This is a genomic window from Streptomyces sp. NRRL F-5123 (assembly GCF_000721495.1).
Taxonomy (GTDB): Bacteria; Actinomycetota; Actinomycetes; order Streptomycetales; family Streptomycetaceae; genus Actinacidiphila.
Map to the genome: position 1 here is coordinate 1 of NZ_JOHY01000015.1, position 115,343 is coordinate 115,343.

The window sequence follows — 115,343 nt, forward strand, 5'->3', positions numbered from 1 at the left end:
CGCGCAGAAGGAGTCCTGTGCGGCCGCGTCGGCCCGGCCGCCGGCCTCCACCACCCCGATGTTCTTCGTCGAGTTGTCCGACGAGCGCCGGACCTGGTAGAGGCTCCCGGTGTACGAGCCGTACAGGGCGCGGACGGTGCTGTGCGCGGCCACACAGGGCGTGCCGCCGGAGGCGTAGATGTCACACGGCTGCTGTGTCGCGGCATGCGACGGGGCGGCCGTGCCGGTCAGGACACCGGCGGCGACTGCCACCACGGTGCCCGCCCCCAGGAGTGCGCGCCGCACGCGGCGCATCCACGATCGGTGCATGTTGAGTCGCTCCTTGTCTTCGGAACTCATCGGACGTCGGGGCAGCAGGACCGAGGCGGCCGACCGCGCCCGGGGCTGTCGGATTCCGGTGATGGTCCACCCGTCGTTGGTGCTGGAGAGGGCCTCCACATCACGGTGGTGGGCGCCGACCGTGGTGCTGTCGGCGCCCTCGTCGGCATCCCGGCGCTGCTGGGGCGTGTGTGCCCGCGCCCGGGTGCCGACCGAGACCCGTGGCCGGGTGCCGACCGAGACCCGTGGCCTGGGGTGGGGCGGGCCGTGAGTGGGGCCGTTCGGTGTTCGCTTCGGTTCGGATCAGCTGCGGGTCCACTGCTGGTCGGACTGACCGTTGCCGGCCCGTGGTCCGGCCAAGGCGTTGCCGCCGGTGGGGGAGAGGCGCCAGAGATGTCGAGGTAGGCCGGACGTTGGTTAGCGCTAACATCGCCGTTCGTCATTTTGCGGTGGGATTGCCGAAGGGTTTCGGGGAGACGGTCCTCTCCGTGTCGCGGGCCTGTCAAGGGGTGTGAACCCCGATTCGGACAGCGGTCGTCGGCGTACGGCATGCCCCGGTGCTACGCCTGGCCGTACGGGAAGGGTCGTCGAGCCCGAGCGACTCCGCGGTGCGCTGGCGCTCTCAACTGCGATGGCTGCCGCAAGGGTTGACAGGGTATGCCCGTTGGGGCACGCTGCCGTTTCGGCCGCCGGACATCCCATCTCCCTGCCGGGAGGCGGCTTGTCTGTTCCGATGGAATGTTAGCGCTAACCAACAAGTGCCCCGCACAACAGCACCCTTGGCGTCGTCACCCCCCACCGCCAGGAGACCCGATGAACATCAGAACGTCCCGGCTGACCGCCGGCCTGTCCGCCATAGCCCTCGCCGTGGCCGGCCTCCTCGCGACCGGCGCCACAGCGCACGCCGCCCCGGCTGCGACCGCCGCGTCCACCAGCCAGTTCCACGGCGTGAACTGGGCGGATCCCAACGACAACTTCATCACCGGCCCCAACATCCCGGTGGGACTGTCGCAGTCGGACAGCTACGCGACCGTCTACACGAAGTCGACTTCCATCCTCAAGGGGTTCCAGGGCCTCGGGGCCAACACCGTCCGCATGGGCTTCAACGCGGCGACGACCTCCGGGTCCTGGTGGAACAGCTACACCGCCGCTCTGGACGCCGCCACCGATCTGGGCATGAACGTCATCGTCGCCCCCTGGCTGCAGGGCGGGAAGGTCAGCGACACCGCGTCCTTCTACCAGATGTGGGACACGATGATCAACAAGTACGGCGGCCACGGCAACTTCTACTTCGACATCATGAACGAGCCGTACGGCTACAACGCCACGGACCTGACCAACTTCGAGGCCTCCTGGCTGGCCCGCTACCCGAGCCTCTCCCGCAGCCACGTGATCGTGCCCGGGCTGTGGTCCGACGGGAACCTGTGCGCGGTCGGTTCGGACTCCCGGCTGTCGGGCACCCTGCTGTCGATCCACATCTACGGCATGTTCGGTGACTCCCACACCACCGAGGCCGCCTGGGTCAACGACTTCACCAGCAACCTGTGCGGTCACGCCGACCGGGCCGTGCTCACCGAGTTCGGCGTCCCCATGAACACGGGCGTCGACTACAACGGCCCCAAGGACGGCGTCAACGACCTGTCGTACCTCTACGGCATCACCGACACCGTCCGCAGCCTGGGTATCGGCTCGGTCCTGTGGACGGGCGTCAAGAACGCGACCCAGACGCAGGGGCCGGGCCCGTGCGAGAACGCCTCCTGCGCCATCACCACCCTGAGCGGCAGCGGCACCAACCTCTCGGTGAGCGTGACCAACCAGTCCGGTCTCGACCGGCTCCAGTGGGGCTGGGGCACCGGCACCAACCCCGGTGGCAATGGCGGAACCGGCGGCACCGGCACGCTGCTGCGCGGCGCCGGCTCCAACCGCTGCCTCGACGTGCCCAACGCCGGCACCGCCAACGGCACCCAGACCGAGATCTGGGACTGCAACGGCGGCGCCAACCAGTCCTGGGCCCTCAACGCCTCGAAGGAGCTGGTGGTGTACGGGTCCAAGTGCCTCGACGCCTACAGCGGCGGCACCACGGCGGGAACCAAGGTCGTCATCTGGGACTGCAACGGCGGGACCAACCAGCAGTGGAACGTCAACGCCGACGGCTCCGTCACCAACGTGAAGTCCGGCCTCTGCCTGGACGTCACGGGGGCCTCGACCGCCAACGGCGCCCTCGTCGAACTGTGGACCTGCAACGGCGGCAGCAACGAGAAGTGGAGCCGCCAGTAGCCCGGCCGGTCCCGCCGGCTGCCGGCGCCGGGAGCCGGTCCTGTCCCGCCTGCTGCCCGGCGGGACCGGGACCGGCGGCCCGACACGCCAGGTCGCCCGCGGACCCGGCCGGTGCAGGTGGTTCGGCACTGCCGAAGAGCGGCACATGCTCCCCGTCCGGGGGAAGCCGTCCACGGCGGTGGGTGAGCAAGCAGCTGGGCGGGGGAGCTCGCCCCCCGCAATGGGCCTCTCACCCGCAGACCGACGCTCGCCCCATCGCGGATGGTGACCTGCTGTCGCCGACGGGGGTGAGCGAGGGGAGCGCGGACGCCTTTGGACGGGGCGGACTGACACTGAGCCGGCAGTAAGCCGCACTCCCGGACCGGTCGGCGGGAACAAGCTCCCATTCCCCCTCCCGCACCGGCGGGTTGTCCTGCAGTTGGAGGGGGACGGGGCCTGCCGGCCCCCGGAACGGGCAGTGTCCACGTCTTCTGCACCTGCCGGCCGGTGTTAGTTGGACAGTCCCGAGTAGCGGACCTTCCCGGCCCGTACGGCGTCGTCGAAGAAGGCCAGGGTCTCCTCGACGGGGGTGAGCGGGTCCCAGGCGTGCGCCTGGTACAGGTCGACGGCCTCGACGCCGAGGCGGCGCAGCGAGGACTCCGGGCGGGGCCGAGGCTGCGTCGGGAGAGGCCGCTGGCGTTGTCGCGTTCGGGGCCGAAGCGGCCCTTGGCGGCGATGACCGTGCGGGAGGTGAGGGCGGCGGGCCCGACGGAGATCCAGTGGCCGACGATCACCCCGCCCCGTCGGCCCTGACCCGCCCGGCCTCGACGGCCCATGATATTCATCGCACGATCTCGACCGCACGCCCCTGACGGAGACCATGTGTCCAGCCCCCTTGCCGCACCGCCGATCGTTCGCCGCGCCGATCCGGAGGACGCCGACGCGCTCGTGGAACTGCGCGCACTCATGCTGACCGAGATGGGCATGGCCGTCGGTGGGGCGGACGCGCACTGGCGGGTGGCAGCCCGTTCCTGGTACGCCGAACACCTCGTACGTCCTGGGGAGTTCGCCGCCTTCGTGGTGGACGACCCGGAGGCCGGTGTGGTGAGCAGCGCCGTCGGCACCTGTGACCGGCACACGCCCGGTCCGACCAACCTCAGTGGCCTGCACGGCCATGTCTCCAACGTCAGCACGCACCCGGATCACCGGCGCCGTGGGCATGCCCGGGCCTGTCTGGCTGCTCTGCTGGACTGGTTCGCCACATCGACCGAGGCGCGGGTCATCAATCTCAACGCGACCGGCCAGGGCATCGGCCTCTACCAGTCCCTGGGGTTCGACGTTCCGCGCCACCCGGCGCTCCAGCTCCGGCTCTGACGGGTGTGCCGAGGCCCCCTCCGCCGCGCCGGCCGACAGTCTGTCGGCGCGGCGCCCCCGGCGGAGCACAGGGGACGGCATCGGAGCCCTCGCGAGGCTGAGCCTCTTCTCCCGCTACGATGTGGGCGCCGGCGTCCGACGGACGGAAAATTGTTGTCCGGAGCACGCATGCCTAATTCTTCCTTTGTCCGTCTCGCCCGCGGAGCCTCGCCCTGGCTTGCACCGGCCGTCGCCACGGCCGTCGCCGGCCTGGTCTGCGCTCGCGGGCCGAAGCACGCCTGGGCCATCGCGGTGCCGACTACGGCGCTCGCGGCCGGGGCGCTGTGGTCCTTCCGCGGCCCCGAGGACGAAATCGCTCAGGGGCAGAAGACCATCGCGGGCGCGACCCGCCTCGACCGCTGCTGAGGCGCGGCCCCAATGCGGCGCAGGAGGGGATCCGCGCAAACCACCTGGCTCATGGCTGGTGCAAGGCTTGGAGCTTTGGTGGTGGTCATGGCGGGCGCTGCGATCATCCTGATTGTGAACGCACCACCTGGTCTGCTGAGTCCGGGTGACAGGACGACGGGAGCCGGTCCCACCGCACTCGCTTTCATCGGTATATACGCCGTGGGGACGTGCGTCTTCATTCCCAAGCCCGCGCTGAGCGCTGTCGCCGGCATTCTCTTCGGCCTGCCGGTCGGGCTACTCGTCGCCGTACTGGGGAACACGGCCGGAGCCCTGCTCGGGTACGTCGCCGCCCGGCTTCTGGGCAGCGACGCCCTCCACCTGCTGAGCGCCCGTAGCCGTCACGTCGAAACCCTGCGCGCACGCCTTACGCGGCGACCATTCATCAGCATGCTCTGGATGCGCATCACGCCTGGTATGCCGTTTGCGGCGGTGAGTGTGGCAGCGGGCTCCAGCCGTCTGCCCGTTCTTCCGTTCGCGGTGGCCACAGCGCTCGGCACGCTCCCTGCTACAGGTGCGTGTGTCGCGATGGGCACGGTCGCCACGTCGCTGTCGTCCCCGGTGGTCTGGGGTCCCTTCGCAGCTGCTGTGGTTGTCTTCGGCGTCTTTCTTCTCATCCGACGAAAGGGAAGAAGCCAATCCTGCCCGACCTCGTCGTCGTCCTCGTCCACCTCCGCGAGGTCCGCGGCCCCGACGGCGACCTCGCCGCCCTCAGCACGGCCACCGGCGGCACCGTCTGATGGGAGTCCGCCTCCATGACCCCGCCGAGGGCCGTCGCCCGCTTCGACTACGGGAGACCCTGGCGGCGTCCCGGGCCGGCCGGCTCCGGCACCGCGACGGCCGCCTTGCGGGCAGTGGACGCCCAGCCCGCTGTCGGTCTGGTCGGAAGGAGAGCCGCTCGATGCGGATCCAGGTCATCACCGTGGGCACGACCGGCTCGGTCGCCCCGTACACCGGCCTCGCGCACCGGCTCGTGGCCGAAGGCCGGTCCACCTGGCCGACCGTGGGGCCCTGACCGTCGAGGTCGCCGGCACCTACCTGCTGGAGGAGGCCGGCGCCGCGTTCGACGCCGGCCGCACCGGCCGCACTCGCTGTGAGGGCGTGGGCGCGGACGTCTCCAGCGGCACCGCGGACGCCGCGCTCGACAAGGCCACAGACTGCCTGGCCTCGCCGACGCTGCCCACCGTGGTGAACCACACCGTGGTCTACCACTGGAACGCCGGCCGGACGAGCACGGGCATGTACACCCTCCTCGCAACGGCACGCCTTGCCGGCGGCACGTCCGCGATCGCCGCGCTGGGAAGCGTCGCCTCGGGCCGCGGCGTCGGTAGCCCCGTCACCCACCTCGGGGCCGTCCCGGTCCTCAACCCGCTGGCCTGCATCACCACCGAGGCCGCCCGGACAACGCCACCAGACCGGCCCACCGTAGGGCGTGTTTCAGAAGTGGCCTTGTGAGGTGCAGGCCCTCGTTCGTCGGCGCCGATGACGGTGAAGCTTGGCAGCTCGTCGAAAAATAGTCGGTTGCCTATGGGCGATGGTGGTGGATCCAATGGCCGATGTGATCACCCGGGCGCGCCCGACGCGGCGAGACGTGACGAGTGCGAACCGCCGGCCGGGCCGGCGCGCGTTCCGGGTGGACCGTGACCGCATCGTCCCAAGGGAGACGCCAGCCGATGAATACACCACCATCGCCGTCCGGAGCAGAGCACATAGACGGGTCGTCCATCGGCCTGGGCGCTCTCGTCCCGCTGACACGGCCCGGCTGGGTCGAGGCGGGCCGACACCTGCTCGCAGGACTCGACCTGGCCGTTCGCGAGGTCAACGAGGCCGGCGGGATCGACGGCAGACCACTGGAGCTGGTGGTCCGGGACACCGCGGCCGATCCGGAGCGGGCCGCGGCGGCCGTGGACGAACTGGCCGGCCTGGGCGTGGCCGCCGTGGCGGGGGAGTACCACAGCGTCGTCGCCCGCGCCGCCGCCGCCAGAGCCGGCGCCCTCGGCGTGCCGTTCCTCTGCTCGTCCGCGGTGCTCGACGCGCTCACCGAGGAGCCGACGGAGTGGGTCGCGCGCCTGGCCCCGGCCCAGTCCCGCGGCTGGCGGATCTATGCGGACTTCCTCCTCGGCGCGGGCCGGCGTCGGATCGCCTTGGCGACCCAGCCGAGCGTCTACTGGGCGTCCGGGACCCGAGTCCTACGGGACCACCTCGCTTCCCACGGCGGCAGCGTCCTCGAACTCGACACGAACGCGCTCACCCCCGAGGCCCTGTGCGACGCACTCGTTGAGCACGAGGCGACGGCGCTGCTCCTGCTGGTCGGCCATCCGGAGCCGGCGGTGCCGATCGTCAGAGCCGTCCGGGGCGACCGGCGGCTCGCGAAGATCCTGATCGGCGCTCCGGCCGGACAACCGGAGTTCGCCGAATGGGCCTCGGCGCTGGGCGAGGACGGCGCCGGGATCCCGTTCCTGCGCTATCTGCCCGAGCGCCTCGGTCCGCTCGGCGAACGCGTCGGGAAGGAGCTCCGCGAGCGGCTGGGCGAAGCGCCCTCCTTCGTCGCCTTCGAGGGCTGGGACACCGTCGCCGTCCTCGCCGAGGTGTTGCGTTCCCACGGCACGGACCGGGCGGCCATCGCCGCGTCGTGGCCGCGCGTGGTGGTCGAGGGCACCCGCGGGCCGATCCGGTTCTCCCGCACGCCGGGCATCAGCGTGTGGCAATGGGCTTGGACACCAATCCAAGTCGTTGACCGGGACCCGGGGGAACCCGATCGTTTTCGTGTCCTCCACGTCGGCTGAGAAAGCACGGAGGACCGACGTGCGTCGGCCCGGGCCCGCAGTTGCTCAAAGATGCGATGCCAGGTGCCGTCCCGCTGCCAACGCCGGAACAGCCCGTAGACCGTCTCCCACGGGCCATACCGCTCAGGCACGTCCCGCCACGGAGCGCCGCCGCGTCCGAGGTCGGCGCGGAGGCCGGCTCACGAAGCGGCTCGGCTGTCCGCCTTGCGGCGGAAGGGGCGAGCCCGGATGCGCGGGCGGGGCGTCCGCCACGGTCCGCGGCGTCCCGGCCGGGAGGTACCTCGGATGTTGCGGCGCCCGCTGCTGCGGCTCCCGCGGACCGGATGTCGGCCGGTGGTCGCGGTCGTGGGTGACGCGGCGTTCGCCATGGGCGGCATGGAGATCCACACCGCGGCGGAACTCGGTCTGGCCGTCGTGTGGATCGTGCTCAACAACAGCGGCAACGCCATGGTCGCCAACCTCCAGAACTTGCTGTTCGGCAGGGAGAGCGGGGCGCTGTACACGCATCCGCTCGACGCCGCCGCCATCGCACGCGGACTCGGTGCCCGGGCGGCACTCGTGAGGACCCTCGGTGAGTTCGCGTCCGCCTTGGACGACGCGCTGCACAGCAACGCCCCCTTCGTGATCGACGCGCGCGTGGACGGCGACGAGATGCCGTGGTCGCTGCGCGGACGTGCCGAGGCGCTCAGAAGCGGCGGATGACCGCCCAGCCCCCGCGACACGGCCGGCGGTCACCGCCTCCGGCCTCGTCGCCGGCCTGGCGCCCGCGACACCGCGGAGGGCATCACGACGCTCAGCGGGGCGGTCGTGCCGGCCCTCGTTGAGGTCTGACGTCCGCCGCGCCGTCCGGGCTCGGGGCGGCATCGTGGCACCGCACCATCGCGTCCAGGCAGACACGTTCGGCGGTGGTGCGGTCCACGACCGGCCAGCCGTGGCAACGGGCGAGCGCGGCGAGTTCGGCGTCGGGCTCGAAGGCGATCGGGTGGCCCACCACCGCGAGCAGTCCGGCATCGGACATGCTGTTGCCCAAGGCGATGGAACGGGCCGGATCGAGCGGCTGGCGCACACCCAGGTCGTGCAGGCAGCGGATCTTCTGCCCGGGACGTCCCGGGGCACGGAGCAGACGGGCACGGCAGCGTCCCTCGGCCGTCTCCGCCCGGGCCCCGTAGGCATGGGCGATGCCCAGGTCCGACGCCGCCTGCGCCACCGCTTCCTCGGGACTGCCGGAGACGACGGCCGTGACGTAGCCCCGCCTGGCCGCCGCGGACAGCACCGGCCGCACGAAAGGGAACACGCCGGCCCGGCACTCCTGCCAGGCGCGGCGGGCGGCCTCCTCGAGGACCTGGTGGGGCAACCCGTCGATCGCGGCCGTGTAGTGGGCGTAGACCGTCTCGACCGTGTCGCGAAAGGACTTCCGGACCGCGCCGCGGTCGGCGACAGCCGCCAAGGCCGCACCGGCTGCGTTGTCCCGGACGGCGCGCACCCGGACCAACTCGCGCAAGACGGCGGCCCCCACGGTGCCGGGATGGATCGTGCCGTCCAGGTCGAGCACGAGAACCGGACGCCGGGTCAGTCCCGGCATCGCAAGGGAGGGGGCAGATCCCGTACGCCCACGACGGGCCATTCCCGGGGGTGGGGGCCGAGGCGGCGCAGGCGCTCGATCGTGATGGCGCTCCACGGGGAGAGTTCCAAGCGCTGGTGGTCCACTTCTGCCAGCACCGCCTCCCAAGGGGCCCACCGTACGCGGTCGACTTCGTCGGGGTTCGGGGCGAGCGGAGCCGCCTGCAGGACCCGTACGGCCGGTCCCACCTCGTTCTCGACGATGCCGTTGCCCATCGTGGCCCGGTAGCGCACCGCGCCCAGCACAGGCTCGATGCGCTCCGCCGTCGTTCCCAGTTCCGCCCTCAGCCTGCGGCGTACCGCGTCCACCAGCGACTCGCCCGGAGCCGGGTGTCCGCACAGACTGTTGGTCCACACGCCGGGCCACGTGCGCTTCGACAGGGCCCTGCGGGTCAGCAGGAGCCGGCCCGCCTCGTCGAAGACGTAGGCGGTGAAGGCGAGGTGCAGCGGAGTGCTCCGGTGGTGCGCCCGTACCTTCGGGATGCTGCCCACCGCGTTCCAGCTCTCGTCGAGCAACACAACATGTTCGGCATCACCGGTCATCGCCTGACCGAAGGAGGGATCGTCCATGGACGTCACACAACAGTGACGAGGAAAGGACCGGGCCGGAGGGCCAGGGAACTGGTGAAGGTGAACCGGGAGGGCTGAGTACCGGGATCGGCCCATGCGACAGTGAGGCCGGGCGAGTAGGAGGTGTTCTGCACGCCCAGATGGCAGGTGACGACGCCGCTGCCGTCCGCGGCGACGGCTAACGGGGCAATGGTTCCACGCATGGCACATACCGTCCTTCGACGACGGGGTGCGCGGCGGACCGAGGAATCACGGTGCCCGCTGTCGCATCTGGTGGTGACAGGTAAGCGCACGGCTGAACGCCTGACAACACCTCTCACCCACGCGTCCACATCTGGCCAATTGTGTCATCTTTGCGCACACCGATGCGCTGTTTTGCGTGTGAACAGGAAATCTACGATCGGTTCCTCGAACGTTTTCCCGACCCTTCACGGACCGGCTCTGTTCTCGCGAGTAAAACGACGCAGTACGCACACCGATGTGTGTCCGGTCGCCGTCGCTGCTTTCATCGCGTTCACGCCTTCCTGCGCCCGACGCTGTGTACGGGCCGCGGACGGGGAGAGCCGGGCACCGAGGCCGAAGGACGCTTCGTACTCGGTGCACGCCGACGCCGCCGAACGCTGCGTCATCTTTCCCTTGGCCACCACACGGGAGGAACGAATGGCACGTATCCCTTACCCGCAAACGCTCGCCGCGGAGGAGCTGCTGGCGCGTTCACCGGTGTCGCTGAACGTGTTCCGGATGATCGCTCACGCACCGGCGGTGGCGGGGCCGGCAGTCGACCTCGGTGTCGCTCTGCTGTCGGCGACCGCTCTGCCGCCCCGGCTGCGCGAGGCGGTCGTCCTGTCCGTCGCCGGACACGCCCGTTGCGTGTACGAGCTGGCGCAGCACACGCCGATCGCCGAGCTGACCGGCATGACCGCCGAGCAGACCGCGGCCACGGCGGGCGGTGCCCTGCACGTCGACGGCTTCACGCAGCTCGAGGAGAGCGCGCTGGCGGCGGTCCGCGAACTCATGGAGACCCACACACTCGACCGCCGGACGCTGTCGACGCTGCGCGAGACCCTCGGCGAGCAGCAGACGGTGGAGTTGCTGATGCTGATCGGTTACTACGTCATGCTCGCGAATTTGCTGAACGCTCTCGACGTGGACGTCGATCCGGCGAGCGCCGAGATCGCAGCCGCAGCCGGTCGTTCCGCCGAGAAGGCCGACGCCCCGGGCACGACCCGGGCGGAAGGAGGCACCTTGTGACCGAATCAGCGCAGTCGGCGTCGACCGGTTTCGCCGGCAGATCACTCCACGTCTTCCCGCCCCAGGGAACGTTCGCGCCCGCCGCCCTTTTCGCTGCGATACGCCGCAGTGCGCAATTCGCGGGCATCTTCGAGCAGATCGCGAAACAGGCGGACGAAGTGACCGCCCCGCGGGGAGGCGTGGAACTGGCGCGCTTCCTCACGGATGCCGAGCCGCCCTCCGCCGAAGAGTTACAGCAGGCGCACACCCTCGAACTTGCCTCCTACGCCGCCTCGCTCGCCGCCCACCGGTCACTGTCCGAGAGGTACGGCAGGCCGGCGGTGGTCCTGGGAGTCAGCGCCGGCGACTTCGCCGCCATGACCGCCGCCGGCGTCTTCGGTCTGGAGGACGGGATCCACCTGGCGCTCGATGCAGCAGCCGTACAGCGGAGCTGCCCGGGCCGGATGGTCGCCCTGCAGTGCTCCCGGGAGGAGGCCGACGAGGTCGTCGCACGCAGTAAGGCGCGTGATGCCGTCCTGGCCCTGGTGTTCGACGACCGGTCCGTGGTGGTGACGGTCGCAGGGGCCGACGTGCGGGCGGTGTGCGAAGCGGCGGCGGGCATGGGCGTCAAGGCCGCGCTTGCACCCGTTCCGTTCGGCTCGCACCATCCGGGCCTGAGCCGCCAGGCGGACGTCCTGTGCGCCGTGGTGAGCTCCTACCCCCGCAGGCCCGCAGCCCTGCCGGTGCACTCGGCGGCCGGTGGCCGGGTGTACCGGGACGGGGACGCGTTACCACGGGCAATGGCGGACAACCTCGTGCTGCCCGTCGACTTCCCGTCGTCGTTGCGGCAGAGCCTCTTCCCGGGAGTGCGCCAGGTCTTCGACCTGGACACCGGAGGCGCGCTCGCACCCAGCGTCCGCAGAATCCTCGCGCTGTCCGCCGTCGAAGCCGTTCACGCACCCTTCACGGAACCGGATTTCGCCTGGTGAACGCACCTCGGCGACCACGACCGAAAGGCGGCGAAATGGGCTCCTCGCCATCGGCCGGGCGGCGGCGACCGCTCGCCGCCGCCCGCCCGCATTGTCGGCTTCGGTGTCCCTCCTGGTGGCCGCCGCCTGTGCGCTGTCACCGGCCGCTTCGCGTACGTCTTCCCCGACGTCAGGCGCATCTTCCTGGACGGGACGCAGGGCGCTGCTCAGACGGTCCATCGAGGGCAGCTGCTGGTCATCCGGTCTGCGCCAAGTCCTCCAGGCTCCGGCCTCGGGTTTCGGGGACGAGCGTCGCTGTGAAGACCAGGGCGATCAGGCAGATACCAGCGAAGAGGAAGAAGGTTCCGGAGGCCCCGATGCCGTCGACGAGGACGGGGAAGAACTGCGAGACGAGATAGTTGCCGCCCCAGAGCGCGAAGGTCGCCACGGAGGCGGCGACACCGCGGACCCGGGTGGGAAAGATCTCCGAGATGATCACGTAGGCGACCGTGCCGAAAGAGACCGCGAAGAACCCCACGTAGGCAAGGATCAGAAAGAGAAGCAGGGCGGCGTTCGGGTGGGCCGACCGGAAGACCAGCCCGGTGCCGGCGAGGAGGAGGGTCATCGCGGCGGACCCGACCAGGAGTAGGGCGCGGCGGCCCACGCGGTCGATGAGGCGCATGGACACCAGGGTCGCCACGACCAGGACGACGCCGATCAGCACGGTGCTCGTCATGGCGCCGTCGGAGCCGAAGCCGGCGGTGTGGAACACCTCGGGGGCGTAGTAGAAGATCGCGTTGATGCCGGTGATCTGCTGGAAGAGTGCCACTCCGACCCCGACGACGAGCATGCGGCGCAGTGCCGGTGCCAGCAGCTCGCGCAGCCCGGCATGTTCCTGCGCCAAGGCGCCCTGGATGGCCGTCAGTTCCGAACAGGCCGCATCCGGCGTGGCGTTGACGTGTTCCAGGACGGTCAGTGCCTCGTCACTGCGTCCCTTCCGGACCAGCCAGCGCGGACTCTCGGGCACCAAGAAGAGCAGGAGGAAGAAGGCGGCTGCGGGGATCACTCCGAGGGCGAAGATCCAGCGCCACCCCTGACTTATGTTCCACGCCTCGCTGTTGCTGCGGGCGATGACCGCGCTGATGGCGAAGACCACCAGGTTGCCTATGGTGTTGAAGAGCTGGTTGAACGAGACGAGGCGTCCGCGGACGGCGGCCGGGGCGACCTCGGCGATGTAGAGCGGGGCCACCGTGGTCTCGGTGCCGATCCCGATCCCGACCAGGATGCGGAAGAACACCAGCCAGCCGGAGGACGGGGCGAGCGCCTCGCCGCAGGCGCCGACGACGAACACGAGGGCCGTGCCGAGCATGACCTTCTTGCGGCCCACCACGTCACTGAGGCGCCCGGCGAACACCACGCCGATGATGCAACCGACGACGATGCTGGACGTGACCCAGCCCAGGCCGCCGGGGGAGAGGTGGAAGCGGTCCTGGATGAATCCGGTGGCGCCCGAGACGGCGCCGTTGTCGAAGCCGAAGAGGAACCCGCCGACCGCGGTGACCATGGTGATGACGATGACGTTGGCCATGTGTCCGCGCCCGTTACCGCGCTGGGGACTGTGGGGACTGTCGATGGTGCCGGTGTCCCGTCCGGTGGCGGAGCCGGCCGGGGGGGATGTGCTTTCCATCAGGACCTCCGTCCTGGAGGGCCGCAACGGCCCTGGGGGTGGTTGTCGGTCTTACGCGTCACGACCTGCGGCCGAGTAGTCCGGCGCCGGTGCCCGCCGCGTGGGGGTCGTCAGCCGTCGACGCGGCAGACGGTGACCAGGTCATAGAGGGAGCGGGCGGGAAGGTCGCTGGACAGCCCCGCAGTGAGCGAGGCCGCGTTGGAGGCTCCGCAGGCGGCGGCGACGCGCAGGTGACGCCCCCAGCCGCGGTCCGCGGCGGTGACCAGGCTGTGCACGAGACCGGCGCAGAACGCGTCGCCGGAGCCCACCGCGCTGCGGGTGGGGACGTCGGGGGCGGTCACCTCGTACGTGCCGTCGGGGGTGAGGGCCAAGGTGGGTCGGGGGCCGTCGGTGACGATGACGCATTCGGTGCCCCGCTCGCGCCAGGCCCGTGCGGTGGCGAGTGTGGACCTGCCTGCGTCGGACACGGCGGCGAGTTCCTCGGCGTTGACCTTCACGACGTCCGGGCAGGCTCGGATCCCGGCAGCGAGGGCCGGACCGTGCGCGTCGAGGACCGTGAGAACCGGGTCGGGTGCCGCCTCGATCCAGCGCGCGTACAGGTCGTCCGGTGCCCCGGGGGGCAGGCTGCCGGTGCAGACCAGGGCCTGGGTGTTGCGGATCGCGCGGTCGAAGGCCTTGTCGAGGGCGTCCAGTTCGGTCTTGTCCACCTCGGCGCCCGTGGCGTTGTACACCGTCGCACCGTCCGGGTCAGCGAGGTCGACGAGGACCTCGTTGACCCGGGTGGCGCCGCGGGTGGTGACGAGGTCGGCGTCGAGCTTCTCGGTGTCGAGGAGGTCGCGCAGAAGACGCCCGGTGGGTCCGCCCGCGAAACCGAACAGGTGCGGCGTCGGGTGCGCGACGGGAGTGACCGGCGGGTCGGTGGCGAGGCTCGCGAGGACCCTGGCCACGTTGACCCCTTTGCCGCCGGCGAGGGTCTCGCTCCGGGCGAGGCGGTGGACGCTGCCGGGCCGGTTGCGGTCGACGACGAGGAGCCGTTCGATCGCGGGGTTGACGGAGGCGATGGCGATGGCGGTGTTCACTGCGGGCCGACTTCCTTGTTCTCGGCGAAGTTCAGGGGTGGTGCGCCCGCCGCGCCGGGCAGCACGGCGTCCCGGGCGATACGGGCCGCGGACTCCGCCACCGGCTCGGGCACCGTGCGCACATCCAGCGGGACGCCCCACCGCGCCTGGCGGTGGGCGGCCATCTCGGGGCGGCGCCACAGCGACCCGGTGAGCGCGACGGTGCACGGCCGGATGCCGGCCAGGGCGCACATCTCGCCCAGGACGGTGCGAGTGTGGTCCGCGACCCGGTCCAGAGCGTGGCGTACGACGTCGGCGGCGCGCAGGCCGGGAGCAAGCCCGGAAATGCTGAGCAGCCCCTCGTCCGAGGCGTCGGGATCGGCGAGGACGACGTGCATTCCGGTGTCGGGGCCCGGGGGCTGCGCGGCCAGAGCGGCGAAGAGCGCGTCGAAGTCACCGTCGTAGAACAGGTCGGCGAGCAGCTGGACCACCTTGCCGGTCGGAGTGGCGCTGCCGAGGAGATAACCCTGGGCCGACCAGGAGCGGCTGTGGTCGATGCCGAGCTCCCAGGCCCGGCGCTCGGGCGCATAGACGTCGGAAGCGACCATCAGGTACTCCGAGGTGCCGATCGAGTCCAGCACGCGGGCCCCGCCGGCGCGGTGGACGCCGTGGGCGGCGACGACCTGGTCGTGACCGCCGGTGACGACGGGGACCTCGCCCGCCAGCGGAACTCCGGGCAGCGCGTCGGGGTGCAGGGTGCCGGCGACGGCCCCCACCATCAGCGGCTCGGGGAACATCTCCGGCCTCAGGTCCAGGCGCCACATGACGTCCGTCAGGGGCTCCAGCGTGGCGAGGTCGAAGCACTGGCTGTGGGTCAGCTGGGCGACGGCGGACGTCCAACGGCCTGTCATCCGGTGCACGGCGAAGCTGCCGAAGTCCGCCCAGCGGGCCGTGGAGCGCCACACCTCTGGTTGCGTGGCCCGCAGCTGCGCGGTGCGTTCGGGGGTCTGGGCGGGGCGGTGACGCATGCCGGTCGCCGTGTAGTGCTCGTAGGAGTCGAGGAGTTCGACGGTGTCCGGGTCAAGTGCTGTCCGGGGCGGGTTCTGCCACCAGGCCAGGGACGGGTGGAGCGCCTGGCCGCGCGCGTCCACCGGTACGGCCTCTTCTTGTCCGAAGCTGGCCACGCACACGCCGGCGAGCGCTCCGTGGGGGTGCGCGGTGGTGGCCGCGTAGCGGGCGACCAGTTCGGAGGTGCGGGCCCACACCTCCTCGGCATCGTGGAAGGTGAGCCCGTCACGGGTGACGGTGGGTGTACGGATGCGGCCCGCGGGCAGGACGGTTCCCTCGTCCGTGACGCCGACCGTCTTGAGGTGGGTGGTGCCGATGTCGATGCCTAGAAACCACATTGTCTCCGGGCCTCCTCACGCGTCGGGGGTGTGGGCACGCCGGCGAAGCGGCGGCGGGGCGGGGAAGGGACGGACGCGGCGTCAGTTCAGTCCGAGCTTGCCGGGGTTGAGGACGCCGTCCGGGTCGAGGGTGTTCTTGAGCCGACGCAGGACGAGGTGGGCGGTTCCGAGGGACTGCCGGGTGTAGGGGGAGCGCGCCAGGCCGCCGCCGTGGTGGTGGGAGAGTTCGGCGCCGTGCTCGAGAGCCACCGCCATCGCCGTCGCCCAGATCTCACGGAGGCGCTCCACCGCGGCGCTGTCGGACTCCGCGCTGCCGCGCAGGATGAGGTAGAGGGAGGTGCCCTGTGTGTACACGTGGGAGAAGTGGCCCAGGACCTCGTCGGCGAGCGGGGCCAAGGCCTTCGTCATCGCGTGGTACAGGGGCAGGATGCCGCGCCAGGTGTGAGCGACCTCGATGGTCTCGGCGAATCCCCCTTCCTGGTCCAGCAGCATCTCGACCGAGGAGAAGTCGAAGCGGCGCCCCATCCACTTCTGGGCACCTTCGGGCCCGGTGGCACGGCCGCCGTGCTCGGCGACGAGGTGCCCCAGGGCGTCGAGCTCGGCGCGGGCGATATCGCTCGGTCCCTGTGTCCCGGCGAACATCACGGCGGTGTCGACGGTCTCGTCCTGCAGCGCGTGGCGTGCCTCCACGGGGTCGTACAGGCGCAGCAGGAACGGGCGAAGCCCGGCGGCGGCCTGGGCGCGCATCACCGCGACGCCGGCCTCCACCGAGGGCAGGGTGTACGTCTCCAGGAGGCGGGTCTCGGGCAGCGGGAACACCTTGAGGGTGACGGAAGTGATGACGCCCAGAGTCCCTTCGGATCCGAGGAAGAGACGGCGCAGGTCAGGGCCCATGGCCGCGCGCGGTGACGCCGTCAGGCGCAGTATTTCACCGGTGGCGAGGATGACGGTGTAGCCGGTCACCAGGTCTTCGATGCCGCCGTAGTACGAGGAGAACTGCCCGGTCGCGAGGGTCGCGAGCCAGCCGCCGACGCTGGAGCGGTACAGGGACTGCGGGGAGTGGCCCAGGGTGTAGCCGCGGGCCTGGAGCGCGTCCTCCAACTCGCCGCCGTTGCAGCTCGCCGAGGCGGTGACGACCAGGTCCACCTCGTCCAGTTCGTAGCCGGTCGGCAGCGCCGAGAGGTCGAGGACGATGCCGCCTCGTACGGGCAGCGGCTGGCCGGTGACGGACGAGCCGAGGCCGCGCGCGGTGACGGGCACGTCGTGCTGCGCCGCGGTGGCCAGCACGGTGCGGATCTGCTCCTCGTCGGTGGGGCGGACCACCACGTCGCCGCGGTGCTCGTGCCGTCCGAGCCTTGCGAGCTTGGTCGACAGGGGCCAGGAGTCGTGACTGGAGGAGTCGAGCGTCGTGTCGTCGGTGCGGACGGCCTCCGGCCCCAGCACGCTGGTCAGCGTGGCCAGAGGCGTGGACAGGTCTGCCATGGGGAGCTCCTGGGTTGCGGGAACCGGCGTTTGTCGGGGCGGGTCCGTCGTGATGCCGCCGGTGGGCCGGGGCGGCTCGATTGACAGCCGCCGTTCCGGATCCTAGGCTCAAAATGCAATTCTCCGCAAGCTGCATATTCAGAAAGCGAGTGTCGTCATGGACGCGCGGACCGGTAAGAAGATCAGGCTCGGGCGGCTGGTGCGCCCCGAGAGCGGGCGGGCCGTGGTCGTGGCCGCCTCGCACAGTGTCAACGGTGGCCCCACCGAAGGGTTGCGCACCCTCGACGAGATCCGCGCCGTGTTCGCCCGGATGCGCGGCGCCGACGCGATCATGGTGACGCCGGGGATGGTGCCGCACGTGGAATCCACCTTCGTCGGCCGGGACCGTCCTGGACTCGTCCTCCACCTGGACTGGAAGAACCATGCGCGCGGCGTCTACACCCCGGGCGTCGACGGGCGCAGCGAGGGCGTGCTCGCCCAGCTCGCCGACCTGGAGTCGGTGGCCGCGGCCGGTGTCGACGCCGTCATGACGTATCTCTACCTCGGTCAGCGCGACAGCCGTCTGGAGCGTGCGGAGATCGAGCGCAACGCCCGGATCGTGCGGGACTGCGAGCGCCTCGGCCTGGGCGTCATCATCGAACCGCGTTCGGCGCTGGAGGGCGAGGACCCCGACGCGCTCAGCGCCAAGGTGATGAGCACCTACTGCCGCATCTCCGCCGACATCGGCGCCGACCTCGTGAAGGCGCTGTGGCCCGGCTCGGCGGAGGCGTGGCAGGAGGTCACCTCCAGCACGTACGCGCCGGTTCTCCTCGCGGGCGGCAAGGGCGGGGACGACCCGATGGACACCCTGCGGCTGGCAGCCGACGCGGTGGGCGCCGGCGGCGGGGGCGTGATGTTCGGGCGGCGCGTGTTCCGCGCCCCCAGCCCCGAGGCCGTGTTGTCCGGACTGGCGGCGGTCGTCCATGATGGGATGTCCGCCGACGCCGCCGGGAAGCTCCTCGGCTGACGTTCCACCTCACCTCCCTCGCGGCCCGTCAACGCGGGCCGCGGGGCACACGGAGTACGCGAGAGCCCCGCAGACCTGATGACAATGCCCTCCAGCACGCCCATGCACGGCGATCCGTCGGCGGCCATCGCTCGCGACGCCCTGCGCGTCGGGACCGGCGGCCGCCTCCCGACCACCACGCATTACCAGGACACCTTGGGCGTGGGCTCCGGGACCGTACAGAAGGCGTTGCGCGGACTGCGCGACGAAAGGGCCCTCTCATTGGTGGCCCGGGGGCACCAGGGAACGTTCGTCACTGCTCTGGACACCGGGAAACTCTGGTCGGCGGCCCGCCTCGCCCCCGTCCACCTGCTCCTGCCGCCGAACGCGCCACCGGAGGCGACTCATGTCGCCCGGGCGGTTGCGCGAGTCTTCGCCGGCTGGGGCATCCTCACCACGGTCGGCCATCAGCGCGGCGCGGAAGGCCGGTTGGCGGCGCTGGACCGCCAAGAGGCCGACCTCGCCCTGGTGTCGGCGGGCGCCGCCAGTGACCTGCTCCGGCCGGACAGCACGCAGGGGCATCGCTCGATCAGTCTGGGGGAGTGGACCTACTACGCTCCCGGCACCCTGGTCACGGTCTCCCGCGCGGGCGTCACCGCGGGCCACCGCCCCGGGCCCTTGCGTGTGGCCCTCGACCCGGCCTCCGACGACCACCGCCGGCTCACCGAGGCTCAGTTCCCGCCGAACGGCGTGGAGTACGTGGAAGCCGACTTCACCCAGGTGCCCCGGGCCGTACTGCTCGGCACGATCGACACCGGCGTGTGGCACACGGTGGACACTCTGATCCCGCTCGAGGCGGCCGGCCTGCGCACGACGCCGCTCTCCACTCCCAAAGCGCTCCAGCTCGCCGCGGCCATCTCCGCTGCCGTCCTCGTCGCCACCGAGGACAATCTGCCCGGGATCCTCCTGGAGCGCGCGGCTCCCGAGATCGCGGCTCCTCGTCGCTCCGACAATTCCACCGCCGGCATGCCCCATCCGCCGATTCGGTTCGACGCAGCCGAGTAATTCCGGCAGCAGGGCCTCAACAAGATGGTGTCCCCCGCCCGTTGAGAGGGGTGCGGGGCCGGTTCCAGCTTCGCAGTTTGTCGGGGTTGAGGACGGCCCAGACGTGGGTGACGCGGTGGTCGGTGGCGTCGAAGCTGATGACGGCGGTGGCTTCGTCGTCGTGGTGGACGACGATTGCGGTGCGGCCGTTGGCGGAGCGGAGGCGCAGGGTGGTGTGGGGGTGGGAGCCGATGAGGGCGAGGAGGGTGCGGGCAATGTCCTGGCTGCCGTGAATCGGGCGGGTCAGTGCGCGCACTTTGCCGCCGCCGTCGAAGAACGCGGTGGCGTCGGGCGCCAGGAGGGACGCCAGGAGAGTGACGTCGGTCATGGAGCAGGCTTGCCGGACGGCGCGGACGATCGCGTCGTGCTCCCGCATCGTGGTGGGGCGTGTACGGCTGCTGCGCAGGCTGCGACGGGCGTGGTCGGCGAGTTCGGCGCACGGGGGTGACGTCCGGCCCCCGAGGTCGGCGACGGTCCGGAGGGGCGTAGAGAGGGCGACGGCTGCTCGCTCCGCGTCGGCATGCGCGAGCAGCGGTGCGAGCGGGGACAGGCGTGCCGAGCAGATGGTGCCCGTGGTCCGGGTCAACCAGATGCGCGGCTCGACGATGGCCGCTCTGCAGGCGTCGGTCAGGCCGTACCAGCGCCGGTAGGTCTCGGCGACGGCGTCTTCTGCTTCGGGGCCGGGGCCCAGCATCCAGTGGGCGACGTCGAGCAGATGCCGTCGTTCGTCCAGCAGTTCGGCGATCGACACCGTGTCACCGGTCTGGCCCATGAGGTGTCCTTCCCTCTCGTCCGGCACCACGCCGCCACCTCCGCGGACGGGTGGCAGTGCCCTCGCCGATACAGACCGTGCGGCTACCGACCGTGTGACATCGAGCTGTGCGGGTGGCGGCCGGCGGCCCGCGGAGGTCGCCGAGGCCCTGGAGAACCACTGGCGCGCGCACGCAGGGGCGTGACCGTCGCCTCCGAGGACGACGGCAACTCCCCCTGACACACGGCCTTCCGGCCCGATCACCCGCACCGCGTCCTGCGGCGATGCGACGCGGCCGTCAGTGCTTGCCGGTCCGCCTCAGGCACCACCGACGGCCGCGTCGCAGGAGCGGGAATGGAGGAACGCGGCGATCTTGCTCGGGTTGAAGACCCACATCACCTGATGGATGCCGCGACAGGTGGCAGCGATGGTCATGAAGGTGGCAGGCCGGCCGTTGCGGTGGAGCAGGACCCCGCTGCGCCCGTTGGCCTCGACCGGTTCGGCCTCGACCGTCGGCCAGAACCGCGGATAGGCCGTCGACAGGTTCGCCACGCGGGCACGACCCAGGACGGGCACCCGAGCCGCTCCCCGGATGCCGTTCCCGTCGGACAGGCTGACCACGTTCGGCGTGAGCAGCGCCTCCAGCGAGGCCACGTCCCCCTGCCGAGCAGCCGCAACGAAGGCCTGGAGCAACTTCCGGTGCTCCGCCGCGTTCACGCTGTCCCGCTGGTCGTCGCTGAGATGCTTGCGCGCCCGGCTCACGATCTTCCTCACGTTGACCGGGCTGAGTTGCAGGATCCGCCCGATCTCGGGATAGGCGTAGTCGAAGGCCTCTCGCAGGACGTACGCGGCGCGCTCGGTCGGGGCGAGCTTCTCCAGCACCAGGAGCAGGGCCAGTTCCAGTGCTTCCGCGCGCTCGGCGCCGACCTCCGGGTCGTTGCTGGTGTCGACGGGCTCCGGGAGCCACGGACCGATGTATGTCTCGCGGCGGACGCGGGCCGACTGAGCCACGTTGATGGCCAACCGCGTGGTGGTGCTCGACAGGAACGCCACGGGGGAGTTCACGAGCGTGCGGTCGGTCCTCTGCCAGCGCAACCACGCCTCCTGGACGACGTCCTCGGCCTCCACCGCACTGCCCAGAACGCGATAGGCGATGCCGAAGAGACGTGGCCGGAGCTCCACGAAGACGGAAACGGCCTCGCTCAAGGTGCTTTCCACGGGGGGCGCCTGCAGATGCATGCTGTGGTCTCCGTATCTCTGGTACCGGTGTCTTCGCGGAGGCGAGCACGTGGCCGTCTGCCGAGGACCGTCGGGAGGGCCCTGCATACGGAGGTCGCGGGAGAGTGCGGCTTTCGCCTCCGTTCCAAGCGACCGACGAGGCCGGCTCTTCGTAACAGTTCTCGGCGGATTCTTTGCGGACTTCGGGGGCCGGGCAGCCGAGTCGGTCCCGCCGCGGACACTTCTCGGGCTCGGTGTCACACTCACGCCGACCGTCCGGTCTTTCAAGTGAAGCGCGGTCAGGTATCGATCACCGCCTTCTTCGCACATTCCCCACACGACGAAGTGGTTTCCGCGACCCACGCAGGAGGTGTGTCCTATGGACTGGCGCGTACAGGGCCTGTGCCTACGTGAAGACCCTGATCTCTTCTTCCCGATAGGAAGTGTCAACAGTGCTGTGGCGCTGCTGCAGACGGAAGAGGCGAAAGCCGTCTGCCGTCGTTGCTCCGTGACGCGGCAGTGCCTGGCGTGGGCCATGGACGTGGGCCATGTCGAGGGGATCTGGGGTGGCACGACCGAAGGGGAGCGCCGGGCGATGCGGCGCCGTGCCGCGCACGAGCGGGAGGCGACGGACGCCGCCGCCTGAGTGCGGGAGGGCGGCCCGGGTCCTCGACACGCAGGCTGCCCGGGGGCCCGTGCCGGACGCGCACGAAAGGCTGGGCCCCCGCGCGTGACTCTTTCGAGCCGGAGCGTCGGGGGCCGGCGGACAGCTATTCGACGAGCTTTCCTTCGGTGGAGACATCCGCCATGAGGGAGGCGATCCCTTCCGCAACAGGCGGAATGCTCTCGCGGGTGATTCCGGTCGTCGGGGACCAGACGAGATTGACGCGGAAGGCGGGGTCCGTGTTCGGGAAATCGCTGCGGTTGTGACAACCGCGGGTCTCCCGGCGTTCCAGCGCCGCTTCCAGGGTCGCGCGGGCCGCCAGCGCGGCCGACTTGAGGTCGAAGGCGTGGGCCAGGTCCTGGAAGCCGGCGATGTCGGGGTGGACTCCGACGTTCTCCATGCGCTTCTCGACGGCGTCCAGTTCCGCGAGCCCGGCGCGCAGACCCTGTTCGTCGCGGACGACGCCGGCGTGCTCGGTCATGGTGTTGCGGATGGCGCGCTGAAGGGCGCGGACGTTCTCGGGTCCGTCGGCGGCGAGCAGGTCGTCGACTTCGGCGCGGGCCGCGGCCACGGCGGCCGCGGACCGGGGCTGCGCGGTCAGTGATTCCGAGTAGGCGGCCGCGGCCTGGCCGGTGATGCGGCCGTAGACGAGGAGTTCGACGAGGCTGTTGCCCCCGAGACGGTTGGCGCCGTGCAGACCGCTGGAGGCCTCGCCGATGGCGTACAGGCCGTGGACGTCGGTGCTGTGGTCCTCGGGACGGACCCAGACGCCGCCCATCGAGTAGTGGGCCGTGGGAGCGACCTCGATGGGTTCCCGGGTGATGTCGAGCATCTGCAGCTCGAGGAGCGTCTGATAGACGCGGGGGAGCCGGTTCATGATCGTTTGGCGGGGGAGGTGGGAGACGTCGAGCCACACCCCGCCGTTGGGGGTGCCCCGGCCTTCCTTGATCTCGGTGTACGAGGCAAGGGCCACGCGGTCGCGCGTGGACAGCTCCATGCGCTGAGGGTCGTAGCGGCTCATGTACCGCTCGCCCAGGGCGTTCCGCAGGATGCCGCCTTCGCCGCGCGCAGCCTCGCTGACCAGGGTACCGGCGGCATTCTCCGGTTCGAGGATGCCGGAGGGGTGGAACTGGACCAGTTCGGGGTCGCGCAGGCGGGCCCCTGCTTCGACCGCCAGGCGGAAGGAGTCGCCGGTGTTCTCGTCCCGCCGCGAGGAGGTGCGGCGCCAGATGCGCGTGTGCCCGCCGGCCGCGAGGATCACGGCGTCGGCGTGGACGAGGTGACGGGCGCCGTTGGTGAGGTCGAAGCCGTAGGCTCCGAAGACGGCACCGTCATGGACCAGCAGGCGGGTGATGTACACGCTGTCGAGGATCGGTATGCCCAGCTGGCTCGCCCGCCGGACGAGGGTGCGCTGGATCTCCAGGCCGGTGTAGTCGCCGGCGAAGGCGGTGCGGCGGAAGGTGTGGGCGCCGAAGAAGCGCTGCGAGATCCGGCCGTCCTCTTCGCGGGCGAACGCCATGCCGTACCGCTCCAGGTCGTCGATGCCCAGGGCCGCGCCCTGGGTGACGATCTCGACCGTGCGGGGGTCGGCGAGCAGGTAGCTCTCCTTGAGGGTGTCGGCGGCGTGCTGCTGCCAACTGTCCTCGGGGTCCATCGTGGCCAGCGCGGCGTTGATCCCGCCGGCGGCCAGCGAGGTGTGGGTGTCCTCCTTGGGACGCTTGCCGACGGCGATCACATCGACGCCGGCCTCGGCCAGTTCGATCGCCGCCCGCAGGCCGGCCCCGCCGGTACCGATCACCAGCACCGTGGTGGAAAGTCGTCGTTCGGTGATAGGCACGATTGCTCCCGTCGCTCTGGGTGGTCACTGACTAGGACCAGGTCAGGCCGCGGTTTGTGACAACTGGCTGCGCTCGGTCACGGCACTGACTCCGATGTCGTCGTGGTACGGCGTCCTGGCCGTCACGTTGTCCCCCCTGCGATGTCCGCGTCACGGATCACTCGCGCACCCGGTCAAAGCTGTGAACCGTCATGGACCACGAAAGGCGCACACAGTGTCACACGAGACGCCGGCGGACGCGTTCCGCGAACCGCGCGATGGCGTGGCATCGCCTCCCGCCACCTGAACTCAGCCATGGACACCCCTGTTGACGTGGTGCGGTGGATCCTGACGACCCTGTTCGCCCTGGTGGCGCTGCACGCCCTACACGCCCCGCACGCATGGCTGCGCGGTGCCCGGGTACCGGGGACGGGGCGCCGTGACCGCGTGGACCATCTCCTGCACGCCGCCATGGCCGTGGTCATGGCGGCGATGCCGTGGAACCTCGGCCGCTCACTGTCCGGTCCGGCCATGACGATCCTCTTCGCAGCCGCCGCTCTGTGGTTCCCGCTGACCGCTCTCCATCGCCGCAGGGCGGACACGGTGGCGGCGATCCCCGCCCGACTGCTGCCCGCGGCCGGCATGGCGGCCATGGCCTGGATGCCGAGGATGCGGCACAGCCAGGCGGTCCCCTCCCACGAGACCCTGGCCGGAAGCGTCCCGGTCTTGCACCACGGTGCGGCCATCGCCCATGTCACGGGTGGCCCGGCCACCGCCGACCTGGTCACCGGCCTGCTGGCAGTGTTCCTCCTTGCCGGCGGGCTCCGGTCGTTGAACCCGATGCCACCTCGCGTGTCCGCCGTGGACACCGCGCAGCGCGCCGCAGCGACAGACGACCGGTACGGGCACCTGCGCGACGGGGCGATGGCGCTGGGGACGGCCGTGATGCTGCTCATGCCCCACTGACCGCGAGTCGAGCAGCCCGGTCGAGCCGGTGGCGGAAGCCTGTCGCCGGGGCGAAGTGCCGGCGCACGGCTGCTCGTGACGAACGCGTCGGGGTCGACGCCCTCGGACGGTCCGGCGTCCGGAACGGCGGGGGACACGTACGTCATGGGTGACTCTTTCTGTTCATCACAGGTAGACAGCGCAGGCCAGGTTCCCGTGACACCGTCCTGGCCCCGGTGCGGACGACGGCCGGCTGCCGGCCCTTGTCACAGATCCGCGGGGCGCCCGGTCAGGAGGGTTGAGCGGTCTTCACGACCGGCCACATGACCACCGTGACGGCGTACGACGCCACGCCGGCACACGGTGGCAGCACGGAAGGTACGACACAGTGTCGGAGAACTCACAGCACGCCCACCACGGCCATGGAGGACACGGTCACGGTACCGCCGGCGAGGACGGGCCGAGCTGGACCCGAGCGGCGAAGATGCTCCAGGACGCCTCCCCGATCACCGTCCCTGAGGGGGCCTCGGCGATGACCATCCACGTCGAGTGGGAGCCCGGCGACCCCGGCACCCCGCCGCACCGCCACTCCGGCCCGGCGTTCGGGTACGTCATCAAGGGCGCGGTTCGCTTCGAACTCGAAGGTGAGCCCGAGCGGATCGTCGAGTCCGGCGGAACCTTCTGGGAGCCCGGCGGTGACGCCATCCACTACCAGGACGGCAACGCCCTCTCCGACGAGAGGACCGAGTTCGTCGTCACGATGCTGTGCGCCCCCGGCAAGCCGATGCTCGAACTCGTCGGCCAGGAGGAGCTGGAGAGCCGCGCACACCTGCGCGCCCCGCGGCCCGGCGCCTGACGTTCGATCCCCCGACGTCCGCTGCCCGAGGTGTTCTGTTCACGGAGGTTGGTGACGCAGGTCTCGGCTGTGTGATCTGGAAATGGTGAAGGCCTTCCGGGTTCGGTGTGGATTGCGACGTCCACACCGGCCGGAAGGCCTTCATGCCACACCGTGATGCAGCTCTGACCGAGACCGGTCGTCTGCAGGCAGGCCGGAAGACCCGCTCCAGCAGCGCCGGACGGCGGGGATCGAAGGTGACCAGGAACGGCCAGGCCGCGAACGGCCTGGCCGTAGCGGCCGGCTCAGCCGAACATGCCGGGTCGGTATCCGCCGGCGGGCTGCCGGTTGATGACGTTGATGCGGTTGTAGGCGTTGATGACGGCGATCAGCGAGATCAGCGCGGCGAGCTGGTCCTCGTCGTAGTGCTTCGCGGCGTTCGCCCACGCCTCGTCCGACACGCCGCCCGCACCGTCGGCGATGCGCGTGCCCTGCTCCGTCAGCTCCAGCGCCGCCCGCTCGGCATCGGTGAACACCGTGGCCTCGCGCCACACGGCCACCAGGTTCAGGCGCTGCTGTTCCTCACCCTCGGCGGCCGCGTCCTTGGTGTGCATGTCGGTGCAGAAACCGCAGCCGTTGATCTGGCTGGCACGGATCTTCACCAACTCCTGGGTGGCCACCGGAAGGACTCCGCGCACCGCCGCGCCGGCCGAGTTCAGGTGCTTCATGACCTTGCCGGCAACAGCGTTGCCAAAATAGTTGATACGCGCGTCCACGGTGGATCTCCTCATGTGCCGAACGAACAGTTACCTCTCACTGACCGGGAACCCTTGGGATGTGTGACAACCTTGGTGGCCGGTCCACTCTTCCCATCGGACACCGCGTGACGACAAGCTGTGTTCGCGCCGCCCTTCCGGGGGCCGCCGCGGGCGCGGCGAGCGCACCACCGGCAAACACAAGGTGATCACCATGGCAACCGAAAGCGTCCTGCACCCGAGTCTCATCGTCCCGATCGGGCACGTCGAGCCCGTTCCCCGCCGCGTCCGGGGAATGATCGGTGGCCGTGTCGCCTTCGACACGCGTCGCGCGCTGTACGTGTGGGAATGGCAGGCCTATCCCCAGTTCAGCATCCCGGTCGAGGACCTGGTGGACGGTGTGCTCCACGACAACCAGCACACGGAGCACCTCGGCGCCGGGCCGGCGCACCGTCACACCCTGCAGGTCGGTCCGGAGGTCCGCGAGGGGGCCGCGTGGGTCTGGGGGGAGGGCGCCCCGGGACCGCTGCGTGGCACCGTGCGCTTCGAATGGGAGGCGCTGGACTCCTGGTTCGAGGAGGACGAGGCGGTGTTCGTCCATCCCCGGAGTCCGTACTCCCGCGTGGACGCGCTGCGTTCCAGCAGCAGCGTCCGCGTCGAGGTGGACGGCGTCGTGCTGGCGGAGGCCACGACATGCGTCAAGCTGTTCGAGACCGGCCTGCCGACGCGCTACTACCTCGACCGTATGAACGTCGACTGGTCCCGGCTGCGACGCTCGGACACGGTGACCCGATGCCCGTACAAGGGGACGACGAGCAGCTACTGGTCGTTCGACGGCGGCACCGCGTCCCACCGGGACATCGCCTGGACTTACGACTTCCCCACCATCCCCGCCAACCGCATCGCCGGGCTGACCGCGTTCTACAACGAGCACGTCGACCTGTACGTCGACGGCTTCCTGCTGCCGAAGCCCACCCGTCCCGCCCAAGCGACCTCTGACTAGGAGCTCTGTTCAGGGGCGGCGGCCTGCCCCTGACCGCCGTCAGGCGGCGGGCCGCACGCAAGGCGCGGGCCCCCATGGGTGCTCCCGCGCAGGCACGGCAGCCGGGCACCCGCGAATTCGAGACAGGCGCGGCGGACGTCGAACGCCGGGGTATCGTGACGGCCGGGAGGCTGCCATGGCGAGGGACGGAGCGCGGACCGAGCTCATCGGGCGGCGGGACGAGTGCCGGGTTCTCGACGACCTCCTCGCCCAGGCGAGGGCCGGGCGCAGCGGGGTTCTCGTGGTGCGCGGTGAGGCGGGCATCGGGAAGACCGAGCTGCTGAACCATCTGCTCGTCAGGGCCACCGGATGCCGCGTCGTCAGGGCCGCCGGTGTGCAGTCCGAGATGGAGCTCTCCTACGCCGGGCTGCACCAGCTCTGCGCTCCGCTGCTGTCCCACCTCGACGATCTTCCCGCGCCGCAGCGGAACGCGCTGCGCACGGCGTTCGGCATGCAGGCCGGTGACGCGCCGGACCGGTTCCTGGTGAGCCTGGCCACCCTGAGCCTGCTCGCCGGGGCGGTCGGCGACCAGCCGTTGCTCTGCGTCGTCGACGACGCGCAGTGGCTGGACCGGGTGTCGGTCCAGACACTCGAATTCGTCGCTCGCCGGCTGCTGGCGGAATCCGTTCTGCTCGTGCTGGCCGTCCGCGAGTCCGGCTCCCGCGAGATCCTCGCCGACCTTCCGGAGCTTGCGGTCCGTGGACTGAACGAGCGCGAATCGCGCAGGCTCCTCGACTCGGTCGTCGCCGGCCCGCTCGACCGGCGCGTACGGGACCGCATCGTCGCCGAGACGCGTGGCAATCCGCTGGCGCTGCTGGAGCTGCCGCGAGGCCTGACCGCCGTCGAGATGGCGGGCGGATTCGGCGGACCCGGGACCCGGCCGCTGTCCAGCCAGATCGAGACGGGCTTCCTCCGCCGGATCCAGTCCCTTCCGCCCGAGGCGCAGCAACTGCTGCTCATCGCCGCCATCGAGCCGATCGGTGACGTGGCCCTGCTGCGGCACGCCGCCGAGCGCATGGGGATCTCCGTGGACACCGCCGTGACCCACGCCGAGGCGTCCGGCCTGATGACGTTGGGCGCCTGGGTGCGCTTCCGTCACCCGCTGGTGCGCTCCGCGGTGTACCGCTCCGTCGACTTCGATGAACAGCGGCGCGTGCACCGAGCTCTCGCCCACTCGATCGACGCCGGCCTTCATCCCGAACGCCGCGTGTGGCACCTGGCGAGCGCGGCGGTGGGACCGGACGAGGCCGTGGCCGCCGAACTGGAGGGATCCGCCGGGCGGGCGCAGGCGCGCGGCGGGATCGCGGCGGCGGCCGCCTTCCTGCATCGAGCCACCGAACTCACTCCGGATCCCGCACGCCGCGGAGCCAGGGCCCTGGCAGCGGCGCGGGCCAAGTACCAGGCGGGCGCCTTCGACGCCGCACGGGAACTGGTCGACGCGGCGGAACTGAGCCACCTCGACGAGGTCGGCGCCGGACAGGCGATCCTGCTCCGCGGACAGATCATGTCCGCGGCCAAGAGCGCCGGCGCCGGACTGCCCCTGCTGCTCGCGGCGGCCCAGCGGCTGCAGCCGTACGACTCCGAACTCGCCGCTCAGACCTACCGGGACGCGACCTACGCGGCCCTGACCGCGGGCCGGCTGACCACGGGCGGCGTCCGCGACGTCGCCGAGGCGGTGCTGAGCACGCCGGGCCACGTCGACACCGCGAGCCGCGAGGGTCTCCTGCTGACCGGCATCGCGCGGGCGATCACCGAGGGGTACTCCGTGGGCGCGCCGGTCGTCCTCGAGGCCGTGGCCGCGTTCCGGACGGAAAGCCTCTCGCGGGAGGACGGCCTGGGCTGGCTCCCCCTCGTGTGCCGCATGGCCCACAGCACCTGGGACTTCGCCGCCTGGTCCGAGCTCTCGGAGCGACTGGTCGACCTCGCCCGCAGCAACGGAGCACTCGCCGTGCTGCCCTCCGCGCTCCTTCTGCGCCTGTCCAACCGGGTGTTCGCCGGCGACCTCCGCGGCGCCTCCTCCCTCGCCGTGGAGGCGAACGCGATCGGTGAAGCCACGGGCAGCAGCTTCTTCGCCCACTACGGAGCACTCGTCGTGGAGCCCTTCAGGGGACGGGAGTCCACGACCCGCGAGGCGATCGAAACGGTCACGCAGGACCGCCGGCTGCAGGACGAGGGCAAGGTGACGACGGCCACCCAGTGGGCGGCGGCGGTCCTCTACAACGGCCTCGGACGGTACGAGGAGGCCTACGCCTCCGCCGAACGTGGATGTGAGAATCCGCAGGAACTCGGACTGTCCCTGCAGTCCCGTGTGGAACTCGTCGAAGCGGCCGTACGGTTGGGACTCACCACGCGCGCCGCCGAGGCCGTGCGGACGATCGAGGAAATGACCCGTGTCAGCGGAACCGCCTGGGCGCTCGGTGTCTCCGCCGCCGCCCGTGCCCTGGTGAGTGAGGGGCAGACCGCCGACGCCCTGCACCAGGAGGCCATCGAGCGACTCGACACGGCGGACACCCGTATGGACAGCGCCAGGGCCAGGCTTCGCTACGGCGAGTGGCTCCGCCTGAAACGGCGACGGGCGGAAGCCCGGAGCCAACTGAGCGACGCATACGAGATGCTCGGCGAAGCCGGGGCCGAGGCATTCGCGGAGCGCGCGCGCCGGGAGCTGCAGGCCGCAGGGGTGAAGATGCGCAAACCCGCCTCGGCGACGCCGGTCGTCCTCACCGCGAAGGAAGTCGAGATCGCACGACTCGCCCAGGAGGGGTATACGAACCCGGAGATCGGCGCCCGGCTGTTCCTCAGCCCCCACACGGTCGAATGGCACCTGCGCAAGGTCTTCGCGAAGCTGGGGATCTCCTCCCGCAAGGAGATCGGGTCGATGCAACTCGAAGGCATGGCGATCACGTCCTGATACGCGCGGCTCCGGCGGGCCCGGTGACCGCGGGGCCGCCCTCCGACGACCAGGTGAAGGCCCCGTCCGGTTCCACCAGCAGCGCGGGAACGGTGACGACGGTGACCTCCCTGGCCAGGAGGCGGTGGACCGGACAGCGTCCCGCTGCTGCCAGCAACTGCTCCCGCTGAGTCGGCTCCAGCTCGCCGATCAGACCGACGTTCTTGACGATGGTTCCGAGGTCCCCGAACCGCACGGCCACGTCGACCCGCTCCAGTGGCCACTGGCGCCGGTCCGCCAGGGACCGAACGGCCATGGAAGTGCACGACCCGAGCGCCGCCAGCAGCAGCTCTCCCGGGGTGGGACCGGCATCGGCGCCGATGGGTACGGGTTCGTCCGCCGTCAGCCTGTGGGTGCCGATCGCGATGGCTCGGGTGAGCCCGCTGCCTTCGGCGACGGAAACGATGCGCGTGGTCATGGGACGACGTCCTCTCGGCCGGTGTACGGGGGAGCTCGGTGCAGCTCGCACCTCTTCTGCAGAGACCGGGCGGTGCACACGCCTGTGACAGTCCGGACCGGGTGAGGGCGACGCCACCCGGCAGCGCGCCGCATTCGTCCTCCGGGAGGGCACGGACCGCCGCCGCACAGACCGGTGACCTGGCGCTTGTGGAGCACGTCCTGGGGAACGACGTCTCGGCGGCCCTTCAGGAGAGCGCCCCTCCGGTGGTGCATCCAGCGAAGAGTGTCACAACGGTTGTTGCTGGCCGGTCTTCACTGTTGAGACCGAGAGAACAGAGGACACTGTGCGTGAGATCCTGATAGTCGGCGGCGGTTACGCGGGCTTCTACACCGCGTGGGGCCTTGAGAAGAAGCTGCGCCGGGGCGAGGCGCGTGTCACCGTCGTCGACCCGCGCCCGTACATGACCTACCAGCCGTTCCTGCCCGAGGTGCTGGCAGGATCGGTCGAGGCCCGGCACGCCGCGGTGTCGCAGCGGCGGCATCTGCACCGCACCCGGCTCGTCGCGGGCGCGGTGACCGAGATCCGCCACAGCGACCGCAGCGTCACCGTCCAGCCGGACAGCGGTCCGGACCTCGTGCTGCACTACGACATCCTCGTGATCACCGCCGGCGCGGTCACCCGCACCTTCCCCATCCCGGGGCTGAGCGAGGAGGCGTTCGGCCTCAAGCACGTCGAGGAGGCCGTCGCCATCCGCGACCGGCTGCTGACGTCGTTCGACCGCGCCGCGGGGCTGCCGCGGGGGCCAGAGCGGGAGAAGCTCCTCACCGTGACCTTCGTCGGCGGCGGCTTCTCCGGCGTCGAGGGGTTCGGCGAACTCCTCGCCCTCGCGACCGCGCTGGTGGGGCACTACCCGGAGATCGACGCGGACGAGCTGCGCTTCCACCTGGTCGAGGCGCGGGGGCGGATCCTGCCCGAAGTGGGTGACCGGCCCGGTGAGTGGGTCGTCCGCTCCCTGGAGAGGCGCGGTGGGGTCGTGCACCTGAACACCCAACTGCTCTCCGCGGAGAAGGGCCACGTCGTGCTGTCGACCGGTGAGGAGTTCGACTCGGGCCTCATCGTGTGGGCCGCGGGCAATGCCTCCAACCCTGTCGTGCACAACCACACCGACCTCCCGGTCGACGAACGCGGGCTGCTCGTCGTCCGGCCGGACCTGCGCGTGGGCACCCCCACCCAGCCGGTGCCGGACGTGTGGGCCGCCGGCGACGACGCGGCCGTGCCGGACCTCGCGGCGGGCCGGCCCGGCGCGCTCACCGTGCCCAACGCGCAGCACGCGGTGCGGCAGGGCAAGCTCATGGCCAGGAACATCCGGGCCTCGCTCCGGGGCAGGCCCACGAAGAACTACGTCCACCACAGCCTGGGCGTGGTGGCCACGCTGGGCCTCGGTCGCGGCATCTTCCAGTACCACCGCCTGGTGATCAAGGGCTTCCCGGCCTGGCTCATGCACCGCGGCTACCACGTGCTCGCCATCCCGACGTGGGAACGGAAGGCCCGGGTGTTCGCCGTGTGGTGCACCGCCGCCCTCTACGGGCGTGACATCGTCTCGCTCGCCTCGGTACAGCGGCCGCGCGAAGCCTTCGTCACCCACGGGAAGCCCCGCCACGCAGAGCGGTCCGCGGATGCTCCCACTCCGTGAACAGGTCGCCCGCAGGCGGGGATCACACGGTGTGGTCGGCACAGCGCGATCATGCGATGCGGGGCTACCCGGCGCGGTAGAGCCCGCGCCCGCTGCGATGGATGCGGGAGGTGCCGACGAGCCGGTCCAGGGTGCTCCGTACCGCGTTGATACTCCCGTTGTCGGAGTCACGGCCGAGCGCCGCGGCCACGTCCCGTGCGCGGACGTCGGCACCGCCCGTCCCGGCGAAGAATTCCAGGATCTGCTCGGTGAGCCTGCCGTACGTCTTGTGCTCGTCGTCCTCGGCCGGGGCGCTGTCCGCCGCTGCCGGGGACGGCTCCCCGGCTGGTGGGGGAGCAGGTGGGGCGGCGGGTGCGGGCGAAGGAGCAGGCGCAGCGGTCTGGGAGGGCAGCACGCTCTGGAGCGTGCCCAGTACGCGCTGGACGGAGCCGAGATGGGCCACGACGGCGGACAACTCCCGCTCCAGGGCCTGCTTCTGGATCTCCAGACGGGCCAGTTCCTCCTGGAGGCCTTCTGCTGTGACCTCGATGCGATGTGCCGCGTTGGATGCCGGGCGGGCTGCAGAGACCATGTGTTCCTCTCGACGGCACCATTGTTGCCACCGTTGTATCGAAATGCAACGGCCTGCCGGTGTGGGGGAGCCCCGCCCTAGCGGTCCAGCCGGCGGAGTGCCTCGGTGACCGCGGCGATGCGCGCGTCGACGCTGCCGAGCGCCTCGCGGAGCATCCGCAGGCGGGCTTCGAGCAGTGCGGCCTCGGCTGCCAGCACGACACCGGTGGCGGGATCGAAACGCTGGTCGGGGTGAAGGGGCATGCGGCCCTTTCCTGGGGTCGGTCGATCGGGTCGTCGGGCTGCGGCAGGACCGCTGCTACCAGACTGACCAGGCAGCCGCGAAGGGCGTGACAGTCACTTTCCGCGCGGCCGTGTGCCGCCGGACGCGCGAAGAGCGGGCGCGCGAGCACCACTGTGTGACGGATCACTAATTGTCACATCATTTGGCCCCATCCGGTCTTCCTTGTGTGCCCCGTTCGGCCACGACGCGCCGAGAGCGATCCAGGAATGAGTGAGGGAATGGGCGACAAGAGTCAGCCGACCACATCGCGACAGGAACCCGCAGGACAGCGGTTCGCCCAGTGGGCGGCGACCCGCATGGGAACGGATGGGCGGTCGAAGCGCGCGCTGCGCAGGGCCTTCCCCGACCACTGGTCCTTCATGCTGTGGGAGACCGCCCTGTACAGCTTCGTCGTCCTCGTCGTCACCGGCGTCTACCTGTCCTTCTTCTTCCACCCCTCGGCGGAACCGAAGGTCTACCACGGCAGTTACGGGCCGCTGAACGGGCAGACGGTGTCGGACGCGTTCGACTCGACCATGCACATATCGTTCGAGGTCCGCGGCGGCCTGCTGATGCGCCAGGCGCACCACTGGGCGGCGCTGATCTTCCTCGCCGCCGTCATCGCGCATCTGATGCGGGTCTTCTTCACCGGGGCCTTCCGCAAGCCGCGGGAGCTGAACTGGGTGCTCGGCTTCCTGCTGCTGGTCGTCGGCATGGTCGAGGGCCTGACGGGTTACGACCTGCCCGGCGACCTGCTGTCCGGCACCGGTCTCGCGGTCGTCAACGGAACCCTGCTGGCCGTCCCGGTCGTCGGCACGTACCTCTCGTCGTTCCTCTTCGGCGGTGAGTTCCCCGGCCACGCGCTGGAGGCCCGGTTCGCCGTCCTCCACATCCTGGTGCTCCCCGCCGTGCTGACCGCGCTCGTCGCCGCTCACCTGGCGCTGCGCCTGCGGCACCGGCACACCCAGTGGGCCGGTCCCGGACGGACCGAACGCAACGTCGTGGGCCTGCCGTTGCGGGTGTACGCGGTGAAGTCGGCGGGCTACTTCTTCCTGGTCGCCGGGGTGATCTTCACCATGGGGGCGGTCGCGCAGATCAACCCCGTCTGGGAGTACGGCCCTTACCGCCCCGACCAGGTGTCGGCGGGATCGCAGCCCGACTGGTACATGGGCGCGCTCGACGGGCTGCTGCGCGTGATGCCCGGCTGGGAGGTCACCTTGTGGGGGCACACGCTCGTCCTCGACACACTGGTGCCGCTGCTGGCCGGCGTGAGCCTCTTCCTCGCTCTCGGCGCCTACCCCTTCATCGAGGCCCGCTTCACCGGGGACCGTCGTGAGCACCATCTGCTGGACAGGCCGCGCAACCGCCCGGTGCGCACCGCGCTGGGCACCGCGTGGCTGAGCATGTACCTTTTGACGCTCGTCGCCGGGGCCAACGACCTGATCGCCACTCGCTTCGGCGTCTCCGTCAACGCGGTGACATGGGTCGTCCGCATCGGCCTGTTCACCGTGCCGCCCGTGGTGTACACCGTGACGAAGCGGCTGGCCCTGGGACTCCAGCAACGCGACCGCGACATGGTGCTGCACGGACGGGAGACCGGCGTCATCGTGCGCCTCCCCAACGGCGGTTACCGCGAACTGCACGAGCGGCTCGACCAGCGGCGGCTGGACGTCCTCACCGCCCACCAGCCGCCCAGGCCGCTGCCGTGATCCTCGCGCCGGGTGGTCCGTCCCCGGCGCGCGGCCCGCCCTGCAGGCACCCGCTCCCCGCCACAGGAAATCAACCGGATCTCTTTGTCACTCTTTTGCCGGATATCCGGTCATAAAAGGTGAGGGTCACTCGACCCCTCGCATCCCAGGAGGAACCTCATGGACAAGCCCGTACTCGATCCCGCCGCACACGAGTTCGCGGTGGCCGCCGCCACCCCGCCCTTCACCTACGACCTCGGCCCGGAGGGCGCCCGCAAGCTCCTCGACGACATCCAGTCCGGGCCCGTCGACAAGCCCGAGGTGCAGGACAAGTGGCTCACCGTGCCGGTGCCCGCGACGTCCGGCGAGGTACGGGTGCGCGTCGTCAAGCCCCTCGGCGTCGAGGGCCCGCTGCCGGCGGTGCTGTACGTCCACGGCGGCGGCTGGGTGCTCGGCAACGCGGGCACCCACGACCGCCTGGTGCGCGAACTGGCCGTCGGAGCACAGGCCGCCGTGCTCTTCGTCGAGTACGACCGCGCGCCGGAGGCCCGTTACCCGGTCGCCATCGAGCAGGCCTACGCGGCCGCCCAGTGGATCACCGCGAACGGCGCCAAGGGCCTCCTCGACGTCTCCCGTCTCGCCGTCGCCGGCGACTCCGTGGGCGGCAACATGGCCGCGGCGCTGACCCTGATGGCGAAGCAGCGCGGCGACGTGCGCTTCGTCCACCAGTCGCTGTACTACCCGGTCACCGATGCGGCCCAGGACACCGCGAGCTACCGGCAGTTCGCCGACGGCCCGCACCTCACCGCGAAGGCCATGGCCTGGTACTGGGACTGCTACACCACCGACCCCGCCGAGCGCGCGCAGATCACCGCCTCGCCGCTGCGGGCCACGATCGAGGAGTTGCAGGGCCTGCCGCCCGCGCTCGTCATCGTCGACGAGAACGACGTCCTGCGCGACGAGGGCGAGGCCTACGCCCGCAAGCTCACCCAGGCCGGCGTGCCCACCACCAGCGTCCGCTACAACGGCACGCTGCACGACTTCATGATGCTCGACCCCGTCCGGTCGACGGCCGCCGCCACCTGGGCGATCCGCCAGGCCGCCGGCACCCTGCGCACCGTCCTGCACGCCGGCTGAGCAATCCCCAACGAGAGGCCCTGCCATGAACAGACCCCCGCTCCTGCGGCACGTCCGCACCCCGCTCACCGTCATGGCGACGGCGGGCGCCGCCCTCGCCCTCCTCGCCGTGTCCGTCGCGCCCGCGAGTGCGGGCAAGGGGCACGGGTCGCCCGCCCGCAAGCCGACCGTGGTCCTGGTGCACGGCGCGTTCGCCGACTCCGGCAGCTGGGACGGCGTCGTCAGGCGGCTGAAGCGCGACGGCTACCCCGTCGTGGCCGCGGCGAACCCGCTGCGCGGGCTGGCCGGTGACGCCGCCTACGTCAAGGCGATCGTCGCCGGTGTCGAGGGGCCCGTCGTACTCGTCGGGCACTCCTACGGCGGCTCGGTCATCAGCGACGCCGCCACCGGCTCCGCCAACGTCACGGCGCTCGTCTACGTTGCCGCTTTCCTGCCCGACAAGGGCGAGAGCGCGTTCGACCTGTCGGCGAAGTTCCCCGGCAGCACGCTCGGGGACACCCTGAACGCGGTTCCGATCACCCTGCCCGACGGCGCGAAGGACGTCGATCTGACCATCGACCCGGCCAAGTTCCACGACCAGTTCGCCGCCGACGTACCCCGGGACGTGACCGATCTGATGGCTGTCTCCCAGCGCCCGGTCACCAACGCCGCCCTGCACGACGGTGCCGGTGAGCCCGCCTGGAAGACCATCCCGTCGTGGGCCCTGGTGGCCGCACAGGACCGCAACATCCCGCCGCAGGTCCAGCGCTTCATGGCCGAGCGCGCCCACGCCCACACCGTGGAGGTCCGCTCCTCGCACGCGGCGAGCGTCTCCCACCCGGGTGACGTCGCCGAGATCATCGAGCAGGCGGCGGCGGGAACCGCCGGCTGACCGGGAACTGCCGAAGGGGCGGGGTGCTCACCGGCGCCCCGCCCCTTCACCTGCCGGCAGGCCTCGGGGAAGCCGGGCTGCGCCGAATGGTGGTGTTCAGTGGCAATGAACAGTGTGCCTTGCCGGCGAGGTGCCGTCAGGACGGGATGCCGTCGAGGGGCACCGCGGGATCGTCGAGCCGGGTGTCGTCGACGTCCGCGCCGGGAACGTCCGGGCGGCGCTGGGAGGGCCCGGTGGCCAGGAGCAGCCTGTGGGAGCCTCATCTCCTTGGCCGGACGAGGGAACTGCCATGCTGCGGCGGTCACCTGAACAGACCGTGTGACCGCGGCCTCTGTGACAGCGGACGGCCCGCTGTCACAACGTCGTGGGCCACCTGGTCAAAGGGACGGCTGGTCCCATCGCACCGGCCGCCCGCGCGGCGCCGCGGGGGAGGAGAAGGAGAGGAACAATGACGTACGTCATCGCGCAGCCCTGCGTCGACGTCAAGGACAAGGCGTGCCTGATGGAGTGCCCTGTGGACTGCATCCACGAGGGCGAGCGGACCCTCTACATCGACCCCGCGGAATGCGTCGACTGCCACGCGTGCGAACCGGTGTGCCCGGTCGACGCGATTTTCCCCGAGGCCGAACTTCCGTAGCACTGGACACACTATCTGGCCGTCAACGCCGAGTTCTTCGGGCGACCGGCCGTTGCAGGCGCCGCGCCCGGCGACCATCCGGTGGTGGCCGGGCTGCCGCCGCAGCACGCGCACAGGAAGGGGATCGCCGCCTTCACCGCCTCCAGGGAAGAGGCGGACGTCGTCGATCTGTGGTTCCCGGCCGCCCTGGGCGCCCCGGAGTCCTGACCGAGCAGTCCGCGGCCGGGCCCGGCGGGTAGGACCCGCCGAGCCCGGCGCCGCCCTCGCGGGCGGCGGCGCGGGAGACCTCCAGCAGCCGCCGGTGCTCGGCCGGGCCGACCCGCTCGTGCGGCTCGGTCACCAGGCCACCCCCGCGCCGACGACTCCCCGACGGGTCTTTCCTGCCCGGGAAGGGGCCGGCCGGGCCGGCCCGCGGCGTCACTCGACGAAATAGGAGTCGTGCTTGTCGAAGAAGCGGGTGCGTTCCTCCTCCGAGGCGTTCGCCAGCTGCGAGACCTGCTCGAAGTACTCCTCGCGGGGCGCCCCGGGCGTGAACAGCAGCAGCATGTCGGCGGGCGCGTCGGAGTCGTTGCGGAAGGCGTGCAGGCCGCCCTGCGGCACATGCAGGAAGTCGCCCTCCTGGGCATCCGTCCACCGCTCGCCGTCGTAGACCCGGACAGTGCCGCCGAGGATGTAGAACGACTCCGAGATGGTGCGGTGGAAGTGGGTCCTGGGGCCACCGGCCCGCGGGCCCATCTGGACCCTGTAGAGGCCGAACTCGCCGCGGGTGACGTCGGTTGTGGCCAGGTAGTGGGTGCCGTTGCCGGGCACGCCCAGGTCCGGCGGCGTGCTCGCGGGGCGGAAACCGGCACTGATCTCGCCGTTCTCGCCGTAGTAGACCTGATCCGGGTACGACACGGTGATCACCGTCTTTCGGTCGGGGACGCCCCCGGGACGGGGCGCGGGGTTCCTGCGGGCACGGGACCGCGGGGGAGGAGGGGCGGCAGTCGCCCGGCATCCGGTGCCTGGTGCGTTACACACTATTGACCAGGCCGGCCCACGGCCTGTGACACGACGGGACGCCTGCCCGTCGGATCCGCCCGCCGGCACCCCTGCCGCCTGCCAGGGCCACGTGTCACAAGAAGGCCCGCTCTCCGGTCCCTTGATGTGTGCAGCCCGGCGCCGAGCCCTGATCCGGCAGCCCCGCGGCCGGGTTCCGTTTCCCGTCTTCCTATGGAGCACACCATGGACATTTCTCAGGAGGCCGCCCGAGGCCTGACCGACATCGAGAGCTTCCTGTACCGGCAGGCACATCTGCGAGCGGCACGGCAACGGGTACTCGGTTTCACGGCGCGGATGCGGGAGCTCTCCCCGGAACAGAAAGCCGACATCGAGGTCTGGTACATCGAGGAACAGATCTACGTCGCCGGCATGGTGACCAGGCACATCGCCGACAGGGTCAGCGCGGCGGAAGAGCGGTATCGCCGCCGTTTCGGGCACTGGCTGCGAGGCGCACTGTCCGCGGCGATCCTGCTCACCGCGGCAACGGCCGTGTACGTGATCCTCACCGCCCGCGGGTGAACCGGCCGAGCCGGTCGGCTCGCAGGCTCACACGGTGTCCTCGCCGACGACGACCAGGGTGGGCAGGGCGAGGCCGGACGGTTCCGCCCGAACGTCGACGGCGGGTGCCGCGGCCGCCAACGGCGCGCCGGACTCGCGCAGGACCCGCGTGCTCGCCGGTCACCGGCGAGGTGTCGTAGAGGACCGGTGAGCCGACCTGGTCGAAATGGTCGAGGGCGTACCGCTGGGCGACGAAGCCCCCCGTGGGATGCCCCGAGCCGGCGACGCGGGAACGCTGCTCGACGAGTGAGGATCCGTGCCGTACGGGGAGCGTGTGGGTACCGGTGGACAAGGGGGCCGCGGGATCCGGGGCGGGGAAGGGGAGCGGCGCCGGTACGGAAATTAGGTTCACACTTCCCAGAGGGTGCGCTCGTGATCGGGAAGGTGTAAGACACTGTGGAGCTTGTCATGACAGTGTGGGCATCGGGTTCGCCCGCGGAACGGCCCGAGGACGGTGCCAGGGCGAACTCACCACCGTGGAACGGCAGTTCCTCCGTGTACGCACCGGGAACGCCGAAGGTGGCCCCGCCTTCGGACGGGGCCACCTTCAGGGCGCGTTCACTGCTGCTGGGCGAGCCAGTCGGCGAACGTGACCTTACCGATGCGGGCGTTCGGGCCCGGCAGGAGCGTGGTCTCCTGCAACTCGGCATCGAAGTACCGGGCGTGCTCGTCCGTGACGACCGTACGGGGGTCGTTCCTGGCTGCGAGCCCCTTGCGGATCAGCTCATCGAGCCGGAAGACGTCGGGGCCGGCGATCTCCACCAGGCCGTTGAGTGGCGCGCCGACGGCGGTACGGCCCACGGTGGCGGCCACGTCGTCGGAGACGACCGGCTGGATCTTGACAGGGGCCAGGCGAACGGTGTCGCCGTCGGTCGCCTCCGCGGCGATGCCCTTCATGAACTCGAAGAACTGCGTGGCGTGGACGATCGAGTACGGGATGCCGGATTCCTTGATCAGCGTCTCCTGGACCTGCTTGGCGCGGAAGTACCCGCTCTCCTGGAGGCGTTCGGTCCCGACCACGGAGAGGGCGACGTGGTGCGTCACACCGGCCTCGGTCTCCGCCTTGAGGAGGTTCGTCGTGGAGGTGCGGAAGAAGTCCATGACGGCCTGGTCCTCGAACGAGGGCGAGTTGGACACGTCGATCACCACGGACGCGCCCTGCAGCACCTCGGCCAGGCCCTCGCCGGTCAGGGTGTCGACACCGGTTTTGGGCGCGGCCGCGACCGCTTCGTGCCCGTGCTCGCCCAGCCTGGCGATCACCTTCGAGCCGATGAGCCCGGTCCCACCGATCACTACGACCTTCATCACGGATTCCCTTCGGATGGTTCTCGTTGCGTCTGCACCACAAGAGACCGATCAGGCCGCGCATCCGTGACAGCCCGCCCCGGATGTTGTCACAACATGCGGCTGCGGTGCGGCTGTCCCGGCTGTCCCGTCGGTGAGCGCGGTGTCCCGGTCGTGCCGTGACCGCCGGGTTACTCCTCAGGCGTCCAGCGACGCCACGTAAGGGGCCAGTTTCGCCGGGTTCATGACCCACATGATGCGTTCGATGCCACGCGCGGACACGTCGGCGCAGAGCAGCGCCTTCGCCTCGCCGGCCTCCGAGACGAGGACGGCGGGCATGCCGTTGGCCTCGACCCAGCGGACGTCCGAATCGGGCCAGAAGTACGGGGCGAAGGCGGCAAGGTAGGCGGAGACGTGCGACAGGCCGACGACGGGGATCTTCGACGCCCCGCGCATTCCACCACCGTCGGAGTAGCTCACGACGTCCTCGGTGAGGAGCTCCTCCAGCACCGACAGGTCGCCGGTCTGCGCAGCGGCGAGGAACGCCTCGAGCATGCGCCGGTGCTCGGTGCGGCTGACCGGTCCCCGGCGCTCCGCGGCCAGATGCCTGCGGGCACGTGTCACCAGCTGCCGCGTGTTGGGCTCGCTGGTCTCCAGGATCTCCGCGATGCGGCGGTACGGGTAGTCGAAGGCTTCCCGCAGCACGTAGGCGGCGCGTTCCACCGGCTTCAGCTTCTCCAGAAGGAAGAGGACCGCCAGATCGAGTGCCTCCGCCCGCTCCGCGCCCAACTGGGGATCCGCCCCCGTGTCCACGGGCTCGGGAAGCCAGGGGCCGGTGTACGACTCGCGTCGCACCCTGGCGGACTGGGCCACGTTGATCGCGAGCCGGGTGGTGACCGTGGCGAGGAACGCAGCCGGCTCGTTGATCCCGGCGCGATCGGTGCCCTGCCAGCGCAACCACGTGTCCTGGACGACGTCCTCGGCTTCCACCGCGCTGCCGAGCACGCGGTAGGCGATACCGAAGAGCCGGGGACGCGCCGCGACGAACTCCCTCGTCGCCCGGTCGAGGGAACCCAGGTCGTCACCGGCGTGCATGCATGTCCTCCAGTCTCGGACCACATGCTACAAGCCGCGCCGGCGGCTCCCGGGGGACGCCGCGAGCCGGACGACCGTCCCGGAATCGATCGCCGCCGGCGTCAGGCACGCGCCCTCCACGACTGCGTCGGTGTCAATGTTGTGACACCGGACGGTCGGCTGATCGGCGCCGGACGGCGGTCGTGAGGAAGAGCTCGCACCGTCACTGTCACGGAACCACCGTGTGCCCGGTCATCTGTGAGTGACGCGGATGGAAGGGCCTTCTGGCTCCACCCGGCAACCGGCCGGTCCCCGACGACAACCGAAGTGAGAACACTCGTGAATCACCAGGAACGACTCGAAGCCGCCGAGGCACCCTCGATGGCACCGATAGCGACGCTCGAAAGCCTCCGCGAGCACCTGCAGTGGGCCTTGGAACTCGAACACGCCACCCTGCCGCCCTACCTCTGCGCGCTCTACTCGCTCGATCCGCAGCGGAACCCCGACGCCGTGGAGGCACTCGGGGGCGTCTTCGTGGAGGAGATGATCCACCTTGCCCTGGCGGCGAACCTCCTCAACGCCGTCGGCGGCCGACCGCGCCTGGACACGCCGGAGTTGCTGCAGCAGCATCCCCGCACCCTGCCCCACGGCGACCGCTCCCTGCGCCTGTCCCTCCTCCCGTTCGGCCCCGAGGCACTGGAGATGTTCCTGCGGCTGGAGCGGCCGGCCCCGCCCGCCGCACCGGCCGAGGGCGACGGCTACGAGACGATCGGCCAGTTCTACGACGCCGTAGAGGAGGGGCTGCGCCACCTGTGCACCGAACTCGGCGAGGCGGCGGTCTTCAGCGGCGACCCGGCCCGCCAGGTCTCCGGCGGTCCCTTCCGTCACACCGGCGGGCAGCTGGCTCCGGTCACCGACCTCGGCTCGGCCCTGGCGGCGCTGGAGGAGATCGTCGAACAGGGCGAGGGCACGGCGCGGGGCGAAGTGTGGGACGGCGACCGGGACATCTTCCACCCCGAGCGCGACGAGGTCTCCCACTACTACCGGTTCCAGGAACTCAAGCTGGGCCGGCGCTACGTGCGCGGTGACACACCGCAGTCCGGCCCCACCGGGGACCCCGTCACGCTCGACCCGGCCGGCGTCAGCCCGATGCGCCCCAACCCCCTGGTGGCCGATCACCCGGTGGGCAGCGCCATCCGGTCCGCCCAGGAGGAGTTCAACCGCACCTACTGCGGCCTCCTCCAGGTGTTGGAGCAGGCGTTCAACGGCAGCCCGCAGAACCTCGCGGCCGCAACCGGCACGATGTACGCGCTGAAGTCGCAGGCCCAGGCCCTGATGGCCATGCCGGACGACGACGGGACGACGGCCGGCCCGACCTTCGAGTACGTCGAACCGGAGCAGCGCGGGTGACCGCCCCCCGGTGACCTGCGGGTCCCGTGGCGGGTCCCGTGCGCGCGGAAGGTCACAGGGCCGTGCGCAGGAGCCGCCGGGAGGTGATGCCGAGCTTGGCGTACACCTTCCGAAGATGCCATTCCACGGTGTGCGGGCTGAGGAACAACTGGGCGCCGATCTCGGAATTGGTGAGCCCCTCGCGGGCCAGATGCGCGATCTGGGTCTCCTGGGCGGTGAGCGTCGCCGTGGTGGCACCGTCGCGCCGGGCCACCGTCTCGCCGGTGGCCCGCAGCTCGCGGACCGCGCGGTCGGCGAACGCGCGCGCACCGAACCGTGTGAACAGTGCGTGCGCGTGGCGCAGCTGCTCCCGGGCGTCGGCGCGACGGCCCTCCCGCCGCAACCACTCCCCGTACAGCAGATGCGCCCGGGCCGTCTCCATCGCGACCCGGGTACGGCCCAGCCGTTCGATCGCGTCCCGGTACAGTTCCTCGGCCGCGCTCCCCTGGCCGAGCAGCGCCCGGCAGCGCGCCTGGAGGCCCAACGCCCAGTCCGTGGCGGCGGCATCCGTGGTCTCGGTCAGCCGGACCAGCGCGGCCTCGGCCGCGTCGAGCCGGCTGCTGCGCACACCGGCCTCCACCAGTTCGACCAGGCCCCAGTGAGCCGCGACCAGGTCCTGCGGATGCGCGCTCGCCAGACGTGCCGCGTCGAACGCCTCCTCGTACCTGCCCAGACCGTTGTGCAGCACGGCCCGGGCCCGAAGCGCGATGGCCACGCCGATGCCCTCGCCGCGCTTCAGGGCGTCCTCCGTGCTGGCCTCGATCAGCTGAGCGGCTTCGCCTCCGCGCCCCTGCCAGGCGGCGAGCGTCATCGTGCCGTACGGCGCGAAGCTGCTGCCGACCGCCTCCTGGAGCCGGTCGATCTCCGCTATGAGCAGTGCCGCGGCGTCCAGTTCACCGGCGCACGTGTGGACGACGACGAGCGAGTTGAGCGCGAGCGGCAACTCGGTCAGCGCGCCGACGGCGCGGGCGGTCCGCACATGGCGGGCCGCCAACTCCGTCCAGCCCTCGTAGTCCCACATCTCGGCCGTCAGCGCGGAGGCCAGCCACGACCAGCGCAGGACCTCGTCCGGGTCGGTCTCCCGGCGGAACGCGTGGAGCGCGTCGCGCGAGACGGCGGCCGCGTCGCGGTACCCGCCGGTGAACCGGGTGGCCAAGGCGTCCAGGAGCAGATCGGCATTGCCCTGCGGCGTCGTGACGGACGGCGACGTCTTCTGCGCTGCCTCCGCCACCTCGCGTACGCTCGCGCCGGAGGCGAGGCGCCCGGCGAACATGGCGGCCGACAGGCCGTCCAGGAAGGTCTCCCGGGCCAGGCCGACATCGAGGGGCACCAGGCGCCGCGCGGTGGCCAGCAGCAAGGGGAGCGCCTCGTCGACGCGGCTGGAGGCGAGGGCGATCCGGGCGTGGACGAGGTCCACGCGTGCCCGGCCGAGGTCGTCCAGGATTCCGCTCTGCGCCAGCGCCAGCAGGTCGCGGGCCGCGGTGGGCGCACCGGCGCGGAGTTTCGCCTGCGCCGCGGCGAGCGCACGAGTCGCCTTGCGCCGCGGGTCGGGCGTCAGCACGGCCGCGTGCGCGAGGAAGGCGGCCGCCGCGGCGGTGCCGCCGCGCGCCATCGCCCGCTCGGCCGACGACTCCAGTTCGGCGGCGATCGCCTCGTCCGGCAGCACCGTCGCCCGCGCCAGGTGCCAGGCGCGGCGGTCGGGGTCGAGGACGGGGTCGGTCACCTTCGCCAGGACACCGTGGACCTCCCGCAACTCCACGAGCCCGGCCGACCGGTAGATCGCCGAGCGCAGGAGCGGATGCCGGAAGCGCACCAGGGGCCCGATGTCGAGCAACCCCGCCCTCACCGCCGGGCCGGCCGCGTCCTGGCCGATGTCCAGCCGCCCGGCGGCACGCCTGAGCAGCGTCGCGTCACCGACCGGCTCGGCGGCGGCCACCAGCAGCAGTCGCTGCGTGGCCGACGGCAGCGAGCGGACCCGCGCGAGGTAGTTGCGCTCGATTCGGCCGGTCACCGGTCCGGGACCGGGCAGGCCGAGCCCGCCGGCCGGTTCCGGACCGACCTGGCCGTGCGGGAGTTCCAGCAGCGCGAGGGGGTTGCCGTGTGCTTCGGCGAGGATGCGTTCGCGGATCCGCTCGTCCATCGGGCCGTCCGCCGCCGCGTCCAGCAGCGCGCGGGCGTCGGTGTCGCCGAGGCCGTCGAGCGTCAGCTCGGGCAGACCGGAGAAATCGTCGCGTCCCCGCTGCTCGCGGGAGGCGAACACCAGCGCCAGCGGTTCGGCGAGCATCCGGCGCGCCACGAAGGCCAGCGTCTGGGCGGACACCCGGTCGAGCCACTGCGCGTCGTCCACGAGGCAGAACAGCGGCTGCTCCGCAGCCACGTCGGTCAGTAGTCCGAGTACGGCCAGACCGACCAGGAACCTGTCGGGAGGCGGACCGGTGCTCACCCCGAACGCCGTGGACAGCGCTTCCGCCTGCGGAGGCGGCAGGGAGCCGGCGCGATCGAGGAACGGGGCGCACAGCTGGTGCAGTCCTGCGAACGGGAGCTCCATCTCCGACTCGGCGCCCGCCCCGCGCGCGACGCGGTGCTCCGCGGCGTGCGCCGCGAGGTGATCCAGCAGAGCGGACTTCCCGATTCCGGCATCGCCGCGCAGGACCAGTACGGCGCTGCGTCCGTTCTCGACGTCCGAGACCAGCCCTTCGAGCGTCCGGCACTCGCGGCGCCGGCCACGCAGCCGCTCCGGACCGTCCCCACTCACGCTGCACCCTGCACGCGGGGAGCATAACAACAGCGCGAGCAGTGTCTGCGCCGGTAGCGGGCGGGTGCGGACCAGCGGCCAGGGACGCCCCGCGGGTGACGCGGATCATGGGCACGGGAGGGCATGGATGCCCGATGCCCGGCGATGTTCTCTTGGCGGCATGAACGCACACTCGCAGTTTCCCTTCCCGGCTCCGTCCCACTGGATCGGCGGCCGCGCCGTCCGCGGGTCCGGGCCGCTCATCGACGTGGTGAACCCCGCCGACGCATCGGTCATCGCCACCGTGCACGAGGGCACGGCCGAAGACGTGGACATGGCGGTGGACGCCGCGCTCGCCGCCCTCCCCGGATGGGCGTCGACGTCCCCGCAGCACCGTGCGGACGTCATGCGACGCCTGGCCGAGGGCCTGCAGCAGCACAGCGAGGAACTGGCGGCCACCATCACCGCGGAGATGGGCGCCCCGATCGCCTTCTCCCGGCAGGCGCAGGTGGGTTTCCCGGTCGCCTCGACCCTGGCCGCGATCGCCGCGGCCGAGCAGTTCACATGGACGGCCGAGGTCGAGAACTCGCTCGTCGTCCGCGAGCCCATAGGCGTGGTGGGGGCCATCACCCCGTGGAACTTCCCGCTCCAGCAGCTGGTGACCAAGGTCGTCCCCGCGATGCTGGCGGGCAACAGCGTCGTCCTCAAACCCTCTGAGCTCTCTCCTCTCAGCGCCCGGGCGTTCGCGGAGATCGCCACCGAGGCGGGTCTCCCGGACGGTGTGTTCAACGTCGTGCAGGGCACCGGTCTGGTGGTCGGTGAGGCCCTCGCCCGCCACCCGAAGATCGACATGATCTCGTTCACCGGGTCCACGCGCGCCGGCCGGAGCGTCTCCGTCGCTGCCTCTGCCACCGTCAAGCGGGTCGCCCTCGAACTGGGCGGCAAGGCGGCCCACATCATCCTCCCCGAGGCCGACCTCGACTCCGCCGTCACCCGTGGACTGTCGTTCGCCTGGGCCAACGGCGGTCAGGCCTGCGGGGCATACGTGCGGATGCTCGTGCCCGAGAGTCTCCAGGAGACCGTGGTCGACAAGCTCAGGGCAGCGGCCGAGGAATACGTCGTCGGTGATCCGGCCGACGAGGGCACGCGGATCGGCCCGCTCGCCTCGGAGACCCAGCGCCGGCGCGTCGACGACTACATCCGGCGTGGCATCGCCGACGGCGCCACGCTCGTGGTCGGCGGCCCCGGCCGGCCGGAGGGCTTCGAGACCGGCGCCTACGTCAGGCCCACGATCTTCTCCGACGTCGACCCGGAGTCGGTCATTGCCCAGGAGGAGATCTTCGGCCCCGTCCTCGTTGTCATCCCGTACGTGGACGACGAGCACGCCGTTGAGATCGCCAACGGGACGATCTACGGGCTGAACGCCGCGGTGACCGGTGACGAGGAGCACGCCATGGCGATCGCCCGGCGCCTGCGCGTCGGCCAGGTCGACGTCAATGGCGGACAGCACAACTTCCAGGCCCCGTTCGGCGGGTACAAGCAGTCCGGCAACGGACGGGAGATGGGCCGTGCCGGTCTCGAGGAGTTCCTCGAGACCAAGGCCATCACCCGCTGACACAGGCAGCACGGCACACTGTTCCGGGGAATCAGCGCCTTCTTTGCACTGTTCACACGGCGACGGTGTGATCCGTGAGGAAGGACGACCATGGCGGACCGGGCGGCATTGGCAGCCTTCCTGCGGGCGCGCCGCGAGGCCCTCCAGCCGGAGGACGTCGGGCTGCCCCGCGGCCGTCGCCGGCGTACCGGCGGGCTACGCCGCGAGGAGGTCGCGGCACTCTGCGACATGTCGGTGGACTACTACAGCCGGCTGGAGCAGCCGCGCGGCCCCCGCCCCTCGGAACAGATGCTCGCCGCCATGGCCCGCGGACTGCACCTGTCCATGGAGGAACGCGACCTCCTCTTCCAGCTCGCCGGTCACGCCCTGCCGCACCGCGTGTGGCGCGGCGACCACATCGATCCAGGGATGATGCGCATCCTGGACCGCCTCGAGGACACCCCCGCCCAGGTGATGAACCACCTGGGCGAGACCCTGAGGCTGACGCGTCCGGCGAGGGCGCTGCTGGGTGACCAGACCGCCTACACCGGACTCGCACGCAGCGCCCACTACCGCTGGTTCACCGACCCGGCCTCCCGCCTGGTCCATCCCGAGAGCGACCATGCCGAGCTGAGCCGGCTGATGGTGGCGGACCTCCACAGCGCCTCCGTGCGCGGCGGCGGCGACCCCCGTGCCGCCGCACTCGTGGACACGCTGACCAGGGACAGCCCCGAGTTCGCCGGCATCTGGCGCGAGCGCCCGGTCCTCGGGCCATCCTGCGTCGCCAAACGCTTCCGGCACCCGCAGATCGGGACGCTCGAACTGCACTGCCAGACCCTGGTCGACCCCGACCACTCCCAGCGGCTCGTGGTCTACACCGCGACACCGGGCACCGAGAGCCACACCAGCCTGAGGCTGCTGTCCCTCCTGCCGGTCGCGGAGGAAACGCCCGTCCCGGGCGAAGGGGCGCCGACGTCGTAGGCGGGCACCGCCGGGATCAGGCCCTGCGGCGCGCGGTGGAAGGCATCAGCGACTCGGTGCTCTCGGAGCGGCTCTTTGAACTGCCCGGCGCGGCAGCCGGGGCTGGGCCGGCAGGTGCTCATTCCGGCCACCCGGCGTCGGCTGCGACGTCCTGCATCAACTCGGCGATGTCGGTGGGGATGGGCGGCACAGGCTCGCGGCGCACCCCGGTCACCGGGGACCACACCAGATTGACCTGCAGGTCCGGGTCGGCGTCGGGGTGGTCGGACCGGTGGTGACAGCCCCGTGTCTCCCGGCGCTCCAGCGCACACTCGAGTGTCGCGCGAGCGGCGAGAACGGTGGACCTGAGGTCGCAGGCGTACGCGAGTTCCTGGAAACCGCCGATGTCGATGTGCACTCCCGCGTACCACATTCGGCCCTCGATCTCGTCGAGCCGATCGAGTCCGGCCGTGAGCCCGGCCTCGTCCCGCACGGCACCGGCGTGCTCGGTCATCAGACGGCGCACCGACCGGAGCAGGGCGCGGACGTCCTGATCGCCGTCGCCGGCCAGCAGCCGGTTCACGTCCGCCTCCGCGGCGCGAACCGCTGCCTGCGACCGGTGCAGGGAGGTGAGCCCGGCCGAGTACTCCGCCGCGGCCCGGCCGGCGATGCGGCCGTAGACGAGCAGTTCGATCAGGGAGTTCTCCTCCAACCGGCCCGCGCCGTGCAGTCCACTGGCCGCCTCCCCGATCACGTAGAGCCCGTTGACATCGGTGCTGTGGTCCTCGGGCCGGACCCAGACCCCGCCCAGCGAGTACTGCGCGGTCGGCGCGACCTCGATCGGGTCCTGGGCGATGTCGAGCATCTGCAGTTCCCACAGGGTCTGGTGCACCCGCGGCAGTCGGGTCAGCACCGTCTCACGCGGCAGGTGGGACACGTCGAGCCACACGCCGCCGTTCTGGGTGCCGCGGCCCTCCTTGATCTCCGTGGAGGACGCCAGCGCGACGCTGTCCCGGCTACCGAGCTCCATCCGATCGGCGTCGTAGCGTGCCATGAAGCGCTCACCACGGTTGTTGAGCAGGACCCCGCCCTCGCTGCGGACCGCCTCGCTGACGAGCACGCCGGCCGCGTTCTCCGGCCCGATCAGCCCCAAAGGGTGGAACTGCACCAGCTCGGGGTTCCGCAGCCGGGCACCGGCCTCGACGGCGAGGCGGAAGGCGTCACCGGTGTTCTCGTGGCGCCCCGAGGACGTGCGCTGCCAGATGCGCGTGTGCCCGCCGGTCGCGAGGATCACCGAGTCGGCGTGCACCACGTAGTGGGACCCGTCGACGAGGTCGAATCCGTAGGCGCCGAACACGGTCCGGTCGTCGACCAGCAGCTGGGTGACGTACACGCTGGACAGGACGGGAATCGCGAGTTGCCGCGCACGTTCGCGGAGGGCTCGGTGCACCTCCACGCCGGTGTATTCGCCGTCGAACGCGCCGAGTCGGTACGTGAGGTCGGCCGACCGGTGCCGGACGGACCCGCCGTGACCCTGGTGGTCGAGGCCCGTGCTGTGGCGCCCCACGTCGTGGAAGCCGTGCCCCGCGTACTGGGCCACGACCTGCGCGGTGCGCGGGTCGGCCAGCAGGCTTCCCTCGCGCAGCGTGTCGGCCGCATGCCGTTCCCACGTGTCCCCCCGGCTGCTGGTGGCGGGCGCACGCCCGAACCCTCCTCGCGCCGTGATCGTGCGCAGGTTCCCCGCCGTGCGCTTGACCACCGCGAGGACCGCGACACCGGCCTCGGCGACTTCGATGGCCGCCCGGAGGCCTTCCCTACCAGCCCCCACCACGAGTACGGACGTGGCGAGTTGGTGTCCGAGCGAAGACAACGGGACCTCCTGTGACGGCGGACGCTTGACGTAGGCAGTACTCGACCGGACAGGGGGCTCGTTTGTGACAACCCCGGAGCGCTTCCCGGCGTGGAGTGCGTCACAACATCTGGACACAATGTGTGGACACCGACCCGGGTATCGTGGCAAGGATCGTTCCGGCAACCGTTGAGGGGGGCGTTCCGTCCCCGGATTCCCGAAGGAGCCACGTCTCATGATCGCCAGCCCGCTTCCGGACATGGTCGGCCGGCTGCGTGAGTGCGCGGCGCTCGACGACCTGCTGGCCGGCCTGCGCGACGGCGGGTCCCGCGTGCTGGTGGTCCGTGGCGAGGCCGGCATCGGGAAGTCGGTTCTTCTGGAGCACGTGGCCGCGCGGGCCTCCGGCGTGAAGGTGACCTGGGCGCACGGCATCGAGGCCGACATGGAGCTGCCCTACGCGAGCCTGCACCAGCTGTGTGCGCCGTTCCTGGACGAGCTCGACGAGCTGCCGGAGCCGCAGCGCGACGCCCTCCGCGTGGCGTTCGGGATGGCGGCCGGAGACCCGCCCGACCGCTTCCTGGTCGGCCTGGCCGTGCTCACCCTGCTCACCAGGGCCTCGGAGACCCGGCCGGTGCTCGTTCTGGTCGACGACGCGCAGTGGCTGGACCAGGTGTCCTTGCAGACCCTGGAGTTCGTGGCCCGACGACTGCTCGCAGAGGCGGTCGCGATCACGTTCGCGGTGCGCGACCCCGAGGGGCAGGCCGCACTCACCGGTCTGCCGGCGTTGCACATCGGCGGTCTCGACGCCGTCTCGGCCGGAGAGCTCCTCGAGGCCGCCGTCGGAGGGAAGCTGGAGAAGCGGGTCCGCGACCGGTTCGTGGCCGAGATGCACGGCAACCCCCTGGCGCTGCTCGAATTCTCCCGCGGTCGCAGCGCCGCCGAACTGGCCTACGGCCTGGACTCGTCGAGTCACCGGGGCGTCCAGGGGCCGGTGGCGAGCCGTGTCGAACGGGACTTCGCCAGCCGGCTCGGGTCGCTGCCGGCGGCGACCCGCACGCTGCTGCTGATCGCCGCGGCGGAACCGGTCGGTGACGCACGCCTTCTGGTCCGCGCGGCCTCCCTCCTGGAGATCACTCCCTATGCCGCACCGGCCAAGGCGGCCGGTCTGATCGAGTTCGGTGAATCCGTTCGGTTCCGGCACCCGCTGGTCCGCTCGGCGGTCTACCACGGAGCCGAGCCCGAGGAGCGCCGAGCTGCGCACCGGGCGCTGGCAGAGGCCACGGACCCGGTGCTGGACCCCGACCGGCGCGCGTGGCACGCCGCCCAGGCCGCCGACGGGCCGGACGAGGAGGTGGCCGCGGGGCTGGAGCAGGCCGCCGACCGTGCGCGGCAGCGCGGCGGCATCGCGGCTGAGGCGGTCCTGCTGGAACGCGCGGCCGAGGTGACGCCGGACCGGTGGCCGCGCGGGCGCCGAGCGCTCGCGGCTGCCGAGGCGCACTTCTCGGCCGCCGCGCCGGACCGGGCCACGGAGCTCGCGACGGTGGCCGAACTGTGTCCCCTGAGCGCGCTGGACCGCGCCCGTCTGGCCCGGCTGCGGGCCAGGATCCTCTTCGCCCGCAGCCGCAGCGACGAGGCGGCACCTCTGCTCCTGGACGCCGCCGCGCAGTTCACCGCTGCCGGATCGCCACTGGCCCGGGAGACCTATCTGGAGGCGATCAGCGCGACCATCTTCGCGGGCCGGGTCCACGGTCCCACGGGTGCCCGCGCCGCCGCGATTGCGGCCCGCGCCTCGGGAGCGCCCCCCTCGGACTCCAGGGCCGCCGACCTGCTCCTGGACGGTGTGGCCGCGCTCCTCGCGGACGGCTACGAGACCGGTGTCCCGGACCTGCGCGGCGCGCTGGACCTGCTCGCACACGAGGAGCTCGGCACCCGGGAGTCCACCATGCGCTGGCTCCTGCTGGTGCCGGTCGCCCTGGAGGCGTTCATCCATTACGCCTGGGACCTGCACGCGTGGGACACGCTGGCGAGCCGCGCGGTGCGCCTGGCCCGTGACGTCGGAGCGCTCGGCGCGCTGCCGCCGGCCCTCGTCTACGCGGGCGGAGTGCACATCCACTACGGCGACTTCGCCGAGGCGGCCAGGATGATCGACGAAGCCGACGCACTCGCCGACGCGACCGGCCATGCCCCCCACAAGTACGCGACGCTGGTCCTCGCCGCGTGGCGCGGCGAGGCGGACGTCGCCGCCGGAATCATCGAGGAGGCCAGACAACGGGCCGATCAGCGGGGCGAGGTGTCCCTGCTGGGCGCCATGGGCTACATCCAGGGTGTGCTGTTCAACGGCCTGGCACGCTATGAGGAGGCGCTGGAGGCCGCTCGCACGGGCATCGAGCACGACGGGTTCAACTTCACCGGCCTGTCGCTGGTCGAACACGTCGAGGCCGCCGTCCGGTGCGGTGAACTCGCCCAGGCCCGCACCTCGCTGGCCAGGCTCCTCGAACTCACCCGGGCCACCGACTCCGGTTGGGCCCGTGGCGCCGGCGCCCGCAGCCAGGCCCTCCTGGCCGAGGGCGACGAGGCCGACCTCCTCTACCGGACCGCGATCGAGGAGTTCGGCCGCGGCGGTGTGACCGTGGAAGTGGCACGCACCCACCTGCTGTACGGCGAGTGGCTGCGCCGCGGCCAGCGCCGCGCGCTGGCCCGCAACCACCTGCGCACCGCGCACGAGATGTTCGACGGGATGCGGGCGCACGCGTTCGCCGAGCGGGCCCGCCGCGAACTGCTCGCCACCGGCGAGCACGTCAGGGCGCGGGAGATCAAGCCGGCCGGCGCCCTCACCCCCCAGGAGTCGCAGGTCGCCGCACTCGCGGCTGACGGCATGACGAACGCGAGGATCGGCGCGGAGCTGTTCATCAGCCCGCACACCGTGGAGTGGCACCTGCGGAAGGTCTACACGAAACTCGGGATCACCTCGCGTCGCGCGCTGCAGGCGGCGCTGGCGAGCACCTCGGTCATGGACACCAGGGACGAGGACAGGGCGCGAGCCGGCTGAGGGCCGTCGCGGGACCACGGACCCCCGGGGGTCCCCACGGACTCGACCACGGACATCAAGGGCGCGGCGAGCGGTGGCGCGGACGGAGGGTGGAACCGTCGCCCCTCATGGGGCGCCCGTCCACGAAGAGGAGTCCCGATGTCCGCGCCCAGCCTCACGACGACGCCTGCCGCACCCCCGTTCGCCCGGCCGGACGAGGACGACCTGCACCTCGCTCTCGACATCTTCCTGGCCCAGCGGACACGACTGTTCCGCATCGCCTACCGGATTCTGGGCGACGCCCCCGGAGCCGAGGACGTGATGCAGGAGGTGTGGCTGCGCTGGCAGCTCACCGACCGCGCGACGATCAAGAATCCGGCCGCGTTCCTGACCACGGCCACGACCCGTCTGGCGATCAACGTCGTCCAGTCGGGGCGGCACCGCCACGAAACGCCGGCCGACCCGCAGGCGGCCGACCTCGGAGACCCGTCCACCCAGGATCCCGTGCTGGACGTGGAGCGGGCCGCAGCGGTCGACTCGGCCCTGGCCCTGCTCATGGCGCGGCTGACGCCGGATCGCCTGGCCGCCTACGTGCTGCGCAAAGGCTTCGACTACACCTATGCGGATCTCGCGGAGTTGCTCCGGATCAGCGCCCCGCACGCGCGGGTGGTGGTACACCGCGCGCAGGCACGCCTCGACTGCGACCGCGAACGGCCGGTCACCGCTGAGGCGCACCGTCGCCTCGCCACCGCTTTCAGGACCGCGGCCAGCACCGGGGACCTGGACGGCCTCGTGCGACTTCTCGTCTCCGAGGGCCGTATGCACCGCCTGCGGTCCCACCGGTCATCTGCCCCCGCTCACCTGCCCGCACAGCACGCGGCGTGAGAGCAGGCGACGAGTCGGGCCACCCTCGTGGCGTTGCCGGACATTCGTGGGCGGAAAGCCTGTCACCGCCGGTGTCACAGATCGGGTACCTGTTCGGTCAATCAGCATTGTGCGGGTCTGATCGCCGCACCTTTGCGAGCGCCGTGGGTCAGCGAATGCTGACCTGATCCCGGGCAGCTCGGGCCATGGAAGGGATATCGGACGATGAAACCTGACGCGGAGCTTCCCGCACCTCACCACGGACTCCTCCTCACATATTTCCTGACGGTGCGCGATGTCGCCGTGGCCCGCCGTTTTTACGCCGACGTATTCGGCGGCGAGGTCGTGCGGGAAGAGAATCCGGCCATGGTCAAGGTCGCCAACAGCTGGATCATCATGAACCCGGGAGGCGGGCCGACCCCCGACAAACCGGGGGTCGTTCTGGAGGCGCCCCTGCCCGGTGATCGTGTTTCCGGCTTTCTCAATGTGCGTGTGGCCGACATCGCCGCTTTCCACTCGCATGCCGTCGCGAAAGGGGCCGAGTTCCTCACCGAGCCCATCGACCGTGGAGCCGAGCTGCGTTGCTACCTCCGGGACCCTGACGGCTACCTCATCGAGGTGGGCCAGTCCACCGGACTGCTCGTGGGGATCCCCGCGGAGACGCCTGCGGGCCGGTCGTGAGGAACACGGCCCACGGCATGGAAGAGAGCCGCTGATGGCAACACTCAAACTCACCCTGCTCGGAGCGGTACGCGAACTCGAAGCCGTGGAACTGCCCGACGTCGCCTCCGCCCACGGCCTCCGCCCGCTGCGCCGATTCGCTTTGGAGCTGCACGTTCCCGACGGGCGGCACAGGGAACTGGACGCCGAACTGCGGGCGGCCGCATCGCCTGAGGGGAAGCCGCTCCGGGGCGCCGACGCGGTGTGGCGTGTCTCCGGGGGCTGGACCACAACCGCGCGCGGCCGCAGGTCCGGGATCCACGTCTACAGGATCGAGGTCCAGGAGGCCGAGGACCTGCAAGCCCCAGAAGAATCCGGTCCGGCCGTGGAGACGGCGGAGATGAGCACCGGCGCGCGGGCAACGGTCCCTCAGATGGTGCTGGCTCCCCTGACGAGTGCCGCGATCTTCCTGGTCGTCACGGTCGACACCGGTGGGGAGGGCGCGGTGCGCGACCTGCTGGCGGACATCGGCTCACTGGAACGGGCCGTGGGGTTCCGCGGCCGGCCCGACGGCGGGTTGAGCTGTGTCACCGGCATCGGTTCCGACGCATGGGACCGGCTGTTCGCGGGACCGCGTCCGGCCCGGCTGCATCCCTTCCGGGAGGTGAACGGTCCGGTCCACCGCGCCGTCGCCACGCCTGGCGACCTGCTGTTCCACCTGCGCGCCTCCCGGCTGGACCTGTGCTTCGCGCTCGCCGCAGAGATCATGAATCGGCTGCGCAGAGCGGTCACGGTCCAGGACGAAGTGCAAGGCTTCAAGTACTTCGACGAACGCGACCTGCTCGGCTTCGTCGACGGCACGGAGAATCCGACGGGCCCCACGGCGCATGCGGCGGTGCTCGTCGGCGGGGAGGACCCCGCTTTTGCGGGCGGGAGTTATGTCGTGGTGCAGAAGTACCTGCACGATCTCGACGCATGGGAAGCCCTGCCCGTCGAAGCCCAGGAGAAGGTGATCGGCCGGCGGAAGCTGTCCGACGTGGAACTGGCGGACGACGTCAAACCGGCGAACTCACACGTGGCTCTCACCTCGATCACCGATCCGGACGGAAGAGAGCGCGAGATCCTCCGGGACAACATGCCGTTCGGATCCGTGGGCAGCGGGGAGTTCGGTACGTACTTCATCGGCTACGCGCGCAGCCCCGAGGTCACGGAGACGATGCTGGAGCGTATGTTCCTGGGCACGGAGGACGCCGGTCACGACCGTATTCTCGACTTCTCCGCTCCCGTCACCGGCTCCCTGTTCTTCATTCCCTCCGCGGACTTCCTGGACGACCTGCCGCAGCCGCCGGACGGCGGAGTCTCCGCCGCTGTGGCAACCGGAAGACGCGGCTGACCACGCTCGCGGAGCGTTCATCCGCACTGATCCCTCACCACCCACGTTTCCTTTCCCTTCGGGCACCCACCCGTGGCACCGCGAAGGGCGAGTCATCCCGCCAGTTCTGCTGGTAGTTCGAGGAGTACATGTGACCAGCACAGCGCAGGCACACGATTCAGGAGCTGCAGCGGCGAATCCCGGGCATCTCGGGCATGTCATCTTCATCGCGGCGGCCGCTGCGATGGGTGGCTTCCTCTTCGGCTACGACAGCTCCGTCATCAACGGCGCCGTCGAGGCCGTCCGGGACCGCTACGACGTCGGTTCGGCCGTTCTGGCCCAGGTCATCGCCATCGCGCTGATCGGCTGTGCCATCGGTGCCGCCACCGCCGGCCGGATCGCCGACCGGATCGGCCGTATCCGCTGCATGCAGATCGCAGCGGCCCTGTTCACCGTCAGCGCGGTCGGTTCGGCCCTGCCCTTCGCGCTGTGGGACCTCGCGATGTGGCGGGTCATCGGCGGGTTTGCCATCGGCATGGCCTCGGTGATCGGTCCCGCCTACATCGCCGAGGTCTCCCCGCCCGCGTACCGCGGCCGGCTCGGAGCCTTCCAGCAGGCGGCGATCGTCATCGGTATAGCCGTGTCACAACTCGTCAACTGGGGTCTTCTGCACGCCGCCGGCGGCGATCAGCGCGGCAAGTTGATGGGTGTGGAAGCGTGGCAGGTCATGCTCGGCGTCATGGTGATCCCGGCCGTCGCCTACGGCCTGTTGTCCCTCGCGATCCCCGAGTCCCCGCGGTTCCTGATCTCCGTCGGCCGTCACGACCGGGCCCGCGTGATCCTCGACGAGATCGAGGGCGGCAGGGCCGACGTCGACGCCCGCGTCACCGAGATCGAGAACGCGATGAAGGGCGAGCACCGGTCCACGTTCCGGGACCTGCACGGCGGCACCTTCCTCCTCAAACCGATCGTGTGGATCGGTGTCGGCCTGTCGGTCTTCCAGCAGTTCGTCGGCATCAACGTCGCGTTCTACTACTCCTCGACCCTGTGGCAGTCGGTCGGCGTCGACCCGACGGACTCGTTCTTCTACTCCTTCACCACGTCGGTGATCAACATCATCGGCACCGTGATCGCGATGATCTTCGTGGACCGCATCGGCCGCAAACCGCTCGCCCTCATCGGCTCCGTCGGCATGGTGATCGGTCTCGCCCTGGAGGCCTGGGCCTTCTCCCACGACCTCGTCGACGGCAAGCTGCCGGCCGGGCAGGGCTGGGTCGCCCTGGTCGCCGCGCACCTCTTCGTCCTGTTCTTCGCCCTGTCCTGGGGCGTGGTCGTGTGGGTCATGCTGGGCGAGATGTTCCCGAACCGGATCCGTGCGGCCGCTCTCGGCGTGGGCGCCTCCGCGCAGTGGATCGCCAACTGGGCCATCACCGCGAGCTTTCCGTCGCTGTCCGACTGGAACCTCTCGGCGACCTACGTGATCTACACGGTCTTCGCGGCGCTCTCCATCCCGTTCGTCCTGAAGTTCGTCGAGGAGACGAAGGGAAAGTCCCTGGAGGAGATGGGCTGACCGCCCCCACCGGACTCGAGGAGCAGGCCACATACCCCGCTGCCGCTCCTCGAGCGTGCTGCCTCCGTCCAGTGCGCGCACCGGACGGAGGCAGCCGCGTCCCGCCTTCCTGCCGTCGGCGAGCCCGATCCCGTCGACCGCCGGTCGGGGCAGTGGTCGAGGAGGCTGCGCCGGAGCCGGCGCTGGTTGTTGCTGTGGGGCCTGTCAGCCAGGAGGTGCGGGCGCATCGTCACCGCTGTCCGGCCGGCTCCCGCAGCGCCCGCACGGGGCCTGACCGGTGCAAGCGGGGGGTCTGGCGCCTTCCGGGTCCAACCACCCCGAGCCGGCGACGTACCAACCCAGCTGGAAGCGGCTCGAGACGCCGACCTGCTCCATGATCCGGTGCAGTCGTCTCTGGACGGTTCGGTGGCTGAGGCGAAGCTGGCGGGCGATGGCGGAGTCGGTAAGACCGACGTGCAGGAGGGCGATGATCTTCCGATCGATCGCGTTGAGATCGCCCAACTCGAGAGCGTCATCGGCCGCGACCTGGCCCAGACCGGCCGGGTGGAGCCGCCAGCCATTGGCGAAGCACTGCTCGAACAGGGAGATCAGGGCGGTGAGCAGGCCGCTGCGGTGGACCACCAGGGCGACGGGCTCGCCCGCGTCGTCGAGATCCGGGTCGACGGGGATCAGCCCGATGTCGTCGTCGACGATGAGGAGTTTGGTGGGAACCGTGTCGGCGACGGAGATGTCCTGCCCTTCGGCGACCACCTCCGCCAGGGAGCGTGCGAACGCCGCGTCCTCGAGCCAGGCGCGTTGCACCACGGTCCGCAGCCTGACGCCCCGGCGCATCATGTCACGCTCGGCCTCATCCAGGTTGTCCTGGTAGTTGATCACGGCCACCGGCATGGCCGGCATCATCGTTCGCACGCTGCTTCGGGCTTCGCGCTGCATCGTCACGAGCCAGCGCCGTATCGCGACGGCTCCGGACAGCACCTCGACCGGAGCGTCGGAGCGTGCCAGGCGATGGCGGTCGGCGAGGTCGGCCACAAGAAGCTCGACGCCGTGGAGAGCGGAGCGCTGCGACTCCAGCAGTGGCCCGAGCGCCAGGGTTGGCGGAGTGGCGCGATACCGCGTCCCCTCCGAGTGGTGCTGCGCGCTGGCCAGTCCTCGGTCGACCAGCGCCGCCAGTGTGCCGGCGACGTCCCGGCCCTCGCCTGCCAGTGGCGGCAGCGCGGCCGGATCGCTGTCGGGGCGGTCAACGAGGAGGAGGTAGAGCGCGGCCTGATCGGCATCCAGGCCGAGCCGGGACAGCAGCGAGGACTCCACCGGATCCGGTTGCCGGACACCCTCAGCCACCGGATCCACTCCCTCTCTCTGCCTGCTCGCAGGCTCATCGTATGCGGCCGGCAGGAGTGCCCGACGCTCGCCAGGGGCCGGTCCACGGCCCGTCGCATTTACGTCAGGTCGTAAATGCGCTCCGGGATCTTCTTGTTGAGCGAGGCCCCATCGGTGAGAACTGGGGGGCGGCGAACGACGTGTTCGCCGTCGATCCGGGCGGCAGGCGCGCGGTCGGCCGTCATCACGCTCTCCAGGAGTCACCTTGCAAACCCCGCGTCTGTTGCGACGACCAGCCAGAAGAAGAACCTCGGCTCCCCGGGCCCTTGTCGCCTGCGCCGTGATCGCGGTCCTGGGCGGTGCGGCCCTTCCCCGCGCCGCGGCTGCCACGCCGTCGGATACGACCACGGAGAATGTCAAGCCCGCCGTCGAGCAGGTCTGCGACCAGCCCCAGCCCGGCCAATTCGGGTGCTTCGCGTTGCGTCGCGCCGACCCCGTCGCGACCAGGTCGCTCGAGCCCGACGCAACCGCACCGTCCGGTTGGGGCGCGCAGGACCTGCAAGGCGCGTACGGTCTGCCGAGCGACGGTGGGGCGGGCAGGACCATCGCGATCGTGGACGCCTACGACGACCCGACCGCCGAGTTCGACCTGGCCCGCTACCGGGCCCAATTCGGCCTGCCGGCCTGCTCCACCGCCAACGGATGCTTTCGCATGGTCGACCAGCGGGGCGGCAGCGAATGGCCCGCCACCGACGAGGGCTGGTCCGGCGAGATCTCCCTCGACCTCGACATGGTCTCCGCGGCCGCGCCCGCGGCCCACATCCTGCTGGTCGAGGCGGACAGCCCCGACTTCGAGGACATGGCCGCCGCGGTCGACGAGGCCGTCGCGCTGGGCGCCCAGTACGTCTCCAACTCCTACGGCAGCGGCTACAGCAGCACCCCCGGCAGCGGCGAGGACCCCGCCGAGACCACCGAGATGGACGCCCACTACAACCACCCGGGCGTCGCGATGATCGCCTCCTCGGGCGACAGCGCCTACGGCGTCAGCTACCCGGCCGCGTCACAGTACGTCACCGCCGTCGGCGGCACCTCGCTGAAGAAGGACGCCTCGACCGGGCGGGGCTGGTCGGAGTCGGTGTGGCACAGCAGCTCCGGGGGCCCGGGATCCGGGTGCTCGGCCTACGAGCCCAAGCCCGCCTTCCAGGGCGACACCGGCTGCGACCAGCGCACGGTCGCGGATGTCTCCGCGGTCGCCGACCCGGCGACGGGTGTCGCCGTCTTCCAGAGCTTCGGCGGCAACGGCTGGGAGGTCTACGGCGGCACCAGCGCCTCCTCCCCGATCATCGCGGGCGTCTACGCGGACGCCGGCGCCCCCGCCGCGGGCACGTACCCCAACTCGTACCCGTACCTGAACCCGTCGTCCCTCAACGACGTGACCAGCGGTTCGAACGGCACCTGCACGCCGAGCTACCTGTGCACGGCCGGGCCGGGCTACGACGGGCCCACGGGGCTGGGTACCCCCAACGGTCTGGCCGCTTTCCGCACCGGACCGCACGGCCAGATCACGGGCACGGTCACCGATGCGGCCGGCGCCGCGGTCGCCGGGGCCGGCATCGCGGCGGGCGACTACCGGGCCACCACCCGGGCCGACGGCCATTACTCCCTGACGCTGGCTCCGGGCACGTACGACCTGACCGTCTCCGCCTTCGGCTACGCCGACAGGACGGCGACCGGAGTCGTGGTCGGCGAGGACGGGTCGGTCACCGAGAACTTCGCGCTCGACGCGGTGGCCCGGCAGACCGTCGCGGGCAAGGTGACCGACGGGTCGGGCCACGGCTGGCCGCTGTACGCCAGGATCACGGTCGACGGCACGCCCGCCCAGCCGGTCTTCACCGACCCCTTCACCGGCAGTTACGCGGTCGACCTTCCCCAGGGGAAGAGCTACACGCTGAAGATCGACGCTCAGTACCCCGGCTACCGTGAGGTGACCGAGCACGTCACGGTCGCCGGCACGGCCCAGACGGTGAACGCCGCAGTTCCGGTGGACATCGACTCGGGCACCGCGAAGGGCTACGACTTCCGGCACACCGGTCCCACCGAGCCGTTCGACTCCACCACCTCGGCGCCGGACGGCTGGAGCGTGGTCAACGCCGACGGCACCGCGGGCAGCTGGGACTTCTCCGACCCCCACCGCCGGGGCAACCACACGGGCGGCACCGGGGCGTTCGCCATCGTCGACAGCGACTTCTACGGCTACAACAAGCACCAGGACAGCTCGCTGGTCACCCCGGTGTACGACTTCAGCGGCGACCTCGCACCGGAGATCGCCTTCGACACCGACTACAAGGCCCACGCCGACCAGACCGCGAGCGTGGACATCACCACCGACGGCGGTGCCACCTGGAAGAAGGTGTGGGCGCCCACCGCCCCCCTGACCGGACCGGCTCACGTGCAGATTCCGCTCACGGACTACGCCGGCGACCCGGCCGTGCAGCTGCGCTTCCACTTCACCGGCACCTGGGGCTGGTGGTGGCAGGTCGACGACGTCCACGTCGGCGACCGGCTGCCGGTCCCGGCGACCGGTGGCCTGGTGGCCGGCACCGTCACCGACGGCAACACCGGCAACGGCGTCGTCGGAGCGACGGTCACGAACACCGACGCCACCGGGCAGTCCGCGGTGACCGCGGCCACGCCGGACGACCCGGGGCTCGGCGACGGCTTCTACTGGATGTTCTCCGACACCGTCGGCAAGCACGCTTTCACGGCTGAGAAGGGCAGGTACACCACCCGTAGCAAGACCGTGCAGGTAGCGGCCGACAGCGCCACGGAGGTCGGTTACGCCCTCGACGCGGGCCGGCTGAGCTTCACGCCGGGCGGCGTCGACCAGACCCTGGCCTGGGGCGCCGCCGGCACCACGAAGGTGAAGGTCGAGAACACCGGGAAGGCGCCTGCGACGCTCGACCTCGGCGAGGCGAGCGGCGGCTTCACGATGCAGACGGCCAAGGGTGCGCCGCTCCAGCTGGTGAAGGGGCACTACTCGGCGCTGCGCCCCGACCACCTCGCCACCCGCGCGACGGTCGCGCCGGGGGCCGCCGGCGACGCCTGGCAGACGGTCGCGGACCTGCCGGTGCCCCTGATGGACAACGCGGTGGCAGCCGGCGGAGGCGTGATCTACTCGGCCTTCGGCTGGACCGGCAGCACGGAGAGCACCACCCTGTACGCCTACGACACGGTGACGGGATCGTGGTCCGCGCGCGCCCCGTCGGCCGATGGCCGCGAGGCACCGGCCGCCGGCTTCATCGACGGCAAGTTGTACGCCGTCGGCGGCTGGGGCTCCTCCGGCCAGCCGGACACCAAGCTGGAGATCTACGATCCCGTCTCGGACAGGTGGACCACCGGCGCCTCCGCGCCGGTCGCGTACGCCGGCTCGGGCAGCGCGGTCCTGGACGGCAAGCTCTACGTGGTCGGCGGATGCACCATGTCCGCCTGCGGCACCGAGGACGCCTACGTCTACGACCCGTCCGACAACTCGTGGTCGGCGATCGCCTCGTACCCCGAGGCCGTCGCATGGAGCGCCTGCGGCGGGATCGGCGGAACGCTCTACTGCGCCGGTGGCGAGACCAGCTCCGGCACTACGACGCACGGCTACGCCTACAACCCCGACTCCAACAGGTGGTCGCCGATCGCCGACCTGCCGATCGACGTCTGGGGTTCGGCCTACACCACGGCCAACGGCATGCTGCTCACCAGCGGCGGTGTCGTCGACGGCAGCACTGCCATCACCAACCAGGGCTTCGCCTTCGACCCGTCCACCGGAGTGTGGACCGCGCTGCCCAACGCCGACACCCCGCTCTACCGCGGCGGGGGAGCGCCGGGCTTCTACACCGTCGGCGGCAACACGGGCGCCGGTCCTGTGCCGGTGGCGACCGTCCGACTGCTTCCCGGCTACGACCAGGCGTCCGCGGACGTGACCTGGCTGTCCCTCGGGAGCCGGCACGCAGTTCTCGCTCCGGGCGAAAGCACCACCGTAACGGTCGCCCTGGACGCCTCGGCCGCAGGGATCACGCAGCCCGGCGCCTACACGGCGAAGCTGAACGTGACCACCGACACCCCTTACCAGATCCCGGCGATCCCGGTGACCATGACGGTCAACCCCCCGAAGACCTGGGGCAAGTACACCGGTACCGTCCTGGGCACCGACGGCAAGGGCGGAACCGCGCCCCTTGCGGGTGCCACGGTCGAAATCGACAGCTGGGCGTCGAGCTACACGCTCAAAACGCGCAAGGACGGCACGTACGGCTTGTGGCTCGACACCCGCAACAACCCGCTCACCGTGATCGTGGCCAGGGACGGCTACAAGCCGACCACCACCACAGTCAAGATCAAGAAGGGGACGACGACCACCGGCGACTTCACGCTCACCGCGACATCCTGACGCGCCACTGAGCGAACCACGATCTCCCAGTGCGGGCCGGCCCTCGGGCCGGCCCGCACGCGATCGCCCCCGCTCCACCACGCAAGCGATCCGCCGTCCACCCGTCGCTCAGCTCCGGGTGCGGACGTGGAAATGGGTGACACCTTGTGGGGTCATGGGCGCCCAGGGGCCGCGGGGACGAGGTGGTGGGCGACGCTGCGCAACTTTTCGCAGGTTTCCTCGTGTTCGCGCTCGGGATGGGAGTTCCGTACGAGGCCGGCGCCGGCTTGGAGCCAGCATCGGCCGTCCTGCTGGAAGACGCTGCGCAGGACGAGCGCCGCGTCGAGGGCGCCGTGCGCGTCGCACGTCAGCACGGCGCCCGCGTACAGGCCGCGGGGTTCGCCTTCGAGGCTTCGGATGAGGGGGTAGGCGGGGGCTTTGGGGATGCCGGTGGCGGTGACCGCGGGGAAGAGCGCGGTGAACGCTTGCCAGGGGCTGCGGTCCGGCCGCAGCCGTCCGCTGACCGTGGAGGCCAGATGCTGGACGGTGCCCCGTTCCAGGACAGTCATGTAGTCGCTGACCACGGCGTCGTCGCAGACGGCGGCGAGGTCCTGAAGAGCCAGTCTGACGGAGATGGCATGTTCGTGAACCTCCTTGGGGTCGCTGAGCAGGTCGGCACGCAACCGGGCGTCTTCGGTCGCCGTTCCGGTGCGGGCGCGGGTTCCAGCCAGCGGTCGGCTGGTGACCTGTCCGTCGGCGGTGACTTCCGCGACGGTCTCAGGGCTGAATCCGGCGGCCTGAATCCCGCCGAGATCGAGCAGAAAGGAGCGCGCCGGGGTGTTGGCCCGGCGCCCGGCGACAAAGGTGGCGATCAGATCCACCGGCACCGGTATCGGTACCCGCCGGGACAGAATCACCTTCTCCAATGTGCCGCCGCCGACTTCCAACACGGCCGCGGCAACTGCGGCCCGGTAGTTGCCGGTGTCCTCCAGCGGGAACGTGATCCGGCCCGCGGGCGGCGTTGCGGTGCCGGCCGCGCGGACGAGCCGCTTCAACTGCTCCAGCCGCCGCACCGACGTGGAACGCACAAGCACGCTCCCGCCGTCCGTGCGGATCTCGTCCGAAGGCACGATCAGATGCAGCAGGGGATCCTTGTCACCGATGTCGACGCCGGCAAGCGCGGCCCCGAGCTCGAATGCGGCCCAGCCGTACGCCCGCCAGTCGCAGACCGGGACCTGCGCAAGGGCCTCCTCGACCTGGCCGAGGTTCCGTGCCGCCGCGCCGTCCAGTTGTACGGAGGTCAGGGCGCCGCCGGCCAGGGACCACTCGGTGCCGTTCTCGTACACCACGTAAGGGTGGAACAGGCCGCTGCGGGCGAGACGGGCCATCAGCAGCAAAGGCTCCTCGTGCGTTGTCAAGCGTGCTTCCAGGTAGCGGCCGGGTCGGCTCATCGGGTCGTCTCCGTCGTCTCGGCGGGACGCCGGCCTCGCACACTGATCAGTGGATAGGAGTTGACGACGAAGGCGGGGTCCGTCAACGCGTCACGGAAGAGGGCCAGTTCCTTATCGGTGACACCCGCTGCGGTCAGCGCGCCGACGACCTGGTCGGTGTTGTGGCGGTGCAGTGCCATGCCCGTGCCGCCGCCCACCCAGGCCTCGGCACGCGTGGTCGCGGCGAGGTCTGTCAGCCCCGCCCGTCGCATTGCACCGAACACATGGCGCCCCCAGAGGGGATCGGCGCCCGCCTGCTCCAGCAACCCCATCAGGGTCGCGTGTACGCGTTCGAAGAGTGCCGCCGTCTCCTGGTCGGGCGCGGCCAGCACGGGCGTCCAACCACAGTCGAACTCCTCCAACACCAGCCACCCGCCCGGCCGCAGTGCCGACACCAGCCGCCGCAGCACAGCCAGCCGCTGGGGGAGATGGAACAGCACCAGCCGCGCGTGTACGAGGTCGAAGCCGCTGCCGGGCAGCGGATCACGGACGATGTCGTGCCGCTGCAGGTGTACATGAGCCGGGCGGGAACGCGACGCCGCCCAGCGCGGCTCCAGATCGGTGATCACGACCTCACCGTCCGGGCCGACCCGCGCGCCGAGCCAGTCGCCGAGCGAGCCGCTGCCGCCGCCGACTTCCAGGCATCTCCAGCCAGAGGTGACGCCGGTGAGCGCCAGCTGACGGGTGGACACGGGGTCGTAGTGCTCCTCCAGGACGGAGAAGCGGCCAGCCGTCTCGGCGGCGTTGTTGTCGAAGAGGTAGTGGGACACGTTTGCCTCTCACTGGGTACGGGTGGACAGGAGGTGGAGGGAGCCCGGACACGGAGCGCCGTGGTGGCACGGGCCGGTTCGTGCCGGCTCGGGGGCGTGGGCACGTGATCTGCCCGGCGGCCGGGACGGCGACGCCGTGCAGCACACCGCGGCATCGGGCCGCCTCCGCCGGCTCGTGGGCGGGTCGGTGGTCTTCCTGCGGCTGTCAGACGCCGTGGTCGCCGCCTCCCGGGCACTGGACTTCGCTGTTCGAGGACTCCATCAGCCGCGCCACCTTGGGAATGCTCCGGTACGGCCCGAAGGCGGTCCGCAGGCCGGTCAAGGTCTGAAGGGTCAGCGGTGAGCGGACGAGCGGGTGGAGGCGCAGGAAGCCGTGCCAGTGGCGGCAGGCCGCGTCGACGTGGCCGAGTCCCAGGAGGGCATCGGCGAGTTGGGCGTGGGTCAGGGCGCGAGCGCGGACCTGCCCGCGGGGGCGGCTGTCCAGGGAGCGTTCCAACGCCTTCGCCGCGTCCGCGGGGTAACCGAGCGTGAGTAGTACGCGGCCCTGCTGGTAGAGGAGGGCAGCTCGGGAGTAGCTGGTGAAAAGACCTGGAGGGCCCTTCATCCGCTCGTGCTGTTCCTGCGCCAGCCGCAGATCGGAGAGCGCGTCCTCGCTGCGTCCCGCATTCGCGTTGATGACGGCCTGACCACTGGAAAGAAAGCTGCGGACGGCGCCCGAGCCGAGCCCGTCGGCGTTCTGCATTGCGTTGCGGATACGCAGCTCGGCCTGCTCGTTGTGTCCCAGGGCCATGGCCTGTACGGCCATGTGGCGCAGGGCTATCACCCGCGTTTCCTGGTCGCCGGCCGTCTCGGCGAGATCGGCGGAGCAGCTGTAGTACTGCTGGGCCAGGCCCTCGTAACGGCAATCCGCGCTCATGCGTCCCAGCAAGCAGGCCGCCTGGCTCGCGCGCCGCAGGGCGGCCCGGTGTTCCCCAGGGCTGGTGACGAGTCCGGTCAGCAGGGGGCCGATGTCGTCGGCGACGTACGCCGCCAGCATCGTACGGGCGTGCGCACCTCCGTACTGTGCGGAGAGATCTGCGACGGTCTGGATGACGTCCCCTGACGCACGCTCGGCTCGCTGCGGGGGGAGTCCGTTCCAGCCGGTCCGGTAGGAGGCGCGAGGAGCGCCGGCCGGCCGAGGCGACGGTACGGGGACGAGGCGGTAGGGCGCCTGGTGGATCTCCACGCGGCGCACGGCGTCGGCCTCCATCCGGCAGATGCCCAGTAACCGGGTCACTGGATCACGCTCCTGCAGGATCCGGCCCGGGCCGGGCGGCTCGGCGCTCAGGCCGGTGTCCTCCGCGGTGACGAGTCGACGACAGCGTGCGGTGAGCACTTGCGCCACCAATTCCGCGATGTCACGCCGGGGCTGTGACCCGGCGACCCAGTGTGCGACGGACGTCCGGTCGTAACGGGTGGTATGGCCCTGCGCCGCCGCGAGCCGGTTGACCCTGTGGGCCAGGGCGGTGCCGCTCAGTTCCGCTTCGGACAACAGGGCCCGCAGTTTGTCGTTGCGAGGTTTCGGCACGGTGTTTCCCCCGAAGGGTGCGAGCGATGGACGCGGAGTGCACGGCAGGTGCGGGGCCGGTGATGCCGTCGCCGAGAGGCGCCGGACGCCGCTACGGCCACGTGACCTGGCACGCGGTGACGGTGACGCCCGGGCCGACGGCGATGGCCAGTCCGTGCGCCCCGGCCTCGGGCGGCGCCCGGGGGGATTGCTGCGCCGCGGTGGGCGATCCACGCCATTTCCCGCGCGCCGACCCCGGCGTGCCGGGCCTGCGGCAGGTGCTGCACCCACTCGTATTCGCACCCCGTCTCGCGGGACACCAGGACGGGAAACGCGCCGACGGCCCGGACGGCATCCTCCGGTAGATCACCCACCGGGGGCGGTGGGAATCGGGCCATGCCCACCATCCCTTTCCCTGCGTATAAGTCCCTCGGCGCGCCGCGCACCCTTCCATCAAAGCCGCCGCACTCCTCGTGGAACACAGGCGAGCAAAGAAAAGGTGTGAACACGTCGAAAGGTTGTGTACTTGTGAGTCGCCGCAGCCTCCGGCACCGCACCACACAACCGATGGGACGGGGAGCGAGGGGCCTCCGCCTGGACCCGCGCGGCCGCCGCCGGGGGTCGGCTGACCGGTACGGGAACGGGGGTAGCCCACTGGCCCCGAGCCCGTTTGGTGCGACGTGTCGGCGACGGGAATCGCGCGCACGACCCACTGGGGACAACCCGCAGATGATTTCACCGCCCCGGAGCGACAGGGGACAACTACTGGCCCGTGGAAAAAATGTGCACGTGCTGCATCGCACCCCATCCGATAGGACCAATGGCACGGCCGTCGCAGTGGCCGGGCACACCGACGTCGACTACAGTCGGCGACGCCCGGTCACGTCACGGAGGAATCCATGGAAGACCCCTTTGCATTTGAGGTACTCATTTCCTCTTTCGCCGCACTCCGTCCGGGGCCGGGCCGGAGTCGACCCTCGGCGCGAAGGGCCCAGCCACCCGTCCAGGACAGCGGCGCCGTCACCGCGGAAACAAGCCCCCGGAGACAGCTGCCGGGGTTCGTCCGGGGCGGCAGCGGCGAAGTAGTCGTCGAGGGCCGCGTATCGTACGCGCGCCCGGGTTCTCTGACGGAAACGCCGGGCGCGCGGCAGGGCGCGGCCCGGGGTTCACAAGGACGCAAGGGTGCAGGGCGCGGACGCCTTTCTCGGCGTCCGGGGCCCTCCAGGGCCATGTCCCGGGTGTGAACCGGTCACCGACCACCCACCGGCCCGGGCCGCGGCCCTGGGGAACCGGCACGGAAGCGCGCCCTTCAGTCCGCCGGACCACACCCGGTTGCGGCGCGTCGGAGGGGCGGCGTTCGACCGGGGGCTGCTCGTGACGGCCGGCGACGGCTTGCGAGCTACGGCGGAACGCCTGGCCGACGGGCCGGCGGCCGCCATCCCCGCCGACGGCGCGGCGGACCTGCACGAGCGGTACTCGCCGCCCTTCACACAGACCGCCGCGGCGGTCGTCTTCGGCATCCCGGACGAGGACGTCGCGAAGCCGGCCGCGCTGCCGCCCCGGATATTCCAGGCGATCCACCCCAAGAAGACCGCGCGCGGCGTCGCCGATGCCGATGACGCGTCCCGGACACTGTTCGGCTGCATGCGCGACGCGGTCGGGCAGCATCGTGCCGCTGCTGTACGGGAACGCACTGGCGTGGGTCGAGGAAGCTCTGCGCTACCGCAGCCCACACGTCAATGAACCGCGACGAGGCGGTCTTCCGCGAAGCCGACACCATTCGAGCCGTCGCGCGCAGCGGCGCCGCACCACATCGCCTCCGGCGAGGGCATCCACGCCTGCGGCCGTAGGTTTTTCCCTCGTGCGGCTTCATCAAACCACTCGAACGAGTGAGTCGAGAAACTTCACAATTCCTTTACGCACTGGCCGAATTGTGACTGTCCTGTGCGCGACGCTACGGGAAGGATGTGGCTGTTTTCGAGCCGTTGCGGCTCGGGCCAATTGCCGCGTGAAGGGTGGGGGGAGAGTCCGATGCTGGGTGGGTTACGGACACATCGCTGGGTGGACAGACTTCGAGGGGTTCCATGGGCCCGCAGCCGGGGGCCGGTGCTGCTGACGGCACTCGCGCTGTCGGTCTCGCTGGTCCCGGGCACCGGGCTCAACGGCTCGCCGCGCACCGAGCCGGTCGCCGCAGTCGGGTCGGCTCTCGGTGGCTGTGTGCCCGGGACCGCGGCCAAGGCCGAGGAACCGGCCGCGCAGCCGTCGTCGACGACGTGGGTCTCCCCGGACACCGGGGTGACCAAGCGCGTCGCGAGTGACGGCGCCGAGGTGACGCTCGCCCCCCAGGCGGTGTCCGAACCCACCGAGGTCGGCATCGAGCCGCTCGACGCGACCTCCCTGCCGGGGCTCGGCGCCGGCATGGACAACGTCACCAAGGGGCCGGAAGGCTACCGCTTCACCCCCACCCCGCACACCTTCGAGACGGACATCACCGTCTCCCTGCCGTACGACGCCGCCGCACTGAAGAGCGCCGGGCACACCCCGGACGACGTCCGTACCTACTACTTCGACGAGGCCGGCTCCTGCTGGCGGGCGCTGGAGCGGATCGGCGTCGACCAGGACAAGCAGGTCGTCGTCTCGCGCACCGGCCACTTCACCGACATGGTGAACGCCGTGGTCACCGCCCCCGAGGCCCCCGAGCAGGTCTCCTCGGACCCCAACCAGATGAACGACATCCAGGCCGCCTCCCCGGTCACCGGAGTGAACCAGATGGCGGCCCCGACCGCCAACGACCAGGGCGACGCCCGGCTCTCGTACCCGATCGAACTCCCTGACGGGCGGGCCGGCCTGGCGCCGTCGCTGTCGGTGGAGTACACCTCGTCAGGCGCCGAGAGCTGGCTCGGCACCGGCTGGGACCTGTCCATCCCGTCGATCTCCGTCGAGACCCGCTGGGGCGTGCCGCGCTACGACGCGGCCCGCGAGACCGAGACGTACCTCATGGGCAGCGACCAGCTGACGCCCACGGCCCACAGCGGGACGCCCGGCCCGCGGAGCACCGGTGACAAGGTCTTCCACGCCCGGGTCGAGGGCGCCTTCCAGCGCATCGTGCGCACCGGGACCTCGCCGTCCACCTACGGCTGGGAGGTCACCGACAAGTCCGGTGTGCGCTACCTCTACGGTGGCGAGGGCGCCACCCTCGCCGACGACAGCGGCGACATCTTCTCCTGGGCCCTGCGCGAGGTCATCGACCCGCACGGCAACACCGTGCACTACAGCTACGCCCTGGTCCAGGACACGGGTGTGGCGGGCGGCACCGTCGCCGGCCGCGACCTGTACGTCCAGAAGATCGCGTACACCGGGCACGGGGACACCGACGGGCCCTACACGGTGACGTTCGTCCGCGACCGGGACCTGGGCGAGGCGCGGCGGCCCGACGTGTCGATCGACGCCCGCGGCGGGTTCAAGCGGGTGACCGCCGACCTGCTGCGGCGGATCGAGGTCCGTTTCCAGGACAAGCCCGTCCGCTCCTACGACCTCACCTACACCACCGGCGCGTTCGACAAGACGCTGCTGAAGTCCATCGCCCAGTCCGGCGCGGACGGCAAGGAGTTCACCCGCCACCAGTTCGACTACTTCGACGACATCCGCGACGCCAAGGGCGCCTACGACGCGTTCGCCAAGGTCGACTGGACCTCGCCGGACGACAACGTCCGCAACAGCGCGGTCGACAGCGTGAAGCCGGGGGCCGGTGAGGCGGGCGCCCTGAACGGCAACACCTCCACCAGCGTGGGCGGCCACCTGTACGTCGGCTACGGCGCCAAGCCCTCCAAGGACGGCTCCGTCGGCGTCAAAGCCGGCTACAGCAACTCCGGTGACGAGGGGCTCATCTCCCTGGTCGACGTGGACGGCGACGGCCTGCCGGACAAGGTGTTCAAGCACGGCGACGGCTTCGTCTTCCGCAAGAACCTCTCCCGGCCGGGAGGCGAGCCGAGGTTCTCCCCCACCACCACCCCGCTGCGCAACCTGCCGGGCATCCTCAGCGAGTCCGCCGACTCCCTCACCGTCGGCGTCGAAGCCTACGCGGGTGCTGCGGCGCAGCTCGACTACGTCGACACCGTGTCCAGCACCCGGCGCTACTTCAGCGACGTCAACGACGACGGCGTCGTGGACCTTGTCGACGGTTCGTCCGTGCGCTTCGGCCGCGTCGACGCCGACGGCACCGTCGAGTACGGCCCCGCCTCGCAGACCCCGGTGCCGATCGGCACCGGTCAGGTCGACGCGGGCCGGCTGCTGCCGGACTACGGAGCCGATCGCGAGTGGCGCATCGACTCCTCCCCGCTGGTGGACACGCTGCGCCGGTGGACGGCGCCGTACGACGGCACCGTCAGCGTCACCGGCACCGTCGCGCTCCAGAAGACCGACGGGCAGCAGCCGGAGTTCTCCCAGCCCGACGGCGTACGTGTCGCCGTGCAGCACGAGGGCACCGAGCTGTGGTCCCAGACCATCCAGGCGGGCGACGACACCGCGTACACCCCCCACGGCGTCGACGCCATCCAGGTCAAGCGCGGCGACCGCCTCTACTTCCGGGTGGGCTCCGTCTTCGACGGCGCCGGCGACAACGTCGCCTGGGACCCGACCGTCACCTACACCGGCTTCGAGGCCAACGATGCCAACGGCCTGCCGCTGCAGTCCTACACCGCCTCGGAGGACTTCACCCTCGCCGGCCGCGCCGGCAGCGTCGACGTCCCGGTCGACGGCACCCTCGAGCTGACCGGTGACGTGACGAAGAGCGCCGCGACCACCGACGACGTCACCGTCCAGATCCTCCAGGCCGGCACCCCGGTGGTCGAGAAGACCGTCGGTGCCGCCGAGACCGGCACCTTCCCGACCGACGCCACGATCCACGTCACCAAGGGCCAGAAGCTCCAGTGGCGGATCCACTCCGACTCACCGATCGACGTCACCGATCTGGGGTGGGCGCCGCTCGCGAAGTACACCGAGGCCGCGGGCGTGACCGCGAGCGACGACGCCCAGCCGCTCCAGTTCCGGCCCCCCTACGACATCGACACCTACGTGCCCTCCGGGCCGGGAGGCGTCCAGCAGCCCGTCACTTCCCCGGGCGGCACCTTCACCGTCACCGCGTCTGTGGCGGCGGCCGAGAACACCACGGGCCGGCTGGTGCTCACCGTCAAGAAGCAGGGGGCGCTGCTGGCCAAGCAGGCCTTCGACATCGGCGACACGCCCTCCGTCGAGGTGACGGCCCCGGCCGGCGAAGCCCTGTACGCCGACATCACCGCGGCCACGCCCGAACTCGGCGCGAAGATCCGGAGCGCCGACGTCTCGGTGGGCGGCGCCCCGCCCGTGCCCGCCACCGTGCACGCCCCCACCGCCGAAGGAGTCTTCGGGCGGCTGTACCGCGGCTGGTCGTACGCCGGCTACAACGGCAACCGCGACCGCGCCACCCAGCCGATCAAGCAGGAGGACCTCACCGAGGAGAAGCTCAAGGAGAGCCTGCCCTCCGACGTGGACCCGGCTCGGGACCGCGACGCCTTCGAGAACGACCCGACGATCGCCCCGCCCACCGCGGTGCCCTTCGCCCCGGACACCGAGCACGGCCGCTGGGGCTCCGGGGAGTACACCTGGGTGACGCCCTCCTCGGCCTCCAGCTCGCGGTTCGCCGGCCAGACTATCGGCCTCCCCACCACCGAGTCCCTTGCGTCGGGGCAAGCCGTGCCCCGCATGTCCCACTCGACCCAGATCTCGCTGACCGGTTCGGTCGGCGGCGGCATCGGCAGCCTCGGCGGCAGCATCGCCACGGGCACCGCGCGCGGTGATCTCGACTACCTCGACATGAACGGCGACGGTTTCCCCGATGTCGTCGGCGCGGGCGGCATCCAATACACCGACCCGACCGGCGTCCTCGGCGCCACCCACGGCTCCGTCCCCGACGGGGCGGTGCGCTCCTCCAGCACCCGGAGCGGCAACGCCAGCGCGGGAAGCGCCGCCCGCACCATCGCCACCGGACGCGGTCAGGCCGCCCCGCCCGGCTGGGGAACCGCCGACACCTCCTCCGCCGGCAACGACATGCCCCCGCTCGGCATCGGAGGCGACCTCGGCGCCAACCGCGCCGACGCCTCCTACGACCTGATCGACATCAACGGCGACAGCCTGCCCGACCGGGCGTACGAGGACGGCCGCGTCGCCCTCAACCTCGGCTACCGCTTCGCCGCGCCCGAACCCTGGCCCGGCGGGAAGATCAACGAGGGCGAGGGCTCCAGCGCCGGCCTGAACATCGGCTTCAACACCGACTTCTACGGCTTCGGCGGCGGCGCCTCCTTCCAGCAGCAGTCGTCCTCCACGAAGAGCTCCCTCGCGGACCTCAACGGTGACGGCCGCGTCGACCGCGTGTTCGCCGGCAACCCGGTGCGGGTCGCGCTCAACACCGGCTCGGGCTTCGCCGAGCCCGTCCCCTTCAACGGGTCCCTGGACGGGATCAACGCCGACTCCAACGCCCAGCTCGGCGGCGGCGTCTACGTCACCGTCCCCATCTGCTTCGTCGTCGGCTGCCTGATCATCAACCCGGGCGTCAACCTGTCCACGGGCGCCTCGCGCGCCGAGCAGATGATCCGCGACATCGACGGTGACGGACTCGCCGACCACCTCGCCTCCGGCAAGGACAACGAGCTGGTCGTCGCCGTCAACCGCACCGGCCGCACCAACCTGCTCAAGGACGTGACGCGGCCGATGGGTTCGCGCATCGACCTGAGCTACACGCGCGACGGCAACACCTACGACCAGCCCGGCTCCCGGTGGCTGCTCACCGGCACCCAGGTCCACGACAACCTGCCCGGCGACGGGCCCGACACCCAGGCGTACTCGTTCTCCTACAAGAACGGCAAGTACGACCGCCTGGAGCGCGAGTTCCTCGGCTACGGCACGGTCACCAGCACCCAACTGAACGCTGACGGCTCGCCGTACCGGAACACCGTGCGCGACTACGACACCCGCAGTCACGCCGCCCGGGGCCTGCTCACGCGCGAAGCGGTCACCGACGCCAAGGGCGCCCTCTTCACCGAAACCCTCAACACCTACGTCCTGCAGCCGGTGTTCACCGGCTCGGTCTTCCCGCGGCTCGAGCGCACCGAGGCCCGCTGGTACGACGGCCAGGGCGGCGACACCCCGCGCAAGACCACGTCCACCCAGATGAGCTACGACGACCTCGGCAACCTGGTGCGCAAGATCGACTACGGCGAACCCGGCGCCGCCGACGACGTCGAGACGAGGACCGCCTACACCGACTGCACCGACAGCTACATCGTGGGCGTCGGCCGGACGGTGGAGGTCCGCGGTGGCGGCAAGCTGATGCGCTCGCGCGACGCCGAGGTCGACTGCGCTACGGGCGACGTCACCCGGTACACCGCGTACCTGGAGGGCGGCGGCCAATCCGTCACCGACCTCGCGTACAACCCGACGGGCACCCTCAAGTCGATCACCTCGGCCGAGAACGAGAGGGGCCAGCGCTACCGGCGCACCTACACGTACGACGAGCCGACCGGCACCAACGCCACGTCGATCGAGGACAGTTTCGGCTACCGCTCCACCGCCGACTACGACCTGCGCTTCGGCCTGCAGACCGAGTCCACGGACATCAACGGCCAGAAGACCACGTCCCAGTACGACGCGCAGGGCCGCCTCATCGCTACGACCGGCCCGCACGACCAGGACGCCGGACGGCCCACGATCGCCTTCGACTACCACCCGGAGGCGCCCGTCCCGTACGCGGTCACCCGCCACCTGGACCGGGACGCCACGGGGGCGGTGAAGGACGACACGATCGACACCGTCACCTTCACCGACGCAGTGGGCCGCGTCGTCCAGACGAAGAAGGACGCCACCGTCGACGGCAAGGACGTGATGACCGTCTCCGGCCGTGTCGTCTTCGACGCGCTGGGCCGCACGGTCGAGCAGTACTACCCCGTCACCGAGCCCAAGGGTGACGCGGACACCGTCTTCAACACCGCATTCGACACCGTACGTCCCACCACCCACACCTACGACGTGCTCGACCGCACGCTGCACACCGGGCTGCCCGACGGGACATCCACGTCGGTGGCGTACGGCTTCGGCGAGGACCGCGCGGGCCAGGTGCAGTTCGAGACCGTGACCACCGACGCCAAGGGCAACCCCACCACCGCCTACAGCGACGTGCGGCAAGAGCAGACCGCCATCCTCGAACCCGGCGCCAAGGCCGGCGACGCGCGGATCTGGACCAGCTACGCCTACGACCCGCTCGGCGAGCTCGTCAAGGTCACCGACGACCAGGGGAACATCACCACCTCCGAGTACGACAACATGGGCCGCCGCACCGTCGTCGACGCGCCGGACACCGGGCGCACCGTCACCGGATACGACCCGGCCGGCAACATGATCCGGCAGCAGACCGCCGACCTGGCCGCCAGGAACCAGGCCATCACCTACACCTACGACTTCGACCGGGTCACCGCGATCAACCATCCGGTCTTCACCGACAACGACGTCCGCTACTCCTACGGCGCCCCGGGCGCTGCGGACAACGCTGCCGGGCGGGTCACCAGGATCGAGGACGCCGGCGGCGAGGTGACACGGAAGTACGGTCCGCTCGGCGAGGTCACCGAGGAGACCCGCACCCTCCCGGGCCCCGGTCAGCAGGTGCGCGCCTTCACCACCGCCTACAGCTACGACAGCTTCAACCGCATGCTGTCCCTGACCTACCCCGACGGGGAACGGCTGGCCTACAGCTACGACAGCGGCGGCCAGGTCAGTGCCGCGAGCGGCACCAAGAACGGTTTCGACTACCCCTACGTCCGGTCGGTCACGTACGACAAGTTCGGCGACCGCGCGGCACTCGAACTCGGCAACGGCACCCGCACCAACTTCACCTACGGCGCCGAGGACCGCCGCATGGCCACCCTCACGTCGACCCTGCCGACCGGGTCCTCCTTCCAGAACGTCAGCTACCGCTACGACGCCAACGGCAACCTCACCGGCCAGCAGAACGACACCCAACTCCCCTCCGAGACGCCCAAGCTGGGCGGCCCCACGGAGCAGACCTACACCTACGACAACCTGAATCGGCTGACCGGCGCCAGCGGCTCGTTCCAGTACATGGCGAACAAGACGGACAACTACACCTACTCCACGTCGTACGACACGATCGGCAACATCACCGAAAAGGACCAGCACGAGGGCATCGTGGTGGGCGGCGGCCACGAGCAGGTCCAGAAGGGCACGACGTACGACCAGGCCTACACCTACAGCGCCGCCCGCCCGCACGCCCCGTCCGTCATCGGGGTGCAGACCCTCACCTACGACGCCGACGGCAACCTGACCGACAGCGTGTCGTCCGCGCCCGGCAACCCGCGCCGCCAGCAGATATGGGACGAGGAGAACCGCCTCGCCTGCGTCAGCGACACGGCCAAGAACAAGGACCTGCCGCAGGATCCGTCCTCCTGCAACCAGCCCGGCAAGCCCCCGTCGGTCCGCTTCACCTACGACGACCAGGGCACCCGGATCATCAAGGACGGCGCCCAGACCACGCTCTACCCGAACCAGTTCTACACGGCCCGCAACGAGACCGAGTTCAAACAGGTGATCGTGGGCGGCGTCCGCGTCGCCACCCAGACCTCGAAGCCGGGCAACGCCTACGAGAAGGACCAGTTCTTCTTCCACGGCGACCAGTTGGGGTCGGTGAACTTCGGCACGGACGCCTCCGGCCGGCTCGCCGAGCATCTCGACTACTTCCCGTCGGGAGAGGTCTGGGTCGACGAACACCCCGGTGAGAAGGACCCGTACGGCTTCACCGGCAAGGAACTCGACCCGGAGACCGGCTACACCTACCACGGCGCCCGCTACTACGACCCGCGCGGCGGCATGTGGGAGTCCACCGACCCGGCGCTGCCCGAGTACCTGAGCGGCGGGTCCAACGAAGGCGTCCACCAGCCGTCGAACCTGGAGCTGTACGCCTACGGCTACCAGAACCCGCTCCGCTACACCGACGACGACGGCCGCGACCCGGGCGAGCCCTTCAACCTGGGCCGGCACCTGCAGGAGAAGTACACGGTCCACCACGACCAGGCGATCGTGATGGCCGCGGCCCAGCTCCAGGCGCTGGGGGCGGCGTCGCCCGGCGGCAAATGGCAGGTGACCATGGACCTCCAGTCCGTCAAGGGCGGCGGCGATCCGCGGAACAGGGTGATCGCGACCGGCGGCAGGGCCGATCTGCTGCTGTGGACGGACAGCACGGTCTACGTCTGGGACGCCAAGAACAAGGGCGGTGGGGCCGAAGCCGCCGGTCCCGGCGACGTGGAGTGGTACGTCAAGGGCATCACGGCGCAACTCAGGGCCCAGGGCGACATGCGCCAGGTCACGGCCGGGTTCGACATCCTTCCGATGCAGGCTCCGTCCGCGACCCAGCCCAACACCACGCTCCAGGTCGAGTCGTCGACCAAGTACCCAGGGAAGGGAGTCATCACCTACTCCGCCACCCAGCGTGCCCCGCAGACGGTCCCGGTCCCGGTCCCCGCAGCCGCACCCGCACAGCAGCGCTCGGGCTGGCAAACGGCAGCGAGGTGGGCGGGTGGAGCCGCGCTCGTGCTCGGCGCCGGCCTGCTCGTCGTCGGCACCCTCGCCGAGGACGTGGCGACCGGCGGCGGAGGAGTCGTCGACGACCCGGTCTCCTTCGGGGCGGCCGCCACCATGGCGCGATCGGGTTGGGCCCTGGTCGCACCGTAGGGCACGTCATGTGCGCGATGAGCCGCTCGCACCTGCCCGCCGGGGCAGGTGCGAGCGGCTCCACCGTTTCCCGGAACGGGCCGCTGTCCCGGGCTGGGGGGTCAAGGGGTCGCAGGGGCGCTCCGTCGTAGCCGGCGAAGACCGGTCCGCCCAGCGGGGTGCCGGCGGGCTGGAGGCGCCGGTGGACGGCGGCTTGCCGGCGGAAGGCGGCTGGCACGCGGGGGAGTGGGCGATCCAGTTGCGGCTGGCGCGTGTTTTGGGCGGGCCGAGGTGCAGCTCGTTGTTGTTGACGGCCGACAGCGGCCAGCGGACGAACAGGGTGTGCTCGGCCAGGCGGACGTCCGCCACCGCTCGTAGGCCGCCGTCACTTCGCCGGGGCGCCGCCCTGCTTGGTGAAGTAGATGCCCGAGTCGCACGCCGAGTCCGCGTAGTCGCTGATGCACAGCATGAGCTTGCCCGACTTCTTGCGGACGTCGACGTCGACCGAGCATGCGCTGCTCTGCCGTCCCCGGCCGGCGGGGAAGGCCAGCGCCAGCTGCGTGCCCGAGCCCGCGGCCGGCGACGTCAGGCCGTGCTCGTCGTAGAACTCCCAGCCCCCGTCGTCCAGTTCGCCCGTGCAGTCGGGATAGGCGGACGCGTCGACCTTCAGTCCGGTGGCGGAGAAGGACTGCGGGGTCTTCTCGATCGTCAGCGCGGCCCCCTTCCCCGACGTCCAGGTGCCGGCCAGCCCGTCACCGTCGATCCTCGCCGACGAGCCCGAGTCGGAGCAGGCCGCCAGGAGGACGGCGCCCACGGCCAGCACACAGGCGACCCGCACACGGGGGACACGCTTCACCGGATCACTCTCTTCCCACTCGGCCTACTTGATGTTGACGCATGCCAGCGGCAGCTGTTCCGTCCAGTCGAACGTGATGTTCTGCAGATGGCCGGGACCGCGGAGCCACGAGTCCCAGCCTCGCGGAATGACATGGGTGAAGGAGTGCCAGTCCGCGGGATTCTCGATGTGGAAGTGGATCTTGATGACCCCGGGTGCCACGTCGCCGCCGGGGACGATGTTGGCATAGCCCTTGTAGCTGCCGAGGAAGGACTTCGCCGAGTTCTTGTGGCCGAGGTGTCCCCTGGTGGTCGCGCCCAGCAGGTCCGAGGCCGCGCCGCGGATGTTGTTGAGCGCCCCGCGGGGGGTGTACCAGGGGTGGCCGGGATCGGGACCGGTGTCCTTGTAGTGGATGGTGACCTGCTCCTGCCGCGGGCCGACGAACGCGTCGATGCCCATGTTGATCAGCTGGTTCCGCGCCCGCACGATCGGGTCGTCATCCGCCAGCACCTTGGTGAGCAGATCACCGCCGTAGTAGTACTCGTCGCCCTCAAGACCCCACAGCCAGGCCACACCGGCGTCGAAGGCGTCGTTGTACTGGTGGGTCGCCCTGGAGTCGGGGATGATCCCGAGGATCGGGTCCAGGGGTGTCGTCCCCGCCGGTACGCACTTGCCGCCGCAGTCGCGTGCCGCGCGCTGCTCCTCGATTGTCGCCTCCGGGTTCTGGTTGACGGTGCTCGGCGAGCACTCGGTGTGCACGCAGTCGCCCATCTGGGTCGCCTCCGCGCTGCAGTCGGTGCTGCAGGTGTTGCCGTGCTCGTCGCACCCCTCGTGGCCGTTGCGGCAGGTGTACGTCCCCGTGGGGTCGCTGTAGGTGGTGGGGTTGTCGGCGCTGTAGGCGTAGCCGCCGATGGTCTGCGGCTCGTCGAGGGTCAGGAGCGGGTCGACGCTGATGAAGCGGCCGGTGGCGGGGTCGTAGTCGCGGGCGCCGATGTGGGTGAAGCCGGTGGTGGGGTCGGTGTCGCCGCCCACGAAGCCCTTCTGGCCGGGCCAGGAGGCGGGGGCGGTGCCGCGGGCGGCGCCGTAGGGCAGCGTCTTGCGGCGGTTGAAGGCGAGGTTGGCGGCGCTGATGGACAGGGTGTTGGTGCCGTGCGGGTCGGCGACGAGCAGGCGGACCTTGCCGTCGGAGCTGGTGCGGACGGCGGTGCCGCCGGGGACGCTGTAGTAGCGGGTGCCGGTGACCGCGCCGGTGGCCTTGGTGAGGGTGAGTTCCTGGCCGCCGGGGAGGTAGAGCGTGGTCGCGGTGGGCTCGCGCTTGACCAGGCGGGTGCCTGCGGTGTCGTAGAGGAAGCTGGTGGTGCCGGCTCCTGCGGTGGTGGAGGTGGCGAGACTGCCCTCGGGGGTCCAGGTGAGGTCCTGTTCCGGGCCTGCCGAGGGTGTCTGGTGGGTGAGGTGGCCCGCGGCATCGTACTGGTAGCCGGTGGCCGCGGTGGTGCCCGCGCTGGTGGTGGTGACGGTGCGAACCGCGTGCGGCTGGGCGGCGCCCGAGGTGGTCGGGTACGTGTAGGTGCTGGTCGCGTCGGCGGTGACCGGGCCTGCCTTGTGCCGGGTCTCGACCGCCCGGTCGTTGCTGTCGGTGAAGGTCCAGTTGGTCCAGTACGGGTCCGTGGTACCGAGATTGGGGGCGCCGGTGCCGTTGGCGGACTTCGTGGTGCAGCCGTCGCCGGTGGTCCAGGCGTCGGTGAGGCGGCGCGCCCAGTCGTAGGCGTAGCACTGGTCGTCCACGACGGTGCCGTCGTTCTGGTCGTCGCGGACGCGGGTGAGGTTGCCTGCGGTGTCGTAGGTGTACGTGATGTCGGACAGCGTCTGCGGTCCTGACGTCTCGCGGTCCACGACGCTGGTGGCCAGCCGGCGGGTGATCGTCTCGTAGGTGAGGGTCTGCACGACGAGGGTGCCGAGGTTGCCCAGCTGGGCCTGGGCGAGTTCGCCGAACTCGGTGTAGCTGGCGCCGCGCAGGTAGGCCTGGTTGAGATTGCTGTCGACAAGGGCGAGCTGGTCCTGGGCGCCGTAGTGGTCGGTGACGGTCTCGGCGGGCAGGGCGGCGGTGGCGTTGGTGTTGCCGGTACTGAACGCGCTCGTCAGGGGCAGGCCGCTGACGGGGGTGCTGGTGGTGGCCGTCGTGTAGGTGCCGGCGAGTTTCTCCTCGCCCGCCACGGACGGGACGGTCAGCGTGCTGCCGGTGGCCTGGCCCGCGGCGTCGTAGCCGGTGACCGTGGTGGTGTAGGCCGCGGCCGGTGTGACGCCGGTGTCGTAGCGGGTGGTCGTGGCCGTCAGTCCGAGTCCGTGAGGTGCGGTGTCGTAGGTCCACTCGGCGAGCTTGGGGCCGGTGGCGCTGCCGGTGCGCAGGCTGGTCTGGCGGCCGAGGACGTCGTAGGTGCGGGCCAGGGTGATGCCGCGGGCGTCGGTGGTGGTGGCCACCCGGCCGTCGGTGCCGTAGGTGGTGCTGGAGGCGCCCGCGTCGGGGTCGCCGGCGGCGGTCTGGCGTCCGCGCAGGTCGAAGGCGTATGTCCAGGTGTTCCGGCCGGAGTTGTCGGTGACCTTGGTCAGCCGGTCGGCGCTGTCGTAGGCGTAGGTGGTCCGCTCGTACTGGCTGCGGGCGGCGCCGATGACCGGGTTGCGGTCCTTGTACTCGCGCCGCTCGACGGTGCGGCCGTGGACGTCGTCGATCGCGAGGGTCGGGGTGTCGCCCGCGACGGGCAGGGTCGCCGTCCATGTGTCGCCGTACGTGGTGGTGGTGCGCCACTTCTCGACGTTCAGCGACAGCGTGACGACGGCGGTGGGACGGCCGCGGCCGTCGTAGTCGGTCTCGGTGGCGCTGGGCACCTGGTTGTCGGGGACGGTGTACATCACGCTGCTGACCGCGCTGCTGTTGTAGTACGCGTTGTTCGTCCGGTAGCCGCGGCCCAGGGTGTCGTAGAAGGTGTCGGTGATCGTCCTGCCGGTGATCCCGATCGCGTCCGCCTGGGTCTGGCGGGGGCGCAGCAGCGAGTCGTACCACGTGGTCGAGGTGCCCCACGTGCCGTTCTCGTAGAGCCGCTTGGTCGTCACGGCCGTGGGCACCGTGTTGGACAGGGCGTAGGTGTACGTGACGTTGGGGTCGGCGCTCGCGGCGCGCCCCGGGCTCCAGCCCTTGGTGACGCGGCCGAGGCTGTCGTACTGCAGGGTCGTGGTGTTCCCGTTGGCGTCGGTCGTGGTCAGCGGCAGCCCGCGCATCCCGTCCTGGACGGTGACGGTCCGGTGGTGCGCCGGGTCGGTGACGGTGACCGAGGTGGGCTGGGCGCCGGTCGACGGGGAGTAGGCGGTGGTGGTGGCCTGCCCGTCCTGGCCGCTCGCCGACACCGCCCGCCCGTAGGAGTCGTAGTCCGACTGCGAGACGGTGTCCCAGGTGAGGGTGTGCGCGCCGTCCAGGGCCGCCGCCTGCTCGACCCTGACGCTCTCCGCCTTGCCCGGGTCGGGCGCCTCGCCGAGCGCCTTGCCGTCGTAGTACGTGCGGGTGCTGCCGGTGACGTCGTCGCCGTAGAGGAAGCTGTCGCAGCTGTCGGCGCTGAGCGTGGTGGACTCGGCCGCGTAGGAGATCAGCCAGTTGGTCGTGTCCGGGGTGACGTAACTGGTGTGGGTGCAGCGGCTGTCGTCCGGGTCGGCGGGGTCGCCTGCGTCGGCCTCCGCGGTGAGCAGGCCGTAGACCGGGTCGTAGGTGCGGCTGACGACCTCGTCGCGCCAGGTGCCGTCGTCCATGAGCGTGCCGGAGGTCTCGGTGGCGGTCCCGGAGAAGTGCGCGGTCCTCGCCGGGAGGGCCGGGCCCGGGACGGTGGGCTTGTCCGGGTCGGTGATGCCGGTGACGGACTGCGTGGCGGTGGCGTCGGACTGCCAGGGAACGTACGTGGTCCTGGCGACGACCTTGCCGTTCTCCTTGTCGTAGGTGCGGGTCTGGGCCGGGCGGCCGGCGAAGTCCTCGCGGTCGGGCACCCCGTTGACGAACAGCTGCGGGCGCGGGCTGCCGTCGGCCATGGTGTCGCCGTACATGCCGGTGAAGTAACTGGTCTCGCTCTGCGTGCGGTTGGCGGCACCTACCAGGGTGCGCACCGTGCTGTAGCCGCGGTAGTCGCTCCAGGTGCGCTGCTTGTCCACGGTGAACTCGCCGGTGTCGCGCCGCCAGTTCGGCCCGCCGCTGTACTGGTAGGTGGTGGTCTTGGACGCCGAGCCGCTGCCGGCGGTGGTGTCGTCCTCGACGACCTGCGTGACGACGTACTTGTGGAACCAGTCCTTGACCGGGTCGACCGCCCCGTCGGGTGTCCACCACACGGGGTAGCAGCGCCGGTTGTTGGTGTCCTGCGCGGTGGGCAGCGAGGTCGGTGTGCAGTCGGCGGGGCTGTAGGTGACCAGGGTCTGTCCGCCGGTCTCGTTGGTGATCTTCGTCAGCCGGTACTTGTACAGCGGCGGCCGGCCCTCGGCCGCGTCGACCCGGTTGGCCATCGGGACACCGTCGTTGCCGAAGGTCGTCTTGGGCATCGTGATGTCGGCCAGCGCCCCGGCCTTGGCGGTGTGCTGGATGGAGTCCAGCCACAGGGTGGGGCTCGAGGTGTCGCCGGTCGGCGGGAAGGACTGGCTCAGGGTCCAGGTGTCGACCGGCGTCATCGTGCTGCCGGACAGGGCGAAGGTGTTGATGTCGGTCAGCCGCTTGCGGGACCAGAACGTCGGGCTGCTCTGAAGGCAGCTGGTCGTGGTGGCTGTGCAGTCCAGGTCCACGGGCACGTCGGGCCAGTTGGCGGCATGGTCGTGGTCGAAGGTGGTGCACGAGGTCAGGCACCGCTCGGCGACGCCGAAGGTGACGCGGCCCGCGGGGTTCGCCGTGCTGTAGACGGCACCGGCGCGCAGCCCGTAGTCGATGTGGTTGAGGTAGCCGCCCCGGGTGTACTTCACCGGCTTGTCGGCCTTCATGTTCTCGGCGTAGTAGCCGGATTCCTTGGTGTAGTACATCGCCATGGCGTTGCCGTGCGGGTCGACCACGTAGTCGAGATTCCAGCGCCAGGCCTGGTTGGCGGCCGAGGACGCGAAGCTGGAGGCGTGGCCGGGCTCGCCGGTGTTGTTGCCGAAGACGGGGACGGTGAAGACGGAGTTGGTCTCGGCGTCGCCGTCGCTCCAGCCCGGCAGCCGGTTCTTGCCGAACCAGTACTGTGTGCCGTCCTTGGTCGTCACCCGCCAGTACTCGTCGTCGTCATCGCCCGCGCCCGCCGCCGCGTTGGGGGTGGGGCTGAAGATCTGCTCGACGCGTGAGCCGTCGTCGGTCGCGAGCCGCCACACCTTCTTGCCCGCGTCCCACACCAGGGCGCTCGCGGACCCGTTGAGCGACAGCGTCGCGTTCTGCGACTTCCAGCACAGGTCGCCGACCTTCGCGGTGTTGTTGCCGCCCTGCTTGTCGTTCTCGCACGAGGCGTAGCTGCGCTCGATGAAGCCCTGGGAGTAGTCCCAGCCCTCCCCGATCCAGGAGGACTGGTTGTTGGTCGAGGCGGTACGGCCGTCGACGCCCGACGAGTTGTACGTCAGCTCCACCTTGGGCGCGAGCCCTCCGGGCACCGGCGGGGCGGTCAGCGGCACGCTCCAGGCGAACCCGCCCGAGTTGCCGCCCACCGACCAGGAGCCGGCCGGGGCGAGCGAGGTGGCCTTGAAGGAGCCGTCGGACCCGCTGTCGCCCGCGGTGGCGGCCAGCACGGTGGCGCCGGCCTGTTGCGCGGCAGGCAGGCTCACCGTCGCGGTCAGCGTGTGGGAGGCGGTGTCGTTGGCGGTGGGCAGCGCGGTGGCGTTACGGCAGTTCGCCGCGCCCGGGGTGGTCAGGGCGCAGGCCGGCAGGACCGCCAGGTGCAGGCGCGAGGACCAGTCGGCACCGTAGGCGTCGCGGAAGGACGAGTAGTCGACCTGCACCTGGGTGGGAACCGCGGCGGGTGCGCTGTCGGTCCGCGCGATCGAGACCACGATCCCGTCGACGCCGGCCCGCTCGGCCGTTGCGCGGTCCGCCACGGACACGCGGGCACGGGCTGCCGGTCCTGCCGTGTCCTGCGTCGTGTCCTGTGTCGTGTTCTGCTTCTGCGCGGCCTTGGCCGCGCCGGCGCTGCGTCCGAGCCGGACCGGGAGGGTGCCGGCCGCGGTGGGCGGCGGCGCCGCCGTGCCGCTGCGCGCGCCGGGCAGATCGACGTCCGCCTGGCCCGCGGACGGCCAGCGCACCGTGTCCGGGGACCAGTTGTGTACGGCGGGCGCAGCCTGCTTTTTCTGGACCGGCAGATCGGCGCCGCTGACGGAGGTGGCTTTCTGCGCGGCGCGCACCGAGAAACCGGGCGCGGCAGCCGCCCATGCCGGCGCGGCGAGCAGGGAAATCCCCAACGCCGACGAAAGAGCAGCGGCCGTGAACCCGCGGCGGCTTTTCCACCGCACGCGAAGCCCTACCCGAGAGGGGAACAGGCCAAAGCTACGCCGACTCGAAGTCACGCCCCACCCCAAGAAAACCTAAGCCGCGAGTAAAGTCATGCGGATCCAACCCGACCTGGCGGCCGTACACAAGCCCTTTCCGGGGATTGACGTAATTACGCCTTCCCCCCGCCCGCGTAAGCACCGGGACCAGCGCAATCTCCTTCAAGGGTCGCGATTACCTGCCAACCTCCCCCAAGATGCCGCAAAGGAACCGCCCCACCAGGCATGATTCGGACTTGCGTATTCCACTTTCCATGCCTCGGTGAGTATCTGCAAGCCCGGTTTCACGGAACTCCTAGGTGAAAAGACAGCCCGTCGAATAGCCTGCCCCGGACCTGTGCACTGACCACGAAGGGCTTTCCATGTCACGTTCAGGTAACCCGCCCCGGAAAAGACGCCGCTACGGTGCGCTGCTTCTCGCTCTGGCACTTCCCGCGGCCGGAGCGACCGCCTTGTCGGCCGGCGCTTCGGCGGCGGCTGCAGAAGCCGCACCTTCGCAGTCCCAGAGCGCGGAATACGACTCAGAGGCATTCGCCGAGGCCGCTTCCACCGGGCACCGGGTCGAGGTCGTGGAGCGCAGGGAGGAGTCGGCGGAGGTCTTCGCCAACCCGGACGGCTCCCTGACGCGCCGTCAGTATTCGACGCCGGTCTGGTCGGAACTCGGCGGCACCTGGCGCAGGGCCGACCCCACCCTGGTCGACCGCGGCGACGGGACCGTCGGCCCGGCCTCCCCGGTCTTCGGCATCGCCTTCTCCGGCGGCGGAAGCGGCCCGCTGGCCACCATGACCAAGGGCGACAAGCAACTCTCCCTGACGTGGCCGACGGCGCTGCCCGCGCCCGTGCTGGACGGCAGCACCGCCGTCTACCCCGCGGTGCTGCCCGACGTGGACCTGAGGGTCGTCGCGGAGGTCGACGGCTTCTCCGAGCAGCTCATCGTCAACACCCCGGCGGCAGCCGCCGACCCGGCCGTCAGAAGCATCAAGCTCGGCGTCTCCACCCGAGGCGTCACCCTGGACGACGACGCGGGCGACAACCTCGTCGCCAAGGACTCCGACGGCACCACCGTCTTCAGCGCCGCACACCCGAGGATGTGGCAGGCCCCGGCGGATCCGGCAGGCCCGGCGGCCCGCGCGTCCGCCCCCCGGGGCCTGGCCGAGGCAGCACCGCAGGCCGCCCCGCAGAACACCGAGAGCGCCGCGGTCGCCGCCGACGTCACCGGTAACACCCTCACGCTCACCCCCGACCCGGCCGCCCTGTCGCAGGCGACCCGCTTCCCGCTGGTCATCGACCCGCCCTTCACCGGCGGCCACGTCGAGAAGTGGGCGGTGGTCTATTCTGCCTACCCCGCCGAGGACTACCCCAACGGCTCGGGCTGGCACTCCGACAACCCGGCCGACGAGCCCCGCGTCGGCTACAACGGGTCAGGAGCCACCCGCTCCTTCTTCGCCATGAACACCAACGGCCTGGAAGGCGCCACTGTCACCGACGCCACCTTCTCGGTCACCGAGACCCACTCCTGGGGATGCGACCCGGCGGTCGCCGGCCCCACCGAGCTGTGGTCCTCCGGCGGCATCACCACCACCCCGACCTGGAACACCAGCGCCTCGCTGCTGGCCGCCAAGCTGGACTCGGACTCCTTCGCCCACGGCAACCCCACCTACTGCCCCGGCAACCAGGGCCACGACTTCCGCAGCACCGCGCTGACCGACTACGTCAAGCAGGCCGCGGCCAACAGCTGGGGCACCCTCGTGCTGGCGCTCAAGGCCGCGGACGGCTACGAGTACAACCAGAACAGCTTCAAGCGGTTCAAGAACAACCCGGCCCTTGAGGTCACCTACAACTACGCGCCCACCCTGGACTCGGTGGCGGCGTACGAGGGCAGCTGGAACCCGGCGGGCGACGGCAACAAGAAGATCGGCTGCGGCGGGATCATCGGCAACAGCGGGATCGCCCTGACCACCAAGGTCACCGACAAGGACGGCGGCAAGGTCACCACCGACTTCCAGGTCACCAGCGACGCCACCGGCGCGAAGGTGAACTTCAGCCCGCACTCCGACACCGTCTCCAGCGGCCAGAGCGCGTCGGTCACCGTCCCGTCCGGCTCCCTGCCCAGCGGCACCTACCACTGGTTCCCGAACGTCACCGACGACGAGGGCACACCGGCCACCTTCTTCTTCAACTGCACCTTCACCGTCGACCGCCAGGGCCCCACCGCCACGGTCACCGTCACCACCGCCGACGGCGCCGACCCGGCCACCGCGAAGGCCCCGGCACGCACCGCCCGGCAGCTCAAGCTGAGCAACCCCGCAAGCGACCTCGCCGGCTTCTGCTACCTCTTGGACCGCCCGCTGTCGGTGTCCGGCACCCGCTGCTCCAACGGCATCTGGGCGGCGGCCGACAGCAACCACACCGCGACCGTCACCGTCACCCCCACCGGCTGGCCGGCGAGCACCCTGCACGTCATCGCCTACGACCTGGCCGGCAACCACTCCCCTTACGACGGCGCCGCAGGAAGCCCCGGCGACACCGTCAGCCTGCCGACCCAAACCCCCGAGCACGTCTACGCGGCCCCCAAGAGCCCCGACACCGGACTGGCCACGGCCGACCTGCCCGGCGACCTGACCGGCGACGGCTACACCGACTTCGTCGCGAGCGACACCGACGGCAAGCTCCGCCTCTACGCGGGCGACGGCACCGGCAGGGTCGCCGCGGCCAGGACCGTCGGCAACGCGGGCTGGACCGGCGCGCTGGTCGCCCACCGCGGGGACTTCGCCGGCTTCACCAGCCCCACCGCGGCCCCCGACGGCTACGAGGACTTCGTCGTCCGCCTCGGCGACGGCAACCTCTACCTCTACCCCGGCGACGGCCTGGGGCAGCCGATGTACAACACCCGCACGCAGCTGCCCGACCGCATCGGCGGCAGCTGGGCGAACGTCCTCCAGCTGATCGCCCCGGGGAACATCGACCAGAACCCGGGCGACGACCTCATCACCATCGAGTGCACCGACGGCACCCGGCCCTGCACCCAGGCGAAGCTCTTCCTCTACAGCGGCACCCAGGCCGCCGGCGGCGGCCCCGTCCAGGGGCGGCCGTTCGACACCACGCCCACCGAGATCGGCAGCGGCGGCTGGCAAGGCTACACCGACCTCGCCGTCGGCGACCAGAACGGGGACGGCGCCGACGACCTCGTCGCCCGCAGCCCCTCGACCGGTCAGCTCTTCCTCTACCCGGGCCGGGTGACCACGAACGCCGACGGCACCCACAGCTACGCCCTCGGCACCCGCGTCCTGTACGGCGACCCCGGCTGGGACCCGGCCAACCGACCGCTGCTCACCTCGCCCGGCAACGTCCAGGGCACGGTGACCAGCGGCACCGTCGACGAGGACGGCACCCCCGTCACCTACAAGCAGTTCCAGCCCACCGCCGGCAGCGAATACGGCGACTTCTGGGCCACCACACCGGCCAGCTCCACGGCCACCGTCTCCTACGTGGACGACGCCGGCGCCAGTCAGAGCACCACCTGCCCCTCCGGCTGCCTGCTGTTCTACCCGGGCGGTCCGACCTGGCACCGCACACCGCACCTCGTCGGCACCAGCGGATGGAGCAGCGTCATCACCGGCATCTTCTAGCCCGCCTCCCGCGGTCCCGCCCACCGGCCCAGGCGCCGGGGGCAGGACCGCGGCCCTGCGGCGCGGGACGGCCGGGGCGCTCCGAAAGCCGCTGTCCGGCGGTTGCCGCGATGGTCGACTTCGCCCTGGTGCCCTTTCAACGCGGCGACGACGCGCGGGACAGGCTCACCCGACTGCGGCTCGCCTTCGTCCTCGGACGGCCGAGGCAGAGCAGGTTGTTGTCGACGGCGGTGAGGTTCCACCGCACCAGCAGTACCTTCTCGGCCAGGTGCGCATCGGTCCGAGGATCAGTGGATTCCGTGTTGCGTGAAGTCGCGGAACCGGCCGCTGTCGTAGAGCAGGCCCAGCAGGTAGAGCATGCCGTCGTAGTAGCGTGCCTGGCCGGACGGAACGGCGGTGTTCCACATGTCCTCGACGAACGCCCGGCTGTTCGGGTCGGTCGCCGAGATCGCGGAGGTGGAGTTCATCGCCACCAGGCCCTGGGCGTGCGCAGGCTCGTAGGTGTTCTGCCCCGAGGGCAGCGGCGTGCCGTCCAGGTGGTAGCGGCTTACGTAATCGGTGACGCCCTGGCTCTCGAAGAACTTCTCCAGGCGGTTGGAGTACTGCGTCTGCCAGGGCTTCACCCCGTCCCAGGCGGCGTCGACGTTCGCGTTCGCGATGACCCGCCAGGCATCCTCCTGGAAGTTGTGGGAGTACGCGTTGTCGTCCGCCGTCTCCCCCGGCCACATGAACGGCGTGCCGTCGAAGTTCGTGTAGCAGGGGGCCAGGCCGGTGTCTGCGTTCGGCGCCTCCTGGAGGAGCTTCTCGCCCGCCGCGTACGCCTTGTCCCACTGCGGCTTGTCGGACGGGTCGGCCTTGGCGAAGACCTTGTAGAAGGCGGGCAGCGCGTACGAGGGGTCGGAGAAGAAGACCAGGCCGGGTGGGGAGAAGACCGGCAGATAGCTGGCTGCGTCGAACATGTTCACGCCGCCGTCGTCGGAGGCGTGCCACATCGCGTGCAGGATCTGCTCGGCGTGCCGCCCGTAGTCGTACGTGCCGGTGCCGTCGTGCCAGCGGGCCGACGCCTCTGCGAGCGCGGCAGCGATCCACTGGTCGCCGTCGGGCGCGACACCGCTGTCGATGACCTTGCCGGTGGTGTCGGTGTGCCAGGCGAAGTAGTACTTCTCCCCACCGCTCTTGATCTGCATGTTCGTCTGCGCGAAATTCCACAGCGAGTCGAACTCGTGCTTGTGGCCGAGCTGCACCGCGATCATCATCGCGTAGCCCATGCCCTCGCTGCGCACGTCCTGGTTGCCGATGTCCTCGACGTACGCCATGTCGGGCGACATCTGGTAGTAGATGCTCTGCCCGTCGGCGTAGGTCGGCGCCGTGCCGGGGGCGCCGTGGAAGAGCTGCTGCCAAGCGGACCTGATCTTCGCGTCGACCGCCCTGGGCGAGTGGCCGGCGCGGGCGAAGACGTCCGGCAGGTTCTTCCCGGGGGGAGCGGGCGGAGGAGCCGGCTTGCTGTGCCCTGCCGGGGGGGACGCCAGTGCGGTCGCCGGCGCGGTCGCCACGAGCGCGGCGGCCGCCAGCAGTGCCACGGTCAGTTTGCGTGTTCTGTTCAAACGACGCCTCCATGTGTGTCACCTGCGGGGTGTGGTGCCGGTTCCGGCGGCAGCCGTGCGGGTGCGCACGGCGGACGCCGCGGGACCGTGTGGCGCCTGCCGGGCGCCGTAGGGCGCGCGGCAGCGCCGTGCTCTCTCGCGGAGCCGGGGCAACGGGCCTTCTAGGCGGGCGGTGAGAGGGTCCGACGAGGGCTCGGTCCTGGCAGGCCTGCCTCGCGGCGGACGGGCGTCCGGTGTCCTTCCGGGCGCCCCGGTGCTCACGACGACACCGGCGGGCCCTTGCGGGTGAGTGCCGTGGGCCGGGCAGCCGTCAGTGTTGACATCACGCCTCCGCGCCGCCTCCGCTGAACCGCGGACCGCCTTTGTGCGATCCGCACCGGGAGGGCAGCCGCTAACGTAATCGACGCCCCGTAATAACGTCAACGGTTGAACAAATAACGTGACTTGGGCATTACCGCTGACCCCTTCGCCTGCTCGATCAGCGCTTTCGAGACGCTGACAGGCATCCTGCCGGGCGGCGACGTGAGCGAGTGGGCCCACGCCGAACTGGAAGAACACTTCGAAGCTGCATGGGCGGGAGCTGCTCCGCCTGCTCCGGGCCGCCGCCCACGCCTTCCGCAAACCCGGGACCACCGAGGCCGGAGCCTGGGCCGCCGACCACCTGACCGCGATCCTCGCAGGCCAGGCCGCTCGCGCCCGCACCGCTTGAACAGCTGGGCCTCAGCTTCATCCAGTTCCTCCACGATGACCGCGGCGGTTGTGAAAGATGGTGCCGTGACGAGCGCGAGAGACGACTGTGTGAAGGTTTATTTCCGGCTGGAAGTAGACGAGGACGGCTGGCCGCCAGCGAGCGTGGAGAGCTTGTGGGCGGTGGATCTCGGCGACGGCAGCGTGCGTGTGGACAACACCCCGTGGTTCGTCCGGGGAGTTGCCAGCGGCGACATCATCCGTGTGGAGGCCGACGATGAAGGAATCCGCTGGGCGGGTGAGACTGTGCAGGCTTCGGGGCACTGCACCATCCGTCTGATCGTCCTGAGGGACGGTGGCTCGGAGGTCGCTCGGCGGACCGTGCTGGAGAGGTTCCACCGGCTTGGCACCACCGGCGAGGGAATCGAGCGGTTCGGGATGGTGGCACTCGATGTCCCGCCGGAAGCGGACCTGCCTCAGGTCAAGGAGCTCTTGGAACGTGGAGAGTCCGAAGGGGCGTGGGAGTGGGAGGAAGGGTGTGTCACTGCCGCGTGGCGGGCCTTGGAAGCGGCATGACAACAGGGCGACGAACGGTTGCTGCGTGCGATGTCGGCGGCCCGAGGCAAATCTCGGGTACCTGCGTGGGACATGAGGTATGCGCAGGGTGGCGGGCTGACGGACGTCGGGAGGGCCACGAGGGAGCGATTACGGCTGCAGGCTGTGGAACGCTTCGACGCCGGGGCAAAGAACGGGGAGATCGCAGCCGAGCTGCGCGTGAGCGAACGGTCGGTGGAGCGGTGGCGCCGGGCCTGGCGTGAACGGAGCAGCGCGGCGGAGCTTGGTGCCTGGGTGGTCTTCGAGGGTGAAGCCGGGCAGTTGATGACACCGCCGCGTGCCAGGACCTGGGGCCGGATCGGCCGGACGCCCGTGGTGCGGGTACGTGGCCGGGGCTGCGGACGCGTCTCGATGGCGGGTATGACCTGCTACAAGCCCGTCTACAGCTCCTCTCTCAGCCGTGCCCAGGTGTGAGTGTCCAAGACGTCGTGGGGGCCGATGCGGGAGAGTTCGGTACCGTCGGGTGCGAGAGCCACGATGACGGGACGAGCGCGGTCGGCGTGGGAGGACTTCCAGGCGGCGATGAGCTTGCGCTGCTGGGGAGCGTCGACTCGGCGGTTGCCGATGAGGACGTGGCTCACGTCCTGCCCGAGGTGGACTTCGACGCAGCCGATCCACGGGGCCGTGGCGATGGAATGCGGCGGGTCAAGGCGCCGGGTGAGGCTGAGCGCGCCCCCGCCACCGCGGACCTCGATCACGTCCACGCCGGCGGGATCGCTCGGCGAGCCGATGCCACCGCCCACGTAGCTCCACTGCTCGTCATACCACTCCAGAAGCGCGGTGTGCTCTCGCGCCCGCGGGGACTTCGGACGCCACACGACCCACACCGCTCCGACGCCCCCGGCGGTGTCGACATCAGCCGACACGACCGTCAGAACGCGTCGCGGCACCCATCGCGGCTGCAACGCCGCACCCTTCAGCACGCGCCGCACCACGCCCGGCAGAAGGGTCTCCACCGTGCGCTCCCCCCACCCTTCTGCTCCCCACGGCCACATACAACTGCGGTACCCGGTGCGCCAGGACCTCAAGCCCGGACGACCCGACAGCACGAGTTCAAATTCAGTAGCAGAGGGATGTGTCTGCCGCGTCAACAAGAGGGCAATGAATCGGTAATTACAGATGCCCGCAGTGGCGATCTCTTTGCCGTTGAGTAAATACTTACGTGCACTCGCCAGTAGGATGCATTCCTGCTGCAAGGATCATTCCGCCATGCATTTTTGAGTGGTTCTCGAAAGGAATTTGCGGAATTGAAGACCTTCAGCAGTGGGACACCGGCGCCTCAGGGTGCCCGCCGTTCCCCGGGGCGGTCGGCCATGATCGCGGTGGTCGCGGCCGCCGCCCTCGGGGTCGGGTTACTGCCCGGTGCGGCCGTCGCCTCGGCGCTGGCCGGACCGGGTGCGGCGCCGCGGCAGGTCGTGGCGGAGCCACGCCCCGGCGCCGCGTTCGTCCCGCTCTCACCCGCGCAGCGCAGCCAGGCGCTCGACGAGGCCGCCGACGCGGCGCCCGCGACCGCGCGTTCGCTGAAGCTGGGCGCGCGGGACAATCTCATACCGAAGGACGTCCTCGAGGACGCCGACGGGACCGTCCACACCCGCTACGAGCGGACGTACGACGGACTACCCGTCATCGGCGGCGACCTGGTGGTCCACGAGCGGGCCGGCGTCCGCACCACCACCTACGCCTCGACGGCGGAGCTGACCGTACCCACGACCAAGGCCGGCGTCCCGGCGGCCGAGGCCAGGAAGTCGGCCCTGGGCAAGGCCAAGGCCAAGGGCACCGGCAAGGGCGTCTCGGACACCGCACCGCGGCTGGTCGTCTGGGCGCAGGGCGGAAAGCCGACGCTGGCCTGGGAGTCCGTCGTCAGCGGAGTGCGGCAGGACGGTTCCCCGAGCGAGCTGCAGGTCGTGACCGACGCCGCCAGCGGTGACGTCCTCGTCACCGCCGAGCAGGTCGAGTCCGCGGTCGGCAACAGCCAGCACAGCGGGCAGGTCGGGATCGGCAGCACCCAGCAGGCCGACGGCAGCCACACCCTGACCGACCCCCAGCACAACGGCCACCGGACGCTGGACGCGACCACCGACTTCAGGGGAGTGCCGTTCACCGACAGCGACGACGTGTGGGGGGACGGCACCGCCGCAAACCCCCAGACCGCAGCGGTGGACGCGGCCTACGGCGCCCAGACCACCTGGGACTTCTACCACGACCGCTTCGGCCGCAACGGCATAGCCAACGACGGCCGCGGCAGCTACTCCCGGGTTCACTACGAGGCGCAGGCCGGGGTCCCGCTGGCCAACGCCAACTGGCAGGACAGCTGCTTCTGCATGAGCTACGGCGACGGCCTGAACGGACAGCATCCGGTGACGTCCCTGGACATCGCCGCCCACGAGATGGCGCACGGCGTCACCTACAGCACGGCCAACCTGGCCGGCACCGGTGAGTCGGTCGCCCTCAACGAGGCGATCAGCGACATGATGGCCGCCGCCGTCGAGTTCTACGCCAACAACCCGCACGACATCCCCGACTACACCATGGCCGAGCTGGACGACCTGCACGGTGACGGCAAGCCCATCCGCTACATGGACCTCCCGTCCAAGGCGGGTGTCAGCGCGGTCGGCTACGCTCCCCTGGACTACTGGCAGCCGGGTAGCAAGCAGCTCGAGGCGCACATGGCAGCCGGTGTGGGGGACCACTTCTTCTACCTGCTCGCCGAGGGCAGCGGCCAGAAGACCATCAACGGTGTGGCCTACGACAGCCCCACGTACGACGGGCTGCCGGTGACGGGCATCGGGCTGGCCGGCGCCACGAACGTCGTCTACCGCGCGCTGACCGTCTACATGACCAGTACGACCGACTACGCCGACGCCAGGGCCGCCACCCTGCAGGCCGCCTCCGACCTCTACGGCCCGCTCAGCGACGCCTACGAATCGGTCGCCAACGCATGGGCGGGCGTCAACGTCGGGCTCCGGTACGTCAACCACATCGCCGTCAAGGCGCTGCCCACCGAGCCGGTGGCGCTGGACCAGCTGGTCAGCCGACAGATCGTGGCGACGAGCACCCGGCCCGGTCCGCTGACGTACGCGGCCGCCAACCTGCCGAAAGGTCTGTCGATCGACTCCGCCACCGGTCTGATCACCGGTACGCCGACGGCGGTCGGTGACAACCAGACCACCATCACCATCACGTCGTCGGCCGGGGACGTCCGGACGATCCCGGTGATCTGGACCGTTCTCCAGTCCGGCGGGGACTTCTTCGTCAATCCGACCACGTACACCATCCCCAAGGGGCGCACCACGCAGTCCCCGCTGGTCGTCACGGGGAGGACGGGGAACGCCTCCAGCGATCTGCAGGTCACGGTGGACCTCGACCACGGGTTCAGCAACGCCCAGGTGCTCGACCTGATCGCCCCGGACGGCACGGTCATCCCGGTGAAGCCCTGGGGGCCCTGGGTGCTGACGCCCGAGCTGCACGAGACCTACACCGTCGACGCCTCGGCCGTAGCGGCGAACGGCACATGGGCGCTGCGGGTCACCGACGGCACTCCGGGCATGTACGACATCCCCGAGGGCCATCTCCAGCGCTGGAGCCTCACCTTCCCGACCGCGTGACCGTTTGATCCGTCTGCCCGGTCCGATCGACCCGATCGGACCGGGCTCCGCCGCGAAGGGTTGCCTGAAAGAGGTATCGCGCGGGTTCAGGGTCGATTCCCTGGTCAGCCGGCGGCTCATCAAGTCGACCATCGCCGGCTTGGTCATGGCCGTCGTGAATCTCGTCGCCGTCTACACCAAAATCACATCCGTTGTCACGAACGATGATCGGTTGCATCCGAAGGCAGATCTCCCGACCTTCCCGCGGAGAGAAAGGTACTGGAACCGTTCCTCGAAGGTTTTGCCTTTAGACGTTGGGGACCTGCAGCTCGTCCCAACTGGTCTTGCCGGGGATGCCGTTGGCATCGTCACCTGCGAGGCCGAGTTTCTGCTGCCAGGCGGCGTAGGACTTCACGTCGCCCGGGCCCCATACGTCGGCGTCGGCGCTCGACTGGTACCGGTTGCAGTCTTCGGCGACGAGCCGCTGGTGCATTGCGGCGATGATCGGCGATTTCTGTCCGGTGTGGAAGAACGACGCACCAGGGAACGGCTCGAAGGCGGCGGGGCCGCCACCTGACTGGTAGGCGGTCAGTGCCCTGTTCGATGGTGAGCGGCGTTGCTTGAAGACCGTCTGCACGCGGGCGTCGGTGCGTGGCAGTTTGCTGTGGCCGCTGAGAATGGCCCCAGGAATTTCGTAGTTGTAAACGACTTCGTCGCTTGCGGCCTCAACCGACACCGCCTGACCGGAAAGGACCTGACGGACTCCGGAGTAGCTCGTACGCAGTTCGCGGTCGAAATAATCCAGCTGGGCATCCATGTTGGACAGGACATCCGTCCCGAGCGCAACTCCGTTGTAAACGTGCCTGAAAAGCCCCGACCTCCGGGAGGGTGACGTCCACTGGGCGAGGCCGACGCCGGGTAGCTTGGGCCCCTGATCAGGTGGTTTCCGATCCATGATTTGGACAGCTGTGAAATTCGTGGTCACTCCGGCGAAGTTCTTCGCTCGCATCGGGGTGGACGGCGAGCTGCCCTCGATGCGATTCGGCAGAACAGCCGACTCTGCCCACAAGTTCCCGACGATCCCGGCGGCACCTGCGGGCGGATAACCGTACCGGTCGACGAGTTGCCTCATGCAGTAAAGCATGCGGTCGTCGTTTCCGACCTTTGTCCAGTCGCCGGCCGACGGAACCACCGCGACCGCGGCGGGCGCGTTTCCCGGTCCGTGACCGGGGAAGTCGGCATCGGCTGGAGGAGGTCCTGCTTCGATGTTCGGAGATTTTCCGTTCATTTCAGGCTCCTCACGCGAAGCCCGCTTCGCCCGTCGCGAGGGCGCACGGCGTCCACCACGGCTGGAGAAGCCGGGTAAGGGGGACAGGGAGATGCTTGTCCAGGTGTGAACCGCTGCCGCCGGTGGCGATTGCCCCGGTCCTGTTCAAAGCCCAACCTGAGTTCATCGTACTGCGATGCACCGCAGCTCGCCCTGCATCACATTACGCGGCCATCGGGTAACCGAACGAGGCCGCCAGGCAGGTCCCGCAGTGCAGGAGCGAAGGGTCCCCGCTGCTACGACCGGGCCTGGGTCGCCACCCACGCCGGCGGCCTCCGGCACCTGCTGATCCGCCGCAACCCCGCCACCGGCGAGCTCGCCTTCTACCTCTGCTGGTCCCCACAACAAGTGTCCCCGGCCGAGCTGGTCCGGGTCGCCGGCATCAGGCGGTGCATCGAAGCGTGTTTCCAGTCGGCGAAAGGCCAGGTAGGCCTGGACCACTGCCAGGTCCGCCACTGGACCGCCCGGCACCGGCACATCACCCTGGCCGTGCTCGCCCTGGCCATTCTCACCGCCCCGGCTGCCGACGCGGCGCCGGGCGGGCACGCCGTCACCGCGGCCCTCATCGGCATCAGCCTCACCGGAGGAACCGTCCGAGCCTGGTCGTTGCATTGGGCGCGATCCTCCTGATCTGATGAACAGCGGCCACGTGATCATGCAGCTTTCCCCTACCACCAGCAGATCCTTCTCCGCGCAGTCCTGGCAGTCGCCGTCGTCACAGACCGGCTGCGCGCACGCCCCGACGAAAGGAAACAACGATGACACGCACGCTGACCCGATTCGCCGCTCTGCGGGCGCCGATCGACGGCGCGGCCGCAGCCCCTGCCACCGCCCGCTCCGCGGCCCTGACCACACACGCCTTCGCCCCGGCAGGCGAGATCGCGGCAACCACGCTCAGCGCCCACCCCGACACCACGAATACCTCGGCCAACCCGCTCAACCCCGTGCCCATCGGCTCCTCGCTGACGCCAGACGCCGCAGGGCTCAATGGCGCAGCCACGACGGACCGGGGGTAGCGGCGTGCGTACCTACCCGGCCGGCCCGTGCACGGAAGACCGGGCCCACCACGCGGAGGGGCCGGTGTGGGACCACACCCGATCAGAGCTGATCTGGGTCGACGTCTACCGCGGACTGATCCACAGCGCGCGGTGGAACCCCCGCGCCCGGGAGTTGCACCTGGAACGTACCTACCACGCGGGCCAAGCGGTCGCCGCCGTGGTCCCGTGCACGGACGCCGGCCAAGGCTGGATCGTAGCCACCGAATTCGGTTTCTCCCGGCTGCGCTCCGACGGCACGTTCCAGACCCTCACCGAACCTGAGCGCGAGCGGCAGCCCGCTACCCGGATGAATGACGGCAAGTGCGATCCGCGGGGGCGGTTTTGGGCGGGCAGCATGGCTCACGACCGCACCCCCGGTGCCGGCACCCTGCACTGCTTGGCGGGCGACGTCAGCACTCCCGTGCTCGAGCAGGTCACCATCTCCAACGGCATGGCCTGGACAGGTCCCGACGAATTCCTGTACATCGACACGCCCACCCAGCGAGTTGATCGTCTCCGCGTTGCCGCAGACGGACGCATTGCCGCGCAGGAGACCGCGTTCGTCATCGCACCCGGTGCAGGCGCGCCGGACGGCATGACCATTGACCAGGAGGGCTGTGTGTGGATCGCCATGTGGGGAGCAGGCGCCGTCCTGCGCTTCACACAGAGCGGCGAAGTCGTCGGACGGATCGACCTGCCCGCACAGCAGGTGAGCAGTTGCTGCTTCGGCGGTCCGGACCTGCAGACTCTGTTCATCACCACATCGCAGGAGGACTACAGCCCCCGCCGAATCGCGGAGGAACCGGACGCGGGACGGCTGTTCGCAGCCGACGTGGACATCCCGGGACGACCTGCCGACTTCTACGTGTCCGGCGTTGCGAGTTGAACAGAGCCGCACCATGGAACAACCGACCGCAGCGCGCCCACCGAGGCCGCGCTGCTCGGCTGCGGAGCCGTGGCGCAGATCGCGGCGCGGGACGTGCAGCCCGCCGCCATCCGCGACGGCGCAGCGCCGAACCGGCACACCTACGGGATCAACCCGACCAGGAAACCGCTTCTGGCCCGTCGAGGCCTCCAGACCCTCGCCTCCAACTCACGGCGGCCCGCGCGCAAGACACCCCTGAGTGGATCGCCGGCCCCGTCCGAAGGGTCGCCACCTGCGATTGCCTACGCGGTGAGGTCTCGTCCCCGGGGCGGTGCCGTTGAGGCGCGTACCACCAGTTCGGTGGCGAGTTCGATGTGGTGGGACTCGACCTTGCCTCCGTTCACCAGCCGGAGGGCGGTACGGAGGGCGGCACCGCCCATCTCCCTCAACGGCTGGCGCACGGTGGTCAGTGGCGGTGATGCCATCCGAGCGATGTCCGTGTCGTCGAAGCCGACCACGCTCAGGTCTTCCGGGATGCGCAGGCCCCGGGCGCGGGCAGCCTCGATGACACCGAGGGCGATCTCGTCGTTGCCGGTGAAGATCGCCGTCGGTGGTTCCTCCAGGTCCAGTAGTGCCGAGGCGCCGAGCAGGCCGGTCTCGTACGTGAATTCTCCGGGCCGGACGTAGGCGTCGGGTACACGCGCTCCTTCCGCCTCCATGGCGGCGCGATAGCCGTGCATGCGTGCTTGGTTGCACACGGCCATGGCCGGTCCGCCGAGATAGGCGACACGGCGGTGGCCGAGGGAGAGCAGGTGCCGGGTCGCAGCCAGGCCACCGGAGAAGTTGGTCGCCCCGACGCTGTGGACCCGGCTGTCGGGCAGGTGCAGCGGGTCCAGCACAACCATGGGCAGCCCGGCCCGGGCCAGCTCCTTCAGGTGCTCGGCGGTGTAGACGCTGGTGACCACGATGAGGGCGCGGCGTCCGGCTGAGACGAGATCCCGTGCCCAGTGCGGGGTGCGGGATGCCTTGCTGATCACCACCGAGGCCCCTGCCTCGGCGGCGGAGTCGATGATGCCTTCCAGGGCCCGGGCCACGTAGGACTTGACCTCGCCCTGGAACTGCACCTCGATGATCGGGCTCTCCAGGGCTTCGGTGTGGCGGAACACCGGTGCGAGGTACTCGTGCTGGTACAGCAGTTCCTGCACCCGGGCGCGGGTCTGCGCCGCCACGTCACCGCGACCGTTGACCACTTTGGACACGGTGGCGACGGAGACCCCAGCTGCTTGGGCGATGTCAGCCAAAGTGGCACGCCTGGCGTTCGGTGGCATCGGTTCCTCTCAGCTGTACGTCCACCGGTGTGGTGAGCCGTCGGCCACGGCCGGTCACTCGGGTGGGCCCGCCCAACCGTACGGCAACCGGCAGGGAGCGCGGAGACAGGGAGTCGCACCCGCGGCCTGCCGCGGGCCGGAGTCGGCCGACACGCCGGCCGTCGTCGCCGGCGCCGGCGTCGCGGCCAGGAGGTCGTCGACCTCGTCCGTCACCGGCAGTGAACCAACCACGGTCATCGCATACCCACTCTGTCGTGCTCTCACCTTCGATGTTTCGAAAACCTTTCGATCCCTTCCGGGCCCCGTGAGCGCCGTGATGACTTGATGTTACCCGGAGTTGACGGGTACTCAGCGGCGTGCTGCCCATCCCTTGACACGACATCACTTCGAAATCTAACGTGCACTCACGGAAAAGTCAGCCGGTGGTTTCGAAACGTTTTCGGCATGATCTCTGAGACGCCGGTGGCCCTCGAGTGCGGAGAACACCATGGAGATCCCTGTCTCTCGACGTACCTTGTCCCGGCGGACCCTGCTCGGCATGGCCGCCGGCCTGCCGGTCTCGGCGGCGCTGACGGCCTGCGGCTCCTCCGGTCCCGGCGGCGGCAACGTCGGCGCCACCTACTGGTACCTGAGCAGTCAGCCTCAGGAAGGCGTGAGGGCCCGCGCGGTGAAGGCTTTCAACAAGGCCCACCCCAAGGCGCAGATAAAGGACACGACCTTCCAGAACGACGCGTACAAGACGAAGATCAAGACCGCCATCGGCGCCGGGCAGGCGCCCACCATCATCTACGGCTGGGGCGGCGGGACGCTGCGCACCTACGTGGAGGCGGGTCAGGTCGAGGACCTCACCTCGTGGTTCGGCGAGCACTCCGAGGTCAAGAAGCGGGTGTTCCCGACCTCGTTCGGCGCGGCTACCGTCAACGGCAAGATCTACGCGATGCCGTGCGAGTGCGTGCAGCCGATCATCCTCTACTACAACAAGAGGCTCTTCGAGCAGGTCGGCGTGAACCCGCCGCAGTCCTGGGACGACATCATGGCGCTGGTGCCCAGGTTCAACGCGAAGGGCATCGCACCGTTCGCCCTGGGCGGTCAGTCCCAGTGGACGAACATGATGTGGCTGGAATTCCTGTTCGACCGCATCGGCGGACCCGAGGTGTTCCAGGCCGTCGTCGAGGGCGAGAAGAACGCCTGGTCCAACCCGGCCGCCATCACCGCGCTGACCAAGGTGCAGGAGCTGGTCAGGGCCAACGGGTTCATCAAGGGCTTCTCCTCGATCACAGCGGACTCCAACGCCGACCAGGCGCTGCTGTACACCGGCAAGGCCGCGATGATGCTGCACGGCGCCTGGTCGTACGGCATCCAGCAGGCCGACGGCGGGGACTTCGTCTCCAGCGGCGGGCTGGGCTACATGAACTTCCCGCCCGTCGAAGGCGGCAAGGGCGATCCGAGCAACAGCTTCGGCAACCCCGCCCAGTACCTGTCCATCTCCTCGAAGGCCAGTGACGAGGAGAAGAAGGTCGCCAAGGAGTTCTTCGCCAACGGCGTCCTGCAGGACGCCGAGGTGAAGCAGTGGATCGACATCGGTTCGGTGCCGATCCGGCTGGGCACCGAGAAGTTGCTGGCCGCCTCCAAGAGTGCGGATTTCCTGCAACTCACCTACGACATCGCCACCAAGGCCAAGGCGTTCGGCCAGTCCTGGGACCAGGCGCTCAGCCCGATGGCCGCCGAGACGCTGCTGGACAACATCTCGAAGTTGTTCCAGCTGTCCGTCTCGCCCGAGCAGTTCGCCGGCAACCTCAACGCGGTCCTCGGCAAATGAGCGCCCTCACCAGCCATCCGCAGCGTCGCGGACCGCGCAGCATCCTGCCGTGGTTGGCGGCGCCGGCGCTGGTGGTCTTCGTCTGCTTCGCCGTGGTTCCCCTCGTCGGCGTCCTCGTGCTGAGCTTCACCACATGGGACGGGATCGGTGCCATCCACGCGTCCGGACTGACCAGCTGGCGTACGGTCCTCTCCGACCCCGGGCTGCCGCACGCACTCCGGGTGACGTTCCTCGTGATGATCGCGTCCTGGGCCGTTCAGACCCCCCTGAGCATCCTGCTCGGCACCTTCCTGGCCGGCCGCCCGCGCTACCGTGCGGCGCTGGGCGTGGTGTACTTCATCCCCCTGCTGCTCAGCTCCGCGGCGATCGCGGTCGCGTACAAGGCCCTGCTGGACCCCAATTTCGGCCTGGGCGCCGGGCTGAAGATCGGGGCGCTCAGCAAGGACTGGCTGGGCAGGCCCGGGCTCGCATTCGGTGTCATCGTCTTCGTCGTCTCCTGGCAGTTCATCCCGTTCCACTCGCTGATCTACCAGGCCGGGGTCCAGCAGATTCCGAAGTCCCTCTACGAGGCGGCGCAGTTGGACGGAGCCGGGCGGATCCGGCAGTTCTTCAGCATCACGCTGCCCCAACTGAAATACACCGTCATCACCTCGTCCACGCTGATGGTGGTCGGATCGCTGACCTTCTTCGACCTCATCTGGGTCCTGACCGAGGGCGGCCCCGGAGACGCCACCCGGGTTCTCGCGCTGGACATGTACAAGCGGGGATGGCGGGGCAGCCAGATGGGGCCGGCCAGCGCCATCGCGACCATCCTGGTCCTGATCGGCCTCGCCCTCGCCCTGCTGCTGCGCCGGCTCGGAGGCCGGGACGCCGGTGAGAGCCAACTCGAGGGGGCCTGACGTGACCACCACGCTCACCAGGACGCAGCATCCGGAGAAGGACGCCCGCCACGAGCGGCGACGCCCCTCCCGCACGGCGGCCGGCCGGCACAACTGGACCGCCGGCCTGGCCGGTTGGGTCTGGCTCGTCGTCGTCGTCATACCCCTGTACTGGATTCTCATCACCAGTCTCAAGGCCCAGAGCCGCTACTACGCGAGCAACCCGCTGGTGCCCTCGAGCGACCCCACGCTGGCCAACTACCGGCTGGTCATCGAGTCCGACTTCATCCGCTATTTTGCGAACAGCGTCGTGGTCACCGTCGGCGCCGTGGTGCCGGCGGTCGCCTTCTCCATCATGGCCGCCTACGCGATCGTACGCGGCTGGCGCATGCGGGTCCTGCGCGCGATGAACGGGCTGTTCCTCATGGGGCTGGCCATCCCGCTGCAGGCGACGGTGATCCCGGTCTACCTGATCATCATCAAGCTGAGGTTGTACGACAGCCTGCTGGCGCTGATCCTCCCGTCGATGGCTTTCGCCATCCCGCTGTCCGTGCTGGTGCTCGCCAACTTCGTCCGCGACATCCCCAAGGAACTGTTCGACTCGATGCGGGTCGACGGCGCCGGTGAGTGGACGACACTGTGGCGACTGGCGGTACCGCTCACCCGCCCGGCCGTCCTCACCGTGACCATCTTCAACGGACTGACCATCTGGAACGGGTTCCTGCTGCCACTGGTCCTCACCCAGAGCCCCGGCCGCCGGACCCTGCCGCTCGCGCTGTGGTCCTTCCAGGGCCAGTACGGCGTCAACGTCCCCGCCGTTCTCGCAGCCGTCGTCCTCACCACACTGCCCGTCCTGGTCCTGTACGCGTTCGGCCGCCGGCAGCTGCTCAGCGGTCTGACCGCCGGATTCAGCCGTTGATCGGCACGCGGACCGGGCCCGACGGGCGCCGGAGGAAAGGGAACGCCACCGTGGCCGTGGAGACCACCCCCGAAATGCCCCTCTGGAACGATCCCACCCTTCCCGCCACCACCAGGGTCGACGCCCTGATCGACGCGATGACCCTTCAGGAGAAGACCGGCCAGCTGTTCGGCGTGTGGGTCGGCGCCTCCGACCAGGGCGGCGAAGTGGCGCCCCACCAGCACGACATGGAGGAGGCCGTCGACCTCGACGCGCTGCTGCCCACCGGACTCGGTCAGTTGACGCGTCCCTTCGGCACCGTCCCCGTCGATCCCGCCCTCGGTGCCCTCTCCCTGGCCCGCACCCAGGCTCGCATCGCCTCGGCGAACCGTTTCGGCATCCCCGCTCTGGCGCATGACGAGTGCCTGGCCGGGTTCGCCGCCTGGGGCGCGACGGCCTATCCCGTTCCGCTGTCCTGGGGCGCCACCTTCGACCCGGACACGGTGCGCCGCATGGCAGCCGCCATCGGCCGCGACATGCGGTCCGTCGGCGTCCACCAGGGCCTCGCACCCGTCCTCGACGTCGTACGCGACGCCCGCTGGGGCCGGGTGGAGGAGACCATCGGCGAGGACCCCTACCTCGTCGGCAGCATCGGTACGGCGTACGTGCAAGGCCTCGAGTCCGCCGGTGTCGTCGCCACCCTCAAGCACCTCGTCGGCTACTCGGCCTCACGTGCCGGCCGCAACCTCGCCCCCTCCTCCATGGGCCCGCGCGAACGCGCCGACGTCCTGCTGCCCCCCTTCGAGATGGCCATCCGCGAGGGCGGCGCCCGCTCGGTGATGAACGCCTACACCGACACCGACGGCATGCCCTCCGCAGCCGACGAGGACCTGCTCACCGGACTGCTGCGCGACACCTGGGGCTTCGACGGCACCGTCGTCGCCGACTACTTCGCCATCGCCTTCCTGAAGACCCTGCACGGCGTCGCAGCCGACTGGGCCGAAGCCGCCGGCACCGCACTCGCGGCGGGAATCGACGTCGAACTGCCCAACGTCAAGACTTTCGGCACCCCCCTCGTGCAGGCCGTCACCGAGGGCCGCGTACCGGAAGAGCTCATCGACCGTGCCTTGCGCCACGTCCTCGTCCAGAAGGCGGCGCTCGGCCTACTGGACCCCGAGTGGAGCCCGAAGCCGGCCGCGCTCGACGGCGCAGATCCCGACGACCCGGAGGCGCTGCGCGGCACGGTCGACCTGGACCGGCCCGAGAACCGTCAACTGGCCCGCGAGATCGCCGAGAAGGCGATCGTCCTGCTCACCAACGACGGCACCTTGCCGCTCGCCGGGCCCCGCCGTATCGCCCTGATCGGCCCCAACGCGACCGAGCCCACTGCGGTGCTGGGCTGCTACTCCTTCCCTCAGCACATCGGCGTCCGCCACCCCGGCACCCCGGTCGGCATCGAGCTGCCCACGCTTGTCGACACTCTCGCCGTCGAGTTCCCCGACGCCGAGATCACGGTCGCCCGCGGTACCGGAATCGACGACGGAGACCTATCCGGCATCCCCGAGGCCGCCCAGGCGGCACGCGAGGCCGACGTCGCTGTGGTGGTGCTCGGCGACCGCTCCGGGCTGTTCGGGCGGGGCACGAGCGGCGAGGGCTGCGATGCCGAAGCACTGGTCCTGCCCGGTGGGCAGCAGCACCTCCTCGACACCCTGCTCGATCTGGACACGCCCGTGGTCACGGTGCTGCTCGCGGGACGGCCGTATGCCCTCGGCCGCGCCGTGGAGGAGTCCGCCGCGATCGTGCAGTCCTTCTTCCCGGGGGAGGAGGGAACTCATGCGATCGCCGGGGTTCTCAGCGGCCGTGTCAATACCTCCGGTCGCCTCCCGGTGAGCGTGCCGCGCGGCCCCGGCTCCCAGCCGACCTCGTACCTCGGTGCGCGGCTCGCGCACGCCAGCGAGGTGTCCAACGTCGACCCGACCCCGGCGTTCGCCTTCGGCCACGGTCTGTCCTACACGGAGTTCGACTGGAGCGACCTGACCGTGGACACCCAGGAGGCCCCGACGGACGGAGAGTTCACCCTCGCCCTCACCGTGCGCAACACCGGCGACCGGTCGGGCACCGAGGTCGTCCAGCTCTACCTGCACGACCCGGTCGCCTCCGTCGTCCAGCCGGTGCAGCGCCTCGTCGGCTACACCCGCCTCGAACTGGAGCCGGGCGAGGCCCGCCGCGTTCGTGTCGCGGTACCGGCCGACCTCGCATCGTTCACCGGCCACGACGGGCGGCGCGTCGTCGAACCGGGCGCACTGGAAATACGGTTGGCAGCCTCCAGCGCGGATGCGCGCCTGACGGCCAGGGTCACGCTGACCGGAGCCAAACGGCACGTGGACCACACGCGGCGCCTCCATGCCACATTCGGGCAGGAGCCGGTGGGGCGGGCCTGACCAGGGTGTGCGCAGCGTCCGTCGCAACGGCGGCGCCGCTGCGCACACCGGGCCGTGCGTCGGCGCCGCCTTCGCCGTCTGTGCGGCGGCTTCCGGCGCCCGGAGCCCATGCTCGTCCCCGGTGTCCGACCGGAGCCGTGCAGCTCACAGAAGGCCGCGCCGGGCGAGGCAGCGCATCAACGCTCGTACGCCGAACGTCCACGGTGCGGCCTGCTCGCTGGTGACCACGGTGTTGACGAGAGCACCGAGACGAGGGCTGGAGATCCGCACGATGTCGCCGTACTCGTGGGTGAAGCCCGCGCCGGGTGCGTGTCGGTCCTCGGTGGGGGCGAACAGGGTTCCGGTGAACAGCGCGAAACCGTCCGGGTACTGATGGTGCGAGCCGTGCGTGGCGGCCACCAGCTCCAGGATGTCGCGGCTGATCTCGCTCATGGAACTGCTGCCGTGCAGTACGTAGCCGTCCGTGCCGTCGATCCGCAGGTCGATGTCCAGCCCGCGTACGGTGTCGAGGCCGAAGCCGTCGTCGAGCAGGCGGACGAACGGGCCGATCGCGCACGACGCGTTGTTGTCCTTGGCACGGGACAGCAGCAGCGCGCTGCGTCCCTCGACGTCGCGGAGGTTGACGTCGTTGCCGAGCGTGGCGCCGCGCACGCGGCCGCGCGAGTCCACGACGAGGACGGCCTCGGGCTCGGGGTTGTTCCACACCGAGGCGCCGAGCACTCCGACGTCGGCTCCGGTGCCGACGGCGGACAGCACCGGGGCCTTGGTGAACACCTCCGGGTCCGGCCCGATGCCGACCTCCAGATACTGCGACCAGAGCCCTTCGGAGATCAGCAGTTCTCTGGCTTTGCCCGCCTCCGGCGATCCGGGACGGATACCGTCGAGCGCGCCGCCCACCACCTGCCCGACGCGCTCGCGCACCCGGGCTGCCTGCGCCGGATCGCCGCCCGTGCGCTCCTCGATGACGCGCTCCAGCAGGCTCCGGGCGAAGGTGACGCCCGCGGCCTTGATCACCTGCAGATCGATGGGGGCCAGCAGATGCGGAACGTCACGGCGGTTGGCGGGGGCTTGCAGCAGTTCGTCCAGGCTCCAGGTGGATCCGCCGCCGGCCTCGCGGACGACCGCCGCCGCGTCGTCGCGTTCCAGCAGGTCGGAGACGGTGGGCGCGATGGACGTCAGGTCGACGACCTGCTCGCCGCGGACCGCGGCCACACACGGCCCGTCCCACTCCGGGGAGTGGACGCGTGCGACAAGGGCGGCCCGGTCGGCGTCCTCCGGCAGAACGGACGCGGCGGTGAGGACAGGGCGAGGACGCGCTGCTGCTGATTCCATGATCGGTGTTCTCCTGGATTCGAGGGGCCGGTCTCCGGAGCGGGCTCAGTGGGAGTCGCGGGGAACCTCGTGGCCACGGCTTCCGCGCAGGAAACCGAAGTCGGCGCCCCGGTCGGCCTGTTCCACGTTCTGGGTGTAGAGCCAGGCGTAGCCGCCGGTGTGCCGCTCGGCGGGTGCCTGCCACGCTTTCTGCCGCCGGGTGAGCTCGGCGTCGTCCACGTCCAGGTTCAAGGTGCGGTTCGGGACGTCGAGGACGACGGGGTCGCCGTCGCGCACCAGGGCGAGGGGTCCGCCGACGGCGGCCTCGGGCGCCACGTGCAGTACGACGGTGCCGTACCCCGTGCCGCTCATCCGGCCGTCGCAGATGCGCACCATGTCCGTGAGCCCGGCCTTCAACAGCTTGGCGGGCAGCGGGACGTTGGAGACTTCGGGCATGCCGGGGTAGCCCTTGGGACCGGCGTTGCGGATGACGATGACGGTGTTCTCGTCGACGTCGAGATCCGGGTCGTCGGCGACGGCGTGGTAGGCCTCGGGGGAGTCGAAGACCCGTGCGGGGCCGCGGTGGGTGAGCAGGTTCGGTGACGCGGCGGACTGCTTGATCACGGCGCCGTCGGGGCACAGGTTGCCGCGCAGGACGGCGGTACCGGTGCCGGCCGGCTGGAAGGGGGCGTCGAGGCCGGTGATGACGTCGGTGTTGTAGTTCTCGGCGCTGCCGACGTTCTCGGCGATCCCGCGTCCGGTGACGGTGATCGGCTCGCCGTGCAGCAGCTCGCCGCGGAGCAGCTCGGCCATGACGGCGGGCAGCCCGCCCGCGTAGCAGAAGTCCTCCATGAGGTACTTGCCGCTGGGCATCAGGTTGACCAGGGTCGGCACCGCGCGGGCCAGCTCGTCGAAGTCCTCGAGGTCCAGGTCGACGCCGACGCGTCCGGCGATGGCGGTGAGATGGATGATGGCGTTGGTGGAGCCGCCTATGGCCGCGTTGACCCGGATGGCGTTCTCGAACGCCTCCCGGGTCAGGATCCGCGAGGGGCGCAGCTCCTCCTCCACCATCCGCACGATGCGCTGCCCCGCCGACTGCGCGGTCTCCATCCGCCGGGAGTCGACCGCGGGCCAGGCCGCCGAGCCCGGCAGCTGCATGCCGAGCGCCTCGGCCATGCAGGCCATCGTGGAGGCGGTGCCCATGGTCATGCAATGGCCGTCGGAGCGCGCCATGCAGCCCTCGGCGAAGAAGCACTCCTCCTCGGTCATCCGGCCGGTCTTCAGGTCCTCCTCGAACTTCCACACGTGGGTGCCGGATCCCACGTCCTGGCCCCGGTACTTGCCGTTGAGCATCGGCCCGCCGGTGACCATGACGGCGGGCAGGTCGACGCTGGCGGCGCCCATGAGCATGGCGGGTGTGGTCTTGTCGCAGCCGGACAGGAGTACGACGCCGTCGAGCGGGTTGGCCCGGATCAGCTCCTCGACCTCCATGGCCATGAGGTTGCGGTACAGCATGGCGGTGGGGCGCATCAGGGTCTCGCCGGTGGCCATGGTGGGGAACTGGAGCGGGAGGCCGCCGGCCTGCCACACACCGCGCTTGACGGCTTCGGCGACGCGGGTCAGGTGGGCGTTGCACGGGGCGAGTTCGGAGGCGCTGGTCGCGATGCCGATGACGGGGCGGCCGTCGAACACCTCGTGCCCGAGTCCCTGGTTGCGCATCCAGGAGCGGTACAGCATCCCGCTGCGGCCACTCGCACCGAACCATGCCTGGCTGCGACGGCTCGTGTGGTTCCCGTCGGTCATGTGGGTACTCCTGTGCTCTCGCGTCGGCTGGTTCGCGGTGGGGCGGTGTCGGGCGGGGGCCCGCAGGCCGTAGCCTTGGGAGTAATCATTAAATGATTCGATGAATGGCGTCCAGGGGAGAACAGAGATCGTGGGGCATTTCCCGACCACGTACGAGCGCGTGGTCGACGAGCTCGGCCGCCGCATCGTGGGCGGAGTGTGGGAACCGGGGCATCCGCTGCCGGTCGAGGACCTGCTCGCGACCGAGATCGGCGTCAGCCGGGGCGTGTTGCGGGAAGCGGTCAAGGCTCTGGTGGCCAAGGGGATGCTGCGTGTACGCCCGCGAACCGGCACGCGCGTCCTGCCCCCCGGGCACTGGAACCACCTGGACCGTGACGTCCTGCGCTGGAAGCAGGCCGGGGACGCCACGGCACTGCTGCGCGACACGAGTGAACTGCGCCGGATCGTCGAGCCGGAGGCAGCCCGGCTCGCCGCCGGCCGGGCCTGTCCCGACGACGTACGAGCCCTGTACGACACCCTGGCCGCCATGGAGGCCGCCGCGGCGGAACCCGGCCGCAGCGGGTACGTCGAGGCCGACATCGCCTTCCACCGGGCACTGCTCGACGCCGGCGGCAACCGTCTGCTCGGCTCACTGGGCCGTGCCATCGGGATCGCCCTGGAGCACAGTTTCCTCGTCAGCACCCAGACCCCGGGCGCGGTGGAAGCCTCGCTGCCCGGCCACCGCGCCATCGTGGAGGCCGTGGCGGCCGGAGATCCCGCGGCTGCGGCGGCCGCGGTACTGGCCGTCATCGAAGCGGCCGAAAAGGAGATCGCCCAGTCACCCGGACTGCCGCGTGACGCCGAATGACCCGACCGGCTTCGCAGGAGCGTCAGCGGCAAGCTGAAGACGGCTCGGGCCGGCGCCACGATTTCAGCGGTCCGGCCGGCCCGCGCGGTCTACGTCGTCGGCGTAGGCCTCGAGTTGTTCCCAGGCTGCGAACTCCTGCCGAGTCGCCTCGGGCTTCCGGGTGGTGCGTGCGGCGGGCGTGGAGTCCGAGAGGGAGTTGGCGTTCGCCGGTCTGCACCAGTTGTGCGCGCCCTTGTCGGACAGGCCTTGTGCTTTGAGGCGCCTGCCTCCGGTTTCGTGCCGTCCAGGGCGACGCGGCCCAGCTTGGCCATGCCGAGCCCCATGGCGAGGTGCAGCGACTGGGTGAACAGGTCGGCGAGTGCGTCCAGGCGGCGGCGGAACCGGGCGATCGAGCGGAAGTCCGGGGCCTGGCCGACGGCCAGGCCCGGAAGGCGACGTCGTCGGCGCACTTGCGCCAGACCGCCCGGGAGGAGCGGACGCCGGTGGTGCAGCCGTAGATCAGCAGGCGCACCGTCAGCCGGCCGCCGCATCCGGATCCTCGGCGCCACCGCCCACCCGACCGCGGTACGGGTGACGCAAGCCGTGAGGAACCTCGTCATGGACCTCGACGACACCGGCTGCCGGGCGAGGTTCCTGTTCCGCGACCGGGACGGGAAGTTCCCCGCCCTTTCGACACCGTCCTCGACGACGCGGGAATCCAGGTCGTACTCGTCGGCATCCGAATCCCACGCACGAACGCGATCACGGAACGGCGGGTGCAGACCTGCCGACGCGAACTCCCTCCGACCACCGCCGATACCAGCCGCGAATACGCGGCAGATCAACCACCTCGACATCCGGCGACGCAACCGACTCGGCGGCATCCTCCACGCATACGAACATGCCGCACGACCTGCGCGGACGATGGGCGACGTACGGTGAGGTCGAGTGAGCGGTATCACGAGGCCGAGGGCGGCCCGGCCGCCGGCCTGCCGGGGGCTGCGGCGCGGCTGGTAGCTGGAGGGGAGCCGGTGCAGGGTCAGGACGCGAGCCGGCTTCCGGACTACTTGCGGACGGTGTGGGTCCGCCCGGACCCCTCCGGTACGAGCGCGTGCACCGCAACCGGTCGGGCGGACTTCAGGGCCGTCCGGGCGTGAACGCGACTGGCCGGGGCAATGAGGGACCTATGGACGATGCAGCGACCGGTGGCCCGAGAAGGGCCTTCGTGCTGGGCGGCGGCGGGGCGCTGGGCGCCCACGAGGTGGGCATGCTGAAAGCGCTCTTCGCCGCCGGCATCCGACCGGACGCAGTCGTCGGCACGTCCGTGGGCGCGATCAACGGCGCGGCGGTGGCCGCCGAACCGTCGCCCGCCGCCATCGACCGCCTCGCGGACCTGTGGACCGGGCTCGGCCGGGCCGGCGTGTTCACCGGCTCGCTTCTCGGCCGGCTCACCACCGTCGTGCGCAGCGGTACCCACCTGTACGCACCTGGTCCGCTGGACGACCTGCTCCGCTCGCACCTGCCGGTGAGCCGTGTCGAGGACCTGGCCGTACCCTTCCAGTGCGTGGCCGCCAGCATCGAGAAGGCCGCCGAGCACTGGTTCGAGGACGGCCCGCTCATCGAGGCGGTCCTCGCCTCGTGCGCCGTACCGGGCCTGCTGCCGCCCGTCGAACTGAACGGCGAGCACTTCGTGGACGGCGGACTTGTCAACAGCATCCCCGTCGCCCGGGCGGTGGCCCTTGGCGCGCAGGAGGTCTACGTCCTCCAGGTGGGGCGGGTCGAACGCGCCCTGCGGCCGCCGCGGCTGCCCTGGGAGGTCGCCCTTGTCGCCTTCGAGATCGCCCGCCGTCACCGTTTCGCCCGTGACATGGCGGAACTGCCGGGCGGAGTGACCGTCCACGTACTGCCCAGCGGTTCCGCGCAGGAGCCCCCCAGCCCCTTTGGCCAGCTGCGCCACCGCACGTTCGGCCACACGGCCCAGCGTATCGAGGCGGCGTACACGGCGTCCTCCCGCTACCTGGACGCAGCTCTCGCCGGCCCCGGCGGTGGAAAGGCGTCGCAGTGACGTCCCCGCGGGAGGGCGCGCCTGCGTCGGGCGCGCCGGCGAGGCGTGGCGCCGGGGGCACGCCGGTTGCGCGCGAGCCGGAGGCCATGCCGGGCGCTCGGCAGGCGGCGGTCGACGCGGGTGCGCTTCCTGCAGCGGGGGGCGCGCAGGGGGCGGCTTCCGAGGCCCGGCGCGTGCCAGGCGGCCCCCGCAGCACGCCCCCCGAGATCCAGCGGCCTGCGGCCGCTGCGGACGCCGCGCTTCCCGGGAGCCCGCCCCCGGGGGCCGGTGCGGGCAGCACGCCACCAGCCGCCGCCACGGCAGCCGCCACGCGCCGTACCGGTACGGCGGCCGGTCTGCGCCGGCGGGCGGGTGCCGCGGCCCTCGCGGTGGCGCGACGCACCACCACCGTGCCGCTGCTGCTCGCGCTCATTCCGGTCGTGGCCGCGGTGTTCGCCGTCACTGCCCTCGCCGGCGCGGTGTCCCTCGCCGCCCGCAGACCGGCCCGGCCGGCCCGCGTCGTCGGCTTCCTGCTCCTTTACCTGCTGGCGGACTGCGCGGGCCTCGTCGCGGCGGCGACGCTTTACGTACGCCACCCGCCGGGCCGCCGTGGCGCGCGCGAGGCACGCGTCGCGGGCGCGTACGCGGTGCTGGCCCGGCTGCTGACGTACCTGCGCGCGGCGGCGCGCCCCCTGTTCGGCCTCGACCTGAGCATCACCCCACGGGTACCGGCGCCGGCGGAGCAGCCTGGCCCGCCGCTGCTGGTCTTCGCCCGGCACGCCGGCCCCGGCGACTCCTTCCTCGTCCTCCACGTGCTCCTCGGCCAGGCGGGTTTGCGCCCGTACACGGTGCTCAAGGGCTCGCTGCGCGCGGACCCGTGCCTGGACTTCCTGGTCAGCGAGGTCCCGCACTGCTTCCTGCCCGCGCCGGACGGTAGGGACCAGGAGGCGATCGGCGCACTGGCAGCGGCGCTGGGCCCGGGAGACGCGCTCGTCCTCTTCCCGGAAGGCGGCAACTTCACCCCGCGCCGCCACCGCAGAGCGGTGGCCTCCCTCCGCCGCCACGGCCGCCTGCCGAGGGCCGCACGAGCCACGCGACTGCACTACGTCCTGCCACCACGCGACGCGGGCGTGCTCGCGGCCCTGGAGGCGGCGCCGACCGCCGACGTGATCTTCGTGGCGCACTCCGGCCTGGACGTCATCGACTCGGTCCGCTCGGCCTGGAACGGCATCCCCCTGCACCAGCCGGTGCAGGCCCACTGGTGGCGCGTCAGGTCCGGCGACATACCTCGCACTCGGGAAGCCCGCAGCGAGTGGCTGCTCACACAATGGACCCGCGTGGACGCCTGGATCGCCGCCCACGCGCCCCCCGGCACCACCCACGTCTGACCCGCCCGGCCACCCGCCGGTTACCCGCTCTGGGCCCGGACGGCGTCGGTGCCGGGCTGCTCGAACACCGTCCGCAGAAGTGTCGCCACCCAGGCCGCGGGCGGTCAGGGATCGCAGAAACGCCAGCCGGCCGGCGCCGTCCTCGCAGGTGGCGACGTCGAGGCCGAGGATCTCGCGGTGGCCCACCACACCGACATCACGATCCCGAACTCGCGAGGACAAGGGGCGAGTTCGGAGTCCAAGCGGCCCATCGTCCCGCGCCGGGGAACGGCGGTCCCGGCTGCCGAGGTCGTCAGGTGATACTTCTCGGCGCCCTCGGACCCCAGGCAGGGCTGATGCGTTCTCGGAACGCGAGATGAGTCGGCGTGCGCGTGACGGGCTACTTGCCCGGCTGGATGCAAGAGACGCGACATCAGATGATCGAGGTTGCTGAGACCGAAGATCGACCCGGAGCCGCGTCCGCGTGCCATCCTCCCCGGTCAACGTGCTCGCGCGCCACTGCGAAGACGCCGGTGCATCCTGCCCGCCCGTCGTAGCGGCCGAGCGGATCTCCTTTCTCGCCGGCAGGACGAGAAAGGGGATCCGGTTGTGTCACCGGCGGGTCGGACGGTGCGGGCCCGGTGGGGCCGTGGGGGTCAGGGGACGAGGATGACCGTCTTGCCGGGCAGCCGGCCGGCGGCGGCGTCCTGGTGGACGGCGGCGAGCTCGGTCACCGAACGGCGGGCTGCCACGTGGACCCGGACCTTGCCTGCGTCCACCTTGGCGGCCAGCTCGGTCAGCTGGGCGCCGTCGGGGCGGACCCACAGGTTCGCGTTGCGCACGCCGCGGGCGGGGTCCTCGGGAATCGCGCCACCGCTGCTGGCGGCGACGCCGCCGTCAGCGACGTAGTCCGTCAGCCGCGCGAGGTCTTCCGCGGAGTGCCGCACGTGGTTCACCACGACCTGGAAGGGACCGCCCACGGCGGCCGGGCCCGCGGCGAGGTCGAGGGGCCCGACGACGCGCTCCGCGCCGTAGCCGAGGAGGCGGTCGGCGTGCTGCGGGCCGTCCACCGCGGTCACGTGCGCTCCCGCGTCGACGGCGAGCTGCACCACGATGCCGCCCACCGCGCCTGCGGCCCCGTTGACCAGGACTGTCTGACCGGGCTTCAGCTCGGCCAGCTCGAACACCGTCTGCCAGGCCGCGAGGCCGGTCAGCGGCAGCGCCGCGGCGTCGGCCAGGTCGAGGGTCTTCGGCGCCGGTGCGATGGAGTCGGCCGGGACGACGGCGTACTCGGCGGCGCCGCCGGCGGTGTCCAGGGGCAGCATGGCCACGACCTGGTCGCCGACCGCCGGGCCCGTCACGCCCGCGCCGAGTTCGGTGACGGTGCCCGCGAGGTCGATCCCGGTCACGTAGGGGAGGGGGGTCGGCATGAGCTCGGCCAGGTGGCCGGCGCGGATGTGGTCGTCGACCGGGTTGAACGAGGTGGCTGCGACACGGACCAGCACCTGTCCGGCGCCGGGAACGGGCCGGTCCACGTCCTCGAAGCGCAGGACCTCGGTGCCGCCGAACTCGTGGAAACGCATGGCCTTCATGAGAGTTTTCTCCTGGGTGTGTTGATGCCGTCGCCGTGGGATGAGGCGATCGTGCGTGAGGGTGGAGCACGTCGACGGGGTGTCGAGATGGTCAGGTCAGTTGCAGCGACCGGATCGAGTTGCCCATCACCATGCGGTCGATGGTGCTGATCGCGCTGCTGGGGTCGTCGGCTGCGCCGAGGGAGCACAGCAGCGGGACGAAGTGGTCGGCGGTGGGATGGGCGACGGCGGCGCCGGGCGCCTTGCTGCGGTAGTCGACGAGGGCGTCGGCGTCGCCCCGGGCGAGGGCGTCGACGGCCCACGCGTCGAAGGCGGTGGTGGCGGCGGCGAGTTCCGGCCGGCGGAAGACGGCGAAGCTGTGGGTCATGAAGCCCGAACCGAGCACGAGTACGCCTTCTTCGCGCAGGGGCCGCAGCCGCGCGCCGAGGCCGAGCAGGTCGTCGGAGTCGAGGCTGGGCATGGACAGCTGCACGACCGGGACGTCGGCCG

General features: G+C 70.7%; 80 protein-coding genes and 7 pseudogenes (1 of these 87 running past the window's edge). 48 read left to right on the plus strand and 39 right to left on the minus strand.

Features of this window, described 5'->3' with window-relative positions; translation table 11 throughout:
• Window positions 1-309, minus strand: a 309-nt coding sequence (locus tag IH54_RS0116275) for an arabinofuranosidase catalytic domain-containing protein (RefSeq protein ID WP_324607800.1), incomplete at its 3' end; no start/stop codon positions are given.
• Window positions 310-1,131: 822 nt separating this feature from the next.
• Here IH54_RS0116275 and IH54_RS0116280 point away from each other — a divergent pair.
• Window positions 1,132-2,595, plus strand: a complete 1,464-nt coding sequence (locus IH54_RS0116280; RefSeq protein WP_031517369.1) for a ricin-type beta-trefoil lectin domain protein — start codon at window positions 1,132-1,134, stop codon at window positions 2,593-2,595.
• Window positions 2,596-3,084: 489 nt separating this feature from the next.
• Here the strand turns inward: IH54_RS0116280 and IH54_RS48095 are convergent, their stop codons facing one another.
• Window positions 3,085-3,456 carry an aldo/keto reductase gene (locus IH54_RS48095; RefSeq protein WP_199923398.1) on the minus strand — a complete coding sequence of 124 codons (372 nt, stop codon included), beginning with the start codon at window positions 3,454-3,456 and terminating at the stop codon, window positions 3,085-3,087.
• On the opposite strand from IH54_RS48095, the gene IH54_RS0116290 reads away from it, so the two are divergent.
• The 5 genes and pseudogenes from IH54_RS0116290 to IH54_RS0116310 all read left to right on the plus strand — a co-directional run bounded on the left by IH54_RS0116290 (window position 3,457) and on the right by IH54_RS0116310 (window position 7,178).
• Window positions 3,457-3,948 (plus strand): GNAT family N-acetyltransferase, encoded by a 492-nt coding sequence (locus IH54_RS0116290; RefSeq protein ID WP_199923399.1) that lies wholly within the window; start codon window positions 3,457-3,459, stop codon window positions 3,946-3,948. It begins immediately after the preceding gene.
• 168 nt (window positions 3,949-4,116) lie between these two features.
• Window positions 4,117-4,314: pseudogene (locus IH54_RS0116295) on the plus strand (phosphatidylserine decarboxylase family protein); the annotation flags it as partial.
• Between the two features lie 126 nt (window positions 4,315-4,440).
• On the plus strand, window positions 4,441-5,151 hold the full coding sequence (locus tag IH54_RS48100; RefSeq protein WP_420711768.1) for a TVP38/TMEM64 family protein: 711 nt from the start codon (window positions 4,441-4,443) through the stop codon (window positions 5,149-5,151).
• A gap of 342 nt (window positions 5,152-5,493) precedes the next feature.
• Window positions 5,494-5,847 (plus strand): hypothetical protein, encoded by a 354-nt coding sequence (locus IH54_RS0116305; protein WP_031517375.1) that lies wholly within the window; start codon window positions 5,494-5,496, stop codon window positions 5,845-5,847.
• 218 nt (window positions 5,848-6,065) lie between these two features.
• Entirely contained in the window at window positions 6,066-7,178 is a 1,113-nt protein-coding gene (locus IH54_RS0116310; RefSeq protein WP_031517376.1) for an ABC transporter substrate-binding protein, read from the plus strand.
• A 20-nt stretch (window positions 7,179-7,198) separates the two neighbouring features.
• On the opposite strand, the pseudogene IH54_RS46170 reads toward IH54_RS0116310, so the two are convergent.
• Window positions 7,199-7,333: pseudogene (locus IH54_RS46170) on the minus strand (transposase); the annotation flags it as partial.
• Between the two features lie 130 nt (window positions 7,334-7,463).
• On the opposite strand from IH54_RS46170, the gene IH54_RS0116315 reads away from it, so the two are divergent.
• Window positions 7,464-7,880 (plus strand): thiamine pyrophosphate-dependent enzyme, encoded by a 417-nt coding sequence (locus IH54_RS0116315; protein WP_031517378.1) that lies wholly within the window; start codon window positions 7,464-7,466, stop codon window positions 7,878-7,880.
• A 91-nt stretch (window positions 7,881-7,971) separates the two neighbouring features.
• On the opposite strand, the gene IH54_RS0116320 is transcribed toward IH54_RS0116315, so the two are convergent.
• The 3 genes from IH54_RS0116320 to IH54_RS45570 are packed head-to-tail and all read right to left on the minus strand — an operon-like array spanning window position 7,972 to window position 9,571.
• On the minus strand, window positions 7,972-8,730 hold the full coding sequence (locus IH54_RS0116320; RefSeq protein WP_159011876.1) for an HAD family hydrolase: 759 nt from the start codon (window positions 8,728-8,730) through the stop codon (window positions 7,972-7,974).
• A 17-nt stretch (window positions 8,731-8,747) separates the two neighbouring features.
• Window positions 8,748-9,368: an isopentenyl-diphosphate Delta-isomerase gene (gene idi / locus IH54_RS0116325; RefSeq protein WP_234343557.1), complete on the minus strand. Its 621-nt coding sequence runs from the start codon at window positions 9,366-9,368 to the stop codon at window positions 8,748-8,750.
• Between the two features lie 5 nt (window positions 9,369-9,373).
• Window positions 9,374-9,571: a hypothetical protein gene (locus IH54_RS45570; RefSeq protein WP_159011877.1), complete on the minus strand. Its 198-nt coding sequence runs from the start codon at window positions 9,569-9,571 to the stop codon at window positions 9,374-9,376.
• 457 nt (window positions 9,572-10,028) lie between these two features.
• On the opposite strand from IH54_RS45570, the gene IH54_RS45575 reads away from it, so the two are divergent.
• Both IH54_RS45575 and IH54_RS0116335 read left to right on the plus strand, forming a co-directional pair.
• Entirely contained in the window at window positions 10,029-10,619 is a 591-nt protein-coding gene (locus tag IH54_RS45575) for a carboxymuconolactone decarboxylase family protein (protein WP_052397519.1), read from the plus strand.
• Window positions 10,616-11,587, plus strand: coding sequence for an acyltransferase domain-containing protein (locus tag IH54_RS0116335; RefSeq protein ID WP_052397520.1), 972 nt, complete (start codon window positions 10,616-10,618; stop codon window positions 11,585-11,587). The genes IH54_RS45575 and IH54_RS0116335 overlap by 4 nt, the downstream gene beginning before the upstream one ends.
• A gap of 235 nt (window positions 11,588-11,822) precedes the next feature.
• Here the strand turns inward: IH54_RS0116335 and IH54_RS0116340 are convergent, their stop codons facing one another.
• The 4 genes from IH54_RS0116340 to IH54_RS0116355 form a co-directional block, all read right to left on the minus strand.
• Window positions 11,823-13,253, minus strand: a complete 1,431-nt coding sequence (locus tag IH54_RS0116340) for a sugar porter family MFS transporter (protein ID WP_199923400.1) — start codon at window positions 13,251-13,253, stop codon at window positions 11,823-11,825.
• 110 nt (window positions 13,254-13,363) lie between these two features.
• Window positions 13,364-14,332 (minus strand): 1-phosphofructokinase family hexose kinase, encoded by a 969-nt coding sequence (locus tag IH54_RS41680; protein WP_199923401.1) that lies wholly within the window; start codon window positions 14,330-14,332, stop codon window positions 13,364-13,366.
• A complete protein-coding gene (locus IH54_RS0116350) occupies window positions 14,329-15,717 on the minus strand; it encodes an FGGY family carbohydrate kinase (RefSeq protein ID WP_052397521.1) in 1,389 nt (462 codons plus the stop codon). The genes IH54_RS41680 and IH54_RS0116350 overlap by 4 nt, the downstream gene beginning before the upstream one ends.
• 81 nt (window positions 15,718-15,798) lie before the next feature.
• A complete protein-coding gene (locus tag IH54_RS0116355) occupies window positions 15,799-17,199 on the minus strand; it encodes an FAD-binding oxidoreductase (protein WP_031517393.1) in 1,401 nt (466 codons plus the stop codon).
• 157 nt (window positions 17,200-17,356) lie between these two features.
• Between IH54_RS0116355 and IH54_RS0116360 the strand changes: the two genes are divergently transcribed.
• Window positions 17,357-18,205 carry a class I fructose-bisphosphate aldolase gene (locus tag IH54_RS0116360; RefSeq protein ID WP_031517395.1) on the plus strand — a complete coding sequence of 283 codons (849 nt, stop codon included), beginning with the start codon at window positions 17,357-17,359 and terminating at the stop codon, window positions 18,203-18,205.
• 84 nt (window positions 18,206-18,289) lie between these two features.
• A complete protein-coding gene (locus IH54_RS0116365; RefSeq protein WP_159011878.1) occupies window positions 18,290-19,249 on the plus strand; it encodes a YhfZ family protein in 960 nt (319 codons plus the stop codon).
• 16 nt (window positions 19,250-19,265) lie between these two features.
• Here the strand turns inward: IH54_RS0116365 and IH54_RS0116370 are convergent, their stop codons facing one another.
• Window positions 19,266-20,060: a sigma factor gene (locus IH54_RS0116370; protein ID WP_031517399.1), complete on the minus strand. Its 795-nt coding sequence runs from the start codon at window positions 20,058-20,060 to the stop codon at window positions 19,266-19,268.
• 297 nt (window positions 20,061-20,357) lie between these two features.
• Window positions 20,358-21,278, minus strand: coding sequence for an RNA polymerase sigma-70 factor (locus IH54_RS0116375; protein WP_031517401.1), 921 nt, complete (start codon window positions 21,276-21,278; stop codon window positions 20,358-20,360).
• A gap of 358 nt (window positions 21,279-21,636) precedes the next feature.
• Between IH54_RS0116375 and IH54_RS0116380 the strand changes: the two genes are divergently transcribed.
• Window positions 21,637-21,903, plus strand: coding sequence for a WhiB family transcriptional regulator (locus IH54_RS0116380; RefSeq protein WP_031517403.1), 267 nt, complete (start codon window positions 21,637-21,639; stop codon window positions 21,901-21,903).
• A gap of 124 nt (window positions 21,904-22,027) precedes the next feature.
• On the opposite strand, the gene IH54_RS0116385 is transcribed toward IH54_RS0116380, so the two are convergent.
• Window positions 22,028-23,758: an L-aspartate oxidase gene (locus IH54_RS0116385; RefSeq protein ID WP_031517405.1), complete on the minus strand. Its 1,731-nt coding sequence runs from the start codon at window positions 23,756-23,758 to the stop codon at window positions 22,028-22,030.
• A 294-nt stretch (window positions 23,759-24,052) separates the two neighbouring features.
• On the opposite strand from IH54_RS0116385, the gene IH54_RS0116390 reads away from it, so the two are divergent.
• Both IH54_RS0116390 and IH54_RS0116395 read left to right on the plus strand, forming a co-directional pair.
• The gene (locus IH54_RS0116390) at window positions 24,053-24,703 is read left to right on the plus strand and encodes a DUF5134 domain-containing protein (protein ID WP_031517407.1); all 651 of its coding nucleotides are present in this window, start codon (window positions 24,053-24,055) and stop codon (window positions 24,701-24,703) included.
• Between the two features lie 367 nt (window positions 24,704-25,070).
• A complete protein-coding gene (locus IH54_RS0116395; RefSeq protein ID WP_031517409.1) occupies window positions 25,071-25,538 on the plus strand; it encodes a cupin domain-containing protein in 468 nt (155 codons plus the stop codon).
• A gap of 284 nt (window positions 25,539-25,822) precedes the next feature.
• Here IH54_RS0116395 and IH54_RS0116400 read toward each other — a convergent pair whose 3' ends face one another.
• Window positions 25,823-26,293 (minus strand): carboxymuconolactone decarboxylase family protein, encoded by a 471-nt coding sequence (locus IH54_RS0116400; RefSeq protein WP_031517410.1) that lies wholly within the window; start codon window positions 26,291-26,293, stop codon window positions 25,823-25,825.
• 193 nt (window positions 26,294-26,486) lie between these two features.
• Here IH54_RS0116400 and IH54_RS0116405 point away from each other — a divergent pair, with 193 nt between their 5' ends.
• Together IH54_RS0116405 and IH54_RS0116410 are read left to right on the plus strand one after the other, a co-directional pair.
• Entirely contained in the window at window positions 26,487-27,275 is a 789-nt protein-coding gene (locus tag IH54_RS0116405) for a DUF427 domain-containing protein (RefSeq protein WP_031517412.1), read from the plus strand.
• A 175-nt stretch (window positions 27,276-27,450) separates the two neighbouring features.
• Window positions 27,451-30,222: an ATP-binding protein gene (locus IH54_RS0116410; protein ID WP_031517413.1), complete on the plus strand. Its 2,772-nt coding sequence runs from the start codon at window positions 27,451-27,453 to the stop codon at window positions 30,220-30,222.
• Here IH54_RS0116410 and IH54_RS0116415 read toward each other — a convergent pair.
• The gene (locus IH54_RS0116415) at window positions 30,212-30,679 is read right to left on the minus strand and encodes an OsmC family protein (RefSeq protein ID WP_078862266.1); all 468 of its coding nucleotides are present in this window, start codon (window positions 30,677-30,679) and stop codon (window positions 30,212-30,214) included. The two genes, IH54_RS0116410 and IH54_RS0116415, sit on opposite strands and share 11 nt — an antisense overlap.
• 325 nt (window positions 30,680-31,004) lie before the next feature.
• Between IH54_RS0116415 and IH54_RS0116420 the strand changes: the two genes are divergently transcribed.
• On the plus strand, window positions 31,005-32,354 hold the full coding sequence (locus IH54_RS0116420; RefSeq protein WP_031517416.1) for an NAD(P)/FAD-dependent oxidoreductase: 1,350 nt from the start codon (window positions 31,005-31,007) through the stop codon (window positions 32,352-32,354).
• A gap of 64 nt (window positions 32,355-32,418) precedes the next feature.
• Here the strand turns inward: IH54_RS0116420 and IH54_RS0116425 are convergent, their stop codons facing one another.
• Entirely contained in the window at window positions 32,419-32,925 is a 507-nt protein-coding gene (locus tag IH54_RS0116425) for a hypothetical protein (protein ID WP_031517419.1), read from the minus strand.
• Between the two features lie 77 nt (window positions 32,926-33,002).
• Window positions 33,003-33,167: a hypothetical protein gene (locus tag IH54_RS45580; protein WP_159011879.1), complete on the minus strand. Its 165-nt coding sequence runs from the start codon at window positions 33,165-33,167 to the stop codon at window positions 33,003-33,005.
• 258 nt (window positions 33,168-33,425) lie between these two features.
• On the opposite strand from IH54_RS45580, the gene IH54_RS0116435 reads away from it, so the two are divergent.
• The 5 genes and pseudogenes from IH54_RS0116435 (at window position 33,426) to IH54_RS47700 (ending at window position 37,726) form a co-directional block, all read left to right on the plus strand.
• Window positions 33,426-34,895, plus strand: a complete 1,470-nt coding sequence (locus IH54_RS0116435; protein WP_031517422.1) for a cytochrome b — start codon at window positions 33,426-33,428, stop codon at window positions 34,893-34,895.
• A gap of 159 nt (window positions 34,896-35,054) precedes the next feature.
• On the plus strand, window positions 35,055-36,011 hold the full coding sequence (locus IH54_RS0116440) for an alpha/beta hydrolase (RefSeq protein WP_031517424.1): 957 nt from the start codon (window positions 35,055-35,057) through the stop codon (window positions 36,009-36,011).
• Window positions 36,012-36,036: 25 nt separating this feature from the next.
• Complete coding sequence (locus tag IH54_RS0116445; RefSeq protein ID WP_031517426.1) at window positions 36,037-36,882, plus strand: alpha/beta fold hydrolase; 846 nt, start codon at window positions 36,037-36,039, stop codon at window positions 36,880-36,882.
• 448 nt (window positions 36,883-37,330) lie between these two features.
• A pseudogene (gene fdxA, locus IH54_RS48105) lies at window positions 37,331-37,627 on the plus strand (ferredoxin); the annotation flags it as partial.
• Window positions 37,604-37,726, plus strand: a complete 123-nt coding sequence (locus IH54_RS47700) for a hypothetical protein (RefSeq protein ID WP_267965195.1) — start codon at window positions 37,604-37,606, stop codon at window positions 37,724-37,726. The pseudogene fdxA and the gene IH54_RS47700, both read left to right, overlap by 24 nt.
• Before the next feature lie 210 nt (window positions 37,727-37,936).
• On the opposite strand, the gene IH54_RS0116455 is transcribed toward IH54_RS47700, so the two are convergent.
• Window positions 37,937-38,416, minus strand: coding sequence for a cupin domain-containing protein (locus tag IH54_RS0116455; protein ID WP_031517429.1), 480 nt, complete (start codon window positions 38,414-38,416; stop codon window positions 37,937-37,939).
• Between the two features lie 315 nt (window positions 38,417-38,731).
• On the opposite strand from IH54_RS0116455, the gene IH54_RS0116460 reads away from it, so the two are divergent.
• Window positions 38,732-39,079, plus strand: a complete 348-nt coding sequence (locus IH54_RS0116460) for a hypothetical protein (RefSeq protein WP_234343558.1) — start codon at window positions 38,732-38,734, stop codon at window positions 39,077-39,079.
• A gap of 597 nt (window positions 39,080-39,676) precedes the next feature.
• Here IH54_RS0116460 and IH54_RS0116470 read toward each other — a convergent pair.
• Window positions 39,677-40,423, minus strand: coding sequence for an SDR family oxidoreductase (locus IH54_RS0116470; RefSeq protein ID WP_031517433.1), 747 nt, complete (start codon window positions 40,421-40,423; stop codon window positions 39,677-39,679).
• 177 nt (window positions 40,424-40,600) lie between these two features.
• Complete coding sequence (locus IH54_RS0116475; protein WP_031517435.1) at window positions 40,601-41,497, minus strand: RNA polymerase sigma-70 factor; 897 nt, start codon at window positions 41,495-41,497, stop codon at window positions 40,601-40,603.
• Between the two features lie 318 nt (window positions 41,498-41,815).
• Here IH54_RS0116475 and IH54_RS0116480 point away from each other — a divergent pair, with 318 nt between their 5' ends.
• A complete protein-coding gene (locus tag IH54_RS0116480; RefSeq protein ID WP_031517436.1) occupies window positions 41,816-42,886 on the plus strand; it encodes a ferritin-like domain-containing protein in 1,071 nt (356 codons plus the stop codon).
• 52 nt (window positions 42,887-42,938) lie between these two features.
• On the opposite strand, the gene IH54_RS0116485 is transcribed toward IH54_RS0116480, so the two are convergent.
• Entirely contained in the window at window positions 42,939-45,680 is a 2,742-nt protein-coding gene (locus tag IH54_RS0116485; protein ID WP_031517438.1) for a helix-turn-helix transcriptional regulator, read from the minus strand.
• A 127-nt stretch (window positions 45,681-45,807) separates the two neighbouring features.
• On the opposite strand from IH54_RS0116485, the gene IH54_RS0116490 reads away from it, so the two are divergent.
• Complete coding sequence (locus IH54_RS0116490) at window positions 45,808-47,274, plus strand: aldehyde dehydrogenase family protein (protein ID WP_031517439.1); 1,467 nt, start codon at window positions 45,808-45,810, stop codon at window positions 47,272-47,274.
• A 90-nt stretch (window positions 47,275-47,364) separates the two neighbouring features.
• Window positions 47,365-48,234, plus strand: coding sequence for a helix-turn-helix transcriptional regulator (locus IH54_RS0116495; RefSeq protein WP_031517440.1), 870 nt, complete (start codon window positions 47,365-47,367; stop codon window positions 48,232-48,234).
• 118 nt (window positions 48,235-48,352) lie between these two features.
• Here IH54_RS0116495 and IH54_RS0116500 read toward each other — a convergent pair whose 3' ends face one another.
• Window positions 48,353-50,083: an FAD-binding protein gene (locus IH54_RS0116500; protein ID WP_031517442.1), complete on the minus strand. Its 1,731-nt coding sequence runs from the start codon at window positions 50,081-50,083 to the stop codon at window positions 48,353-48,355.
• A 214-nt stretch (window positions 50,084-50,297) separates the two neighbouring features.
• Between IH54_RS0116500 and IH54_RS0116505 the strand changes: the two genes are divergently transcribed.
• The 5 genes from IH54_RS0116505 to IH54_RS0116525 all read left to right on the plus strand — a co-directional run bounded on the left by IH54_RS0116505 (window position 50,298) and on the right by IH54_RS0116525 (window position 57,556).
• Window positions 50,298-53,111, plus strand: a complete 2,814-nt coding sequence (locus IH54_RS0116505) for an ATP-binding protein (protein WP_031517444.1) — start codon at window positions 50,298-50,300, stop codon at window positions 53,109-53,111.
• A 138-nt stretch (window positions 53,112-53,249) separates the two neighbouring features.
• On the plus strand, window positions 53,250-53,975 hold the full coding sequence (locus IH54_RS0116510) for a sigma factor (RefSeq protein WP_031517446.1): 726 nt from the start codon (window positions 53,250-53,252) through the stop codon (window positions 53,973-53,975).
• Between the two features lie 204 nt (window positions 53,976-54,179).
• Window positions 54,180-54,635 carry a VOC family protein gene (locus IH54_RS0116515; protein WP_031517448.1) on the plus strand — a complete coding sequence of 152 codons (456 nt, stop codon included), beginning with the start codon at window positions 54,180-54,182 and terminating at the stop codon, window positions 54,633-54,635.
• Between the two features lie 34 nt (window positions 54,636-54,669).
• A complete protein-coding gene (locus IH54_RS0116520; RefSeq protein ID WP_420711766.1) occupies window positions 54,670-56,007 on the plus strand; it encodes a Dyp-type peroxidase in 1,338 nt (445 codons plus the stop codon).
• 130 nt (window positions 56,008-56,137) lie between these two features.
• On the plus strand, window positions 56,138-57,556 hold the full coding sequence (locus tag IH54_RS0116525; protein ID WP_031517452.1) for a sugar porter family MFS transporter: 1,419 nt from the start codon (window positions 56,138-56,140) through the stop codon (window positions 57,554-57,556).
• Window positions 57,557-57,760: 204 nt separating this feature from the next.
• Here the strand turns inward: IH54_RS0116525 and IH54_RS0116530 are convergent, their stop codons facing one another.
• Together IH54_RS0116530 and IH54_RS47705 are read right to left on the minus strand one after the other, a co-directional pair.
• Window positions 57,761-58,894 carry a helix-turn-helix transcriptional regulator gene (locus IH54_RS0116530; RefSeq protein ID WP_159011880.1) on the minus strand — a complete coding sequence of 378 codons (1,134 nt, stop codon included), beginning with the start codon at window positions 58,892-58,894 and terminating at the stop codon, window positions 57,761-57,763.
• Between the two features lie 98 nt (window positions 58,895-58,992).
• Window positions 58,993-59,118 (minus strand): hypothetical protein, encoded by a 126-nt coding sequence (locus IH54_RS47705; protein WP_267965196.1) that lies wholly within the window; start codon window positions 59,116-59,118, stop codon window positions 58,993-58,995.
• Window positions 59,119-59,216: 98 nt separating this feature from the next.
• Here IH54_RS47705 and IH54_RS0116540 point away from each other — a divergent pair, with 98 nt between their 5' ends.
• Window positions 59,217-63,308: a carboxypeptidase regulatory-like domain-containing protein gene (locus IH54_RS0116540; RefSeq protein WP_031517454.1), complete on the plus strand. Its 4,092-nt coding sequence runs from the start codon at window positions 59,217-59,219 to the stop codon at window positions 63,306-63,308.
• A 152-nt stretch (window positions 63,309-63,460) separates the two neighbouring features.
• Here IH54_RS0116540 and IH54_RS0116545 read toward each other — a convergent pair whose 3' ends face one another.
• From IH54_RS0116545 to IH54_RS0116555, 3 genes are all read right to left on the minus strand, one after another.
• Window positions 63,461-64,738, minus strand: coding sequence for a salicylate synthase (locus IH54_RS0116545; protein ID WP_031517456.1), 1,278 nt, complete (start codon window positions 64,736-64,738; stop codon window positions 63,461-63,463).
• Window positions 64,735-65,547 (minus strand): methyltransferase, encoded by an 813-nt coding sequence (locus IH54_RS0116550; protein WP_031517458.1) that lies wholly within the window; start codon window positions 65,545-65,547, stop codon window positions 64,735-64,737. Before IH54_RS0116550 ends, IH54_RS0116545 begins: the two co-directional genes overlap by 4 nt.
• Window positions 65,548-65,752: 205 nt before the next feature.
• A complete protein-coding gene (locus tag IH54_RS0116555) occupies window positions 65,753-67,114 on the minus strand; it encodes a hypothetical protein (RefSeq protein ID WP_031517459.1) in 1,362 nt (453 codons plus the stop codon).
• Between the two features lie 1,353 nt (window positions 67,115-68,467).
• Here IH54_RS0116555 and IH54_RS0116560 point away from each other — a divergent pair.
• Window positions 68,468-68,836, plus strand: coding sequence for a hypothetical protein (locus IH54_RS0116560; protein WP_159011882.1), 369 nt, complete (start codon window positions 68,468-68,470; stop codon window positions 68,834-68,836).
• Between the two features lie 363 nt (window positions 68,837-69,199).
• Window positions 69,200-77,863: a SpvB/TcaC N-terminal domain-containing protein gene (locus IH54_RS0116565; protein ID WP_052397526.1), complete on the plus strand. Its 8,664-nt coding sequence runs from the start codon at window positions 69,200-69,202 to the stop codon at window positions 77,861-77,863.
• A gap of 364 nt (window positions 77,864-78,227) precedes the next feature.
• Here the strand turns inward: IH54_RS0116565 and IH54_RS0116570 are convergent, their stop codons facing one another.
• The gene (locus IH54_RS0116570) at window positions 78,228-78,698 is read right to left on the minus strand and encodes a hypothetical protein (protein ID WP_159011884.1); all 471 of its coding nucleotides are present in this window, start codon (window positions 78,696-78,698) and stop codon (window positions 78,228-78,230) included.
• Window positions 78,699-78,722: 24 nt separating this feature from the next.
• Window positions 78,723-85,112 carry an RHS repeat-associated core domain-containing protein gene (locus IH54_RS0116575; RefSeq protein ID WP_159011886.1) on the minus strand — a complete coding sequence of 2,130 codons (6,390 nt, stop codon included), beginning with the start codon at window positions 85,110-85,112 and terminating at the stop codon, window positions 78,723-78,725.
• A 539-nt stretch (window positions 85,113-85,651) separates the two neighbouring features.
• On the opposite strand from IH54_RS0116575, the gene IH54_RS0116580 reads away from it, so the two are divergent.
• A complete protein-coding gene (locus tag IH54_RS0116580) occupies window positions 85,652-88,828 on the plus strand; it encodes a hypothetical protein (protein WP_159011888.1) in 3,177 nt (1,058 codons plus the stop codon).
• A 287-nt stretch (window positions 88,829-89,115) separates the two neighbouring features.
• Here IH54_RS0116580 and IH54_RS0116585 read toward each other — a convergent pair whose 3' ends face one another.
• Complete coding sequence (locus IH54_RS0116585) at window positions 89,116-90,432, minus strand: glycosyl hydrolase family 8 (protein WP_063762318.1); 1,317 nt, start codon at window positions 90,430-90,432, stop codon at window positions 89,116-89,118.
• 774 nt (window positions 90,433-91,206) lie between these two features.
• Between IH54_RS0116585 and IH54_RS0116590 the strand changes: the two genes are divergently transcribed.
• Window positions 91,207-91,695: a DUF4265 domain-containing protein gene (locus tag IH54_RS0116590; protein WP_031517473.1), complete on the plus strand. Its 489-nt coding sequence runs from the start codon at window positions 91,207-91,209 to the stop codon at window positions 91,693-91,695.
• 72 nt (window positions 91,696-91,767) lie between these two features.
• Window positions 91,768-92,130: pseudogene (locus tag IH54_RS46880) on the plus strand (helix-turn-helix domain-containing protein); the annotation flags it as partial.
• Here the strand turns inward: IH54_RS46880 and IH54_RS0116600 are convergent.
• Window positions 92,115-92,690, minus strand: a complete 576-nt coding sequence (locus tag IH54_RS0116600) for a hypothetical protein (RefSeq protein WP_234343561.1) — start codon at window positions 92,688-92,690, stop codon at window positions 92,115-92,117. The pseudogene IH54_RS46880 and the gene IH54_RS0116600 sit on opposite strands and share 16 nt — an antisense overlap.
• A 357-nt stretch (window positions 92,691-93,047) precedes the next feature.
• Here IH54_RS0116600 and IH54_RS0116605 point away from each other — a divergent pair, with 357 nt between their 5' ends.
• On the plus strand, window positions 93,048-95,339 hold the full coding sequence (locus IH54_RS0116605) for a M4 family metallopeptidase (RefSeq protein ID WP_031517479.1): 2,292 nt from the start codon (window positions 93,048-93,050) through the stop codon (window positions 95,337-95,339).
• Window positions 95,340-95,625: 286 nt separating this feature from the next.
• Here IH54_RS0116605 and IH54_RS45585 read toward each other — a convergent pair whose 3' ends face one another.
• Window positions 95,626-96,606, minus strand: coding sequence for a phage tail tip lysozyme (locus tag IH54_RS45585; protein WP_159011890.1), 981 nt, complete (start codon window positions 96,604-96,606; stop codon window positions 95,626-95,628).
• A gap of 240 nt (window positions 96,607-96,846) precedes the next feature.
• Here IH54_RS45585 and IH54_RS48110 point away from each other — a divergent pair.
• From IH54_RS48110 to IH54_RS0116625, 3 genes and pseudogenes are all read left to right on the plus strand, one after another.
• A pseudogene (locus IH54_RS48110) lies at window positions 96,847-97,182 on the plus strand (IS701 family transposase); the annotation flags it as partial.
• Window positions 97,183-97,403: 221 nt separating this feature from the next.
• Entirely contained in the window at window positions 97,404-97,661 is a 258-nt protein-coding gene (locus IH54_RS0116620; protein WP_031517483.1) for a hypothetical protein, read from the plus strand.
• 64 nt (window positions 97,662-97,725) lie between these two features.
• Window positions 97,726-98,568 (plus strand): SMP-30/gluconolactonase/LRE family protein, encoded by an 843-nt coding sequence (locus tag IH54_RS0116625; protein ID WP_052397532.1) that lies wholly within the window; start codon window positions 97,726-97,728, stop codon window positions 98,566-98,568.
• 281 nt (window positions 98,569-98,849) lie between these two features.
• Here the strand turns inward: IH54_RS0116625 and IH54_RS0116630 are convergent, their stop codons facing one another.
• Window positions 98,850-99,875 carry a LacI family DNA-binding transcriptional regulator gene (locus IH54_RS0116630; RefSeq protein WP_031517486.1) on the minus strand — a complete coding sequence of 342 codons (1,026 nt, stop codon included), beginning with the start codon at window positions 99,873-99,875 and terminating at the stop codon, window positions 98,850-98,852.
• Between the two features lie 487 nt (window positions 99,876-100,362).
• Between IH54_RS0116630 and IH54_RS0116635 the strand changes: the two genes are divergently transcribed.
• From IH54_RS0116635 to IH54_RS0116650, 4 genes are all read left to right on the plus strand, one after another.
• Complete coding sequence (locus IH54_RS0116635) at window positions 100,363-101,694, plus strand: extracellular solute-binding protein (protein WP_031517487.1); 1,332 nt, start codon at window positions 100,363-100,365, stop codon at window positions 101,692-101,694.
• Window positions 101,691-102,593, plus strand: coding sequence for a carbohydrate ABC transporter permease (locus IH54_RS0116640; protein ID WP_031517488.1), 903 nt, complete (start codon window positions 101,691-101,693; stop codon window positions 102,591-102,593). The genes IH54_RS0116635 and IH54_RS0116640 overlap by 4 nt, the downstream gene beginning before the upstream one ends.
• 1 nt (window position 102,594) lies before the next feature.
• Complete coding sequence (locus tag IH54_RS0116645; RefSeq protein WP_031517489.1) at window positions 102,595-103,491, plus strand: carbohydrate ABC transporter permease; 897 nt, start codon at window positions 102,595-102,597, stop codon at window positions 103,489-103,491.
• Window positions 103,492-103,565: 74 nt separating this feature from the next.
• Entirely contained in the window at window positions 103,566-105,911 is a 2,346-nt protein-coding gene (locus IH54_RS0116650; protein WP_043181225.1) for a beta-glucosidase family protein, read from the plus strand.
• A gap of 144 nt (window positions 105,912-106,055) precedes the next feature.
• Here the strand turns inward: IH54_RS0116650 and IH54_RS0116655 are convergent, their stop codons facing one another.
• Together IH54_RS0116655 and IH54_RS0116660 are read right to left on the minus strand one after the other, a co-directional pair.
• A complete protein-coding gene (locus IH54_RS0116655; protein ID WP_031517491.1) occupies window positions 106,056-107,243 on the minus strand; it encodes a fumarylacetoacetate hydrolase family protein in 1,188 nt (395 codons plus the stop codon).
• Window positions 107,244-107,288: 45 nt separating this feature from the next.
• On the minus strand, window positions 107,289-109,025 hold the full coding sequence (locus IH54_RS0116660; RefSeq protein ID WP_031517492.1) for an IlvD/Edd family dehydratase: 1,737 nt from the start codon (window positions 109,023-109,025) through the stop codon (window positions 107,289-107,291).
• Between the two features lie 100 nt (window positions 109,026-109,125).
• On the opposite strand from IH54_RS0116660, the gene IH54_RS0116665 reads away from it, so the two are divergent.
• Window positions 109,126-109,872, plus strand: coding sequence for a FadR/GntR family transcriptional regulator (locus IH54_RS0116665; RefSeq protein WP_031517493.1), 747 nt, complete (start codon window positions 109,126-109,128; stop codon window positions 109,870-109,872).
• Window positions 109,873-110,114: 242 nt separating this feature from the next.
• Here IH54_RS0116665 and IH54_RS43245 read toward each other — a convergent pair.
• Window positions 110,115-110,398, minus strand: a pseudogene (locus tag IH54_RS43245) (transposase); the annotation flags it as partial.
• A 639-nt stretch (window positions 110,399-111,037) separates the two neighbouring features.
• Between IH54_RS43245 and IH54_RS0116675 the strand changes: the two are divergent.
• Entirely contained in the window at window positions 111,038-111,916 is an 879-nt protein-coding gene (locus IH54_RS0116675; protein WP_031517495.1) for a patatin-like phospholipase family protein, read from the plus strand.
• Between the two features lie 368 nt (window positions 111,917-112,284).
• Entirely contained in the window at window positions 112,285-113,283 is a 999-nt protein-coding gene (locus IH54_RS0116680; protein WP_234343562.1) for a 1-acyl-sn-glycerol-3-phosphate acyltransferase, read from the plus strand.
• 84 nt (window positions 113,284-113,367) lie between these two features.
• On the opposite strand, the pseudogene IH54_RS46180 reads toward IH54_RS0116680, so the two are convergent.
• The 3 genes and pseudogenes from IH54_RS46180 to IH54_RS0116690 all read right to left on the minus strand — a co-directional run.
• Window positions 113,368-113,478, minus strand: a pseudogene (locus IH54_RS46180) (transposase); the annotation flags it as partial.
• A gap of 440 nt (window positions 113,479-113,918) precedes the next feature.
• Complete coding sequence (locus IH54_RS0116685; protein WP_031517499.1) at window positions 113,919-114,854, minus strand: NADP-dependent oxidoreductase; 936 nt, start codon at window positions 114,852-114,854, stop codon at window positions 113,919-113,921.
• A 91-nt stretch (window positions 114,855-114,945) separates the two neighbouring features.
• A protein-coding gene (locus IH54_RS0116690; RefSeq protein WP_052397533.1) for a DODA-type extradiol aromatic ring-opening family dioxygenase crosses the window boundary here: on the minus strand, window positions 114,946-115,343 show its 3' end. It continues 481 nt past the right edge of the window; the window shows 398 of its 879 coding nt (coding positions 482-879); its start codon lies beyond the right edge, outside the window; it ends in the stop codon at window positions 114,946-114,948.

Bases quoted from the DNA above. Each gene is read 5' to 3' on its own strand.
- IH54_RS47705 (WP_267965196.1), bottom strand. From the start codon at position 59,118: ATGACGGCCGACCGCGCGCCTGCCGCCCGGATCGACGGCGAACACGTC.
- IH54_RS0116415 (WP_078862266.1), bottom strand. From the start codon at position 30,679: ATGACCACGCGCATCGTTTCCGTCGCCGAAGGCAGCGGGCTCACCCGA.
- IH54_RS0116640 (WP_031517488.1), top strand. From the start codon at position 101,691: ATGAGCGCCCTCACCAGCCATCCGCAGCGTCGCGGACCGCGCAGCATC.
- IH54_RS0116310 (WP_031517376.1), top strand. From the start codon at position 6,066: ATGAATACACCACCATCGCCGTCCGGAGCAGAGCACATAGACGGGTCG.
- IH54_RS0116510 (WP_031517446.1), top strand. From the start codon at position 53,250: ATGTCCGCGCCCAGCCTCACGACGACGCCTGCCGCACCCCCGTTCGCC.
- IH54_RS0116435 (WP_031517422.1), top strand. From the start codon at position 33,426: ATGGGCGACAAGAGTCAGCCGACCACATCGCGACAGGAACCCGCAGGA.
- IH54_RS0116650 (WP_043181225.1), top strand. From the start codon at position 103,566: ATGCCCCTCTGGAACGATCCCACCCTTCCCGCCACCACCAGGGTCGAC.
- IH54_RS0116350 (WP_052397521.1), bottom strand. From the start codon at position 15,717: ATGTGGTTTCTAGGCATCGACATCGGCACCACCCACCTCAAGACGGTC.
- IH54_RS0116630 (WP_031517486.1), bottom strand. From the start codon at position 99,875: ATGCCACCGAACGCCAGGCGTGCCACTTTGGCTGACATCGCCCAAGCA.
- IH54_RS0116280 (WP_031517369.1), top strand. From the start codon at position 1,132: ATGAACATCAGAACGTCCCGGCTGACCGCCGGCCTGTCCGCCATAGCC.
- IH54_RS0116545 (WP_031517456.1), bottom strand. From the start codon at position 64,738: ATGAGCCGACCCGGCCGCTACCTGGAAGCACGCTTGACAACGCACGAG.
- IH54_RS0116620 (WP_031517483.1), top strand. From the start codon at position 97,404: ATGACACGCACGCTGACCCGATTCGCCGCTCTGCGGGCGCCGATCGAC.
- IH54_RS0116440 (WP_031517424.1), top strand. From the start codon at position 35,055: ATGGACAAGCCCGTACTCGATCCCGCCGCACACGAGTTCGCGGTGGCC.
- IH54_RS45585 (WP_159011890.1), bottom strand. From the start codon at position 96,606: ATGAACGGAAAATCTCCGAACATCGAAGCAGGACCTCCTCCAGCCGAT.
- IH54_RS0116380 (WP_031517403.1), top strand. From the start codon at position 21,637: ATGGACTGGCGCGTACAGGGCCTGTGCCTACGTGAAGACCCTGATCTC.
- IH54_RS0116685 (WP_031517499.1), bottom strand. From the start codon at position 114,854: ATGAAGGCCATGCGTTTCCACGAGTTCGGCGGCACCGAGGTCCTGCGC.
- IH54_RS45580 (WP_159011879.1), bottom strand. From the start codon at position 33,167: ATGCCCCTTCACCCCGACCAGCGTTTCGATCCCGCCACCGGTGTCGTG.
- IH54_RS0116470 (WP_031517433.1), bottom strand. From the start codon at position 40,423: ATGAAGGTCGTAGTGATCGGTGGGACCGGGCTCATCGGCTCGAAGGTG.
- IH54_RS0116495 (WP_031517440.1), top strand. From the start codon at position 47,365: ATGGCGGACCGGGCGGCATTGGCAGCCTTCCTGCGGGCGCGCCGCGAG.
- IH54_RS0116655 (WP_031517491.1), bottom strand. From the start codon at position 107,243: ATGGAATCAGCAGCAGCGCGTCCTCGCCCTGTCCTCACCGCCGCGTCC.
- IH54_RS0116520 (WP_420711766.1), top strand. From the start codon at position 54,670: ATGGCAACACTCAAACTCACCCTGCTCGGAGCGGTACGCGAACTCGAA.
- IH54_RS0116375 (WP_031517401.1), bottom strand. From the start codon at position 21,278: ATGCATCTGCAGGCGCCCCCCGTGGAAAGCACCTTGAGCGAGGCCGTT.
- IH54_RS0116675 (WP_031517495.1), top strand. From the start codon at position 111,038: ATGGACGATGCAGCGACCGGTGGCCCGAGAAGGGCCTTCGTGCTGGGC.
- IH54_RS0116355 (WP_031517393.1), bottom strand. From the start codon at position 17,199: ATGGCAGACCTGTCCACGCCTCTGGCCACGCTGACCAGCGTGCTGGGG.
- IH54_RS0116340 (WP_199923400.1), bottom strand. From the start codon at position 13,253: ATGGAAAGCACATCCCCCCCGGCCGGCTCCGCCACCGGACGGGACACC.
- IH54_RS0116390 (WP_031517407.1), top strand. From the start codon at position 24,053: ATGGACACCCCTGTTGACGTGGTGCGGTGGATCCTGACGACCCTGTTC.
- IH54_RS48100 (WP_420711768.1), top strand. From the start codon at position 4,441: ATGGCGGGCGCTGCGATCATCCTGATTGTGAACGCACCACCTGGTCTG.
- IH54_RS0116490 (WP_031517439.1), top strand. From the start codon at position 45,808: ATGCCCGATGCCCGGCGATGTTCTCTTGGCGGCATGAACGCACACTCG.
- IH54_RS0116360 (WP_031517395.1), top strand. From the start codon at position 17,357: ATGGACGCGCGGACCGGTAAGAAGATCAGGCTCGGGCGGCTGGTGCGC.
- IH54_RS0116660 (WP_031517492.1), bottom strand. From the start codon at position 109,025: ATGACCGACGGGAACCACACGAGCCGTCGCAGCCAGGCATGGTTCGGT.
- IH54_RS0116405 (WP_031517412.1), top strand. From the start codon at position 26,487: ATGGCAACCGAAAGCGTCCTGCACCCGAGTCTCATCGTCCCGATCGGG.
- IH54_RS0116365 (WP_159011878.1), top strand. From the start codon at position 18,290: ATGCCCTCCAGCACGCCCATGCACGGCGATCCGTCGGCGGCCATCGCT.
- IH54_RS0116370 (WP_031517399.1), bottom strand. From the start codon at position 20,060: ATGGGCCAGACCGGTGACACGGTGTCGATCGCCGAACTGCTGGACGAA.
- IH54_RS48095 (WP_199923398.1), bottom strand. From the start codon at position 3,456: ATGGTCTCCGTCAGGGGCGTGCGGTCGAGATCGTGCGATGAATATCAT.
- IH54_RS0116315 (WP_031517378.1), top strand. From the start codon at position 7,464: ATGTTGCGGCGCCCGCTGCTGCGGCTCCCGCGGACCGGATGTCGGCCG.
- IH54_RS45575 (WP_052397519.1), top strand. From the start codon at position 10,029: ATGGCACGTATCCCTTACCCGCAAACGCTCGCCGCGGAGGAGCTGCTG.
- IH54_RS0116505 (WP_031517444.1), top strand. From the start codon at position 50,298: ATGATCGCCAGCCCGCTTCCGGACATGGTCGGCCGGCTGCGTGAGTGC.
- IH54_RS0116410 (WP_031517413.1), top strand. From the start codon at position 27,451: ATGGCGAGGGACGGAGCGCGGACCGAGCTCATCGGGCGGCGGGACGAG.
- IH54_RS0116515 (WP_031517448.1), top strand. From the start codon at position 54,180: ATGAAACCTGACGCGGAGCTTCCCGCACCTCACCACGGACTCCTCCTC.
- IH54_RS0116460 (WP_234343558.1), top strand. From the start codon at position 38,732: ATGGAGCACACCATGGACATTTCTCAGGAGGCCGCCCGAGGCCTGACC.
- IH54_RS0116475 (WP_031517435.1), bottom strand. From the start codon at position 41,497: ATGCACGCCGGTGACGACCTGGGTTCCCTCGACCGGGCGACGAGGGAG.
- IH54_RS0116425 (WP_031517419.1), bottom strand. From the start codon at position 32,925: ATGGTCTCTGCAGCCCGCCCGGCATCCAACGCGGCACATCGCATCGAG.
- IH54_RS45570 (WP_159011877.1), bottom strand. From the start codon at position 9,571: ATGCGTGGAACCATTGCCCCGTTAGCCGTCGCCGCGGACGGCAGCGGC.
- IH54_RS0116605 (WP_031517479.1), top strand. From the start codon at position 93,048: ATGATCGCGGTGGTCGCGGCCGCCGCCCTCGGGGTCGGGTTACTGCCC.
- idi (WP_234343557.1), bottom strand. From the start codon at position 9,368: ATGGACGATCCCTCCTTCGGTCAGGCGATGACCGGTGATGCCGAACAT.
- IH54_RS0116445 (WP_031517426.1), top strand. From the start codon at position 36,037: ATGAACAGACCCCCGCTCCTGCGGCACGTCCGCACCCCGCTCACCGTC.
- IH54_RS0116635 (WP_031517487.1), top strand. From the start codon at position 100,363: ATGGAGATCCCTGTCTCTCGACGTACCTTGTCCCGGCGGACCCTGCTC.
- IH54_RS0116665 (WP_031517493.1), top strand. From the start codon at position 109,126: ATGAATGGCGTCCAGGGGAGAACAGAGATCGTGGGGCATTTCCCGACC.